Genomic DNA, 114,948 nt, shown 5'->3' with positions numbered 1-114,948 from the left:
TGCTACTTCCAAGTGAATTTAATAGAATTTATATGTATATTGCTGATTGGAACAGAGTTATTGGTTTATAGATATCCTCTTTCGCCGTCATAGAGGACTTACTGTTCCACCAAGACCTCTTCCCTGCTAAACCACGACTTCATTTAACACACAGGACAGCTCTGTTCGCTACGCTCCCTACGCTCCTTCGGGAACAGTTTCCTATGTCACTTCAGTTTAACTGATTATGAAAAGATTGGAACGGCAACTGCCGTGACAATCCGGCTTCGCCGGAGCGGAAGCCGCAACTGGTAAATTCACAGAAAGGGCATAAAAACCCTAACTATAATCTCTTTGCTACTTCGCGATATTTTTATTCTAACAGGAGCTATTGAAATGATAGGGAAAAAGCTGATAATATATCTAATTGATGGAAATGAATTCGGCCCGAGAACCATTGAAATTGGCAATTGGTCCGGTAAAGCTATATACTCTCCACTTTCGACTATCTCCAAGATAGTTCAGCGGGATGAGCTTGGAAAACCAGGTGTCTATTTTTTAAAATCCGCTCCAGACAATGATGTATTATCCGAGAAAATCTACATTGGCGAAGCTGAAAAAATTAGCGATAGATTGAGGCAGCATCTCAGAGAGGGGACTAAAGAATTCGCAGAATTTATTGCTTTTGTTAGCAAGGATGAGATGCTTACTAAATCCCATATTAGATTCTTGGAATCAAAGCTTATTACCTTAGCAAAAGATGAGAAAACGGCGGAAATTGAAAATAGTACTACGCCAACCTTGCCAGCTTTGCCTGAAGCTGATATATCAGATATGGAATATTTCCTTCAACAGATAAAACTCATACTACCGTTAATGGGGTTCAAGTGCTTGGTACCGATTGTTGTTAAGAAAGTCCACGAAGAAGAATTCCCTAAAGGTAAACCAGAATCTGAAGACCTCAATTTTACGCTGAAAAACAAGAATTTTGATGCAGAAATGTACGAATCTGAAAGAGGTTATATTGTAGTCGCTGGCTCTCAGTGCAACAAGCAACTTTCCAAATCCATCTCTGAAGGTTGGATCAAGTTACGGCAGAAGCTACTGGATTCAGGTGCATTAACTGAGAAGGACGACTATCTTGAATTTACCGAAAACACTATTTTCAATAGTGTAAGTGCGGCTTCGTCCGTAATACTTGGAAGACAGTCTGCTGGTCCACTTGAATGGGTTAATCAAGATGGAAGAACCTTTAAGGATGTTCAACAAACTGTTTTTGCAAATGGCGAATAAATGTGGCTAATCTATTTACTTTAGACATTGTCCAAGAATAAGTGGGGGATTTACAGAAGGTTCCCAAGGTATGAAGGTGAACTATTTTGGCCCACTCGAAAGAAGTGAACAGACAAAGGAAAAGTTTGGATATACATAGATCTGGTATGTATTACCATAACAGTTCGTTAATCCCGTAGTTAGCCGTCATGCCGCTTCAGAACACTGAAGCGGCATGTTTCCTATGAGTTCGACCCATGTCTAAAATTGTAATTCATGGATGCATAGAAGATCCGAATCCCATCCAGCTTGGGCTGATTAGAGAGATTCATGAGGTATTGACAGCTCGTTCTATTCCACATTGGTTGGGTGGTGGGTGAGCTTTGGATTTTCTGTTAGGCGAATGCTTGCGGGTTCACAGCGATATAGACTGGGCAATTTGGAAAACAGATGCCTCTAAGGTAAGCGCCTGCCTCGAGGCTCTGGGATATATTCGCAAGGTGCTACGACATCCCGAAGAACACATTGGCTTCTACAAACTTGATCAATTTGTCAGTTTTGGGCTTCTCGAAAAGACCCAATCGGGAGATATTGTTACCTCTGGCCGGTGGACCGATTGGCCGTATCCACAAGGAGCTTTCTCAGCACCTGAAGGCCGACTGGGTGACCTAACCTGTCCGATCCTCAGTGCTGAAGCCCAACTGGACGAAAAGGTAAATTTCCACAAACACCCGGCTGGTGCATCGCTCCGGGATGTGGATTCCCCCGCGATCGAGAAGCTACGTGAGTATATTGCTGATCAGCGGCGCAAATAGAAGAAGCGTCACGAACGGCTAACACGCAAGCTGTCTTTCCCACCTGAAGCGAGGTAAAGAGAGACATTCATGCTGAAAATTCGTCGCTATCAGGCTTCTGACCACAATGAAGTCTGGAATCTACACAACTTAGCACTGGATCAGGTTGGAGCGAATGCGGGCAGCGGCGCTCAGGACAATGACCTGCATACTATTGAAGAGACATATCTATCTGACAAAGGCGAGTTTTTGACGGGATTCTGCAAAGAGAAATTGGTTGCAATAGGTGCTTTGCAACGAATTTCAGATGATAAGGCAGAAATTAAAAGAATGCTCGTTCATCCCAATTTTCAAAGACGAGGATTTGGCCAGACGATTCTGAATAGACTTGAGATGAGAGCAATTGATTTGGGTTATAAAATACTCTGCCTGGATACAACAGTGCAGCAGATTGCGGCGCGCAAACTATATGAAAAGAACGGATATTGTGAAATAGAACGACAGCAGATATCCGGGTTTGATGTGATTTTTTTTGAAAAGAGACTGTGAGATCTGATAAACACGAGGTTATCTCTCATGATCGAATTACGTGGTAAAAAAGTGGTACTGCGGACAATGGAACGCGAGCATTGCCGCACCCTTTGGGAACATTATGAACTCGAAGAGCCAATACCGACAGAACCAGTCAGGCCCGGTCATTCACTCGAGGGTTCGGAAAAATGGTTCGAGGAGATCCAGGAGCAACAAGGAAAGAGTCAAGTTTACCTGGGCATTTTCAGTCCAGATGGAAATCTCCTTGGCGATATTCAGTTGTCGGGAATCGACTTGAGAAATCGTACCGCCAGCCTCGGTGCTGGCATTGCCCGCAGGAGGGATAGAGGTAAGGGGTACTGCACAGATGCCGCACTGGTAATCCTTCGATTTGGATTTGAACATTTGGACCTGTACAGAATTTCGGCTGTGACAGCCGCCAATAATACGGGTGCCATCCGAGTTCTCGAGAAGCTCGAATTTACTCAAGAGGGGTGCGAGCGTGAGGCTATATATTGGTCCAACCGACGTTGGGATAGGCTCTTATTCGGGATTTTGCGCACAGAATTTGAATCCAGGCATGATACGGACTACTGAACCGATTTGTTAAGGATACCCTAAACTTGAAGCAGTCCTTTTAAAGAGACTGAGGACAAGTCATTCTCAACCTGACCCAATATTAAGTGTATATGAATGGAGAGTTCACGACGAATGACAAAATCTTTGCTTATTATTATTAACGGTGCTCCGTGTACTGGCAAAACAACATTAGGGAGAAAATTGGCTAAGCAACTCCGCCTACCCTTTCTTAGCAAGGATGGCATTAAGGAAGTCCTCTTCGATACCCTTGGCTGGGAAGATAGAGAATTTCGTGTAGAGTTAATCCATGCCAGTTGGGCGCTTACGCATTGTTTCCTGAAAACTCAAGTTGAAGCGGGAAGATCGCTTATTGTTGACACAGCATTTATTCCCAAGTTTGATACGCCAAAACTCCTAAAATTAAAAGAGAGACATGACTTTGAGCCATTTCAGATCCTGTGCAAAACCGATGCTGATGTGCTCTTTAAAAGATTCAAAGCGCGGTCTGCATCTGGGGAGCGCCATCCCGGCCATACAGATCATTTGGTAACGTCCGACCAATTCGACGAATTTCTGATAAATGAAAAGTATAAGGCGTTGGACATAGGCGGCTCTATCTTTGAGATTGATACTACAGACTTCAAGTCGATTGACTATGAAGGTTTGCTGGCAGCAATAAACTTAAAAATTTCATTAAATGACTGAAAAATAAAGAGAAAACCCGACTATATAAAAACTGTATATAACGAAAAAACAAAACCTATCTTTGCATAGGGGTACTCATGCAAGAGACTGGAAGTAACTATGATACCCATTGGTGGGCGCTAATCTATGACCAATGGAACGAGACTGGTGGCCGCTCTGTACTAAATGAACGGGAGTTACATTTTTACCGAAATCAATTGCAGAACACGCGCGGTGCGATATTGGAGGCTGCCTGTGGAACGGGTTGTAAAATGCTGCCTCTGCTTCTGAATGGACTTGATATCTTTGGATTTGATATTTCGCTTCCCATGTTGGAAGTACTCAGACACAAAGCAATAAATTTGGGAATTTCAGATATAGATTCTCGAATCTCACAACAGGATCTTGCCGATTTTATCTATGACCGCCAATTTGCAGCGGTTCTCATACCTGCCAGTTCCTTCATGATGCTGCCGACTCAGCAAAGCCAAATAGACTGCCTTCGACGTGTCTATGAGCATCTGCAGCCAGGAGGACGCCTACTCCTGAACTTCTACATTCCCTCCTATACAGAAGACATACTCCTTCACCAAAACATCCCGCTAGCAGAGGAGGAGTTCGGTGAGTGCATGCACCCCGAGACAGGGAAACCGATTCAGGTTAATTATTCAAAAATATGTGATCTGACATCGCAGACGGAAACCTATACCTGGACATTTGAGTATGACGGGGAAACAGCCAAAGTGCCAATGCAGACTCGCTGGATTCACAAGGAGGAATTTCAGTTACTACTGAGATTGAGCGGATTTGACCAATGGAAATTATACGGGAGCCACGACGGCAAACCCTACGCGGGTTCACCACATATCACCAATACCTACTGGACCGTAACCAAGTAAAGACAGCAAAACAGGAAAAACAAAGAAACAGTATCTGGGAAACTCCAATATGAAAACACAAGAATCAATTGCAAAAGTTATCAACCGTGATATATGTGACAATGGGGAAACCTATAGTCGCTATAAACAAAGAGTGAAAGAAGGAAAACCAACGCGAGATGAAAATCCGGAGACCCATTTTTGTGTCTATTTTCTGCCCTATGATTCCCAGAGCAAAAAGGTGTTTATCATCCACCATAAAAAGTCTGGCCTCTGGCTTTCTCCTGGTGGTCATATAGATAAAGACGAGACGCTTTTGGTAGCTTTGAACCGTGAGATAGGTGAAGAATTGGGAATATGGAGTTTTTTTAAATCCGAGCCACAACCATTTCTGTTGACCATTACACCAATAGAAAATCCAGTACAACCCTGTCAGTCTCATTATGACATCTGGTATTTGCTTCTTACAGATGGCAGCAATTTCAACATTGATCTACAGGAATTCTATGCTGCCAAATGGTTGACTATTGAAGCCGCAAGGGAAATAGTCACTGATCCGTCAACTCTTAAGGCTTTTCAAAGGCTTCAAACGTAATTCAAAATGGTCTTTCTATATGGAAAAGCTGACTGAACGCCTGCTCCTGAGAGAGTTCACCAAACAAGACGTGGACGCCATCGCTGAGTTCAGGAGGGCCCCCAAGTATCTGGAATACTACTACCGGCCCGCCTACACCAGAGAGGAGTGCGTCCGCTTTGTAGATAAGTGCATCGCCTGGTCCAAAGAAAATCCAAGATGTAAGTTTCAGTTGGCCATCACGGATCGCTCAAGCAGGATCTTACTCGGTAACTGCGGAATACGCACAGAAAGCATTGAGAGCCGGCGGGGCGACATAGGCTACGAATTGTCGCCCATTTATTGGGGTCAGGGCTTTGCGTCAGAGGCTGTCCGGAGCATCCTGCAGGTAGGTTTTGAAGATTTGGACCTCGGCGAAATTGAAGCCAAATGCGTTGTTGCAAACAAACGGTCTGTCCGGCTTCTCCACCGGTTAGGTTTTGAGGAGGCGGAGCGTGTACCGCCCGGACCAGGTAGAGGCGAATTTAAGGACCGCATGTTGCCCGAGCGGTCTGTATTTCTCTTACATCGGGACAAATGGATCTACAGCTTATAATGATTCCAATAATGAACGAATACTTGCTGTAAATCGAAAAATGGGGTATAAACCGAAGCCAGGTATTTTTTTCTTAAGTCAAAGACGTTAGCCGTCATGCCGCTTCGGGATGTGGATTCTCCCGCGATCGAGAAGCTACGTGAGTATATTGCTGATCAGCGGCGAAATAGAAGACGCGTCACGAACGACTAACACGTCGATGCTATCACCCCGTGAGAGTCCATCATGATTCCATACGTAAAAGACACATCAAAGTGGGAAGATTGGCAACGCGACTACCGATTTGGCCTCATCCTTATCATGCCCCCTCCAGAGGTATCTCAGGAGATCGATCTCTTGCGAGCAAAGTATGACCCCCGCTCTGCTGACTCCTGTTCGACGCACATCTCTGTGTCAGATCCCTTGAGCCGGGAAATGACGCCTGATCTTATCGATGAAATCAACAACGTCCTTACGGATGTCCAGCTATTCACGCTTTATTACGACAAGCTGCATGCCTCAACCAGGCACCCTGGCGTCTCGTATCCGATAAGGCCACGAGAGCCTATCGATAATTTAAAGCAGATCCTCCACGGGACATCAGCATTTTCCAGCGAAGCGTATCACCGGCGCAACATAGCTCCACACATGACCATTGCTGAGTTCATATCCATAGACGAGAGCCTTGAGCTTTGTGCACGGCTTCAAAATTCAGCTCCGTCTGGCTCTTTTTTGTGTGATAAACTGGAATTTGTCGTACCCGATGAGAGTTTTCGGTTTAAAAAGAGGGAAACGTTCTTTCTCGCCGATTCAGATAAAAAGGAGAGATGATTGATTCATCTGAATAGAGACGGGGCATGGGCTGGCGGCTTCTTTACCATCTGGACTGGACAAACGCTATCGTCTCTTGGAACTCAAGTTGCACAGTTTGCCCTGGTGTGGTGGCTTACAGAAAAGACGGGATCTGCGACAATTCTCGCGACCTCAGTCCTTGTCGCCTACCTGCCAGAAGTCTTCCTGGCTCCTATCATTGGCACACTGAATGATAGATGGAACCGCCGAATTGTAATGATCGTCTCGGATACGCTTGTTGCAATAGCCATGGCAGGTCTTGCTGGTCTTTTCTGGATGGAAATTATCGAGATCTGGCATATCTACGCAGTAAACTTCCTGGCGAGTATTGGTCGTGCATTCCAGGGCCTGGCGATGATAACTTCCACGCCTCTGATGGTGCCCGAAAAACATCTGGCCAGAATCCAGGGAACGAATCAAACCCTGCATGGAGTACTCAGCATGGGAGGGCCTCCTCTTGGGGCGCTGGCACTGGCCTTATTCGAGATGCATATCATACTGGCCATTGATGTTTTGACGGCAATGCTGGCTATCGGTCCCCTCATCTTCATTATGATTCCACAGCCCAAAAGGATGGAGGAAAAGCAAAGCCAAGAGGACGGCATCTGGGTTGAGATGCTGGAAGGATTTCGTTATTTGTGGAGATGGATTGGTCTTCGGAACTTAATCTTAATTGCTGCCGTATTAAACATATTTGGGAACACGAAGATGACCATCTCGCCCCTCTTGATAACAGATCACTTCAATGGAGGGGCTACCGAACTTGGTTGGTTTAATTCTACTTGGGGAGTGGGCATTGTCCTGGGAGGTCTTCTGGTCGGGGCCTGGGGTGGATTCCGTCGCCGAATCATGACGACGATCTTAGGCTGGATCGTGTATGGCATTGGAACAATACTCGTAGGTATAGTCCCTCATACCCGCTTTGCTTTGGCCATCACGGGCATAGCTTTAAGCGGTGTCGGTAGCTCGCTAATTAACGCGCCTCTCCGCGCACTCCTTCAGGCCAATGTCGATCCCCATCTACAAGGCCGTGTATTTGGCGCTCTTCATAGTTCCGTGCAATTTACAACTATGCTTGGGCTCATCGTGATAGGTCCCGTAACCGATGTATTTGGCCCGCAGCCGTGGTTTTTAGCGGCGGGAGTACTGACCCTCATTCTCGGAACTTCTGCTCGGATGATTCCATCTATTGTTAGTATCGAAGACAAAAAACCATGATCTGGGTCTGCGAGGCGCCTAACATAGTATATACGATTCGGAACATTCACTCCTCCCTAAAGCGAGGGAGAGCTTTGACAAATCCAAACCACTACAGGGAGGCGTCCAACACTATGGCTCTTGATATTGGTCGTGGAACTCTACTATTTTGGTCAGCGAAGTCCGGGCTTTCCTCTGGGACCCTTGTGAAACCGGGAAACTTTCAAGACCGTCTGATGCGCCAAACCCTAATCAAAGTGCAAACCAGTCCTCTCACCGTGACGATTCCAGATGCGGCCTCAACGGGAAGGGTCCTGTTGGAAGTCGCCTGGGAGACGGTTCGCCTCAGAGAGTTTCCATATAGACCAAGTCGATTTGATTGCCTCTTCCTCTGGGCAGACGAGCGTGCTGCCAGACGGTTCAATTCGAAAAGAGCAGATACTGAACTCTATGAAGTTGAGATTGTTGATTGCTCGCGTGTGTTTGCTGCGAATATGGATCTCATAAGCTATTTTGAAGAGTCTGAAACTCTCGGATCAATGTTTGAGAGGGCACGAGAATACTGGAGGACCGAGAGAAAAGACGAACGCGGAGAGATTCTTTTGGAAGGCTCTATTCGCATTGCACAGACTATTTCATAGATAAACCAGGTTGAGGGATCCGCAATGGATGTCTATGGGTGATACCAGGCTCACACAAATGGGGACGACTTGATCATGTATTCTTGAGAGAAACGGAAACATTCTACGCAGGTCGGTTCGCGCAAGATGTGGATGATAAAAATCAGGTCCCCATCGAAATGCACGCAGGTGAAATCGCTATTTTTCATTCGCATGTTCTACATAGAAGCGGCTCCAATTCATCTGATAAATTACGTAGAAGCTATATCTGTGCGTATCATCATTGCAACCTTACATATTTGACAGACACCGGAATGAAAGGTGCCGAATTTCCGATTCTTAGAAAGAATAAGATAGTCGGTGATTGAGACAGTGCATAATACGGGCTACTGAACCGATTTGTTGAGGTTGAAGCAGTCCTTTTAAAGAGACTGAGGACAAGTCATTCTCAACCTAACCAAATATTAAGTGTATATGAATGGAATAAAACATGTTAAAAAAAATCAAGCTGCTCCGCACCGTTTCCATCGTGCTAACCTCGATTTCAGCAGCCGATACCGCCGAGTTCACCCTCGTGGACAAAAAAGCCGGGATCAAACCGGTGCCGCTGATCCTCTTTCCAGATGCACCACCATTCACGCGCAAAGCCGCGATTAATCTTGCCGATTACATCGAGAAAACCTGTGGCACTCGACCGGAATGGATCGACGGTCCACCCCGCCAATTCCCAGATCGGGCCATCTGGGTGGGTTACCAACCGGCGCTTGATTCGCTGTTTCCAAAGATCGACTTTGACTTCCAACACCCCGAGGAAATCGTCATCGCGGCGAGCGAAAAACACCTCGTAATCGCGGGGCGAGACCGTTGGGATCCCAACCACCTGATTGCACAGATCAACGGGAAACGGATCGAGGGAATCCAGCAAGAGTATGGGACTGTAAATGCGATCTATACGTTTCTGCACGATCGACTCGGCGTGCGTTGGCTCTGGCCTGGCGATCTCGGCGAGGATATCATCCCGCAGGAATCCATCCGCTTCGCGACCTTCACCTATCGCTACCATCCCCGTATTCGTTTCCGGGCCGGACTGTTCAGTTACTCCAGGCTGGCACCCAGGGGATCATACGGTCGATCCCAGAAGTGGACACGCCGTCAACGGCTGCAGTTGGGTTCCCTCGAAATGGAAGGGGGGCATGGATTCCGCGACTGGTGGGAGCGATTTCATGAAACACACCCCGAATACTTCGCACTTCAGCCTGACGGAACGCGGAGCGGATTTCCACAACCCAAATACGCCAAGCTCTGCCAATCGAATCCGGAGGTACCGCAGCAATGGCTCTCGGATGTAGAGAAAGCACTAAACCAAAACCCAAATCAACGCGTCTTCAATGCGTCGCCTAACGACGGCTGAGCTAGCGGGCATTGTGTTTGTGAGCCCTGTTGCGCCTGGGACCATCCGGATGGCGAACTCCGTTCGTTTCACTGGAAAGGGACCAGGCAGGAACGGCCCGCACTATCTGATCGGCACGTCCGGTTTGCTAACACATGTGCGCGGCTACTCAAGCAGCGCTATCCGGATCGAGACTACTATGTCATGATGCTGGCCTACGGGCATTCCCGGCCTGCTCCGATTCGCGAAGTTCCGGCAGAGAATGTCATTGTGGCAAGCGTGGCGAATTTCCTCAACCGAGACGGCCTGATCGACCGTGGTTCGACCAGGGGTTCCACACACAAAGAGCAATACATCGCGTGGTCGAAGGTCGCGAAGCACATGATGTGGCGACCCAATGTCGGTGACCCCGCAGGCTGGCCTCAGGGGCAGCCGGATGTGGCTCTCATACAAGCAATTGAGGACTTCAAACTGATCGGTGAAAAAGCGATGGGCATCTTTGTCGATATGGTATGGGAACACTGGGCAACGCACGGACCACAATACTATCTCATGGCGCATCTCTTGTGGGATCCGTCGCAGGATGGGCAGGCGATTCTACAGAATTACTATCAACGTGCATTCGGCCCAGCAGCCACGGAACTCGAGGCCTATTGGAATCTGATGGAGGAGACGCGCAGCATCTTTTGGGCAAGTGAACGAGCATACCCGGATGTCTATGACAAGGCGTTCTTCGACCGCGCTTACGCGCTACTCGACCAGGCGTCACGCAAGGTTACGGACGAACCGGAGCGATTCGGGGCGCGGATCGATTTCGTCCGCATAGGCCTGGATCACACCCGACACATGATCGACATTCGCGCTGGAATGACCCGGTATTGGAACGGAGACAAAAGAGAACAGGCGAACGTACTCGCCACCTGGGAAAAGATTGAGCAACTCTGTAAGGATCACCCCTATGCGATCAACTGGGGACCGATCCGTCCCCAGACGCCGCGAATGGCCGGGTTGCACCCAGATTATCCTCCAAGGAAGAGAGCTCCCGTCGTGAAGCGAATAAAGTCGTCGGAGCAACGTTAAAATCTGAGTGGACTTGACTCGTTTTGGTGGGGTAATTAGATTGGCTATCTTCGAATAAAGCGGTTTATTCCTTCGGACATACGGCCACTCCGATGTGGCGGTAAATACCCGCGCCGTCGGTCTTAATCGTCCCGTCCCCAGCCCGGTAGAGGTTTCCCCAGTCTCGGGCGGAATAGTACATCAGGTAGCGGTCACCGTCGTCCAGTACGCATGGCGTAGATGTGTATCGTCCGTCGAAATCGTTCGGATCGCGTGTTGCGGGAAACGAAGACTCCTTCAGGTGGTGCGTCCAATTCAGTCCGTCCTCCGACGTTGAACAGAAAATCTCAAAGATTCCTCCCTCCACATGGCATCCGTACCACATCGTATATCCCTGCTTATCCCGCAAAACGCTCGGATAGACCACGCTCCGGCGCGTTTCCGTAGCCCGGATCATCGGTTCGGGATCCCGCGTCCAGGCGATGCCGTCGGTCGATTCGAAGTGGTAGATATTCCCTACCAGATCTCCAAATTCTCCGTCCGGACTGGGGGATGAACACATCCACATGCGGTAGGTATTTGGTCCCTCCTTCAACACGCACGGTCCCCGCCCGCTCGGATAGACCGACTCGGAGTAGGTCTCCCATGCCAGACCGTCGGAACTGGTCGCATACCCCAGCTTCTGTCCCAGAACGATCGCCCTACCCCCCTCATCCGGACGGCTGTCAGCCATCACGAACCACATCTTGTAAAGATTCTCATCGCTGTCGAAAATCACATGCGGCGTTTGCCACGCACGGCCCCACGGCAACCCGCCGCTGAGGATCGGATTGTCCGGATGTGGCGTCCAGGTCAGCCCATCCGGGGACTCGGCATACCCCAGATCCATATCGCTCGTACGCGTGGCCGTTCGGTTGCCCAGGTACCACATCTTATACGTATCGTCCATACGGAGAACAGTCGGGCTGTACAACGTCACCCGGCACCAGTCCTGGTTTGTGGTCATCCCCGACAGAACCGGCTGCTCCCAACGCTGCCAGTCCAGTTGATAAAGCGGCTTGGACATCCGATAACCTCCTGTTTTAAAAAGATAATAACGGCTTGTTTATATGAACAAATCCGCGAGAGAAAGCAATGAAGAAATGGCAGCCCGATCGGTATGTATTCCTATTGTGTCGGGACAAATGGGTCTATAGCTTATTTCGACCTCAATAGTTTTAATCCGTCCATTCGTCTTCGGAGATTTGCAATGAACATCATTCTCTTAATCATCGACACCATGCGCTACGACTATATCGGTGCCAACGGCAATGACTGGATCGAAACCCCCAACCTCGACCGCTTAGCCTCACAATCCTGGTGTTTTGACCGTGCCTTCGCAGCGAGCTTCCCCACTATCCCCTATCGCACCGACGTCATGACCGGCAAATACGGTAGCCCCTTTCACGCCTGGAAACCACTGCCCTTCAACACCAACGCACTGCCGTATGTCCTCGGCCAAGCAGGCTACGCAACGCAACTCCTGCACGACACCCCCCACCTCGTCAACGGGGGCCACGCCTTCGACTATCCCTTTCACACCTGGACCTTCATTCGCGGTGCCGAAGTTGACCGCGCCTGGATAAATGACGAAGCCAAATGGCCCAGCAACTGGGCAAAAGACCCGCTCTTTGACATCCTTGAAGACGAACTCCCAACACCAACCATTCAATATGCCCGCACCAACAGAGGCCGCGACAACTTAGACGACTGGAACTGCGCCAGACTCTTCAACACCGCCGCAGAGTTTCTCCGCGACAATAAAAACCGGGAAAATTTCTTCCTCTGGACCGACTGCTTCGACCCTCACGAACCCTGGGATGTACCCCCCGAATTCATGTTCAAATACGATAAAACGCCCGGCTATGACGGTCGGCTCGATCCTCGCATATTTAAAGGAGGAACGCAAGCCCGCAGCAGTCCCAACTTACCCGATGAAGCCAAAGCCCGCATCAAAGCCAGTTATGCAGCCAAAGTCACCTGGATGGACCACTGCTTTGGCCGCTTCCTCGAAGCCTTTGAAGCCACAGGCCTGGATAAAAACACCGCCATCCTCGTCGCAGGCGATCACGGCACCAACGTCGGTGAACGCGGCAGATTCGGCAAAGGCGCACCTGTTCGCGAACAAGAAATCCACATCCCACTTTTCATCAAAACCCCCGAAGGCGACACAGGTCGCAGTTCTGCCATCTTTCAACCACAAGATTTCTTCGCCACCATCGCTAACCTATCAGGTGCACCTATCCCCGACAATATCGAAAGTTATGACATCCTCAAAACTGCGCGTGAAAACAGCCTGGGCAACCGCGAAATCGCCCTATCAGGCGTGGCGCGCGGCAAAGCGATGCGACATCTTCAACGCGGATACTTTACCGTCTTCGATCAAGAAGGCTATCTCGAGTGGCACCCCAACCCCGAAGACAGCATCCTCACCCCCTACGGCTCTCTGGACAATATCGCTCCTGAAAATCCCGACCGCGTTCAAGACCTTCACGCATCGGGCCTCGCCGAACTCGAACACCGCAATGCCGACCCCATCTTCATCGACTGGCTCAAAAATGGCGCACCCGGCAATGTACCCGAATGCAACCTCTTCGACGGCTACCCCGGCCCTGAAGGCTTTGAAATGTACTCCTCCAATATCTACAAAGGCACTTAAATTCATCCAGGAAGACACTTATGGACGCACATCCAAACAAAGCAGATTACGAAGTCACCCCCAAAAACCCACCGAACGATGGGATTCTCTTCGTCGATCACTCCCCGGCAAGAAGAGGTGGAAATCTTGGGCATGCACTGGTGGAGTATGAAGACGGGAAGATCCTCGCCTTCTATCCGAACTGCTCCGCCGAACGCCACAACCCGAAGAAGCTTGACAAGGGCCACTCGGCCAGGGGCTGGATGGAATACAAGCGCTCGGAAGACAGCGGCGAGACATGGAGCGACCGGAACGTGGTTGCCTATTCGAAAAACTTGTTCGACACCGGGCAGAGTGGGAAGACCAGCAAGAAACTATCCGCTTTCGCCGAGAAGGCAGTTCGGACGGACAAGGGTGAAATCGTCCTCTTTTTCCTTGTGTGTGATATCACGACCAATGTCATTTGGAGGCAATTTCAGGTGCCGACATACATCAGCAGTCCGGATGGAGGGCACACATGGCGTGAGCCGTCTGCACTGTGCGACAGTCGGGGCAGGCTCTACGATGCACGGTATTACAACGGAGAGATACTCGTGTTGCACTTCAAGAACGACAACGAGATCAATTTCCTGGGCAACAAGCCCGAGCATGTGTACGAGTTGCACGTGAGCCGAGACGGTGGCCGGACGTTCGTGAAGCGCAGCGAGCTTCCCTTCGACACCATCGGGAAATCGTACGGAACCATGGGGATACGCGATAACGGAAGCATCATTGTGTACATATACAACAGCAAGGCTGAGCACACGATGGACTATGTGGTTAGCGACGACTGCGGCCACACCTGGTCCGACCCGAAGATCGCGCACTTCCAGAAGAGAATCCGAAATCCTCAGATGGCCGTGCTAAACGGCAGTTATTTCATGCACGGACGCAGTGCATTCTTGCAGGGTAAGAAAGAGGAAAAAGGTCACTTTGTTCTGTATGCTTCACGAGATGGCCTTGCTTGGGATGACGGCATCTACTTGAGGATGCGCGAAGAGGGAATCGCAGCATATTCGAACAGCATCGTGGTCGGATCGCTAAATCCACACAAGCGGAATCGGCTGCTGCTACAGGCGTCGCATGCGTATGAACAGCACTTGACGAACGTGTATCACTGGTGGATCGACACGCCATAGAAATGATTGGGGAGATCAACTGGTGCCAGCGGCTAACAGCACGGTAAGGCATTGGCATATCCCTTGAACCCCATCCCAACAGCATATCGCGGACAACGCAATACGCATCTAACCGACAATATGATAGGAGCCAGACATGATCAAAGGAGGCTGTCTGTGTGGTAAGATCCAGTTCGTGGTGGATGGCCCGATCCTGGGCATGGTGAACTGCCACTGTTCGGATTGCAGAAAAGCTTATGGTTCCGCATTCGGGACAGAAGCCTTGTGCGAGAAGGATGACTTCAGGTATGTCGAAGGAGAGGCGTTGATTTCGTCATACAAACAATCGGAACGGATCACGCGCGAATTTTGTGGGGTGTGCGGATCGCCGCTGCCACTGAGGCAAGATTGGTACCCTCAGATCGGGATACCTGGCGGGCTTCTCGATGATGATCCCCAGGTTATACCTTCGCAGCACATATTCGTTGGGGACAAAGCACCCTGGTGGGAAATCACGGATGACAAACCTCAACACGAAGCGTATCCTCCAGGCGTTGATCCGACAATCATATAGGTATCTCTCGGGAGCACTACCATGTTGAGAAACTATGTACTGATTACCATTCGAACTCTCCTCATGGAAAAAGAGTACACTTGCATAAACCTCAGGCTCAGGCGAAATATGAAATAACAGCTTTGTTGAGGAGACCCAAACTTGAAGCAGTCCTTTTACGGAAGAATCTACTCTCAAAGCTACGACCTGGAAGGAAGACGCGGCGATATGCTTCCGTTCTACCTGAACAAGTGGAAGAAAGCTGGAAGACCAGGCCCGGTCCTTGAACCGATGTGTGGAACAGGATATTTTCTAATCCCCTTTCTGGAAGCAGGAGCGGATATTGATGGGGTAGATGCTTCACCATATATGCTGGCTGAATGTCGTAAGAAATGCGCAGAGAAGGGCTTAGATCCCTCGCTGCATCAACAGTTGATTGAAGAGATCAACCTGTCGCGACAATATGGATTCATTTTCATCCCGGACCGTTCATTTGGTCATCTCTATGAACGGGAAGCTGCTCAGAAATCGCTTCAGAAACTCTGGGACTATCTCTTGCCCGGTGGATGGTTTGTTCTGGACCTCAAGACGCCACCTGAAGAAGGTGAGTTTGGAAAATCAGGCGAAACGGAAATTGAAATCGAAGACCGGCTTGATGGTTCGACTGTTTGGATTACTTCATTATGGTCTGAAAGAGACGGTGGACTTGTCATTCGCAACCTGACCAAATATGAAGTGTATGTGAATGGAGAGCTCACTACGACGGAACTATTCGACTATAATGAACGGTTTTATGACATAGTTGAATTTGAAGAAATGCTGCGTAATACAGGATTTATGGATATACAGACGACGAAAGCTTACGGGGATACCGAACCATCGGAGCATGATATCGTCGTTTTTTCCTGTCGTAAGCCTGAATAAAAGCCCTGCCACATCAACCACCCCCATCGTTAGACGCAAGCGCTTCGAGACCAATAAGGTGTAGTCTCCCCTATCCCATCCGAAACATTCCATTTTATGACATCGTCGTATTATTGAGCAGGGGGTGAGAGCCAGTGGTGCTGGCCCCGAGGCTTCCAAACCGAGGGCTACGGGTATCCTGTGGGATATCCCGTATATGGGTTCGATCCCCACACCCTCTGCCATGATTGACATCAGTGGCGAATTCATTCTATTCACCGATATAGAAAGGCAATTCCATGACGACTGACGGACCACTGAACGAACAAGACCTTGAGCAACTCTCCACCCGAGGCTACGTCAAGGTGCGCGCCTTTACGGCCGAAGACGCCGCAGAGATGGAATCAACGATCTGGCGTCGGCTGGAGAGAGAGGGCGTATTGCGGGATGATCCTGCGACCTGGCGAAAATACCCGGGAGGAGTCAGCCGATCCGTGAGAAACTCTCGCATCTTTCGAGAAGCCATGACGGCAGAATTTGCAGCAGTGGTAGATCAGTTGCTCGGTCAGGGACGGTGGCGTCCCCCGAAAGATCGCGGCATTGTGCTGTACACCTTCCCCCAGCAGCGAGAAAGTTGGGACATCGCAACCGACTGGCACTGGCACGGAAACCCGCTTCGCAATGTTGACCAGCTCCGCGACATCTTCATTTTCTGCTTTCTGAGTAAGGTCGATCCAGAAGGAGGAGGCACGGTTCTGGTTGAGGGTTCACACCACGTTGTGTGCAAGTTCTACAACGAGCTCACCCCGCATCAGCTTGACCTGAAGGTCAAGCACATAAAGCAAAGGTTCTTTGCCTCTCACACCTGGTTGCGAAATCTAACTCATAAAAGGGACTCCGAGGATCGCAGGCAACGATTCATGGAGAAACCCACCGACGTTTGGGGTCATCCTCTGCGTGTGGTGGAACTGACAGGAGATCCGGGTGAGGCGTATGTCACGAACATGTCGGCTCTGCACTCGAGGAGCTTCAACGTCCTGGATCGACCGCGGTTCATGACGGCGAAGGGAATCAGCCAGAGCGATGCGTAACACCACATAACACGACCGTGCGCACACGGCGAGAACCTTATACGCAAGCCGTGACTTTCCCACCTCGAAGGAGGCGACGCGTCCTGCGCCGTCCAAAAGAATTTCACTGAGACTTCTGGAGGTTCATCATGCGGTTCACTGGCATTTGTATAATAACGCAGAATGTGGACAGATTATGCGCTTTCTACAGAGAAATACTAAAACTTGAACCAGAAGAAGGAAATATATTTGAGATCATTCCAACGGAGGGTGCAGATTTGTCAATCTTCTCCTCAGAACGCACGGAGAAGATGGCTCCTGGATGCCTGAAGGGAGTTGGATATGGTAGCTATACTATCGAGTTTGAGGTAGAAGACGTCGACCGGGAATTTGAGCGTTTGAAAGCCATGAATGTTGAGATTGTTAAATCGCCTACAACCCAATCGTGGGGGCGCCGATCTGTTTGGTTTCGTGACCCGGATGGGAACATCGTCAATTTCTATGCCAATGTGCAGGCTTAAGATTGCTCTGAAAGATGTCAAAGAAATAGTTCGTAACTACTTTCGCCGTCGCAGATGCCAAATGTTAGCCGAACGCGTTCCTATCGACAGCAGAGAGAACAGTGAATGTACAAGCACTCACCTGCGATTGAAGAGTGGCCCCTGTATCGTGCGGGTAGTCTCTCCAAGGTCTGGGCGGAATCAACGACAAAGGCCCCCTTCAGCTATTCGGTTGTTCCCGAAGACTTCGCAAGTGGCCTTGTACCAAATCTGGAAGACAGCGAGTCACTGGCAACAGATAGGGAGCAGAAGTTGCTTGTTGCGTCTGTCGATGCCGAGCTTGTTGGGTTCGCGCACATTTGTGCTGGCCCGGCCGAAGTACGTGGCGAAGACACCGAATGCGGAATCATCCGTTGCCTGGCGTTTGTGCCAGATTTCCCAGTGGTCGGGCAGTTGTTGCTGGAGAGCGCAGAAGGCTTGCTAACAGACTATGGGTACATTGATGCGTTTCCGCTCTATCACGGATACTCGTTTCACAACTATAAGGTTGGCGTCCTGTCTGATCGGCTCGCCCATGTCCGCCAACTTTTCAGTGAGAATGGATACACACCTCACGATGCCCATCTGACCTTGGAGCGACGAATAGGAGGAGTGATCCCAACTACAATTGCAGCGCGGGTGAATGTCGAGAAAGTCCCGACACATGCAGAACGGCCCGACATATTCGTGAGGGCGTTCTCTGGTGATTCCAGAATCGGAATATGCCGCATGTTCAGTTGTCAAGTTTACGCCAACCTTGACGAACTCGCCTCCTGCTGTTACTTGCGATGGCTTGGGGTAGATCAGGAGCACCGACGGCAAGGCATAGGGCACCATCTGCTCAATCTCGCACTGTCTGAGGCACAAGAGGAAGGATATAAGCGCGTGATTCTGAACTGCCGCGAAAACAACATAGCTGCGGTCTCGCTCTATACCAGAGTTGGATTCCGCATCGGTGATGTCTCTTCGGCATACGTGAAGAGGCTGTAGTTAAAGAGCACCCAACATTCGATTCTCTGAAAACAACCACGTCATAAGGACCAGACTGACCTCTTTCTCAAGGACAACGCAATGCAGCAGCGATACGACGAACGCGATCTGTACACCGGACTGGCGTCCGTCCATTGGGCCACAATATCGGTTACCGATCCCCGTAGAGACCAGGAATTCTATCGTTCCATAATCGTGAAGAATTCAGGCAAAGCGCTCGAATTAGGGTGTGGCGCGGGTCGCTTGTTGATCGCCTATCTACAGGATGGACTTGACGTTGAGGGAATAGACATATCAGCAGATCAACTGGCAGTGTGCCGCCGGGATGCAGAGCGTGTCGGAGTCAAACCGGTCCTTTATGAGCAATCTATGCAGACATTCGACGTTCCGCATAGCTACAGTACCATTTACATCCCCTGTGGGAGCTTCGAGTGTGTCATGGATCGCGCCGAGGCATTGGAGACATTGCGACGTTGTTTCACCCACCTGGAACCGAAAGGACAACTCGTATTCGCCTGTTCTCCGGGGAACCGGAACTACTACGGCAGTAAAGAAGAAGCGAAGACCTACCCAGGAGAATGGACATTGCGATCAAACAAGGCGCTTCCAGACGGCCGACGATTATTGGTATATCTACGAGACACGGGAGAGGACCCAGTTGAACAGATCCAGATGCAGGAACGTCGGTATGAGGTCCACGATGGTGACCAGGTTACCGAGGAAGAGGTGCATGTGGGCCAGACGCGTTGGTATCATCGCAATGAGGTGCTCTGGATGCTACAGTTGGCGGGATTCGCCGACGTGGAGGTGAAGGGTAACTTCTCGGAAGAGCCTCTGAACACTGAGCATACGGACATGGTTTTCGTGGCCACGAAACCGGCTGGTTAGAACCCGCATTCGATCAACGGCGGCGACAAATTTTCCGATGGTCAATGCCTTCGAGAGAGCGCACTACAAGCAGACAGAACATTGGTGGGGATTCGAAATCCATTTGAACAGCAAAACATAAAAAAACAAGTCTATGGAACACATGGATTCGTACTTGATCTGCACCACCCCACGCACAGGCAGTACCTTGTTGTGTGGATTGCTGACGTCCACGGAAGTCGCGGGTCGTCCTGAATCATACTTCCGCCAGCCCGACGAGCAAATGTGGGCCGCCCGATGGAACATTGTCCACTCGTCTGATGAGGTCTTTGAATATTCCGAATATGTGCGAGCAGCCCTTGCCGCAGGCAGGACCCAAAATGGCGTGTTTGCCGCAAGGATTATGTGGGGAACCTTGGACTATGTGGTCGACAGGTTGGGCGCGGTCTATCCAACTATCACTGGTGGCGATATCGACCTGTTGAACCGAGTGTTCGGCCATACGCGCTTTGTCTATCTCCAGCGCGATGATGTTCTGGCGCAGGCCGTGTCCTGGCACCGCGCCGAGCAAACCAACATCTGGTTCAAGACCGATCAGTCGGAATTGGAACAGCCAGAACAGGAACCCAGGTTCGACTTCGACCAGATCTGCAAGTTGGTTCAGATGATCAATGAGCACAATGCGGCATGGCGGGTGTGGTTTGCTTCGGTTGGTATTCAGCCTTACCTTGTGCAGTACGAAGACCTTGCCGCCGATCCCGTCGGTGAGACCTGTGGCATCCTTGACTTTCTCAAGCTAGAGCTACCATCCGGGCGTGAGATTCAGACACGCCACAGGCGTCTGGCTGATGACCTCAACGCCCAATGGATCAATCGCTACCGAGCCGAGCAAGCAAAACGCTTGAGTGTGTCCTCAGAGTCCGAAAAAGACAAACTCCTATAACACGACCGTGCCCTACGGGGATGTTATACGCTAACTAAACCGTTCTAAAAACAGGGCGATTGTGCAGATCGAATCAAAGGGGTGGGGCTTGGTACTTTTCTCTACCAATGATATCGCGAGGCTTTTGCAGGATCGGTGGGGAATCAGAGGGAAAGTCGATTCCGTCGTTCCCGGCACCTCGAAGGTCTTCCGTGTCGAGACAAGTAAGCAGCTATACTACGCTCGCTTGAGCTCCTCGCGCAGGGGTTTCTCTGCTGATCAAGTGGTTGAGTTTATCAACTTCCTTGGCAACTGGGGCGCGGCGGTCCCGGTCATCATCCCAACACAGGACGGTCAGCTTGCTGAGCCGATAGGGAATCGCTGTCTTTCGGTTGAGCGGGCTCTGCCGGGAACAATGTGTGATTCCACATGCCTTTCGATTCTCCCCGAGGCAGGTAAGCAGTTGGCCAGGCTCCATGATATCTCCGTTCACTTTCCCGGCCGCCTTCGGGAAAAAAGACCCGTTCGCGACTTCGTGGGTCCACGCCTGAGGTCGGTTTTGTGGAGCCGGATTCCAAATGAGGCAAAGGAAGCGATTACTTCTCTCACAGACAGTCTCCCTTCCGGGCTTCTCGATGTTCCTGTAGCCTGGGTATTGACGCACTACGATTTGCGTTCGGCGAATGCTATCCGCGATGGAGAGAATGTGGCGTACACAGATATTGGTGCTGTCTTTCAACCCCGGCTCTGTGATCTCGTAATGGTCCAAGATCGCTGGCTTCTTCATGATCCAGCTGGGGACGCTCGACTCCTCACAACTGAGGAAACAAGGCAGTTTTGGGAGGGATATGTTGCCTTGAGTCCACTTTCGGAAGAAGAAAAAATAGTGGTGGGCATCATCTGGGCATCTTACAGCGCAGATCGATTGTCTCACTGGCTATACACAGGACAGAAACTTAATGTGTGGGAGTTTCGCGAGCGGCTTGCTGTCACTCCTGAACTGCTGAGATTCCCCGAAGAGATCTTGAAGGACATCGGTTAGATTCCATTCCTATATAGAGCAATGATATCATGAACATACTCGTCATCGGTGGCACGCGCTTTATCGGTGCCCATGCTGTCGCCAGGCTGGCTGAAGCCGGTCATACCGTCACCGTCTTCCACCGGGGCAAGCACAACGCCGATCTCGTTCCGGACAGCGTCGAGCATATTCACGGCAATCGACTGGACCTGGGCGACTTCCGTGAACAGTTCCTATCGCTGAAGGTGGATGTCCTCCTTGACACGATTGCCATGAACGAGCAATTCGCGCAGACATTCACCGACACCATGCAGGATGTTGCGCCCAGAGTTGTCGTCCTCTCGAGCGGTGACGTCTATCACGCCTATGACATCATGAGAGGATACGGAACAGGTCCGCTTCAGGAAGTCCCCATCCGCGAAGACGGAGACCTCCGCACGCGACTGTATCCCTACCGCGGCGAATCGCTTCGGTCTGACAACGACCCGCACAAACACATGGATTTCTACGACAAGATCCCCGTGGAGCGAATACTTTCACAGGCGTTCGACACGACGATTCTCAGATTGCCTGCCGTTTATGGTCCCGGCGATCACCGTCCCTGGGGATACCTCAAGAAGATGCTCGACGGTCGGTCGGTGATTTTGCTGGGTGAAGAGAGCATGCACTGGCGCTTCATCCGCGGATATATCGACGATGTCGCCGAGGCCATTGTCGCCGCGACAGTAAACGCCTCAGCTACCGGACGCATCTACAACGTGGGAGACGGAAATTACTGCACGGAGCGAGAATGGGTTGAATCGATTGCAAAGGCTGCGGGCTGGAAGGGCGAAATCCGAACGCTCCCCGAGGACAAGCTACCCGACCATCTCGGACAACTGGCGAACCCCGCGCAAGATCTGATCTACGACGTCAGCAGGATCCGCGAAGAACTGGGCTGGGAACACAGGACGGATTTGAACGTGGGCATGAAGCGTACGGTTGACTGGGCACGCGAGAACCCTCCAGAGGCATACGATCAGTCCATCTTCGACTATGACGCAGAAGATCGTGCTCTGGCAAGTGCTGTAAAAAAGGACAATTAACGCAATGGGACGTGCTTTTGGAATTTCTCATGTGGTCATAAGTGCGCCAGTTTGAAAGCGTCGAATACTTCATCGGGCAATGGTTTTAATACAGCAGCCACGTTCATTTCCAACTGTTCAATATTCATCATGCCAATTGGATTGCCATGTATTCGAGCTTCTCGCAGGCAAAATTGTAGAGCGAGTTGGAGCATATCAACATTTTGCGATTTACACCAGAGCCGGATATTTTCAGCCTGGTGATGATCCTCCTTCCATTCCTGTCGGGGGACAAACGACGCAACGGGTAAACCCGTTAGCCAACCTCTAAAAATAGACCAGGCGTTGAGTACCCCGATGTCATGCGCTGCTGCCGCTGGCAGAATATCATCCGCTGCATTTTGGCGAAGCAGATTGTAATCAGAGTAGGTCAAAAGGACATCAACCCGCCCTGATTCAATGGCTTTCAAATGAAAGGGAGGGTGGTGCATGCCATAGCCGATAAAATCTACCAGACCGCGATCTCGGGCTTGTTCCAGACCTTCGAGAATACCGCCCGGTGCAAGGGATGGTTCAACAGGCCAGGGGCCGTGAACGAGCAGCGCATCGAAGCGGTCAATTTCTAAGCGTTTGAGTTGATCTTCAATATCTGGCAGCACGCGATCTGACGAATAATCAGCGATTTCTGATGCATATTCAGGATCTCCTTTTCCAAAGAGACCCCATTGACCACTACCGTGACAACATATTCGGCCAGTGATGATTAAATCCTCTCGTTTGATTGCGTTTTGCTTGATTGCCAACCCTATTTTGCGTAGCGAATCTCCATAGCATCGAGCGCAGTCAAAGTGATTGACACCCAGTTCTACAGCGCGTTGCATGAGCCTTATGGCAGTTTCATCACTTACGTGGCCGAACCGATTGCCAAATCCATCACTTCCAAAGGCAATTACTGGGATGGACAATTCCGTTTTTCCCCAACGTCGCCGTGGACAGCAGCCATCTTTCGGGATATCCATAGAGTACCTCCAAATAAAAAAGGCCACAGCATCCGTTTGTGCAGTGGCCGAAACAAAAAAAACGCCATTCAAAGCGAATAGCGCAACCTGTTGTTTCTGTTCGATTCTCGTTCGTGGCATACGCATGCCTCTCCCTCATAGAGGAACCGTCATCATTTTACACAAATGCCTCACCTCCTTTTCGGCTTAGACTCTTTCTCACTTTATACCCATGAGCGGATGCACTTTTGGATCAATCCAAAGAAAAGGAAACGCTATGCGCGCAATCTGCTCAGTGCTCTGTCAAAAAAATTCGCTGACATATTTTCTCATAGACTGGATTACTGGCGTTGTGCTTCGCGTGGCGGCTAAAACCATGCCGCAATGACAACCGCTTGGAGCCTGCCCCGTAATGCTCTTATACGGGGTCACGCCTGCATGTCTTAAGCAGGCGTCCAGTAAAGTAAAAAATAAACTTATTTGACAGACTACTCAATATAAGGGGCGTCTCATGGAATTGAGTAAACAGAAGCACCCTGTTATGCCTGTTGGTGTAAATTTTAGAACACCCGTTTCTGATGATCTCGAGGCGATTCAGGCTGGCTGGAAAAAGGCAGTTCCCTTTGCCCCACTCGAAAGCTGGTTGGAGTCATTCAGGGACTTTGTTCTGCCTTCAAAAGAAAAGGGATTTTCAAAAATCGCGGTACGCGCTGGAAAAATCATCGGTTTTGCCAGCGTATTGGGGGAAGCACTTCGCGCGATCTACGTGGAAGATAAATACCGACGACAGGGCATTGGGACTGCTCTGTTATCCGAGATGATTGAATCCGTCCAATCGAAGGGAGGCAGCCATCTCAATGTTGCAACATCGCACGCCTGGGTTGGGACGATAAAGGGAATCGACGTCCGCCATGCAGAGGCCATTCGCTTTCTTGGGCATCGCGGTTTCGAGAGGGGCAGGATCATAACCGATGTTGAGGCCGAATTTCAAGACATTGAGGCCGCACCCCAACCCCGGTCCTTGAAGCATGTGGTCTCAGAATATCGCACTGAAGAGCTGGAAGATATGATAGCGTTTGTCAAGCGACTTGGGAAGAAAGTGTGGGTCTGGCCCGACTGGATCGATCAATACCGTCACTATAATCAGAAGCGGGTTCGATTACTGGCGCGCGTAGATGGAGAGTTAATCGGTTGTGTTGATGCGTTGATTAGCCCAAGCGGAGTCGCAGGCATAAGCTACATCGCTTTGCTTCCCGACTATCGTCGCCGAGGGATTGGCTCCGGCCTTCTGAGGGAAGCCGCCAAAATTCTCAAGCAGAGAGGAGCGACATCAATGTTTGCTCCGATTGTTCCGCGTAAGTTCTATGAAGTCAACGGATGGCGTGTGAATCGCGAGTATGCCGTTATGACAAGGCAGCTATCTGGATAGAATTTGCTACCTCTCGAAAAAGATCAATGGTTCGGACACTTTTTGATAGATTCTCAATCAATTATGAGAGATTCGAAGCTGATCATTGTAGATGGTTTCAACGGTTCGGGTAAATCTACTACTGCTGAATTGATATCGCTACACCTTCAGGGAAGCGGTATAAGAGCCTGTGACATCCTTGAGGATCATCGCCCCAATCCTGTACGAATGGGCGATCCTTTCTATTTTGATTCTGTGGATGCCTGGATAAGCGAGAAGATCAAGAGGTGGGAGGTTTTTGCCGCGCAACTTAAATCAAGTTCCGAAATTGCTGTCTTGCACGGTCAAATATTCCATGAAACCGTCGATTCCCTGCTTTACTTTGGAACGCCAGAGCGTACCATTCGAGAAGTCATAGACCAGATATTGAGTATCATTCATAAGATTCACCCAATACTGATCTACCTTTATCAGACGAACTTACGAAAGTTCATAAGGAAGACGTTTGATGATCGGGGTCCTCAGTGGACCAATATGCAGATCAACTGGAAGGTTCATAACCGACCCTATGGCCAGCAAAATGGGCTTCAAGGGTTTGACGGTTTTGTCAAATTGTATTCGGAATGCAGAAATTTATCCACTCAAATCTTTGAGACTTTAGATATTGAAAAGCTAAAGATTGACGTCGGCAAGCGTGAATGGTCTGCCTACACCCATAGAGTACTCAAGTTTCTTTCTGAATGTTTACAACAGCAACTGGCCTCCGATCTGAATTGGAATTATTGCACTGATCATGATGGAGATGTTGGCATCCTTCGCAATTCTGATACAGAGAATCTGCACGAATTAAGCACCCTTGTTAACATAGGCCGAGATTTAAGAATTCGAGATAACATACGACTGAGTGATCTTCAAGGTCTATCTCTGCTGGAAAGTATTGGCGGCGACTTACAAATTGCACAGAATGACAGACTCAAAACCTTAGATGGCCTGAAAAACTTGCAGGTGATTAAAGGAGAGCTTCAAATTGTCAACAATAAAGATCTGAGGGATTTGCTCGGTCTGGAGGGATTCTCAAAAATTGACTTGCTTAGAATAATCGGAAATTTGGGGCTGAAAAATCTCCGCGGGTTGCATAATGTGGAGCGGATTTCCAGAAGTATCATAATCGACGGCAATGCCAATCTTTCAAGTTTAGAAGGTCTGGAGTCTTTGGAACAGGTAGGAGGAGATTTCTTTATAGGAGGACGAGCCGGAAACGCGTCATTGAAAACATTATTTGGGCTTCAGTCACTTTCCAGAATTGGCGGTAATTTTGACATCCAAAAGAATAGGGCACTTCGATCCCTAAACGGGCCAAACCGGATGTCAAGGATCACTGGACGCCTTTTTGTTGAAGAAAATGAGGAACTGATCGACCTGGGAAATCTCTCTACTATAGTATCGATTGGCAGAAGACTCAGGATCGCGAATAACCCCAAATTGAAAAGCATCGAAGGTCTATCAGGTCTTCAAAGTATAGGAGCGGCAATTGAGATTATCGGCAACCCTTCCTTAGTGAGTCTAAAAGGGTTAGACCAAATCCAAACTGTTGGTAGACATATTACGATATCAGAGTGTCCAGGACTACCAGAAACTGAAATCACGCTATTCTTTGATCGGATGGGGCGTAAGCGCCAGTAAGGACCAGGCTGACCATTTTCTCAGGGACAATGCAATGCAACAGCGATACGACGAACGCGATCTATACACCGGACTGGCGTCCGTCCATTGGGCCACAATATCGGTCACCGATCCCCTGAACGCTGAGCATACGGACATGGTTTTCATAGCCACGAAACCGGTTGGTTAGACCCCGCGTTCGGCTAACAAAAGCAGACAGAGTGAGACACCATGCACCGACTTCACAGTAAAAAGACCGCGTCAATTCGGCCTCATTTTGACACGCCTAACCTCCGCCTCGTTGTAGATAGCATTATCGATGGCAAAACCCCTGCCAGAGTCTGGGCAGACGATCCAGCTACCCCGAGGACCGTATTAGCCTGGGAAGGCCGGTGTATCTACCTCGTAGGAGACTTTGAAGGCGTTGAAGCCAACAATGGGCTGCGAGAGATCTTCTCGACTGAAATCCAGCCAGAGGGTCAGTCAAGAGAACTCGGGTTCTTCAAGCTCTACTATTCACCAGATGCATGGAGCCTCCGGCTGGAGAAGATTTTCGGCCCGCTCTCGCACACGAACGTGGAAAGAAGGATTTACTGCTCTGTTCGGGACAGCTCATCGAGAATTGACGTCCCATCGTTCCCGCTGGAGATCAGGCAGATCGACGCCCAATTGCTCCAAGGTGACTTTGCGCACATTGGCACGGTCAAAGATGAGATCCTGGGGGGCTGGCCATCCCTCGAAACATTTCTCGACCAGGGATTTGGCTTCGCGATGCTCGATGGAACTTCTGTTGTCTGTTGGTGTACAGCAGAATACGTGAGCGAAGGCAAGTGCGGCATAGGTATCGAGACGATTGAAGCATACGAGAGAAGAGGCATTGCTACTGCGGTGGCTAGAGAGTTTGTCAGGCATGCCCTTGCTTCAGAAATGAATCCCTACTGGGACTGTTGGGCAAGCAACATACCATCGGTCAGGGTGGCAGAAAAAGTGGGGTTCGCTGACAGTCACGAATACGAGATCGCAATTGGCACATTCGGCGACGGATAGAGGATCGCACGACACATAACACGACCGCGCGAAATGAGTAAGCCCATGATGAACGAAGTAATCACGGCATCTCTCAATAAGGATTCGGCTACCTCGGGGATTCAGGAGGCGATTGACGCCCTTGGCGAGCGAGGTGGGAGCGTTCGGATTCCGGCAGGCAAATGGCGGCTGCGTCAGTCGATTGTCCTCCGAAGTGGCATAAGCCTCATCGGCGATGGAACAGCTACTGAACTGACGATAGCTGCACCCAGAGCGCGATTCCTGATTCGGGATGCACGCAAAGGTTCCCGCAGCATCTACTTGCGTGGACGAGTGCCTTTTGTAGCAGACGATGGCGTCGGGCTGAACGACCGACCTCGCCAATGGTGGGATGGGACCCACGCGCTGGTGAAGTCGGTAAAGGGCAACCTCGTTCGCTTGAGCGAGCCACTGAACAGGGGCCTGAGGGTGAAAGAGGGAGCCCAGATCGTCAGCCTCTTCCCGGGTATTACCGCTGTCCGTAGAGACGAGGTGAGCTTGCGCGACTTGACGCTGCGCGGGTCGAGAGATCCCAAAGGGCGCTGGTGGCAAGACTTCACTTACAGCGCTGTACACACTGTCCACTGTAGAGGTGTACGCATCCAGAATGTAGCGGTCATCGACTGGCCGAGTGACGGCATCAGCGTGCAGGGCGGCTCGGATGTCCAGGTCACCCACTGTCAGGTTCGCTTTTGTCGCGGACACGGATATCACCCCGGCACTGGTATAGAACGCAGCATTTGGTCACACAACATCGCCATTGGAAACGGCAGAGACGGTCTGTACTTCTGCGGCCATGTGCGCGACTCTATATGTAGCGACAGCGTGTTCACAGGCAACGACTACAGTGGCATCGGCGGTGTAGGGCACGGGGAGGATCATCACAACATCATCAGCAACAATGTGTGCTCAGAGAATGGCAAGTGGGGCATTAACGCAAGCGATGGCGTGGAACATGTGATCGTCGGGAACATCCTCCGTAGCAATTCCTGGAAGAAGCCAGGAGCTTATCCCGCTCTGCGTCTGCACAATGCCAAAAGATTTCTTGTCCAGGGCAACCGTTGCGCCGATGATGTTGACAAATCTCCGACTGTTGGAGGCGACACACCGTGCCAGACGCGAGGCATCGTCGAGAGTGGCCACAGTGACTGGAACCTTGTGAGTGGCAATGTCTGTATAGGAATGGCCGAGCCGATCACGGTGATAGGCCACAACTCCCGCGCACAAGGGAATCTTTTGTGAAGCGGAAAACAAAACCCGGATACTGAATGTCTCCGCTTTATCTTAATGAAAGCATACCATTGATGCCTGACCTAACTGGAAATCGAATCTTTCTTAGAGAATATACTTCAAGTGATCTGGATATGGTTCACCAATGGATGAGCGATTCTGAAGTCATGAAGTTTCTGAGTTGGGGCCCGACAAAAACAAGAGATGAGACATTTATCCAATTGGCAGATTTTATGCGCCATCGGTTTGAAGAAGATCGACAAGGCTATTATTGGCCTATTGTGCTCAAATCATCCCATCAAGTGGTTGGTCACGTTGACCTTCGATGGATAAGCAAAAAGTATGGTGGTGGAGATGGAAATGTTGGGTATTTCATGAACAGATCCTATTGGGGCAAAGGATATATGACCGAAGCCGTGAAGTTGGTCATTGATTTTGGCTTTTCGAAACTTGGAATGCACAAAATTTCTGCCTCCTGTATCAAGGGAAATATCGCATCCGAAAAAATCATGATCAAATGTGGAATGACAAAAGAAGCGGAATATCGCGAGGGAGGTATTCGGTTTGACAAGTGGGTGAATCGATTGGTCTATGCGATTTTGGATTCAGAATGGAAGTTCGGCAAAAGCTGACACCTCTTTGCCTCCTCCAAAATGCATCCTTTAAAGTGTTTTTATAGGCTAAATCATTGGTAAACCTTTAAACATTTTGGAGGATATTTTCATGAAATTCGACGAACGAGATCTGTACACTGGACTCTCCGCACTTCATTGGGCTACGATATCGACGTCAGACCCCCGCATAGACAAGTCATTCTACAAAGGCATCCTTGAGAAAGCCGGAAGTAAGGCTCTGGAACTGGGATGCGGAGCGGGGCGGTTACTACTGACCTTTTTGCAAGAAGGATTTGATGTACAGGGGGTGGACATTTCGGGCGATATGCTATCTGTATGTCGCCAGCATGCGAACGCGATGGGGCTGGACCCCGTGCTCTATGAGCAGCAAATGCAGCAGTTGGATCTCCCCGATCGATTTAATGCCATCTATATCCCGTGCGGTGGTTTCCAGTGTGTAATGGGACGGCGAGCGGCATTGGAAACGCTCCGCCGATGCCACGCTCATTTGGAGCCTGGTGGAATTCTCGCCTTTAATGTTGCCCCAGCCCATAGTTTTTATTACTGGGGACCCAAAGAGATTCACGCGTGGCCTGGCGAGTGGAAACAGATCGCCAACAAGGAGCTTGAAGACGGAAAGCGCCTACTGGTTTACCACCACAAAATTTTTGAAGATACGGTAGAGCAATATGCTGTCCGAGAACGGCGATACGAACTATACGAAGGCGACCGTCTCATAAAAGAGGAGATTCACACCGGACAGACGCACTGGTACCATCGAAATGAACTGATGTGGATGCTGGAATTGGCAGGCTTTCAAGGTGCCGATGTCAAAGGCGATTGGACAGACGAGACCCTGAATTCTGAACACGAAAAAGAGATGGTCTTCGTTGCTACCAAGAATGAGGATAAGTGACAGCAAGCATAGTGTGTAAAAAAATAAAAAATTGAGGCTAATCGCTTTCGTTCACCTACACATTTTGATATAATGAAACCATCGCTTACTAAACCACCAAAGCTTCAAGAGGGAGATAAGGTAGCCACTGTATCTCTGTCATGGGGTGGACCGGGGCTAATTCCACATCGATATGAAGCTGGAAAAAAGCAACTGGAAGAAGCATTTGGCCTGGTCGTGATCGAGATGCCTCATACACTCAGAGAGCCAAAATGGCTCTCTGAGAATCCAAAAGCGCGTGCGGATGACTTGATGGAAGCCTTTTCAAACTCAGAAATCAAAGGAATTATATCGACTATTGGCGGCGATGACTCGATTAGAATTCTTCGTCACCTAGACCTTGATCTTATCAGGAAGAATCCAAAGCCCTTCGTGGGATATTCCGATACGACCGTTTCCCACTTTGCGTGCCTAAAGGCGGGCATTGTCTCCTTTTATGGTCCAGCAATTATGGCAGGATTTGCCGAGAACGGTGGGTTGTTTCCCTACATGGTGAACTCCGTTAGACGGACCTTATTTGATTCTGGAAATATTGGTGAAATACCGGAGAATCGAAATGGCTGGACCGTCGAACGTCTTGACTGGGCAAATCCTGCGAATCAAAAAAGAAAGAGGATCCTTCAAGGCTCTGCGGGTTGGCAGTATCTCCAGGGAGAAGGGCAAACGGAAGGACACCTCATAGGTGGTTGCCTCGAAGTTCTCGACTGGATAAGAAGTACAGACGTTTGGCCTAACAAGGAATTGTGGGAAGGCGCGATACTCTTTATCGAAACGTCTGAAGAAACACCGCCGCCAAGTACGGTAACCAGGTTTTTCCGGTCTCTTGCTGCGATGGACATTCTTCCATCTTTGAGTGGGATTCTCTTTGGAAGACCAGGTGGCCACGAGTTGTCGCCTGATTCGTTTCATGCTTATGACGACGCCATACTTCAGATAGTCGCTGACGAGGAAGGACTGACTTCGCTCCCCATAATTACGCAGATGGATTTCGGGCACACAGATCCGATGTTCGTTCTTCCGTATGGAATTCAAGCAGAAATCGACTCTGATTGGCGCAAGTTTACCATTTTGGAGAATGCGGTCGAATCTGATTGAGAAGACCACAACGCATAACAACAGTGTTTATTCAATTGATGCCCATAGAAATGCCGTACATCACTGCGAGATAAGAAACATAAATGACAAATGTAATTTTGACAGACCTTGATGGGGTAATTCGGATCTGGTCCCCTGAAATACATCGGGAGGCGGAACGCGCAACCGGACTTCCCGAAGGATCCATCCCCAGAGCAGCGTTCTCAGATGACTTGCTCCCTCTGGTGATCACAGGACAAATCTCTGACGATGAGTGGCGGCGGAGAATTGCGGATCTGCTCAGCAAGGACTTCCCGGAAGCCAACGCGGAGCGCGCGGTTGAACTCTGGTCCGCATCGCCAGGAGAAGTCAATTCGGAGGTCCTGGGGATCTTGCGGGCTTGTCGAAAGAAGGCTCAGTTAGTCCTCATCAGCAATGCGACATCGAGATTACCATCAGACCTTCAGCGACTGGGCATCGCCGGGGGTTTCGACTACATCATCAACTCCTCAGAGGTCGGGTTTACAAAACCCGATCCCAACATATACTTCGCAGCCCTGGCTACCGTGGGCGCAACTCCGAACCAGGCTCTGTTCATAGACGACAACGCCGGGCATGTGGCAGCAGCGACCAGATTGGGTATAGACGGACACACCTATGCTGGAGCCGACGATCTTCGGCAGAAGCTGAATCATCTGAGGTTTCTTCCGTAACCAAACTGGTATAGAACAGATCATGGCGACTTTGTTGAGGAGATCCAAAAAACTTGAAGCAGTCCTTTTATGGAAGAATCTACTCTCAAGGCTACGACCTGAAAGGAAGACGCGGCGATATGCTCCCGTTCTATAATGCTGCGTACCGCAGGATTTATGGATATACAGACGACGAAAGCTTACGGGGATACCGAACCATCGGAACATGCGTCGTTTTTTCCTGTCGTAAGTCTAAATAAAAGCTCTGCTACATCGACCACACCCATCGTTAGACGCAAGCGCTTCGAGACGAATAATGTGTAGTCTCTCCTATCCCAGCCGAAACATTCCATTTTATGATATTGTCGAATTATTGAGGAGGGGGTGAGAACCGGTGGTGCCGGCCCCGAGGCGTCCAAACCGAGGGCTACGGGTATCCTGCAGGATATCTCGTATATGGGTTCGATGAACTTCTGTCAAAGTTGTACACCATCCCCACACCCTCTGCCAAGTATGGGAAGCCTCACGAACACTGGAAGTTGGCTGAAGAGGCAGTGTACGGCATCCCTACTAAACCGATGGGCACGGTGATTTCGCCCTTATTTGAGTTTCTTCACAAACCTGATATAGTTGTATGCTAACCGAAATCCAAGTCTCTGCAAATTCATTGAACTTTGGTCATTGAAATTAGTGACGGAAAATGATAGAGAACATCCTCGTAACGCAGAGTCATTTACTCTTTCATTAATAAGATATCCGTGAAGCCCCTGATTACGAGCCTGTCGTCGTGTATATCCCCAGGCAAGATAACCGACATCTTCAGTTATAAAGAGAGTGGCCGTGGCACTGGCAATCTCGTCTACATAAGCGATGTAGTGAATCCAATGGTTGCTCCCTTCATCCCTCCTTATTTCATCGTCTCTGACCTTTGCCTGTTCTTCATCTTCTATTTTATCGACAACATTCAAGTCTTCTATAAATGCGTCCATTTCGTCTGATTCAAATCGCCTAATTGTGATGTCGTTGGAAAATTCTATTTTTGACACTTCTGGTAAGCAAACCCATACGGTCCTAAAAGAACTGACGAAAAAACCTCTTTGGATGAGCAAATCAATCAACTTCGGAGGATATTCTCGTTGAGTACTTGTATAAAGATTCGAAGGGTTGATCTCTATATTGCAAGCTTCTGCATCATATTTGTCATACCATTTAATCAATTCGTCGATTAGCTCAGGGGTTTCATCTCCTATCAAGATGATCCTGTTTTTCATACTGAGATCGTTGACAAAAAAAGTGCGATTGTTACCTTTTTTATAGTAAGCTCTTCCAGTAATTTCTGTATCATATTTACAGTATTCCTGCAAATAATCAGCGTGTGCCAGGTGGAGTTTCTGCACCAGTGCATGATTATGGATTGGGTAGTCTAAACTGGGCATTTTATCCCCTTCTTTGAAGATGGTTTAAAGTAGGTTTTGTCATCGTAACGCAACAGTGGATGCACTGAGGGCAAAGTCAACGCCTATTCGATTAGAAGAATATCGACAGCGTGTAACATAGACGAAAGTTCATATTGGGTATAGCCGGACACACCTATGCTGGAGCCGACGGTCTTCGACATAAGCTGAATCATCTGGGACTTCTTCAATAACCCGGGATGTCATGAAACAAGAAATTCTATAGAATGATCAAATATATAGCTCATTGAACGATTTCTAAGATTATTGGAGATAGACTTATGTTTAAGAGTTATTTGACGATTGCTATTCGCAGTTCGTTGCGTCAGCGATTTCATGCGGCGATTAATGTTTTGGGGCTTGCAATTGGTATGACGTGTGTCATTCTCATTGCAATGTACATTCGTTGGGAACTCGGTTTTAATACACAATTTCCAAATACGGAAAATTTATATCGGGTAATTCGCTCAACGATGGGCAACGAAAATCAACTGCTTTACACAACCCGTACTTCTGGTGCATTAGCTGGCGTTTTGCGGAATGAATACCCGGAGGTATTGGATGTCACCCGATTGTTGCGTCGAGAGGTTTTCGTGAGTTCGGGAGACAAAGTACTTTCTCAGATTTTTTGTCTGGCTGATGACAACGTATTGGATACATTTCCACATGTTTTTGCGAGGAGTGATGCAGCAACCCTGGTGCGTTCGCCAGGTTCTTTAGTGATTTCTCAAACATTGGCGGAGAAACTCTTTGAAGATCGTAATCCGATTGGTCAAACCCTAAGAATTGAAGAAACAGGCTTGAGTGCTGATTATCGTATTTGCGGTGTATTTTTTAAACCCAAAAACAGCACAATTCAATTTGATCTCCTGGCTACGCAGTCATCTGCTGCTCGGATTCATCATCATTGGGCAAATTGGCGTGCCAGAGGGTACTGTTTTATAGAAACATTTGTGCGCGCGCGTGAAGGTGTGGCTATTGCAGCTTTTGAAAAAAACATTCAGCGTATTTTCACGCAGTATATGGATAAAGAGGTTGCTGCGAGAAACGCATATCATCTTCAGCCTTTTAATAAAATCTATCTCTATTCGTCTCAAATGTACAATATTCGTCGCCCCGGCGGTGGATTGACTTTTGATTATGGAGACATCAACCGTTTGTATTTTGCGGGGTTGATCAGCAGCTTTTTATTGGTCATTGCCTGTTTTAATTTTGTCAATCTCTCGACGGGACGGGCAACACTTCGGGCAAAAGAAATAGGGGTTCGAAAGGTTGTTGGTGCACACCCAAACAATCTTGTTGCTCAGTTTCTTACTGAGTCGATTCTGATCTCTATAATTGCTTTGCTCCTGGCATTTTGTTTTTCTCGTTTTTTGTTTGGCACTTTCAGTAATTTGCTTCAGGTACAAATGGAAATTCTTTTTGATACAGCATTTTTGGCCATATCCTTTTCTGCTGCTATCTTCATCGGGTTGCTTTCAGGGTTGTATCCTGCTTTTGTACTATCAACATTTAAGCCCATTTCTGTACTGAAAAGTGAAACGACATCTGCGAGTAGTGGTTTCTTTCGTCAGACATTGGTTGTTTTTCAATTTACGGTATCTATCGTCTTCATTTCTTTGACCCTTGTCATTGCTGATCAAATGAAATTAATAGCAGAAAAAGACCTGGGGTATCGTCGTGAAGGGATCATCAGTTTGCCGATTTTTAATATGGCAAATAAATCAAGCCAATGGGGAAATTTTGGTGGCGAGCTTAAACTTCAAAACGACCGGGTGAAGACACGGTTTCTCGAACACCCCAATGTGTTGGATGCAAGTGTGTCCCGGTTTACTGTTGTTGCCCGCACCCGACAGGCTTTTCGTTTTCCTGAAACCACGCTACCTGATCAGCAACTTCGGTTTATGGGCATCGACGATCGGTTTTTGAGGTTATTTGATATTCCGATACTTGAAGGTCGAACGTTCCCGCCTACGTTTATTGACCAGTGGGACGAAAATAAGGAAATGGAGTTTATTGTTTCCAAATCTCTTGTAAAAAAAATGAACTGGAAAGAACCCATTGGAAAAATAGTGGAATGGCCTTTTTACAATAAAAGAGGACCTATTGTGGGTGTTGTTGATGACATCCACTTTGGTTCGTTACACGATCAAACTGAGCCTATTATATTTGTACCTGGACTGTGGAATCCCAAGCATCTTTATGTGCGTGTTAATCTGGAAAACTTGCCTGAGACCATTGCCTTTCTCGAAGAGGCGTGGGCAACATTTTTGCCTGATCACCCGTTTCAATATACCTTTGTAGATGAGGAAATAGCCCTCTGGTATCAAGGCGAAGTGAGGCAGCAGAAATTGGTGGTTGTTTTTTCTGCGCTTGCGGTAATCATCGCCTCATTTGGTTTGCTGGGGTTGGTATCTTTTTCGGTTGCGCGTCGCACGAAAGAAATTGGCATTCGGAAGGTATTGGGGGCAAGTTCATACCACCTTTTGACGCTTTTGACCAAAGAGTATATTGTTCTAATTTTGATTGCAAATTTTGTGGCCTGGCCTATTGGGTTTTATATGGCGCAAACGTGGCTTGCTTCATTTGCGTATCGGGTTGATTTGGGTGTGGGCACATTTGCTTTGGCGGGTTTTGTGGCGTTGGTGATTGCGTTGATTACTGTTTTTTTACATACACTTAAAGCGGTACAGGCCGATCCTGTAGAGACGTTAAGGACGGAGTGAGATCACGAAAGAACGCAGAAAAAATTGGAGAGGATACTTTGCCGGAACCCATTTTTACACTCCTGCGCCGAACCTACGCCTTCAAGAAGACGACAGACTGCGATATTCATCTCGACGTATATTCGTCAGAAGCGATGGCCGAAATATCCCCCACCGTAGTGTGGATTCATGGTGGTGCACTCATAATGGGCAGTCGAGAAAACGGTCAAGGCCATGCGGCTCGCTACGTGGATGCGGGATACAAAGTCATCTCGATCGACTACCGGCTCGCCCCTGAGACCAAACTACCGGAGATCATAGCAGACGTCCGCGATGCGTTTGGGTGGATTCGGTTGAACGCAGATGAACTCGGTGTCGATCCTGCGCGAATTGGCGCGGTCGGACATTCGGCAGGCGGTTACCTGACGTTGATGTCCGGCACGTTCGATTCAAAGCCCAAGGCTCTGGTGTCCTTCTATGGATATGGAGACCTGATCGGTTCGTGGTATTCAAAACCGTCCCCGTTCTACCTGAAGCAGCGACATATCGGGCGCGAAGAGGCGATGGAGCAGATCGAGCCGAGAGCGATTTCGGAAGGCAGACGTCCAGGCACGTTCTATCTGTACACGCGGCAGCAGGGCATCTGGCCGATCGAAGTCAGCGGCGTCGATCCTGCGAAGGATCCCGCGTTTTTCACCCCCTACTGTCCAGATCAAAACATCGACGCGAACTATCCGCCAACGCTGCTGCTACACGGGACAGACGATACCGACGTTCCATACGAACTGTCTGTGCGTATGCAGAACCGCCTGAAGGAGGCCGGTGTGGACCACGAGATGGTCACGATCGAGAGCGGCGGCCACGGATTCGACGGACGCTGGTGGGACCCTCAAGTGAAAGCCGCCTTTGCGAGAGTATTGGAATTCCTGGACAACCACTTGAATTGATAGAGTCATTCCGTTCAATGTTTGACTGCTGGCGTGTAGGCGAGAAAAGCAACATGACGGCGAAAGGAGTACGGTATTCATATGAAGCGTCGAGCACTTGGAAATACGGGAGTGAATGTCAGCGAACTTGGCCTGGGCACAGCTTTTATGTCTGGCCAGGGCCAACAGGGCGTAAACGAATGTATTGCCCTGGCAGTTGACCGGGAGATCAATTACTTCGATACGGCTGCCGCCTATGGCAAAGGCAAAGATGAGCGTATGTTAGGTGAGGCATTGCGTGGTCGCCGGGAAAAGGTATTCTTGGCGACCAAGGTAGGTGGTGTAGAAGATCCGGGAGGACACCGCAAAGTCAATGCTCTCATGCGACAATTTGAAGAGAGTCTGGGCAGACTTCAGACCGACTATGTGGATCTGATCCAGCTACATGAGGCAGATCAGCGGAAGTGGTGGTCAGATGATCCTGTGCCTAAAGAGATTGCCATATCCCACGGAGGACCGCTGATCATAGACGAGGAAGAGTATGACTTTCCGGCGGCACCTTGTTTGGAGTTTCTTCGCATTGCAAAGAAACAAGGCAAGGCACGCTTCATCGGCATCACTGGTAAAGATGCACGACGCCTTGCTCGGCTGGTCAGCGCCACTGAACTGGACTCAATGATGGTCGCACACCAATACAATCCGATTTATCGCAACGCTGCTCGCTTTCTGCTTCCCCTTACCGAAGAAGAGGGCGTAGGAGTGGTTGGTGGTGCGATGTTTATGAAGGGCTGGCTTGCCGTTGCCAAGTCAGACTGGCGTGACCATCTTCCCGAATGGATGGATGAAAGTTTCCACCGCGCGTATTGCAAATACCTGGACATCCAGGCATCATCGGGCCTGGAGTTGCCGGAACTCACCCTGCGCTGGCTACTGCCTGAGCAGCGTCTCAAATGTATCGTAACTGGCTTCAAAAATCCGCATGAAATCGAATCGAATATCGACGCCATTGAGCGTGGTCCCCTCCCCGCCAATCTCCAGTCTAAGATTGACGCGATAGGGATCATACATCCATTACTGTATCAGGGAAGAACGACAATCTGAACCCCTATCCAATGATGTTACATCTCTAAATCAATCTCACCATCTATCTCGATCTTAAATGTATATGCCTGATCGTTTGGTCTCTCGTTGGGCAAATCGATGAGCAACCCATCGTTATTCTGATTCCAGGTCAAGGGCTGATCGCATCCAAGCAATCGAACAGATCGAATATCGCCATCGCCAATGCGAGTGATAGGGCGGAGTGTTTCAATGTGATATGTGTTGTCCTTTGGGCACCCCATTACAATAGCATAGAGCGCATCTTTTGTACAGGTAAAGCGAATATCTGTTTCATCGCACAAATGATACCGCCATCTCTTGCCCTGCTCCCATATTCGCTCGACATTGCCCTCCGTTTGTATGCGCCATGGACGCGTGCCGTGAATCGCCTCGCTATTTACACTTAGCCATTCGCCGATCTCACCCAACACTTTCACCTGCTCGTCGGGAATCGTGCCATCTGCCATAGGTGCAAGAGATAGAAAAATACCGCCACCCCGGCTTACGGCATCAATCAGGCTCTTTAAAATGTATGCCGCAGAGCGATACTTTTGTCCCTCAATATACCCCCACGAACGTTCTGCGATATTGATGTCATCAATCCAGGGTCGCTCTATTCCCGGCAAACGATCACGGCCCTGCTCAAATGTCAACATACCCAATTCTCGTGGAAAATTAAACTTCCCATTCGTAGGTAGCTTATTCAGCACAGTAACGCCTTTGCCCCACTCCAGGCTCCTGTTAAAATAATGTGCCAGCACAGTACAAACTGCATCTTGTGCTGGCCCCTCACGGAAACGTCCGCCATCAAACCAGGTGAGATCTGGTTGATAGCTGTCAAACACTTCTATGATTTTCTTTTTCCACTCTTCCAGAAAATCCTCGTATTTACCCGTCACAGAATTCCAGTACAAGTCTGCATACTCAGGATCAAAGAGATCCCATCCCTTACTTTTTGCCTGCTCAATCTCCGATGCAGAAGGCGCTTCGCCCAACGTGCTGCTGCCCGGCAAATACCAGTTAAACGTGCGCATATGGTGAAACGTGGCTGAAATGCGTAAGCCCTTTTTTCTGAGTTCTGCAACCAGATCACCATATAAATCGCGTTTGGGCCCCATGTTCGCAGCATTCCATCGATTCACTTTGCAATCCCACAGCAAAAACCCATCGTGATGAACCAGTGAAATACCTGCATACTGCGCACCTGAGCCAGCAATAATTTCAGCCCACTGTTCTGGATCGAAATTTTCTGCTGTAAACCGCGGAATCCATTCTTTGTATCCCACCTTTGAAAGATCTCCAAATCGCGACACAAAATGCGCGTGCTCAGGTGAACCTTCGATATACATATTGCGTGCATACCACTCGTTGCCAAATGCCGCTGCCGAGTATGGTCCCCAGTGAGCATAAATGCCAAACTTAGAATCATTTACCCAATCGGGTATTTCATAACTGGTGAGTGATTCCCAATTGGGTTCATATTGATCTGCCATCTCTCTACTCCTTTTGGGCGTTTGGTCCGACATATTCAATAGTTTATCTCGGCTATATAGTTTGAATCAACTGAGCATTTTGTCAATATCTATTTCGATCCAGTGAAGCGCAAGGCGAAGACACCAATCGTTGGCTTGACAAAAGATTTTATTACCTGCTATATTAGAACAGATTTTGGCATAGAGACCCTAACTTAATATAGAAGGGGATAAGGCATGAACGTCATTTCTGAACTTTTACAAGCAAGAGTTAATCGCCGACACTTCTTACAGGGTGCAGGCGTGGCACTATCTTTGCCCTTCTTAGAAAGCAGCATGGTGTACGGTGCGGCAAATCCGAGACGTCTGGTCTGCGTGGGCAATCATCTGGGATTTTGGCCGGGCGGATTTTTCCCCGAGCAGTCCGGCAAGGACTATGAGACGAGCCTGACGCTGAAGTATATCGATTCACACCGAAATGATTTTACTATCTTTTCAAATCTCGATCACGGTACGGGCGGTGGACACTCCGGCGTACATGTATTTCTGAGCAGCATACGCAAGGAAGAAGCCGCAGGTTTTCCCGAAAAGAATATGACTCTGGACCAGGTAGCGGCTGAGCATGTAGGCAGTACAACGCGCTTTCCCTCAATTACTGCAGGACTGGGCGGGGGGACAGACATGGTATGGACGCGATCTGGCGTAAATGTGGCACCGATTAACAATCCCGCCCGCATTTTTCAGGCTTTGTTTGTACAGAATGATGAGGCTATGCGAAACGCAGAGCATCGTACGCTATCAAATCGGGGCAGTGTGCTCGACGCCTTACTCGCGTCGGCAAAAACACTCGATGGACAGTTGAATGCGGCGGACCGCGGTAAGCTCGATCAATACCTGACTTCGGTGCGCGATGTCGAGCGTCGTTTGCAAATGTCGCGCGAATGGCTCGACAAACCCAAGCCAGAATCTCCAATCGAACCCGTGGAAGACCTCGAACGGATGCAAATTGAGGAAATGCCGCTTTTTTATGATCTGCTAACACTGGCATTACAGACAGACTCGACACGGGTCATAACCTTTGAAATCCCCATGGGCTTTAAGACATCCGAACTCAACCTTGGCGGATATCACGGCCTTTCGCATCACGGCAAGGACGAGGGGCGATTGAAAGACCTGCAGATTGTGGAAAAATATTTGTTGACTCAGTTTGGTCGGTTTCTGGATCGCCTCAAAGAAGCAAAGGTGTTTGACGACACGCTGGTCGTCCTGGGAAGTGGCATGGGCGATGGCTCCAGGCATTCCAACAGGAATTTGCCGGTGATTCTCGCTGGAGGCGGTTTGAAACATCAGGGGCATCTCGTGTGTCCTGCTGAAGCACACAAGCGGATCCCACTGTCAAATCTCTGGCTCTCCGCCTTGCAGTGGTTTGGTGTAGAACGAGATAGCTTTGGCAAAAGCACAGGGACCTTTTCTGCGATGGAGATTTCATGAAACGGATTTTGATGGTCATTGTCTCCACCCTATTCGCCCATTCTGTCTGGGCAGAACTGCCCAGGGCATTTCTCACACAATATTGTGTCAAATGTCACGGTTCAAGCGTGCAAAAAGCCGATCGACGCTTTGATCAGTTTTCCGAGACAATTGCCGATTTCAAAGAATTAGAACTCTGGCAGGATATTGTCGATCAGCTCAACCTGCAGTTGATGCCACCAAAGCGCCAGATGCAGCCGGGTAAAGATGAGGTACTCGCCACTGTTCAGGTGATTACAGCATCAATTGCTGAAGCGCGTATGCGATTGTCGGGCAAAGGACAGCACACACCTTTGAGGCGGCTCAACGCCTGGGAATATCGCCAGACACTCGGCGATTTACTCGGTCTGAATATGGAGGCCTGGGATCCAACGGAAGATTTTCCGCCCGAAGTGAAGGTCAAGGGCTTTGATAACAATGCTGCCGGGCTTGTCACGTCGGGCATGTTGCTCGATCACTATTTGCGTGTTGCTGAAGAAGCCGTCACACGTGCCACGCATTTTGAAGCCAAACCCGAAGCCCAAAATTACGTGCAAGAATCACCCTTCTATTTTACAAACAAACAGGCCAATTCCTTGTCCTTGCCCAAGGTTTTTAGAGAGGATCGCTTTCGGTTTGTATCCGATACGGGATACGATGATCTCACTGGACGTCACTACCGCGGTGGTCATATTGGCTTTTACCCGCTGGCGAATGGTGGCGCCCCTGTCAGTGGTACCTACACCATAAGGGTACAGGCGGCAGCAATTGATCGCAATCACCATTATGACAGAGAACTCAACGATTTTCCCACAGGCGACCCGCTTGTGCTGGAGTTAGCGGCTGTAGATCGCAAAGGCAGTGTAGTGAGCACGGGCAACATTTCTCGCGAATACACGCTTGCAACTGTTGAACTGACCCGTGAAGAGCCTCAGTGGTTTGAATGGGATGTCTATCTGGAAAAAGGATTTGAGCCTGAGGTTCGTTTCCGCAATGGAACGCTGGCAACCAAAGCCCTGGTTCGCAAACTTACTAAGGCAAAAAATCCAAAACCGGAAATCCTGCCCTTCGTGGATCAGAAAGCGGGAAATAAAAGAAATCACGCGCTGCTCAAGGTTTACCGCGGGCCTAAGCTAAGGATTTGGGAAATTCAGGTTAGTGGTCCTCAAGAGAAAGACTGGCCTCCACGCGGACATCAGTTGATGTATGGCGATCTAAAACCCGAGGATTTGGATCAGAAGCGTATTTCGGAGCGTTTGCGCGCATTTGCCACAACCGCTTTTCGCAGGCCCTTGCGGCCCGGAGAACTGGCACCATTTGAATCGCTTGCGCATGAAAAACTCCGCAATGGCATGGAGCCGTTGACCGCATTACAACTGGGTTTTCAGACCATTCTCAGTTCGCCAGCTTTTCTGTTTTTGCATGAAGGCGAGGGCGCTCTGGACGATTATTCTCTGGCTGCCCGGTTATCCTATTTTTTATGGTCTTCTGTGCCAGATGATGAACTGATAGCACTTGCTCAAAAGAAAAAACTAAGCGACCCGGCCACGCTCAGTAAGCAGATCCATCGCATGCTCAAAGACACAAAATCGCACCGCTTTGTTAAAAATTTCATTCGCGTATGGCTCCACTATGACAACATTGGTGAGATGCCACCGTCCCCGGATTTTAGAGTCTATTTTCGCGACAATCTCGGCCCTGCTATGGTGACTGAAACAGAGACGTTTTTTCGGCACGTACTCGACAACAATCTCTCGCCCCGCGAATTTCTTTCTGCTGATTATTCCTTTCTCAATCGGGAACTCGCCCGGCATTATGGGATAGAAGGTATTGAAGGCGATCATTTCCGCCAGATTTCGCTCACCGGGACACCACGCGGTGGTTTGATGGGCCAGGGCAGTTTCCTCATGGCTTCAGCCAATGGCGTAGATACTTCGCCCGTGGTGCGCGGGATTTATGTGCTGGAAAATGTGCTGGGATACACACCGCCGCCACCGCCAGACGATGTGCCCGAAATTGAGCCAGACACGCGCGGCGCAACGACTATCAGAGATCAACTGGTCAAGCACCGCGAGATGCCTACCTGCGCCCAATGCCATAACAAAATCGATCCCCCTGGTTTTGCGCTGGAAAACTTTGATGCGATCGGCGGTTGGCGAACCCACTATACCAGAAGCGCAGCGATTGACCCTTCGGGACAATTGCCGAATGGCGAGACCTTTCAATCCTTCGTCGAATTTCGCAAGTTAATGGCAAAGCGTCACGCAGAATTCACGCGTTGTCTGACAGAAAAATTGCTGACCTATGCGATTGGTCGCGAGTTGGGAATTACTGATCGACCGGGGATTGATGCAATCGTTCGAGATGTACAGGAAAAAAATAAGGGCCTGCGCGATCTTATCACCCTCGTTGTTTTGAGCGACCCTTTCAAAAGCAACTGATAAGTTGAAGGTGCGCGATAAAGGAGTGCAACATGGGCCGCATTAGACATGTTTGCTATGTGCTGGCAATACTTGTAAATTGCTTTGGCTGTCAAGAAGTCCCTTTATCAAGCGATCTTGTCAGCAGCCCACCAGAATCCATTATTGGATATACGTTAATACTTCGGGTCACGCACAATGACGGCAACCCTTCGAACCTTAGCGTGGGCCGGGCGTACGCTTTTTCCTTTGCAGGTCAGAGAGAAGTTATTATTCATGGACAATATGGACAAGAAACACTTCATCAATCTGTACGTTGGTCATACACAACAGAAAGTTACAGGGCAACAGTTACTATTGATGATGTTCCTTTTTCCCACACCTATGTCTTAACATTTACTTCCAGCGACGCAGGACATTTTAACTATAATGGACAATTTCCCGGCCTTGCTGTATGGGCTACTGGAACATTTACAATAACGCCTAATTAAGTTGCACTATTAATATAATATGGATCAATCGACCTCTCCCCCACCCCGAATACATGATACACAGACCAAACATCCTGTTCATTTTTCCCGACCAGCTTAGCGCCAGATGGTTGTCGTGCTATGGGAACCATCTAATTCATTCCCCCAACCTATCACAATTCGCCGCACAAAACGCGCAATTCAATCGCGCCTATACGAATGTACCGCTATGCACCCCATACAGGGCTTGTCTATTAACCGGTCAATACCCGAGCCAGACCGGCGTCACAGGGAATGGTATGCGCCTCCCCGTGAATCAGCCGACCATTGCTCATCATCTGAACCGGGCGGGTTATGACACGCACTATATCGGGAAATGGCATTTGAGTGGTGAAAAACAGAATGGATGGGTCCCGCCAGAACTGCGGGGAGGCTTTCAGCACTTCATTGGGTGGGAAAGCCACCATGTAGATCACAACGCCGGACTGATCTGGTACGATGATCCCGACACCCCCGTAAAGCTTCGTGGGCACGAAACCGATGGCTTGACAGATATTGTCTGCGAGGAACTGGAATCGCTATCATCCCAGAAATCCCCATTCTTCCTGGCCGTATCGTATCAAGCGCCCCACCCTCCCTGTTCGCCTCCGATGGCCGACATGCATCGATATGACAAATCCGTACTGGATGGTCCGCCTAATACAGACCGCGACGCCTGGTTCAAGAACAGGGGTTGGAATGCGGACTACGGTGTTGAAGAATTCAGGAAGCGGTACTTTGGGGAAATCTCTCAGTTGGACACCGCGTTGGGCCGCGTATTAAAAACACTGGAAAAGACTGGACTGGCAAATGATACTGTCGTCATCTTCACATCTGACCATGGCGATATGGCCGGTTGTCATGGCCTGTTCGGAAAAGGCGTTATGTTCGATGAGTCTGTTCGCGTGCCCCTGCTCATCCGCGTACCCAGAACAGCACAATGTGTTGTTGAGAAACCAGTATCTACCGTAGATCTATTCGCCACAATTCTCCATCTGGCCGATGCTGAAAATCCAGGAGAAACTGAAGGACGCTCTCTACTGCCCTGCATGACAGGAGAGCCAGATATCGCAACAGATGTCTTCATCGAACACAAAGCTGATTGTGTTATCAGGGGCGACGTAAAGCTAATTACGAAGCGGAACGAGAATGACATTACGCATTGCTTTAATCTGGCGGACGACCCGTATGAACGCAACAACCTGGCTCAGAGTCTGAACTCCGAAACCAGAGACAGCATGCTCCTCGCGCTTAACCAATGGAGAAATCGAACGAGGAGTTGATTGAAAGGAGATTTATCGATGAATGTGCTTGTTTTGATGAGCGATCATCACAGATTTGACGCATTGGGGTGCCTGGGGAATCCACTGGCTCATACGCCCAATCTGGATCGTCTGGCCGAAAAGAGTGTGCGATTTGACCAGTGTTATACACAGTCGCCTGTGTGTTCGCCAGCGCGGCACAGTTTGGCAACCGGCAAATATGTCCATACACATGGCGTCTTTACCAATAATTCAATGCCTTATCCGGGGATGTACACGATCGCACACGCCGTGCAACCCCTGAATTATCGCCGTTTTCATCTGGGCCATATGCACTGGAAAGATCCCGATATGGACAATGGCTATGAGCCAGAAATTACACAACAGATGTGGCGCGAGACAATGCCTGAGAATATGCTGGCCCGATACGATTGGGAAAATGAGGGTGTATTGCGGAGGTCATCTGGCGGGCCAAGTCCGCGAAGTCGAGAACAGCATTGGGGATATCATGTGGCGACAGAGTCGATTCGGCAGATTGAAGAAGCCGTCAGTAAAGGAGAGAAGTTTTTGTCCTGGACGAGTTTTACCGAGCCTCATCCCCCGTTTTATCCGCCCAAAGAAATTTATGAAAAGATCGATCAGTCAAAGATCGAATTACCAGAACAAGCACCTGCTGATGCGCCCTTGCCTCACAGTGATATTTTGAAAAAACGGAAAGAATGGGCGCATCTGACACCCGTGGAACTGCGGCAGGTTATTGCGGGATATTATGGGATGATTGAACTTGTGGATGGGTATTGTGGGATGGTTTTAGATGCGCTGGATCGGTTGGGGATCAGGGACGAGACGATTGTGATCTGGACGGCAGATCACGGCGACCAGATGTGGGAGCATGAGATGTTTTTGAAGTTTAATATGCGAGAGGCTTCGGTGCATGTGCCGTTGTTGATTTCTGATCCCAGAATTCGATCGGGCGTGCGGGATGAACTGGTAGAACACATTGATTTATTTCCGACGATTTGTGATTTGATTGGAGCTGAGGTTCCCGACTCTGTACACGGACAGTCGTTGAAACCATTGCTGGATGGAGAGCCGCCCCCTGATGATTGGCGGGATGCGGTATTCAGTCAGATTGGTGATACCCAGATGATTCGGACGGAGACGGAAAAGTTGAATGTATATCAGAGTGAAGCAGGAGAGTATTTTGATCTATCGAAGGATCCGAAGGAGTTTTATAATCGGATTGAGGATGCAAGATGTCAAGAGCGCGTGGGCGTATTGTTTGAACGGGTGAAGGCGTGGGAGCGTGCGCATGGCCGCGATGACGGTCAGGGATGATCACACATCGCAAAGACCCTTCACCTCCTGCAGCATCGGATCTTCTGTCTTCTCGGCCATCTGTACGAGTAGCCCTGCTAACCGCTTCTTCTCTTCTGAAATCTGTGGCGCGTCAATGAGATTTTCCATCTCCAACGGATCGGATTCGTGGTCATACAGGACATTGTGAATTCCTGGTGAAAACACGTAACGGCCATCCCATACGGCACGCCATCCATCGGGCTGGGTCGCGCCGCGGAGTCCCATATATACACAGTCGTTCTTCACGCCTTTCCCCTCCAGACACCAGTTCGCCATACTGTCGCCCTGCATCACATCGGGAATCCCCAATCCCGCCAGGTCCAAAATCGTGGGCGTGAGATCCACGCTACTCACCAGCGCGTCACACACCTGATTTGGTTTGATGCGATCGGGCCAACGCACGATGAACGGGATGCGAAACGCGGTCGCAAAGGGACTTCCCTTACCTCGAAAGTTGCGGTCATCGGGTTCGCAGTGACTGCCCAGCTTGTCGCCGTGATCGCTTACATAGACCACAATCGTATTATCTCCGATTCCCAATTCCTCCAGGCCAACCATCACACGTCCAATCTCCACATCCACTGCTGTTACCTGAGCGTAATACATCCGATAAAGCCGCCGAATCTCGCGTTCCCGATCTCCGAACCGTCCCTTCACGTCGTCTGGCAGTTCAAAGGTATCTGGATCGTACATATCCAGGTACTTCTGCGGGCACTGTTCGGGCTGGTGCGGCGGGCCATATCCCAAATAGTAGAGCCAGGGACGACCCGCGTCGCGATTTCGTTTTGCAAAGTCCAGAGCCATATCCGTATGCCACGCTGGCTCCCAGTCGTAGCCTTTGATCCGCACCCTCTCGCGATTCTCGTTGTAGTCCCAGACTTCAAAAAACTCGTGCCCCTTCTGGTACCCGTGCCATTCCCGCCATCCCGCTCGCCTGGGACCAGGCTCAATAAATCCACCCCATCCCCTGGGTTTGCCCCCATCCAGATGCCACTTCCCGATATAGCCTGTGGCGTATCCAGCGTCCGCAAACAGATCGGCAAACGTAATCAGTTCGGGATTCAACAGAATATTGTTCACATCTACGCCGTGGGTATGGCAATACAATCCAGTCTGCATCGTCCCCCGAAATGGGGAACACACAGGGCTGGACGAGGCGCAGCGCGAGAACCGGATCCCCTCCGACGCAAGACGGTCCAGATTCGGCGTTTTCACCTGCGAGTCACCAGCACAACCCATCACCGTTCCGCGGTGCTGGTCGGGCTGAATCACCAGCACATTCGGCTTTTCATTCGACATCATCGGCCCTCCATCAGTTGCTCCTACAGCACTATTCGTGACCCAATACAATAGCGACTTCGCCTTTGCAGGTCAAGCCCAGCCAAAATGGGTCATAGAGCATTTTCCAACCCTCTTTCGAAATCCATACCAGATGATACTTGCACTTCCCCTCAGTATGTCGTAGAATCTGCATGTCGTCCATTGAGAGCCTGCCTCAGAAAGGAGCGTGAAAATGGCTGAGCCATGGGAGTATATCCACACAAAGAGGGTATTGAACAAATACGGTTTACCTGTCGGAGCCTTTGATCCAGAGGCACCGGGAGAGCAGACATACGATATCTACTGGATGAACATCCGGACGAAGCGAGGGACTCCCAGCAGGTCTCACGAACCTGAGGCTACGCTCAGGATTTCCGCCAGGAATGAAGGTGAAGACCGTCATTTGGGGATCACCTGCTCGGACCTGAAGTTCGATAACACGACAGAGATCGATGCACAATGCGAGAATAACGCACTCACATCTCCAAAGACCTGGACGCTAAAGTATTCCAACGGAAGCCCGGCGGGAAAAGGACTGGTTGAATACACCCAGAAAGGAGAAATCCGAAATAGCCGGCTTTTTATGGATGATAAAGAGCCTGCGCATTCAAAGACGCTTGGGCCCTATACCGCCGACTGGTGTCTTTTTGACGCAGTCCAGCGTCTGGCCGTGAGAAAGGACACTACAAAGCACGCATTTGACCTGATAGAAGAATTCTCAATGATCCGGGAAAATCAGTTTCTAATTTATCGCGGGACATCGAAGATCACAACAGATCAAAGTGCTGTGACTGCAGATGTGTATTGCCACTACGGAGAATCCGTTATTCCCACCTGTTATTATGTAGATGCGAATGGAAGATTATTTCTCGTGGTGAGTACGCGTCGGACAGTGATCCTCAAGAAAGAGGGGTCATAAGCGATGGAACAGAGACCAAATATCCTTCTGATTACAACCGACCAGCACAGCGCGGAAGCCCTTGGACATCTGGGGTGCAATGACGTGAAGACACCCTGTATGGACCGGCTTGCAGCAAGAGGTATCAGCTTTGCAAAATCCTATAGTGCCAATCCAGTCTGCTGTCCAGCGCGTGCGAGTTGGTTTACCGGGCGCCACACACCCGAAAACGGAGTAGTAACTAACGGTGCCAACATGGTTCCATCCATGCCGGACCTGGGACAATGGCTGAACAAAAATGGTTACAACGCCTACTACAGCGGAAAATGGCATATTCCCGGCAGAGATGTCGCACAGAGTTTCCACCATATCTGCCCCGATCCGCGGAATACGGCTGAGACCGGAGACATTGCTTCGACCCGCAGTGCGATCGGATTTCTCCAGAACTACCAGAAGAAAGAACCCTTCTTCCTGTCAGTCGGACTCTTGAATCCGCACGATATCTGCTCCTTTGTACTGACGCATACGATGCACGACGGGAAGATGCCGTTCCTCGAGATTGACGACCTTCCTCCACTACCTCCCAATTTCGAGACAGACATGGCGGAACCGAAAAAAATCATAAGCTCCCGGAATCAGAAACTGGCAGATCAGGGCGAAGAATCCGGTATGGAAAAGTGGGAAGAGAAACTCTACCGTTACTATATTTGGACCTACTACCGCTACATTGAAAAGGTGGATGGACAGATCGGTTTGATCCTGGACGCACTCGAGAACTCAGCATTTAAGGACAATACGGTCGTGATCCTTACATCCGACCATGGGGACGGGCATATTCGGCACAAGATGGTCTTTAAGAGCTTTCTATACGATGAAGCTGCGCGGGTACCCTTTATCATGAGCTGGCCCGGTCACATCGAAGAACAGGTGATCGACCACGAGCATCTCGTATCGGGCGTGGATGTGTTTCCGACAGTTTGTGATTATGCCGGGATTTCGCCACCTCCCATGATGCGGGGATACAGCCTGCGTGCGATTGCTGAGGGTAAAAATCCAGATTGGCGGGATTTTGTAGTTGCACACGCCACCGGAGGCGGTAAAATGCTCCGCACCAACACACATAAGCTCATTACCTATGAGGACGATCCAGTAATCCAGCTCTTCGACATGGAAGCGGATCCCTGGGAAACCAGGAACCTAACAGAAGCGTCCGACTCAAGGGCATTGGCAAGTGAAATGCAAGAATCCCTGACTGCGTTTGAGAGTAAATTCGAGTTGGCGGAGGCTTGAATACCCCTTTACTACCTTTGGTTGTTCTGCTCTCTGAACACATTCTCCTTGACATTTTCCATATTCCATTGAAAATTATTCTTTGATTTCATTTCATTGTAAAACAATGATATACGTACATGCCAACTTTTTTTTCAAACGGTCCCTACCGATTTTTCTTTTATGCAGGTGACCGGGATGAACCGATTCATGTTCATGTGGAAAGAGATGATTCTATCGCAAAGTTTTGGATAGAACCTATCCGATTACAGAGAAGTAGAGGTTTTCGCAGTGTGGATCTGAGACGTATCAGAAGAATTATTGAGGACAAACAAGACGATATCGTGGAGTTCTGGAATGAGTATTTCAATGATTGAAATTCAGCCTACGCTTGCGGAGCGTATCTCTATCGACGATGAATCACTAATGATAGACTTAGTTGATGGACGAAGCATAAGCGTCCCTTTAGAATGGTATCCTCGTCTATTGCATGGCACTCTTCAGGAGCGCAATAATTGGCGCCTCATCGGTCGGGGTGAAGGCATCCATTGGCCTGATTTAGATGAGGATATTAGTGTCGAAAATGTATGGGCTGGCCGACCTTCGAGAGAGAGCCAACGTTCGCTAAAGCGATGGTTAGAAGCGCGAAATAAAGTGTAGTACTCGACTTGCCCGTTTTTTACGATAAGATACCCTCCTGATTCCATAATTCGAAAAATGTCGCCTTGACCCTCACCGCCATCATCCTCATCCTCATCTCCGCCTTCACTCACGTAGGCTGGAACCTGTTGTGTAAGCGGGAACACCCGTCCTCTGCCTTCTTCCTCCTGGTCAACACATTCGGGACTCTGTGCCTGATTCCCGCACTCATCCTATTCGGATCGGCAATTCCCACATTCCCTACCTCCGTATGGCTCTTGCTTATCGCAACAGGTATTTTCCAGACCATCTACATCCTCGGGTTGGCCAACGCCTACCAGAGAGGCGACCTGTCCATCCTCTACCCCATCGCCCGGTCCTCTCCGGTCATCGTGGTCATTATCGTGACGCTTTTTTTTGACCGTGCCGATCAGGTCAGTGCACAGTGCATTTGGGGCATTGCTCTGGTTGTCATTGGGATGTTTATCCTGCCCATGAAGCATTTGAGTGATTTCCATATTGACAACTACCTGACTTCATCGGTATTGTTTGCATTGATGGCCGCCTTCGCCTCAGCCGGTTATTCGATCATCGACGACGAGGCTTTGCGCTTCCTCAGAGATACTCCCGCCCTTCCCATTGCAGGCTGGCAGGCTACGATCCTCTATGCCTTTTTTGAAGGCCTCATTACCTCCCTCTGGCTGGGCATTTGGGTTCTATTTCAAAAACGCGGTCACATCCTGATGTGGGAAATCCTGAAAACGCGGGCATCTCGTGCCCTGCTGGCAGGTGCTGGCATGGCCGTCGCATATACTCTGGTCCTGATCAGTCTGGCTTTTGTCTCAAACATCAGCTATGCCGTTACTTTTTGCCAGATCAGCATTCCCCTGGGCACTATTTTCGGTATTCTCTGTCTCAAAGAACCCGGCTACACCCCCAAATATCTCGGAACCGCCATCATCTTCACAGGGCTTGTTCTCGTCGGAACCGGATAGAGGAACGCATAACTTATATCAGAAAGGAAACCTATGCCATTCAAGATCGCTGACGATCCGGAGACCGATTATCGGGACCTGGTAAGGACCGCTTATAACCGGTGTGCGAGAGATTACGCTGGGCAAAGGCTTATCACACCTGAAGCGGAACTCAACTTGATAACTGAGCATCTGCTGCCTGGTGCAAAGATCCTTGATGTTGGATGTGGTGCTGGTATCCCGGTTGCACAACATCTTGCCGGGACATTCAGCCTCACTGGGATCGACATCTCCTCAAACATGATCGCTTTAGCTAAGAAAAACGTCCCCACAGCCGAATTCATCATCGCCGACGTAATGAAGACCGAATTCCCCTCAGGTAGCTTCGATGCAATTGTCAGCTTTTACGCCATCTTCCATATCCCGAGACAGGAGCATCAGTACCTCTTTCGTAAATTTGCACAATGGCTTCGGCCCGGTGGCCTCCTTCTGTTTACGGTTGCAAGGTACGACGATGGGCCGGGATATACTGAAGATGATTTCTTCGGCGAGACCATGTACTGGAGCAACTTTGGCCCCTCTACCTACAAGAAATTTCTTATTGAGAATGGGTTTCAGATTGAACAGGAAGGCACCGTAGGAAGTGGATCCAAAAGTGCTAATGCGCCGGAGGAGGTTCACCCATTTTTCTTCGCCGTCAAAAGAGATAGCTCGTAGATGGACCTTAGTGTCTTTGAGCCGGTGTATGGGAAGCCTCTTGACCAGCCGGGCAAAGAGTTCTACGAACACCTCGGACTCAACGGAGATCCTTGTAAGAGTATGTAAAGATTGATGATGGAGTTATTTTATGAATGATGATATCAAGATTATGTTCATGCGCCACGGACGCTCTCGAGCAGATGACGAGAATGTCATTGAGGGCCGATATGATGCACCTCTTACAGACGTGGGTCGTGAACAAGCTGAAGTCCGAGCAAAGGAACTGAAGGCGAGAAAGATCAAATTTGACAGGATTATTGCGAGTCCATTAAAGCGTGCCTGCGAGACAGCCCAAATAGTAGATAACATCCTGGGGGTAGGTGTCGAATTTGATGAAGACTGGATGGAAAAGGATAATGGCCCAATTGCAGGTTTGCCACATCAGGTCGCCAGAGCCAGATATCCATTACCTGATTTTCACAATCCCTTTCAACCCCATGTTGTAAGTGCAGATGCGGGAGAGAGTGCCTGGGCATTTCACTGTCGAGCCGCACGGGCGCTGGAGAAAGTGATCCGACGAGGAAAAGGGCGCTACCTGGTGGTCGCACACGGAGGTATTTTAAATGCCGCGTTGCGTTGTATAGTTGGTGCACAGCCATCGGTCAGTGGTCAGGGGATTGAATTTTCCTTTGGGGATACAGGATACATTCAAACGCTTTATAAACCAGATCAACATCTTTGGGTGATTCGTGAATTCGTTAGTGGTTTTCGAGTTGAGGAGCGGTAAAGACTGGCCGCTACTGATTGGGTTGAAGGAGACAATAGATGAAGACCTATAGAAAACACCTGAATGGAACACTCAAGAATGATCGATTTAGAAGACTTTATGAAGAAGAGAAACAACTTGTAGAATTTTCTTTGAAGATTCTTGAGACTCGGAAAAACAAGGGCCTATCCCAGAAGGACGTTTCCCAAAAGTGAAGAAGGAATGACTACAGATAGCCACGGACAGCGAAAACCGCGCCGGTTATCCAAGGAGGTCATCTATGAGGAAAATGACCCAGGCAGAGCAGGATAAGATTTGGAAGGACGTTCAGAAGGAATTTCCGAATGATGAAATGATGCAGGAAATACACTTCATTCGGCAAGTGCATTATTTGCAGACCAAAGATTTATCTATGGAAGAACGCCTTCGCTTTTTAGAAAGTTCAAAAAATCAGGAGACTCTATGTTAGGGTCAATCATGAAGTCAACATCACTTGAGGACTTGTTTTCAGCGAATGAAAACAATCTGTACGATATCTACAAATTTCTTGCACAGAAAGGTGGCCGTACTCTTGTGGAAGAGGATGATGTCAGTTGGGTTATAGCTAAACCTTCGTGGCCAAATTTTATTTTTTCTCCCTGCTTTGCCCCACAACAGGTAGATGAAAGACTTGACGCGATCATGGACGCAATAAGGGATTTTGTCGCCCCACCTGTCATAAAACTCAGTGTGAGTAGTAAACCCGATAATCTGGAGGAAAGGCTGATAGAAAAAGACTTTGAACCGTTTCTCTCGCGCCCTGCAATGGCTGCCGATCTGAGCGAATGCAAATTCGATTCTCATAAATCTGAAGACGTAGCTATCGAGGTTGTCGATGCTATCGAAAAACTCACTCAATGGTGTCAAGTGGGAAGTGGTTTTGAGTTCAGCCTCTATGAGAGGCTATTATCAGAACCAAATTTGCGACTCTATTCAGGATCATTGGGTGGAAAAGTCGTTGGCAGGTCTATGATGTTTTATTCTTCCGGTGTAGCTGGACTCTACAATGTTATGGTTTTGCCAGAATTCAGGAATCAAGGAATTGGAACTGCTTTAACGATCGCACCATTGCTGGATGCATTAGAGAGGGGTTTTCAAATTTCAACTCTTCAAGCGTCATCAATAGGCGAGCCAATTTACCGAAAAATCGGGTTTGAACGACTTTTTGATTTCACCTATTGCAGACCCAAGCAGATCAATTTCAGCGATTTTATGAAGGTCTAAATATTGATGATCTAAGACCGCTGAGAAAAATACGGCACGGCTTATACCAACGGCTTCACGCGTCCTTCCGAACCCACTATCTGAAAAAATATCGTTGAACATATATGGTGAATTTATGCCAGACGTGACCATTCAAGATCAAATTGATACAATTATAGAAAATGCGATAAATGAGCCCCAATTGGTAGGGGCATCAGTGGGTGTTATGGGTGACAATGAGGTTATTCATGCGCGGGGATATGGCTATGCAGATTTAAATAAGAAAATAAAAGCTACTGAACATACTGTTTATCGAATTGGCTCAATAACGAAACAGTTTACAGCCCTCGCCGTTATGATTCTTGTTGAACAGGGCAAGGTGGATTTGAATGATATTATGCTGGACTATCTGCCCAATTATCCCCAAAGAGATCATAAAGTCACAATTGATCAGCTTCTCAACCATACATCGGGCATCAAAAGCTATACAGATATCGAGAAATTTTGGGAAATATCTGAACGCGATCTTTCCCGGCAGGAGACCGTTGATCTATTCTCGTCAGAACCCGTTGAATTCTCCCCAGGTGAAAATTTCCAGTACAATAACTCAGGGTATTACCTCCTGGGCTTGATAATCGAAAATGTATCTGGTATGAGCTATGCTGACTTTCTCAAAGCGAACGTATGGCAACCTTTGGAAATGTTTGACACCTACTATTTGGGGAAAATCAAAAACGTCAAGAATATTGCAACAGGTTATGACCATAAGGATAATGAATTTGTTTTGGCGCGCCCCATCGGCATGGATAACCCATTCTCTGGAGGCTCATTGGGTTCCAGTGTATTAGACCTGCTGAAATGGCAGACGACACTAAACGAAAATAAACTCATATCACGACAAAGCTATAATAAGATGATTGAGCCAGGTCTTTTGACAGGGGGAAAACATACTACATACGGATATGGTTTTTTCATCAGCAATCTCAATGGACATCGCAAAATTGAGCATGGCGGAACCATAAACGGATTTCGTGCCCAATTATCTGCTTACCCCGATGATGGTCTTACAGTCACTGTATTGTGCAATCTCAACTCTGCTCCACAGACACAACTTGAAAGTCAAATTTCACGCCTGATTTTGGGGATTCCTGAAATCGTAATTAATGAAATCCATGTGTCAGAAGCTGAACTCCAACTCTACACAGGAAACTATAAGTGGTGTTCGACTATGGCACCCGTGCCATTCCCAGTATCAGTTGCAGAAGGTACACTCAGAGTAGGTGGTCGGCCACTCAGTGCAATAGGAAATCACACCTTTGTTTTTTCTACCGATCCGTATTACACGGTGACTTTCACCATTAAAGATGGCAAATCTATAAGCTTTCGAGCTGAGAGGGAAGGGCAAGTAACAGATGCTCTTCGAGACGAATGAAGTTTCTGAATCCAACATTTGAGGAAAACAGGTTAAACCTCATTGAATATTTGTCTATTGCAGTTGGCAAAGAAATCAACGGCCTTAGAAAACAGCCCCAACCTACTGTAGGAGGCATAGAGAATCGCAATTACTATATCTATGCAAAAACGGATGGTGGAAATATTGATTTCGTCCTAAGATGCGAACCCGAACATATCCCCCAATGGCGAAAAAGCTATGATCTGTATAATCTTCACCGCGAATACTTGATTTTGCAGGAACTTCATGAATTGAATCTAAGACTTCGCACCCCCCAAGTTTGGGGATTTGATCATGGAGAAACTTTTGGTGTCCCCAGTTTTCTGATGGAATGTCTGCCCGGCAAGCATCTAAGGTGGACATTCGATCCTTCCTATAGCGATCAATTGGTTTCGCAACTGGCAGAGTTGATTGCATATATTTCTACTATCGATTACAGGGAAGCCGATAGTCTCGAAGCTATTCTCCCTGTCCGCACAATGTGTAGCAACCTTGTCTGGTTAGATGAGAACTCTCGCACATTTAGAAATGATCCATTGGTGAAATATTTGCTCTCCTGGCTGAGTGAACGGCTACCAAATGCTCGTCCTCTAACCTTTTGTCACGGGGATCCTAACCCACAGAATTTTCTTCATAAAAATGGTGTTATATATGCTGCCATAGATTGGGAATTTGCTTGTTTAAAAAATGATCCACTCGGTGAAATTCTATGCGTGGGATGGTTACACCAAAAACCTGAACTTAAGACCATTTTTTGCCAGGCGTTTGGAAGGGATGTTGAGGAGCTACTATGGTTTGAAGTGTGTGGATTATTTGGTGCAACATACGTGAATCATAATAAAAAGAATTTCGAAGCAAACAGAAATAAACTGACTCAACTTGTGGGCTATAGGAAACACTGACTTATTATCTCCAATTAAAAAAGCAGCAGTTTTCGTGGTGCAGACCTGAGACGTATCAGAAGAATTATTGAGGAAAAACAAGATGATATCGTGGAATTCTGGATGAATATTTCAACGATTGAAATTCAGCTTACGCTTGCGGAGCGTATATCTATGCGTACTATCGCCAGAAAACCATTGAATTCGAAAATGGAATTGGGTATTTTTGCAGTTGGAACTTCACACATCTGGTAAAAGTGAACACGCGACGCGAGATTAATTTGATCAATGCGTTGAAAGGCTATGGACAGATAGAAATTATTGCTCCGCCGGAGTTATAAGAGGATCTATGAGGAAAGTGACGCAGGCAGAGCAGGAAAAGATTTGGGAAGATGTTCGGAAGGAATTTCCGAATGATGAAATGATGCAGGAAATACACTTCATTCGGCAAGTGCATTATTTGCAGACCAAAGATTTATCAATAGAAGAACGCCTTTGCTTTTTTGAACGTTCGATTCAGAAGACATCGGTATAACGTCATTACCCCAAACTATTCTTGGAAAATATCGCCCACTGCCCCAAAATGGTAGTGGGCTTTACAATTTGATGAGAACAATTAAAAGATGTGCAGGTTTTCACCGCACGATAGTAAACTGAAAGTCAAAAAAAACTACTGAGGAGGATTCAAAATGGAGCTGATTCGCTCGTCGGACATTCAGGTATTCTGTAATTCTGGAATAGAATCTCGACAACTGCTATTTCCCGAGAACTCCTCTTCGAAAAGGGTCACGATTACACACGTCACCGTCCCACCTGGAGGTAAAAACCCTGCACATCGACATAAAACATCAGAACAGATTTGGATAGCTTTACAAGGTTCCGGAAATTTGATTCTGGAAAACAAGGTGGCAGAAAAATTCGCCGCTGGTGACGTCGTTCGATTCGAGGACGGTGACCTTCATGGGTTCATCAACTCGGGTACCCAGCCCTTTATCTATATATCAGTCACATCACCGCCTATGAATTTTCGTGCGGCCTATGACAGTGGTTGGTCAAGTACGATAGGCAACAAACAATGATTGATGATTCCTACAGTTTGGGGGGAGCAAAGCATTACGACGCGGCATACAGCGTCAAAGACGATCTGGTGGACAGGGATTTCTACTTCGATCTAGCCGATGAGTACGGTGGCCCGATCCTCGAATTCGGCTGCGGCACCGGGAGAATTACTCTGCCGCTGGCGCGACAAGGCGTTGATGTCACGAGGATGGATGCTTCTCATCCCATGCTGGAGGTCTTGCGCGCCAAACTCGCTAAAGAACGGGAAAGCGTACAACTCGCCTTTTGGAGGACGACTCTGGCAGCAGTCGTCCTGCTGGCCATTGCGAGGAGGCTCAAGAGCCACACTCTCGTCAAGAACTGGTCCACCAGATCCTTGATGTTCCCGAAAATTTGAAAGGAGAACTTTTTGCATGAAGGTGACTGCTGTGATCGCATTCGGGATATTAGACAGGTTCTGGAGCTGTTCTTGTTTGCTGATTGCTCTGCCTTTCGCTGCCTCTCGGCAGGATTCCACATGTTGAAGCCAGCTTTAGCCCTATTACTATGGTTCGTTTGCCTTCCCAGCATCGCAATAGCACAAGAAACTGGAGAATCTACCCTACCCGATGACTGGCCCTTATCAACACTTGAATCAGAGGGGATCAAGCCAGAACCGATTGTTCAGGTTGCGCATCAAATACGCAGCCAGGTGTACGAGAACATCCACAGCTTTCTGATCGTCAGAAATGGCAAGCTGGTATTCGAAGCGTATTACACTGGCACAGACGGTGCGAGGGGCGAGGTCGAGTTCGGCGAGCAAACCCTGCATGATACACGGTCCGTTTCCAAAAGCATCACATCTACGCTAATCGGCATCGCCATCGATCGTGGATATATCGACTCAGTAGATGTACCAATGGCTCGTTTTTTTCCGGAGTATGCCCGCTATCTAACGATGGAAAAAGGGCGAATTACCCTGAAGCATCTACTGACGATGACCGCCGGATTCAACTGGGATCAATCTAGCGCACATAACTCTGAGCCGGGTTCCCTCAATTCCGAAGCGCAGATGGAAAACGCCAGCGACTTTATAGAGTATGTGCTTTCCAGAGAGATGTCGGACGAACCAGGTTCACGATTCAACTACAACAGCGGTTGTTTCATCTTGCTCGCTGGCGTAATTAAGCGGGCATCGGGTATGCAAGTGGAGAAATTCGCAGATAAATATCTCTTTGCTCCGCTCGGAATAGATCACTCAGAATGGTGGTACACCAAAAGCGGCTTGCCCCAAACGCATGCTGGCTTGCGACTCAGGCCGCGCGACATGGCCAAGATCGGCCAACTCTATGTGGATGACGGACGTTTTCAGGACAAACAGATTGTATCGGCAACCTGGATCAGCGAGTCGGCGAAGGGGCATTACGGCAACGACCGATACGGGTTTGGCTGGTGGCTCGATCATTTTCCATACCGCGGGCGATCAGTTGACGTTCTTGCGGCCGAAGGAAACGGCGGTCAGTTCATCTTCGCCATCCCAGAGTTGTCTCTGGTCATCGTCTTCACAGGTGGCAACTACGGTTCGTCTGTGGCCAATCAGGCGTTCCGGATCGCGATTGGTCATGTGTTGCCTGCGGTCAACGAGACAGATAATGGGAAATAGAATGATAGCTAAAAGGATAAACTATGAATACTTCAGATAGCCATGGACCGCGGAAGCCACGCCGGTTATCCCGGGAGGTCATCTACGAGAGCTCGTGGATGAACCTTTATGCCGACAAGGTGGAGTTTCCCCAAGGCAGGATAATTGATCGCCATTATTTCTTAGATTTTAAGAAGGAGGCAGTCGCTGTACTCGTTGAAAATGATAATGGACAAATCCTGATGATCGAATCTTACCGATACACGACCGGCACTATCGAGTGGGAGATTCCAGCAGGAGGAATTGAAAAAGGAGAATCTGTACTGGAAGCTGCCAGGCGCGAAGTCATTGAAGAGACAGGATATGATACGAGTAATATGGAAGTGATCTACACTTTTCATCCCTCCAATGGTATTTCAAACCAGGTGTTCCACATTGCGAAATGTTTGGCTACAGGGTCCCAAGGGGAGTTTGATAGGAATGAAGTGAGGAGTGTGAGATGGTGTACTCGTGCTGAAGTCAGTCAACTGATCCGGGAAAGAAAACTCAGGGACGGGCTCTCACTAACCGCCCTTTTGCTCGAACTGTTCAAGTAGGGAGCCAACAATGAAATATCCAGGTGTAAAAGCGCTTACATTTGATGTTGGAGGTACTGTTTTTGATTGGAGAGGGACGATTGAGGCTGAACTCCGCGCATTGTCAGCAGAAAAAGGTGTAAGGCTTGACGCACGTCAGTTCGCCACGGACTGGCGCAGTGGTATGTTTGAGATGCTGGCGCGAGTAAAAACAGGTGAGTTGCCAAGGATGAACGCCGATGCGATTCATCGGCTCGTACTTGACAATATTCTCGAGAATCACAACACCATTCATCTTTCCGCGAAGGAGAGAGACGACCTGAATCTGGTGTGGCACAGGATGAAGACCTGGCCAGATGCCGTTGGCGCAATACACAAATTGCGGGGTCATTATTCAGTCATCATATTGACCGTATTGAGTTTCGCAATTGCCGTAGATTGCTCTAAATACAATAGCCTCAATTGGGACGGTATATTATCGTGCGAATTTCTTGAGCGATATAAAACAGACACGCGAGCGTATCAACAGGCCGCTGAACTCCTCGGTTGCGCACCAGATGAGGTAATGATGGTGGCGGCGCATGCGAACGATCTCAAAGGCGCCAAAGACGCAGGTCTGAAAACCGCATACGTACATCGGGAAGACGACTGGTGGAGGGGATGTCCGACTGATGAGCCTACTCTGCCCCTTGAGACCTTTGATGTAAGCGCATCTGACTTCGATGATCTGGTCAAAAAACTAACCTGAGTAATATCAATGGCATACGACATCGCACAGTTGGATTCAGCAGATTTCATCGAACTCGCGAATACTCTGGGTGATACCCCCGAGACTGTAGTGGCAGTACACCTGCTGAAAAAAAAACTGTGCAAGGCCTTTGTAGCAGGAAGTCCCACCTCCTTCAGCGCAGCTATCGTCCAGGGCCACTTCGATCCAGAAGAACCCAGGGGATTTGGGACCGAGGCGCGAGCACTGTGGGAATTGCTTCAGTTAGTGGAGGGGTGGGACTGTATAGGTGTGAATCGACAATGCGCCAAACCGCTTGGTGATCTGATAGAGAATTCCAACGGAGTAAAAGTACGCTACTACGATGACGTTTATCATTCGTTGACGAGACCGGTCCAACTGTTCATCCATGACCATGTCCGCGAATTGACCATTCACGACCGAAACTTAATTGCCTCCGCACCCATCGAAATACAGGGTAGTGGTTACGAGGATATGGAGACAATGCTCTCAGAGGGAATTGTGGCGGGAGCTATTGATGCGGGTCAATTGGTGTCCATAGCTCACACAAGCGGCGTCACCGATCTTCACGGCGAGATTGGCGTTGGTACTCTTGAACCCTGGCGCAAAAGAGGTCTGTGTAGTGCCGCCGCCTCGATAGTATCGAATAGGCTTCAAGAACAAGGACGCGTTCCCATCTGGAGCACGGGAGAGGACAACTTTGCCTCATTGCGAGTTGCAGCGAAACTTGGCTTTCGGGAGACCTCCCGCAGGACCTACGTGATTCTGATCAAAAGTTGAACAATCTTTAATAATCACAAGACGCGCGATAAAATTTCTGCAAAATTTAGTTCTGCCGTAACACACAAGGAGAAAGCCTCTTGGAAGAAACCGCTCATGTTTGGGATCCGCTCTCCCCCACGGAAGCACAGGAGCTATTCTCTGGGCTATCCGCACCGTGGTGGATTTCCGGCGGGTGGGCCATTGATCTTTTTATCGGTCATCAGACACGTCCTCATGGGGACCTGGACGTTCTGATCCTTAGAGACGATCAACTCATATTCCAGGAACACCTTTCTAATTGGGACCTAAGCGACAGGAGTTCGCCAGAGTTTACGACATGGTCCAAAGGCGAATTCCTGAATCCACCCATTAACGACATTTGGGGGCGCCGTACGCCGGAATCCCCCTGGGCAATCCAGCTAATGCTTATGGAAACAGACGGAGATTCGTGGGTTTTCCGTCGTGAACCGAAGATCACCGGACCAATTTCCTCCCTGGGACGGATAACCAGATCCGGAATACCTTACCTCACTCCGCAGATTCAGCTTCTCTACAAGGCGAATAATCTACAGATCGATCGGAATAAAGCCGACTTTAAGAATACTCTGCCGCACCTCAACTACGAGGAAGCTGCGTGGCTAAGACGATGTTTGGAGCTATGCCATCCCGGACACGAGTGGATACCAAAGCTGAGCCAGATAATGAAAGACCTGAAGCAAATCTGAGCTATGAGAAAGCGGAGGCAGGACACCACAATCAAGACCAAACAATGAATAGTTCTACGCCAATCCAATTGTCTCAATATCAGCCAACCTGGAAGCGGAAATTTAACGTCGAAAAACGTAAGCTCTGGGATATATTCAGCACGGCAGCTATAGAGATTGAACATATCGGTAGTACAGCCATTGAGAATCTGCCATCGAAACCGATAATTGATATTGCCGTTAAGATTAAAAATCACAAAGATGCCGATGGATTCATAAAAGCCCTTGCTCAAATAGGATACGATTTCTACCCTACTCGGTCCAGTACCGAACGGCACTTCTTTGCCAAGGGCACCCCTGTCAAGTTCCATCTGTCTATTGCCTATACTGACCGTGGAGGATTTTGGGATCGTCAGATCCTTTTCCGCGACTTTTTGCGATCTAATCAAGAAGCAAGAGATGAGTATGCAAAACTCAAAGAAGAGTTATTACAGAAAGACCCATCTGGCAAGGGTTATACAGAAGGCAAAACCGATTTTGTCCATCGAATACTATATTTAGCAGAAAAGAAAGGTTAAAAATATAGAGGATAGTAGGCACTGGCTACTTCCATTGAGGAAGCTTCAGACTCTATCCACAATAATATGGATGCAAGATACGATGCACGTAACTGATCTCACTCACTCCCAACTTCAGAGCTACCGATCTATCTGGGGAAGTTTCACAGACTTCGGTTGGACTTTTGCTGGCCCAGAAAGAACATTTGGTTTCTACGGGAGACTAAGAGTAGATGAAACTGGCTCGATTGATCTCCTCGATCTATGTGTCGCCTGCTCTGGAAAGCATTCAGAAAACGGACCGTCCTCTAAGGTTTTGGCACTCAAAGAGGCACTTCGTCGGTCTCAATCCAAACCCGAAGAACGGGATCAATTCCGGATCAATTTCACATCCGAGACGCCCTATCGTAGGATCCCAGATAGCCATCTTGTACTAACCTACGGAAACGCGGATGACCTCTGGGATCATCACCTTGAACAAATTCGACCAAAACCCAAAGCTTCTGGTAATCCCCTTTTAGAACAGAACATTTACTATCCTGTAAGTCAAAAGGCAAATCCTGCTGACGCGAGGAAAGTTTCACTGGCTGAATTATCCAACCTCCTCTCTCAAAATCCTGCAATAGCGATCACTGGTGCAGGCATCTCAACGGGAAGTGGTATTCCGAGCTTTCGGGGAGAGAAAGGATTGGAACGGCACTTCCCCCTGCATGAACCATTCCCAGGTACAGTTGCGAATCTGATGATTGAGGAACCACACAGACTGGCTCAGATACTCGCACAGTTCCAGGCTGCATTCATTCAGGCAGAGCCGAATGCCGCCCACAAGGTACTGGCACATCTCGAAGAGATCGGCATAATCCGCCACATCATCACTGGAAATGATGACAAACTCCATGAACGGGCGGGATCCAGGCGGGTACACCTGAAAAGCCATACATATTTCGAACCTGACGGAAAGGGGTGGAATTGGTTAACGGAAGGAAAAATCCTCCTCGCCATAGGCCTGGGCAGAGATGAGCATGGTTTGATCAGTTATTGCCGTGGCCAGGGGACTCTAATTACAGCAATCTCGCCGAATAGGCCCGAATTTCTGCATCAAGAGGATCTATACCTGAAAGGCAAAGCAGAAGACATACTTCTCCACCTCAAAGAGAGATGTCTCAATTATACGACTGGAGAGTCTAAATGAGTACGTGGCGCGAATTGACATTCCCGATCAACGCCTTAAAGAAGACAGTAATCGTTATTGAAGATGACCGTGCGAACATACTTGCCGATCCACTTCGTTGGCACATCCTCGAAACCCTTGGCGACGGAAAGTCGGTTGCAGAAATTTCGCAGACATTGGAAATTACTGATGTCCGGGTGCTATACCACTTGAAAAAGCTGGCAGAAACAGGTGTCGTACAATTGGAGAAAGATGAAACTGGTCCCCATGAATGGCGTTGTTCGCCAGCAGCGGGTAAGATTCGCGTTCGAGAGGACCTCCTGGCAAACAACCAGATTACAGAGGCCATGCCAATTGAGGTTGTCAGCCAGTTCAATCAAGCATTTCGCGAAGTTGCCGAGGGCCTGTACGGTTCGACATTCCAGACATCCGTCAATCACAACCGCGCGCGGCTATCTGAAGAACAGGCATCAGAATTTGGTCGTCGATTATTGGCACTTATAGAAGAATACTTTCCGCCCGGAAAAGGAGACCGCTCAGGTATCAAATACGGATTTTACGGAATTCTCACACCGATTGATCTTCATCCTCTTGGCGACACTGAAACCGGGGAATAACTTGATATGAATGAATATCTCCGTTCCACAGACATAATAAATTATGACCACCCTGAGGTGCAACGTCTCGCGAGTACTTTAGCAGAAGGAATCTCAGATCAAACGATAATCGCAAAGCGCTGCTTTGAGTGGGTGCGTGACAAAATTAAGCACAGCGGCGACTTCAAAATGAATCCGACGACCTGTGCTGCATCCGAGGTATTGCATCACAAGACAGGCTGGTGTTTTGCCAAAAGCCATCTGCTTGCTGCGCTCTTAAGAGCAAACCACATACCCACAGGTCTTTGTTACCAACGGCTCACGCGAAATGGCAAGACGCCTCCCTTTACACTACACGGTTTGAATGCCGTTCTACTACCCCAATTTGGGTGGTATAGAATCGATCCAAGGGGCAACAGAAGTGGCGTAGATGCTCAATTCGATCCGCCTCATGAGAAATTGGCGTGGCCTATAGCCATTGAGGGAGAAGGAAATTTCCAGGAGATATGGGTTGATCCCCTACCAGAGGTAGTTGCTGTCTTGCGGGGCTATGACACCTGGGAAGATGTCCGCGCTCATCTTCCAGATCGACCCTTCAAATAAAGAGCAAGACTCAACCCTGACTCTCAAAGACAAAGGAGTAAATCATTATGGCGAAAACAGATTTGCCAGTAATTACGCGAAGCAGGTTGGTATCTGACTTATCAAAACTGGGGCTTGTCCCGGGCGATACCCTGATGCTGCACGCGTCTGTCAAGGCAGTCGGCTGGATCGTTGGCGGACCTGATATGGTGATCCAGGCAATTTTGGATGTGATTGGACCTGCGGGCACCTTGATGATGTACATAAAATGCGAGGAGCCTCTAAACGAAATTGAATATTGGCCAGAGGACTGGCAAAAAGCGTACCTGGCAGAATGCCCACCGTTTGATCCCAAACGGACACGCGCCTTCCGCAAGTGGAGCATCCTCACCGAGCACCTCCGAACATGGCCCGGCGCGTATTGCAGCAACCATCCCGAAGCAAGAATGGCGGCTATTGGCGCAAAAGCGGAGTGGATCACATCGGATCATCCCCTCCAATTTGGTTATGGTGCAGGCTCCCCTCTCGCAAAATTGTGCAAAGTCAGGGGGCGAATACTACTGCTTGGACCACTCTTTGATAGCCTGACGATTCTACATTACGCAGAGCATATTGCTGACGTGCCCAACAAGAAAACTGAGCGCTATCGGTGGCCCATCTTGCGTGATGGCAAGTGCGAATGGATAGAATTTGAGCAATTTGACACTTCTGGTGGCATCGTCGATTGGGGGCCCCCCAATGGCGACTATTTTCTTTCCATTGTAGAGGAATATATGACCCAGGCAAGCTATGCAACGAGACGGGTTGGAGCCGCAGACTCTTATTTGTTCGACGCTAAGGATCTGACCGATTTTGCCGTTACATGGTTAGAGGAGCGGTTCGGTTAGAATACAAAATGACTATTACAATCCGTGAGGCAAAAAAGGCGGATATAGCCGCCGTCCTTTCGATGCAGGAAGACCTGACATCCGAAGGCGCAATATGGGGCTATGGACCCGATTCGGCAGAAGTGTGGAATGACCGCAATCTGGATTGGCTCTTTTTGGCGATAGATGGCTGTGAGCCTGTTGGGTTCATCTACAGTGAGGAACGGCCATATCGAGGCGAATGTGTATTCCCCGAAGGTAGCCGTATTCTCGAAATCATTGAACTATATGTGCGTCCCGAATCCCGCCACAGTGGAACAGGCTGGCAGTTGGTCAAAACTGTCCAATCAAAAGCAAAAGCCGCTGGATTCAGTCATATGCGGCTCTACTCGGCAGCAAAGCGTTTCGATGATATCCTTGCATTTTATCGAGACTGTGGGTTTACACCTTGGTACCTCGAAATGGTGAAACCAATCGAGACTGAATAAGGTGATGTGCCGTTTGCTATAAAATCCCTTGCAAGTTGACTGCAATTTGGATATACTTCGGATATACATCTGGAACTGCTGATTTCAAGGAGATAAACGATGGTGACTAAAGTTCAAAAATGGGGCAATAGTCAGGGACTCCGATTTTCTAAAGCTATTCTGGAGGAAGCCCATATCAATGTTGGAGATCAAGTCAATATTTCTGTTAAAAAGGGACAAATCATTGTTGAACCTGTGACAAAAGTGCGGGGAAAATACGATTTGCGTGAACTGGTTTCCAAAATGCCCCAAAATTATCAAGTCGAAGAGTTGGACTGGGGAAAGCCTATAGGGAAAGAAGTGTGGTAAATGCCAGAATATATTCCCCAAAAAGGTGACTTCGTCATTTTGACTTTTGATCCACAGGCCGGACATGAGCAAAGAGGCCGTCGTCCCGCTTTGGTAATCAGTAATACACTGTTTAACAGGCATACAGGACTTGCTATGGTGTGCCCAATCACCAACACCTTTAGAGATATTCCCCTTCATGTTGCGATCCCCAAAGGACAGGCCATTAGTGGGTATATCATGGTAGAGCAGATTAAATCAATTGATTACAACAGCCGGAAGGTAAAGCGTGTATCTAAAGCACCTCAGGCTGTGCTTAATGAAGTGTTGAGTATTCTGGATGCCTGTATATATCCCCCTACTTGAAGATGCTTGAACAAATAGGGCAACAAAGGGTCTCTCCGTGAAAGAGTTGAGAATTCGGAAGGCGGATGCAGTTGACAGCGACTTTGTCTTTGCCGTAAAAAAGGCCGCATTCCGAGAATATATGGAGCAGGTCTGGGGCTGGGACGATACACATCAGAGGGAATTACACAATAAGCGGTTTGATTCGCAGGATGTTCGCATTATCCAATTTCAAGAAAACGATGTTGGATTCTTCTCCACATCTTGTACCTCCGATTCTCTCAAGATCCATCAGCTCTTTATCCATCCTGAGTATCAGGGTAGAGGAATCGGATCATCGTGCATGACACGCATTCTCGCCGATACCAACGCTGCGGGAAAAACTGTGAACCTGCAAGTATTAAAGATCAACACCCGTGGCATCGCCTTCTACCAGAGACTGGGATTTTCAATCGTCGATGAGGATTCTACACATGTTCAGATGAAAAAACTGCCAGCACTTACAGATCCGGCACTTCAATAAAACGCGTCAGCTCACAGATTTTACCGTTTGATCATTAGGGAGACAAAACAGTGAGCATACATCGCATCACCGCAATGGTTCCAATAACCGATTTGGATCAAGCCATAACCTTCTACTCACAAGGCCTGGGTCTTCAGATCATCCAGCGTAAAGACGAGTGGGGCCACGCCCTGCTGGAAGGTGAACACGGATACCAGGTGATGATAGATCGTTCGATTCGCACGGAATCGAACGCCTCAACCGTCGTTTACTACTACACCTCTGATATTGAAACATTGAGAGACCGTGTGATCGCCGCTGGTTTCGAACCTGATCCTATCCGTGTAACTTTTTACGGCATGACAGAATTTCGAGTTCGTGATCCCGATGGCAATCAAATCTGGATCGGCGTGCGTGAGGCTTCCACCACTTGACATATTGACATAGCATGGGTCCCGTGTTATGATGCGATAAGGTATCGACCATGGTACGTATTCCAACAAATCGTGTTCCAACTCATCCGGGTGAGATGCTACTGGAGGAATTTCTAAATCCTTTGGGTTTAACGCAACGCGAATTGGCCGACGCCATTCATGTTCCTTATCAGCGGATCAACGAATTGGTGAATGGTCACCGCGGTATGACGCCGAGCACAGCCCTGCGTCTGGCAAAATATTTCGATGTGTCACCCGCGTTTTGGATGAATTTCCAACTTCGCTGGGATCTGTATCAAACGATCCAATCTGAAGCTCAAGAATTAGAGACGATTGAACCACATGGCATAGAACTTAAGGTATAAAGGACAAGGGGCCTTCAACCTCCCACCTCAAAAATACTCAGGAGGTCATATATGGGAAACCCAGCAACACCATTAAAAACAAATGCCAATCGCATGACACCCGACGAAATTCAGCACTGGGAGCGCAATGGATATTTTGTGCGGGAAAACGTCTTTTCACATAAAGAAAACGACGACCTGCGGCAGGTCGCCGAAGACATTGTCTCGGGAAAACGAAAAATGCCAATGGCTCACATCGACCGCAATGCCCTCGTCCGGGACGGCAAACACAAGCAATCGGGCATCTACGCCATGCACAAAATCCACCATCCCAGTTGCTACATTCCGGAATTCCTCGCCCGCGTGCGCGACCCACGCCTGACAGACCCGGTTGCCGATATTCTCGGCCCAGATATTCTGGGCATCAACAACCTCTTCATCTGGAAAGCCCCAAAAATCGGATTGGGATTCCCCTGGCATCAGGACAAATTTTACTTTGGCAGGCGGTTCAAAACAGCGACCACTATCGGCACATGGACGGCAATAGACCCCGCCGATCGCGAAAACGGCTGCCTCTACGTAATCCCCGGCAGTCACAAACAGGCAATCTCTGAACACGACGATATCGAAGGATCTCAGCAAAATGAATTCAAACTCGCGCGCAATGCCCGCGATGAGGACGGCATTCCCGTGGAAGCGCCCCCCGGAGCGGTCATCTGGTTTCACTCCCATCTGCTGCACAAAAGTACAAATAACCACAGCCAGCGATTTAGACGCAGCTATGTATCACATTACTTAAGTGCGCAAGCAGAATGGATGAATCCGGAAAACGCCGGCAAAGGCCAGCCCATCATGTGGGTAAGAGGACAAACCCACCCCGGTAAAGTTCAGGAAGTCACGCGAGACGTTATACCCGCCGAGTAAAATACTCTGATAACTATTCAAAGGTCCAAATGCAAAAACATAAATCGCACCGGGACACCGCCGAACGCGATCAATACGGCGGCTGGACGGGCAAGAAATTTGCAGCAACTGGCTTTTTTCGCGTAGAAAAAGACGAAAGGTGGTGGCTCGTAACACCCGAGGGGAATGCGTTTCTGAGCTTCGGAATAAACCACCTGCATCCCCATCTGTGGAAACAGGACTACAATCGCGAAGCCTGGAAAAAGCGATTGGGTATAGACAATCTGGACAGCCGCGAATTCACACCTGCCCTCAAAACCTGGTTCCTGCAAACCTGTCGTCAATACGGCTTCAATACAGTAGGCGTACACACAGAGTTGTCAGCCGTCAATCGCCCGCAGCCATCTATCCCCTATATGCAGTCGATTCACTTTGTCGATATCCCACATTGGCAGGCAGAAATACCCGACAGCAATTTTTTGGATGTCTTTTCAGAAACATTTGCCTCACACTGCGATCAGATGGCAAAGGAGTTTGCTGCGCCTGCAAAAGATGATCCCTTCCTGCTCGGTTATGCCATGACCGACTGCCCGTTATTTACAGAAGAAGATTGCAGGGAACGCCCCGACGTAATTGGCGGCGCACGCCGGGAAGCTCGAATAGGCTGGCCGAGACGATTGCGCAATTTTGGTGCCAATGCACCAGGCAAAAAGGCTTATGTTCAGACTATGCGCGATATCTATCGCGGGCAAATCAGCGATTTCAACACAACTTATAGCACGCAATTTGATTCATTTGACGCGCTCCAAACAGCCGAGAACTGGCGGCCACACACCGATCTTTCCAATGGCAACGAAACCCGCGACAATATTGAATTCCTCCAAAAAGTCGTCGCAAAATACTACCAGACAACGCGAGATGCGATCCGCCGATACGATCCAAATCACCTGTTCGTCGGCGACAAAATCAATGCCAACACAGACGCGCTGGATACCCTATTGCCCATTACAAGCCAATTTACCGACATTGTATTCTATCAGATGTATGCCCGATACGAGGTGCAAAAACCCGGATTAGATCGCTGGTACAGGACTGCCGACAAACCGCTGATCAATGGCGATTCTGCATTCACGATGATCACAGATACCATGCCGCGCCCCTACGGTCCCGTGGCAGACAACATCGAACAGCGAGCCGAATGGACCGATGAGTTCTTTCGGAACGCCTTTGCGCGCCCGGAATTTATTGGCTGGCACTATTGCGGCCTGATCGACGCCTCCAACCTCGTCGCCCAAAAACAGGACCGCCAGCATTCTGGATTGCTCACCGGCTACGGCGAACCATATCCCGAACTCCTGAAAGTCCTCAAGACCTGCACAGCCGAAATGTACGAGATTGCTACACACAAACTCTGAGTTATTATTTGAGGAACTCCAGATAAGGAGAAATCTCAATGCGTCCATATTCAGTCCTATACGTATTCTTAATTGCATTCGCTACTGTCCAGGTTCAAGGAAGAACGATAACCGCGGAGCTTGCTTTTGCCAGGATGGACACCTGTAGTGCTTTATTATCGTCAACTTATTCATATAGCGGCATAGGTGTAAGGGAGCTTGCAAAAAAGATACCTTACATACCTGAGCTTACCGATCCTATGAAAGCTAATATTGAACTTAGCGAGACCGATTCATTAATACTGGTTTGGGGCAAAGCAAATGCAGAAAGATTATCGTTCTATATGGTCGATAATCAGGCTAAGACAGCATCCGAGATTTCATTTGAACGGCATCAATCCAGAGGACATAAGTATTATACGGGAACACTCAAAATTCCCAGAGATGAAGGGTTGGTGCCGAGGATGCTGCTCGCCTTCCGGTACTATCCGATCCAAAAAATGTTGATGTATCGACGGCTGGATTTTCGGCTTGGTGCTATCACTGTTGGCGGAAAAAAATTTAAAATCGCGCTTACACCTGAGAACAAGTTTTCCTTCCAGAGAACGAGCAGAGGCCTAATATTGATTGACCAGGATGGAGATGGACAGTTCCAAATGGAAGGCTTAGTAGATTCGCTTGGCATATTTCGGGGAGCTGAATCCTACGCCATCAGTCAGCCTTTTCGATTGGGCTCAACAGCATATGAGATCGCCAAAATATCTTCAGATGGACACAAATTGGAACTGACTCAAACAAAGTCAATTGTGAATATCAATACGGGTCTCCCCGTGCCAGATTTAAGTATCGAAACTCTTGATGGAAATATCCTCAATCTCGGCAATCTCCGAGGAAATATTGTAGTACTCAATTGGTGGCATATTCGGTGTTCGCCTTGCATTGAGGAGATGCCAGGCCTCAATGAGTTGGTTGAGAAATATGCTTCTGATAGGGTAATCTTTCTGGCAGTTGCGGACAATACGCCTGCTGAATTAAAAGAGTTTTTTAAGAATCATAAATTCGACTATCAAATCACGCTTTGTTCTGATAGATTGAGAGAAATTCTTGGGAGAGTATATCCTCGTCACATCATTATCGATGCGACTGGCGTTGTGGTCTATAACCAAACAGGGGGCAGTCCCCGCGTTGGACAAAAGTTGGATACTGTGATTGCCGCCCTTAAGGTAGAACCTTGACTTGCAGTATTTGGTGGTGATATATAGGTCTGATCATTTAGTCGGACACAGCGAACAAGATGCAATAAGAGCCCGGATATGAACGGTAGTGGCGTGTGCAAAACGTGCGAATTAACAGCGCAAAGAAGACTGGGTAAGGCACCACTTTGGGACTGCATTTACCAGACCGAATACTGGGACGTGGCGCATGCATATAACACTGCCTTGCCTGGATGGTTGGTGTTGGTTCTGAAACGGCACATCGAATCTCTTGATGAGCTTACTGAGCAAGAAGCCGCTGAATTAGGCCCACTGATTCGCCGTGTTTCCTCGTCCCTTAAGAGTGTAATCGGATGCGTGAAAACATACGTGATTCAATTTGCCGAACACGAGGATCACCCGCATGTTCATTTCCATATTGTGCCACGAATGGCTAACCTACCAGCCAGCCGGCTCAGCGTTCAAGTATTTGGCTATTTGGGAGTCCCTCCAGAAGAAAGAGTAAGTGAAGATCAAATGAATGAGATTTGCGCAAACATTAGGGATGATCTACTATCTACTGAACGTTGATAAATAAAAACAAAATTATACCATTCTACGGAAGGGACTATTTGGTAGAAGGGACTTAAATTGATTATAGGTTTCATAGGTGATATACATGGCCGCGCATGCCATGCCCTTGCCATTCTTCTGATCTGGCAATCAATGCGAAAAAAGAGGTTTGACCTTGTCGTTCAGGTTGGCGATCTGGGGGTTATGCCACTACCGCAGAGTGGTGAGATTCCCTACGACAGGTTTTCACAGTGGGATCCGGCTGTGTACGATTTGTGCAGCCTCATCCTGGCAGAAGGGACAGATGCTCAATTAGCACGTGATACACGGGCGCAATTGACATCTTCGATCCTTGTTGTAGCAGGCAATCACGACGAATTTTCTGCTATTCGAAATTCTGTAGAGACAAAATCTTCTGTACCTATTCCACTTGACCCGCATGGTCTCTTCAAGTGCGTACCGGACGGCTTCACACTTGAGGTTGGAAAAGAAGTAATTGGCTTTTGTGAAGGAGGAGACCCGGAGGCTCTTAGACGCAGCCACACAAGGAGTATAGATATTCTCGTTTCACACGAAGGAGGACTTGGAGTTGGTGCCGATGCTGATAACATCGCCGAAGGGCCTCAGGATTTGCTCGAATATCTGAGAATATCGAAACCTCGCTACCATGTATTTGGACACTTTCACCATCCAGTCGCCCCGAGAAAAGTGTATGAAACGGAGTGCATTCAGGTCGCCAGCGTGGTGAGCAATCCCAGAGATCCAAAATTACAGGTTATTAACGAAGGTTGTATTGGTGCGCTCGATACAGAGACCGGCGATTTTGAATTTGTAAGCGGGAATTGGCTAAGCACCTATAAACGTGATGGGGGATTTCAATTGCTGGCTGACGCTATCAATAGACCCTCTCGGCGTAGAATCAATTAGAAGGAATTACAAAAATACTGTGAAAAAGTTGACAGTGTATTCGCATACCGAGCACCCCGATCTGCGAGAGCAGACATGGGATTCCCGTACGAACTGGCCCGAGTTCATCTTTCATGCCGAGGGGCCCAAGGAGATAACAGCTCAGTTGCTCACAAAGTTTCCCCAGTTTCAACTATATTATTGCGAACCTGAGGATCGACTGGCTGCCTATAGTATCGCAATCCCCATCCCGTGGACCGGCCATGATGAAGATTTACCTGAAGGCTGGACATCAGCACTGGAATTGGGCTTGAGAGAAGGAACACAGAATCCTACAACCCTCTGCGCGTTGGGAGTCGATATCAGACCGGATTGCCAGGGACAAGGGTACAGCCGAGAAATTTTGCTGGCCCTGAAGCACATTGCCGACTGCCATGGATTCTCATTCCTTATCGCGCCGGTGAGACCAACGTTTAAGGATAGATATCCGCTCACGGCAATTGAGGACTATATAGCGTGGCAACGAGAGGATGGGCAGCCCTTTGATCCATGGATCCGAGTACATTGGAAAATTGGAGGTCGGATTGCACGGGCGGCACCGAAATCAATGTCTGTCCGAGGTACAGTCAATGATTGGGAGAAATGGGCGGACATGTCCTTCCCAACATCGGGAGAATACGTCGTTCCAGGGGCATTGGCACTCGTCTCAATTGACCGAGAAAACAACTTTGGCTATCACGAAGAACCCAATGTGTGGATCATCCATGACGTGTGAGCATGTCAATTGAAACTTTAAATGAATAAAAGCAAAATTATACCATTCTATGGATCGGAAAATCGCCATCTATTTGAGATTGAACGGCGATGTATGGATAAAGATGGCGTCGTCATTGATTACCTCGATAAAATCTTGCCTTCTGGCCTGGCGATTGACATTGGAGCGGGAAATGGATATACGGCAGCTTCGCTAACCAGAAATAATAGAAGGGTTATACCCTATGAGCCGTCCAATAATATGATTGATCGAAATCAATCCCTTCCCTGGGTCAGAGGTATTGCACAGGAGCTTCCTTTCCGATCGAACTCTTTTGAGGGAGCCTATGCTACATGGGCGTATTTTTTCCCTGCTATAGGATATGGAAAAGAGGGATTAGAGGAATTGATCAGAGTAATCAAGCCTCAAGGTCCGATCTGCATTGTAGATAATGCAGGAGATGACGAATTCTGCGGTCTTTTTGAGCGCGATATTTCCAGTGATTCATCCTGGTGGCATAAAAGAGGTTTTGAGAGTCATATTTTGGAGACCAATTTTAAGTTTGACTCCATAGAGGAAGCCCAGGAGCTTCTGTCATTTTATTGGACGCTCAACGGGCGCAAACCAGGTAGCGAAGTAGATATCGAGATTGAATATAAAGTGGTAGTTTTCATAGGAAGGAAAAAAACAAATGACCCCACTTCTTCAAAAGGCTTTTGAGAGAACCATCAAACTCCCACAAGAGAAACAGGATCAATTTGCGCGTTTTCTGCTGGCCGAACTTGAGTCGGATCAGCGATGGGCTGAGTTATTTAGTCGCCCTGAGTCCGAGGATTTACTGGAGCGGTTGGCCGATGAGGCCATTGTAGCACACAGGGCAGGACGGACACTACCTCTCAATGTTAAGCCTTGGAGGAACTGAGTGGTCGTTTCATTTCCCGAAGCGGGAACTATCACAGATCGCGATCTTACATACGTAGTTATTGTTGCTGAGACCAAAGGCAAATGGATCTTCTGCAAACACAAAGACAGAGATACATGGGAAATTCCCGGCGGACACATAGAGTCTGGGGAGAAGCCGATGGAGGCTGCGGCAAGAGAACTACAGGAGGAGACTGGCGCAGAAGTTTTTGAACTGAAGAGACTCTGTGCATATTCGGTAGAACACGAGGAACGGACCTCTTATGGCCTCCTATTTCACGCTCACGTAGAAAAACTGAAGAAAATGCCCAATTCTGAAATATCGGAAATCTCTCTCGATGATAATCTTCCGGGAAAACTGACCTACCCAGAGATTCAGCCCGATCTTTTCCACAAGGTCAAAACCGAGTTAGCCGAATACCGTCGCTAAAAGGAGACATAAGCGAAATGGCAACGTACTACACTTCTATAACGGCTGAGCAGGCCGCGCTTATCAGGAACGCTTCCCTATTCTTTGTGGCGACAGCCGATCCAAATTTGGAAAATGGACCCGATGGGACAGGTGCTGTAAATTTGTCCCCAAAGGGAGGAACGCCCTTGCATATTCTCACGCCAAATCGCGTTGCTTACCTCGACTATCCCGGTAGTGGGAACGAGACAGCGCGTCATGCGATCTCTGGAGGACCCATCACGATCATGGTGTGTTCCTTCGAGGATGGTGACGCGGGCATTGTCCGACTCTATGGACATGCGCGGATCGTCGAACTTGACGATTCACCTCTCGTACGCCAGGTGCTCGAAACGCCCGCTCAAGAATTGAACAAGCCTCGGCAAGTGATCGAAGTGAATATCGAAAAAACGCAAACGAGTTGTGGTTATGGTGTCCCAATCATGGCTCTGGTCAGAGAACGCCGTGTAGCCGATCGCGGTCGCAAATACAAAGGCCCAAGATAGCATTCAAAAAAGGGAAAGAACAATATGAAAGGATTTGAACTATCAGAGCAGTTCTTTCTGAAAATTGGGCTACCAGCTATTGAGCAACAATTGCCTGAATGTGTCCCGGGACTGGCAGTAGGTGTTGGTTTAGGCTCTCAAGCGCACAAAAACGACGATGATGTGTCTCGTGATCATGGCTGGGGACCGGAATTCATGGTGTGGCTTGCCAAAGACGATTTCGATGATTACGGTGAGCGTCTCCAAAAAATACTGGATACCCTTCCCCATGAGTATGACGGATTTCACTGGCAAAAGCCGAGGGCCAGGACCTGTATTGTAATGGAAATCAGTAGCTATATAAAATCTATGGTCGGATTCTCAGAGCCGCCTCAGTCACCCGTGGACTGGTTGCGAATACCAGAGCCGTATCTGTTTGAATTGACCCCGAATAGACTTTATCACGATGGGCCGGGCATTGTCAGTGCTCGCTTTCGAGCATTCTCCAAATACCCGGATGATGTATGGAAGCAACGACTGGGAGCTTGCCTTTCCTGGTGCTATGAGTGGGGACGAAAGCAACTCTTTAGGGCGGAGGCCCGAGGAGATCATGTGAGTGCAGGGTGCTATTGGACCAGATTCGCCGAGTACGCAATGAAAGTTGGTTTTCTGATGAGTCAGTGCTATGCGCCCTACCACAAATGGTTGTGGACAGAATTCAGGAAGTTGGGCACTATTGCCGACAAAGTTTCTCCCCTACTTGAGGAGGGATTCGAGAAGGTGAATGGCAAACGAGACCTGGTTGACCGCATAGAGATGATTTATATGGAGCAGTTACAGCAGCTTGGCTTTTCTCCAACGGGCCGAGCGGGCACGGCCTATCCGGACAATGAACTGTCTCGATATGCCCGGAGTGTTCGTCGCACGATTGAAGATCCAGAAGTGAAAAAAGTGAGTTGGGGAGAAGAGATAGTCTATCCAGCAACTCGAGCCGCGTGGACCTGGCTACGATAAGGAGCATTAGAGTATGCCATCAAACTACACGATCGCAAAAATCCTCAAGCAGGTTGCTTACTACCGCGAAATCTGTGAACGAGACCCGGGGCAATATCTGGGCACTGCCATGGAGGTCCAGTCACTGCGCGGCCAACGAATTGACGCGCTTCCCAAGCTGGATTATTCAAGCATTAAGGCATTGCTCGGTGAGCCTGATACCGAGGTGGTTCAGACAATCCGGGAGATCGTAGAAGGTCGTCCAGTCACTGCGCTACAGCCAGATCACGTTCCCATAACTATTCTCGAACTTACGGAAATTCGCGGGTTGGGCACGAAATTGGCGAGACGCGTATTCGACGAACTTGGCGTCGTTGATTTGGCGGAATTGAAGTCGGCTGCAGAAAACGGTAAGCTATCTATTGTGAAAGGCTTTGGCCCCAAAATGATTGAGCAGATCGCGTCACATAAATAAAAGGAGACATCCATGGATTTTAAAGAAGGCCTGATAGACTACGAGGCTTTCGGTGCAAAGGGCGACGGCGTCACGGATGACATGCCGGCGATCTGCGAGGCACACGCCTACGCCAACGCGCACGGCCTGAGTGTCAGGACAAAGCCTGGCGCGACGTACCATCTCGGCGGCCAGGCGCTGACCGCCGAGATCGCGACCGATACCGACTGGAACACCTCCCGTTTCACGATCGACGACACACAGGTTGAAGACCACAAAGCGCATCTCTTTGAAGTACGCTCGCTGTTGGAACCAGAGGAACTGCAGATTGATCGGCTCACGAGAGACCAGAAACAGGTGGATGCGCGGCCGAAGCGCGACTGTCACGTTCTCGTGGAAAACGCGCACAAGAGGCTGTATATCCGGCGGGGGCTCAACCAGAACGACGGCGCACCCCAGCACGACTGCTTCATCCTGCGTCGAGACGGCTCGGTGGAAGCGGACATCGATTGGGAATACGATCTGATCACCCGGGTGGATGCGCGGCCAATTGACGAGCAGACGCTATACCTGCGCGGCGGCGTCTTTACCACATTTGCCAACCGCGAGCACCACCCGAACGGTTACAACTACTGGAATCGGAATATTGTGATCTCCCGCTCGAATACAGAAGTCGCGGATCTGACCCACTATGTCGTCGGCGAGACAGCCGTGGGCTGTCCCTATTCCGGATTCATCAGCGTGCAACAGTGTGCCCACATCACGCTGCGCAACTGCTTCGCCACCGGGCACAAAATCTACTCAACCATCGGCGCGGCGGGTAAGCCGGTCAGCATGGGCACCTACGACTACAATGCGAACAACGTCGTGGGATTCACAATGATTGGATGTCGGATGAACCACATCACCGACCGCACGCGCTGGGGTGTGATCGGATCCAACTTCTGCAAGGACATCCTGCTCGAGGATTGCCATCTCTCCAGGATGGACACGCACATGGGCGTTTCCGGCACCTACGTTATCCGTCGCTGCGCTCTGGGCCATATGGGGCTGAACGCGATCGGCCGAGGCCAGCTAACACTTGAGGATTCTACGTTGTACGGCAGCAGCCTGGTCTCCTTTCGGCGCGACTATGGCAGCACCTGGGAGGGAGCGCTCAAGATCCGCAACTGCCGATGGATTCCGGCCTGTGGAGACATCTGTCAGCCTCACATGATCAATGTATCCAACGACGGCACGCACGATTTCGGATATCCCTGCTCTATGCCCGAAGAAGTCGTTATCGACGGACTATTCGTAGATGATTCCAATACGCCCGAGAATTACCAGGGCATGTACTTCTTCACCGACCCGGACAACTTCCACGATGGCGTCAAACAGACCTCCGCGTCTGAGGAACGACCTTTTCCATACACCCCTTGCCAGCAAGTAAGGCTCCGGGGGCTGACGACTGCCAGCGGCCTGAGGCCACGACTCTCGCCCAGTGCGACGATGACTACCCATACGGCCGTCATTGAAGAGGAATGAGGGAAGGGGAACTTAAATTGATTATAGGCTTTATAATGCTGACCGACACTATCAATAAAACCTCATAGAATATGGATAAGCCAATGCGAAGACTATTTTTTATTGTTATTTGCGCGACCTATTTAGGTCTGACATCCACGGCCTTTGCCGGCGCGTGGACCCAGAATAAGGGTGGCTATTATTTTAAGGTCGGGGCCAGCTATTTGAACTCGACCATAGATATTGATGCCAACGGCAAGCAGATTCAGAAGGCAAATATGGGGGAACTGAGAGATCTCAATTATTCGACCTACCTGGAATACGGCTTGCTGGATCGGCTCACACTTGTGTCGTCCGTCCCCTACAAACAGCTAAAGGATACCCGCACATGGAGGGATCTCAATGAAGTTATTACGGGAACAACACTGGAGCGCCGATGGGGTTTTGGCGACATGGAAATGCGTTTGCGGTGGCTTTTGGTCAACAAGCCCGTGGTCGCATCAATTGCTGTGGGAGGCAAAATTCCGCTGTGGTACGAAGAAGACCCCAGCACGCTGGTTCCCCTGAGTTCCAAAAAGGTAGATGCAGATGTTCGGATACTACTGGGTCAGTCTCTGTACCCCGCTCCGATTTATGTGACTGGAGAGGCGGGTTACCGGATCCGTGGAGGAGATTTTAGTAATGAAGGGTTTTATGCTCTGGAGGTTGGGATTACAGTGGACCGATTCCTGTTCAAAGGGTATCTTTCGGGTATCCGTACCTTCGGAACGTGCAACCCGGTTGAAGAGGTTGAATTGATCGGTGATCAGAGTGTCTTAAAACTCTCCCCTGGAGTGATTTACCGTTTAACAAACTGGATGGAACTGAGTGTGGAAATGATTCGCATCGCAGCGGGATGCAACACCTCTGCGGGAAATACATTTTTGTTTGGAATAGCATTTAAAAGATAAGCCGGGACCTGATCAAGGAGGTTGATATGCCAAAACGAGGTTGGGAAATACCTGAAAGAGAAGCAACGCCAGAAGATGTTTATATGAACCGGCGAAAGTTTATGGTAGCCGCAGGAGGTGCCCTGGGGGCGTTAGCGGGCTGCGGACATGAGAAGATTTTTACCCCTGCAGAAAGAGCACCTACTACGCCGACTGAGGAGCCACAACAACCACAGCAACCGCAGCAACCGCCACAACCTCAGCAACCTCAGGATCCACAACAACCGCCACAACCACCGCAGCAACCGCCAGATCCACCTCAACCACCACAGCCACCGCAGCCGCTTTACCCCGCCAGACTCAATGATGAATTCAAGGAACTGGACCGGCCTTTAACCGAGGAGTCAATTGCCGGATCGTACAATAATTTTTATGAATTCAGCACCGGCAAGACTCAGGTAAAGCCGCTATCAGAAAACTTCATGACAGATCCCTGGAAAGTGGAAATCAAGGGAGAGGTCCCTCAGGCAAAGACATATGACTTTGGCGATCTGGTCCGCGCTATTCCGCTGGAAGAACGGCTTTACCGCTTGCGGTGTGTAGAGGCGTGGTCTATGGCGATACCGTGGACCGGTTTTCCGATGAAAGCCCTCATAGACCTGGTACAACCGCTTTCTACGGCAAAATTCGTCAAGATGACAACCTTTCTGGATCCGAATCAGGCTCCTGGCCAGCTCAACGCCCCCCACTATCCCTGGCCCTATGTCGAAGGGCTGACAATGGAAGAAGCGACAAACGAACTCGCTTTTATAGCCACGGGGATTTACGGTCACGAAATGCCCAACCAGCACGGGGCACCCATCCGTCTGGTCGTGCCCTGGAAATACGGCTTTAAGAGCATCAAATCGCTCGTGAGCATTGAGTTTGTCCGCGAGCAACCGAGAACCTTCTGGAATACGCTCGTTCCAAGAGAATACGGTTTCTTTGCCAATGTCAATCCCAAGGTCGCCCATCCCCGGTGGTCTCAAGCCCAGGAACGATTTATCACCACCAATGCTTCGAACCCCGAAATACGCCCGACCCTGCTATTCAATGGGTATGACCAATATGTAATGAATTTATATCCCAACGAACCAAGGTAAGGGAAAGTGCCACAGGTAGATAGAGCAATCCTCTGACATGATGGACGATCTGACCGACATACGCGAGTTTTACAACGCAGCCTGGGATGCAGAGGCAAACAGATTGGAACGCCACCAACTCGAAGCAGATATCACCTGGCGCTATCTAAACCTATATCTCCCACCTCGCGGCAGGCTCCTCGAAATTGGTTTCGGCACGGGATATTACACTTTTCCTCTGGCAAAACGAGGCTATCAGATCACGGCTATTGACCTCGCCGACGAGTACGTCACCCGATGCAAAGCGAAAGCGGAAGAGCTTGGTCTCTCTGATCAAATTGATTTCCGCACTGGCGATGCGCGCCAACTGGATGGGATTCCGCGCGGCGAGTTTGAAGCTGTTCTCCTCATGAGGCCTCTGTATCACCTATTACTTGAAATCGACCGAACAGCAGCTCTGCGGTCCGCTTACGCTTGCCTGAAACCAGGGGGTGTGATCTTTTCTGCAATGATTTCCAGATTCGGTATTCTTGGGGACCTCATCAAGGACAACCCCTCGTGGATTGAGAACCAGGAAGCGGTTTGGTCACACATAGAACAAGGCCACCACCCCGCCAATGCTCCAAAAGGAGGCTTTCGGGGCTATTTTGTTAGGCTGGAAGAAATCGCACCCCTGCATGAGCGCGTGGGATTTCGCACCCTCAAAACTGTAGGTGTCGAGCCAGCTATCTCCGCAAACGACGAAAGCTATAACACGCTTACAGGAAAACAAAGAGACCTCTGGTTGGATCTCCTATTCGAAATCAGTGCAGAACAAAGCACGGTGGCCTCATCCAGGCACATACTCTACATCGGACAAAGACCTGACGATTAAACAAGAGGTATTGATCAGATACAATGGCGACTGTTCACCTACTCTGTGGCCGACCGGGTTCGGGTAAGACCACTTTTGCTCGGGAGCTTGAAGAGACTCATAGGGCTGTGCGATACACTTATGACGAGTGGATGGTTCAACTCTACGGCAGATCGCCCGAGCAATTTGAAGCACTTTTCAACCGCGTTTCCAACCTGATCTGGCGCATTGCCACGCGCAATCTCGCCCTCGGCACAGATGTCATACTCGATAAGGGATTCTGGTACAAAAGGGATCGCGAAAATACCAGGCAAGCGGTGGCGGCCATAGACGCAGAATCAAAACTCTATTTCCTCGACGCTCCCATTGACGTGCTGCGAAACCGGACCCTCACTCGTTCAAAAAGCGATCAGGATTCACTTTGGATTAATAACCAGGCATTTGCAGAATTCATCAATCGCTTTGAGCCACCGGGCGATGATGAAGATTTTGTGTTTATCCAGACCGGATAGATTTTCTATATTTAGAGAAAACCAGACTCACCTACAGACCAAGGCAATATCGAACAACCGCCTCTACCTTTTTTAAAGTTGCTCCTGAAACTCGGCCTGTTGCACGGTCTGGAAAGCGTTTTGAATCCAATGATCGAATCTGAAACCCGAGAAAAACTGTTTCCGAATCTAAACCTGTTTCTGCAGACTGCAGTCGAATATTTGTAGGATAATCCCGTGTGATATTAGCACCACTGGTACCTACAACAACAGTTACGACGAGAGGCAAGCGATTAATTGCATCTATGGACAGAACCAATACTGGACGTTGACCTGCTTGCTCGCGCCCTTTTACCGGGTTGAGGTTCACGAAGTATATTTCGCCACGCTCAATAGCCATTAATCATCCAGCCCGTCTTGCTCTGTGGCAGAGAACTCCTGCTCAATCTCCTGAAGTTCTTTTTGGATTTCAGGATCAGCGGCCATTTTACTCAATTGAGCGTCTATATCCATTTTAACAGAAATATCATTTCGTATCCGATGGCTTACTCGCTCAATAAGCAACAATTGATCATCTAAAGGCAAACGACGGATGTTTTCTTCTAATTCATTAAGAAGAGATGGCGCAGACATCTCGTTCCTCCTTGATAGAGTACTCTATTTAGGATAATCGAAAGTACAACAAAGACCTCTTGAAAGTCAAGGGATTCCCCACTATTGCTATCCCAGACAACCCTACTCTGCTTGTACCAACGTGCAATAGACTTATTTACGCTAACGCTCCTTTACCCTGATTGGAGTCAGCCATGAAACTCAACCGCGACGAATTTCTGGAAACAGGCTACCTCATCGTCAAGGAAGCCGTACCACGTGACAAACTCGAACGCGTACGACAGGCGTACGAAACGCTCGTTGACCACCAGCGCGAAAACTGGAAAGCCGAGCGTGCGGAAAACGATCCACCTGGAGGCGTATGGGAAACAGCACCGCAGCCTCGCCTGCAACTCTCAAGGCAGCCGCTCGTCAATCAGATCGACCAGGAGACCGCACCAGCGGTCGAAGTATGGCTCGAAGAGAACATCCACGGGGTTAGCACAGAGCTTCTCGATGTAGCGGACGGAGCCGGCACAGAAATGATGATGATGTGCAACCCCGTCAGGGATCACGGACCGGCAAAGTGGCACCGCGATCACCATCCGATCGACACAGCACCGCTCCAGGGCTATATCGACGACATCCTCGAAGGAGGCCCGCGTTACGTCCAGTGGAACATCCCGCTCTACGACGATAGCGTCCTCTGGGTGATACCGGGCAGCCATCTGCGGCTGAACACCCCAGAAGAGAACGAGCTATTGTTGGCAGACCCCTGTCGTCCGCTACCCAATAGCGTACAGACCCATCTCAAAGCCGGTGACGGCGTCGTCTATATCCTCCCTATCCTCCACTGGGGCAGCAACTACAGCCCAAAAATGCGACGAACCATCCACGGTGGCTTCTCGACCCACACTTCAATTGACGACCTCTCGTTTACCAACTACATTTCTCCGCAGGCACAGGAGGCATTCGCGCGCTGGAACAACCGCAGCGAACAAATGAAGCAGCATACGGAAGACGCACTGAGAGCCGTTCTCTCTGGCGATGGCACCGCGTATCTCAGTGCCCTGGACAACCTCCATCCGTGGCGAGCTGAAAAAGGCAGAATTCTGTCAACCGTATTCCTCTGCAAAGCGGCACTTGCGATTCGACTGCGAAAAGATCCCCCGCTTCAGGACATCGCCGAAGACCTCCAGCGTCGCCTGCTGGGAAAACATCCCATCACGCTCAACTGGGGATCGAAATTCGCCGAACGATTCACTCCAGAAGAAGCCCACTTACTCTGGGATCGCTTCAGCCCACTCGAAGCACGACTCCAATCGGACGAAGAACACTTTGTGCCGGGCTTTCAGTCCATTCCTATGAAGCACTATTTCAACGAAATGCCCTCGGACTATAGCACGGCGGACTTCATCGCCAGTTGGACGGAACAGTAATTCCACCTCGCAGGAGACTTCATGCCCGTTTATATCCCCGAAGACGCCAGGCGCATCATGCCCGATCTGTTGCGCGACTTTGCTACCGCAGCATTGCACAAAGTCGGTTTGCCAGATGGCGATGCCGCGTTGATCGCGCGCTATCTTGTAGATGTGGATTTGCGCGGGGTGGCCTCACACGGCACGCGACAGTTGCGGCGGTATGTGGCTGAGTTTCGAGAAGGGCGCATTAACCCACAGCCCGAAATTGCCCAGATCATGGATGCCCCTTCAATGGCGATTTTTGATGGCGATGGCGGTGCGGGTTACCTCGTAGCAACGCGGGCAACAGAGGCCGTCATTGAAAAGGCGAAAACAAACGGCATTGCCGTTGCGAGCACGCGCAATCACGGCCATGTGGGCAGCGCGGGGATCTACGCGCGGCTGGCACTAACACGCGACCTGGCGACCTTTTGCGTGGCAGGGGGAATCGCCTGGGAAAAACCGACACGCCCCGATGCAACGGTATGGGATGCGATGTCTGCCCCCCCGATGTGTTTTGGCATACCAACTGCAGAAGGTCCGTCTTTTGTACTGGACATGAACGCAAACATGTTGAAAGACCGCAGCAAACTCGCCGAGGCATTGCAGACATTCCCGGATTTTATTTTTAAAAGTTTGGGCATGCGATTTACATCGTGGTTCCTGGCGGGTATTTTAGCAGGCACAGCAACACCTGAATCGCACAGACCAAAATTTTCAAGCGCTACGCGGGGATTTATGATTGTGGCAATTGATGTGGCTCAGCTGGGAGACCTGGAGGCTTATAAGGCAGAAATCTCTCGCATCTTGCGCGAAAGCCGGTCGCTGAACCCCATGCCGGGCTTGTCGAGCGCCGAAGTCCCCGGCAGCTTGGAATGGCAACGCGAACAAGAACGCGAGCAAAGCGGCATCCCGCTGACCGAAGAGCATCTCGACATGTTGCAACATATTGCCACAGAGATCAATGTACCCATTCCCTGGGAGTCATAAATGGACAACTCAAATTTCATCGAAATTCAGCAATTTAGACAGGGCTGGCTATTGGCTATGGTACTTGTACCTTGCATCTCAGCTTTGATCTATATAGGATTCAAGGGATTTCGGAACTGGCCAATGTCTGGCACCAATATGCTCATTTTTGGTGCCATTGCTCTGGCTCTGGTATTAGTACCGGTGTTTATGCTTTCGATAAAGATGGTAACTGAAGTCAAAAATGACGCCATTCACATCCGATTCTTTCCGCTAAAGAGAGAGGTAATCTCATTCTCAGAAATTGCAAAATGTGATGCCAGACAGTACAGCCCAATCAAAGAATATGGCGGATGGGGGATTCGATATGGAACTAAAGGAATGGCTTATAATGTGAGTGGAGATCGAGGCGTACAATTGGAGCTAACCAATGGAAAGCGATTATTGATTGGTTCTCAGCGATCTGAAGAACTGGCAAAGACAATCAAAACCTTTACAACAGAGGAGGAAGGATGAAAATTTTGATCCTGACAGTACTGATGCTTATTCCAACGCGGATGATGGCCGCAGAGCTACTTGCAGGTCCAATGATAAGCCACACGACGACATCATCGGCGATAATCTGGGTTGAGACAGACGCGCCAGCGAAGGTCACAGTAGATTACTGGACACAAACGGGCAGAGCAATGACGATCACCCGTGCAGCAAAAGAAACGATGACCTCAGAAAGCTATCCCCACACTGGCACGGTGACACTGAGTGGACTTGTGCAGAACGCGAGGGTTCACTACGCGATTTCGGTAAATGGGAAACAGATAAGAGCACTTGTCCCCCAGGTATTCCGCACAATGCCCGCGATGCAATCGCGACAGAATGATTCAACCTACGTCGCTGATTTCTCCGTGGGATTCGGATCCTGCTTGAACCCGGGAACACAGCCCATGCAACCTGCATTTGCAGAAGTCTTGCAGCACCGCCCAAACGCATTTCTCTTTATTGGCGACATCAACTACATGCCGGGACGATCCAGCCACTATGGGGAGGAACCGGACCCAGTCCGCTATGCAATGGCGGGATATCATCGCGAAGTACGACATGTACCGGAGATCAGAGCACTCATGGCAACGACGCCCAGCTATGGGATCTGGGACGACCACGACTATGGCCCCAACAACTCCGATCGTACATTCTCCTACCGGGAAGAGACCCTGGAACTGTATCGACGATATTGGCCGAACTCGGGCGGGGGCACTTCCCAGACAAAGGGGATCTTTCACAAGTTTCGAATTTCCGATGTCGAGTTCTTCATGCTCGACGACCGCTATCATAGGGACCCGAACGAAGCAGAAGACCGCAAGACAATGTTCGGCCGGGGCCAGATCGACTGGCTGAAAGCATCCCTGAAGGCGAGCACGGCGACATTCAAAGTAATCGCCAATGGAAATAGCATGGTCGTTGACTTCACGGGACGCGGCGAACGCTGGGACAATTTCGGCACAGAGCGGGACGACTTCCTGAAATGGATGTTCGCCGAAAACATCACCGGTGTCGTCTTCATCGCAGGCGATTGGCACGTTGGGACGCTCAACCGCCTCTATCGCGAGGGACAGGACACCTATCCCCTCTTTGAATTGCTCAGTTCCAACGCCGCCGTCAGAACAGACCCAATCGTCCAGAGATCCCGCTCGGGCTGGCGCGGAAACCCACAGAGTATCGCAACAGTCTATCCCGGTTTCAACTTCGGGCTACTCCGTTTCTCAGGCCCTAAAGGCAACCGCGAGCTAAACATGAAAATCGTCGATAAAGATGGGAACGTACAGATCAAATACGTGTTGGGGGAAAATGATCTGAGATGAGTAGCGTGAGATTCGCTTGAGGTATCTATTATGAACTTGCGAAATGCAGCCAAGGCTCTGATTCAGAGAGGCGACCAAATTCTCGTTACCGAGAATATCGATGACAAAGGTCTTTGGTACATTCTGCCAGGGGGAGGCATGGAACCTGGAAAAGAGACACTTATAGATGCTCTCAAGCGGGAGTGCCAGGAAGAAATAGGTGCAGATGTCGCAGTTGAAGATTTAAACTTTGTTCGAGAATATATCACAGACAATCATGAGGGTTCCCGGACTAAGGGTGTCCATCTAATTGACTTCATCTTCCGATGTTCCGTTGATGAAAGATATAATGCCTCCGAAGCCCCAGAGGGAGATTCGATCCAGGTTGGGGTGAAATGGATGAGCATTAGTGAACTCAAGAACCTGAGATTCTATCCTAAGCCTTTACTCGATTATCTTGACTCTGAATCCGGGGCACCTCCTATATACCTGGGAGATATTACCTGACAGAACCAGATGATGACCTTTGCCCAACTTCAGAAAGGACATCTCCCTATGAAAGCTGTCTGGGCTATCGGCCGCCTCAGAACCGACGCCGAACGCGAGCAAGCCGTCGATTTTGTGGCTGACCTCGGCTGCAACATGCTTATTACCAATAGCGCCACTCCTGAAATGGTCGCGCGAGCCCATAAACGAGACATCCAGATCATCGCTACCGTCTTCCCCTATTCCGACGACGACTTTGAAAATACCTATCCGCATTGCCTTCAAAAAATGCGCGAATTCGAACACAAAGTCTCGGACATCATCGCCGGACAATCCTGGCTCCGGTTGCACGGAGAGAGCTACCGCTGGCAATCGTTCGTCTTACCGAGAACAGTCCTCTGTTTCGAGCATCCCGAATCGCGGGCCGAACTCAAGAAGCGGGTTGAGCACGCCCTCGACATCGCCGACGGGATCGCCCTCGACGGCTTTGGCTTTGCCAACTACTACGCCTGTTTCTGTGACCACTGTGAAACCCTTCGTAAAGAAGCGCGCGCGCAAAACCCCGATCTGTCCAACATCGAAATCATGGAAAAAATATCCACGCAAACACTCATTGACGTTCACCGTCTCCTCTACGATCACGCCAAATCCATAGATCCCAATGCCATCGTCACCAACCACGTCTGGCCGCACTTCCTTCCCGATGAGTATATTGGCGCCAAATACAAACTCGACTATTGCACACAGACGATCTCTTGGTTCTATCCCCCCGAATGGCGACTTGAACGCGTTGAAATGGAAGCCGCCCAAATGAAGCGCCTGGAAAATCCTGAGATCAACCGCTTTGTTCCTTTCATCGGCATCCACGACCTGCCCGGCTTCGTGCGCACGCCCGAACGCCTTGTCAAGGAGATAGAAATCGCCCTGAAATACGGCAGCGGCAATCTCGTCATCTCTCGCTTGAGCACCCTGCAGAAGCACCCGGAACTCGCCAGGGTCGTGAGAGACGCGCTCAAGAAATGAGGAAAGGCGCCATCACTATGAAAGGTCGCCTACCATGACAATAATAATCCGAGAACCTTCCAAAAACGACGCCAGAAGCCTGGCCGAAGTCCACGTTCGGTCATGGCAGGCTGCGTACAAGGGGCAATTGCCCGATGACATCCTCGATAATTTATCTGTTGACCAGAGGGAGAAACAATGGCACCTGACCCTCAATAGTCCCTCCAACAAAGTACTTGTAGCCGAAGTAGATCAAAGGATCATTGCTTTCATCAGCTTTGGCCCCGTACGAGATGAAGGACTGGATAAAAACTCCATTGGCGAAGTCTATGCAATCTATGCCCTTGAAGAATTCTGGGACCGTGGCATTGGTCGAAAACTGATGGAAGCATCTCTTACGGCCCTTCGCGATATGAATTGCTCGATCGTAAAAATTTGGCTTCTCGATACCAACCAGAGGGCGATTTCCTTTTATCGAAAATTCGGATTCAGCGCGGATGGTGCACAAAAAGTAGAACCCCTTGCAGGGGTTGAACGGAAAGAAATCCGATACAGTCTGAGTATGGTCTGAAATCGAAAGGAGGCTTCGTGCCACAGAAACACAGCACAATACGCGATGGCAAACGGCTTGTGTGGTACACCGAAAAACTCTGGAAACAGTCCAACGGTCTTTCTACATTTGAAATCGATATATCATCAATCAAAGAGTTAGACGAAGACTGCTGGTTTGGAGAAAAGAAGCCTACCCTCAGAGAGATCGCGCGACATTGTAAAAAAATTAACACTGCATCTCTGAAATATCCTATCATTCTAAATGCAGATGGTTCACTCATGGATGGTGGTCACCGCCTGTGTAAAGCAATACTTGAAGGTCACAAGACCATAATAGCTGTCCAATTCACATCCATGCCCGAGCCAGATGAAATACATGAGTTGGTCCCCTGACGCGGGTCCTGACTCGTTCTAAAAAAGGAGACCATCATAATGGCAATGATTGACATGAAACAAATCGAGGCACTGGAGGATGCGACGGATTTGTTACAGAATCCGGAGACGCTTCGGCGACAGGCAAAAGAGAATGGGTATCTGTTCTTTCGCAACCTGCTCGATCCGGAACGTGTAATCGAGGTTCGACATCAGATCCTCAGTATCTGTCGGGATCATGGGTGGCTGATGGATGGCTCTGAAGTGACAGAGGGCATCGCAAATCCCGACATTCAGGTCGTCGAGAGCAGAGACTCGCGCTGGCAGGCGTTTTATGGTGATGTTCTGAAAATTCGAGACTTTCACGCACTGGCACTCGAACCTCCTCTGATTCGGGCATTTGAAGTTCTATTCGGCGAACATGTGCTCCCGCACAGCCGAAACATCTGCCGCCTTGTCTTCCCTGATACAGATACCCATTCGACCCCACCGCACCAGGACAATTACTTTATCGGAGGATCGGACGAGACCTGGACAGCATGGATCCCCTATGGTGACTGTCCCGAGGAACTCGGTGGACTTGCCGTCGCCCGAGGCTCGCACCGACGCGGGAAACTGGAAACATTCGAAGGTGTGGGACCGGGTGGCCGTCAAGTTCCCGTCGAAGAGGATTCCGTCTGGATCGGCGGCGACTATATGTGCGGCGACGTGATTATTCTACACAGTCTGACCATTCATCAGGGACGAGATAACGAGTCGGCAGACCGTCTGCGGATTTCGGCTGATTACCGATATCAACCGCGAAGCCATCCAGTTCGAGATGATTCACTACAGCCGCACATGAATTGGCTGACCTGGGAAGATGTGTACGGAAAATGGGACGAGAGCGATCCGGTCAAATATTACTGGCAGAAATGGGATCTGGATATTGTTGCGAGAGAGGTCTAATGAGGGGGATGAACTCCAATGAATAAGGAGTGGGTATCAGCCCTGGATACAGCCCGTGTGCTGCAATCAGGTACGTGGTGGGAGAGCCTGTTTCGGTATGCCGAGACAGCCTGTCTGGAGACGGAGGATAATGGCGCTGCCTTGACGTTTGAATTTACCGGTACAGGAGTGGCACTTGGTCTGGGACAGCACGCCGTGTCGGCCTACGGAACACCTTCTCTGGGAAAACTAATTGTGACAGTAGATGATGGGAGTCCGCGTGTCTTGTATCCGGGTAACGAAGCACGAGAGGTGGTACTGGCGAGGGGACTGACACAAGGGAACCACCGGGTACGCGCTGAGCATCTTCAGAACAGGGGTGAGATGGGCTGCCGTATATCTGGATTTCGAGTCCTGGCGGAGCATTCTGGAGAGCTGTCATTTGTACTCAACGGTGAGGAAAATGGCTTCCTCGTAGATGCACGAGCGGTGGTACGCCAGGGTAATCAAATAGTGCGGAACACGCTGGTGCGGAATTGGTTATCGGGGTCGTGCCGTCTGACTGGCCTACCCGCAGGAAAGGGATATTCATTGGAATTGATTGCGTACGGATGGGAGTCTCAAAAAATTGAAGAAATCGCGATTCAAAAAGGAAAAGAAACGCGCCTGCCACCACTGTATCTGCATAGACATCCAGAGACCATGCCACAAGGCGTCCGATTCCCGGTTCTGGGACATCCGACCATCCGGCAGCCCGGAGAATCCTTTCGGGTGCGGTTGGAAGCCTACGATCACACGATAGGGCAAGTGAAGTTGTCGCGTCGGGTTGGGCCAGCTACGATCTCACGCACAGTGGCGTTTGAGGAAGATCCGAGTGCGAAGTTTTATTATGATCGGGAAGGCACAGTAAGTCTGCCCCAAGACATACCACCGGGGTTATACGATCTATCGATCAGGGTGTCCGGCTCGCGGGGAGATTTCACACGACAGTCTCCCAGAAGCGTGTACGTCGTTCGAGACTATCCGAAAGATCCGGTTTTTATGACGTTTGGACACCTGGACACGCAGGGACAATATCAGGCGGAGTACGAGAGACGGCTGGCGGAGATCGCCAACCTGATCGCACCCGATATGGTCCTGATTAGCAATGCGGTGAACCCGGCGTATATCTCAGGATCACATCTGGTACTGGAGATGCCCTATGCGATTACATTCGGCAATCACCAATTTTACGGACACGAGAAGTGGTATGGAGATCAGGTGGGAATCATCGATTATGGCTCAGACCTATGCATCCTGAATTTCCGGCATCCCTGGCATGTGGATCTATCGCAAGCCAACGCGCTTCTATCCTCGCGGGCGAAGGCTAAGATCAAGATAATCAACGCATTCGAGCACAATGCCCCGGTAGAGACATTTCTGGATAAGCATAAGGTAAAGCTGATCCACGACGCGCATGGCCCAGGGGAAAAGGTGATGACCATTGGAGCCACACCCACGACGCGGGTGGGCAAAAGCAATAGCAGCAGTTTTCGGGTGGTGCGTTTTAAAGATGGTCATGTAACATCGGCGACCTATCGAGGAGATGCTGTTGCTCCCGTTCCTTTCAATCGAGAGGGACCACCGCCGCTTGAGGTGGCATACGATCCGGGTAACAACGGGATACACGACAGAGTGACAGCGACAGTGACCAATATTCTGGAAGACGCGTTTCCCGATTGCCGGGTGACATTCGTGCTCCCAGCAGGAGCTTACGCAGTGGATGGCGGACATCTGGAAACGATGGTCACCAGCGACGATGAGAGATATACCGTGCTGACCGTGCGGGTGGATGTACCTGCGGAAGGGACAATCCATGCCACAGCTCAGAAGGTGGATGGATGACATGAGTGTTATTACCCCACAGCTTCAGCAATCCTGGACGCAAGTGAGTCCTTTGTGTCTAAATACTGTGTTCCGGCCGCTTCGAGGTTAGGAACATAAAAAATTAGGCGAAACAAAAAACACCTGTGATTTTTTTTATAGATTCAGAGAGAAGGAGATAAGCGTGAAAACTAAATCTATATTTAAAACAGCCTCGCCCTACATGCAAGACGCTATGAACCTTCCGGTTGAGAACCTGGAAGAAGCCATCCCTTTTTACGAAATAGTCATGGGATTTCGGGTCGTATCTCGGAAGGACGCGCCCTGTAAGTCCGCTATACTCGCAAGAGACGATATCCAGATCGGCCTGGCAGAAAATGGTGGCGACCCGACTCAAGAGGGGTGTTTTTTTGAAGTGGATGATGTCGAAACCGCCTTCAACGAATTGAAGAATAATGGATTGCAAAATGACGACCCCGATTATCGGATTGACCAACACGGCGATAAATCCTTCCGCATATTCTTTGTCATCGCACCAGACGGGTTGTGCTATTGTCTTGGTCAACAGGTATAAACGTTAGTATAAACCCTCTGGAAATATAAAGTGGCTATCATAGATGTCATTCGAGGCAAGGTGGTAGAGCAAGAATACGAATTTGCCATACCACATTTTTTTGAAGAAATGGCTGATGATAATCTAATCTTTCTAGATATTGAAGAAGCAATAGCAAGGGGAAAAATCAGACGAAGATTTACACGTGACCCGCGAGGTACACGGTACGAAATTGTAGGTTCCGCAACAGACGGAAGACAAATCGCTATAATATGTCGTATTAAGAGCACCGGGAAATTACTGTTTATCACAACTTACGCTCTGGAGTAGCCATGCCCAAAGACAACATGAATGCTTACGATTATGGAGAATGTGAAAACTGTGACACACCCCTGCAAGAACAGCGTATTAAACAGGACTTTTGGATACGCGATGAACTCATCGTTTTAGAGAATGTTCTGGCAGGCGTTTGTCCCCAATGTGGGGCCAAAGTCGTGCGAGCCGATGTGGGATCTCGCATCGCAGATTTACTGAACAATCCCGAGCGGATAGCAACCGCTCCCCATATTTCTGTTCCTGTCCTCAGCTTTGATGAATGAAAAAAATGATATGATTCTCTATTATAGGGGCAGAATAATCAAAAATGGATCATCTGACGTATAAAAAGCCTCGTATCTGCATCCTGGGGTGTGGAAATATCGGCGCGCTTCATGCGAAAAATTTGCAATGGCGAGCGACGTTGTATTTTTGCAGTCGGTCGCGGGTAAGCGCGTACAAGTTCAATCTCAAGTTTAAGGGCGAGGGCATCTTTGACGACCTGAACGCCGTTTTGGAAAGTGATGTGGACGCCGTGGTGATCGCTTCCCCACCAGAGCATCACAAAGACCAGATAATCGCACTATTAGAAGTTGGCAAAGCCGTACTCGTCGAAAAACCGATGTGCATCTCGCCAGAGGAAATTGTCGAGATCGAGACCGCGCTGGAACGGGTCGAGACCCCCCTATTGATGATCGCCGAGAATTATTATTACAAACCCTCGCTATCGTACATCAAGCACATGGTCACCCAGGGCGATATTGGCGAAATGCGTTCGGTTTCAGTAAAAAAGCTCACAACGCAGCAGGCGCAGGGTTGGAAAAGTGTTCATGGTGCTTTGCTGGAAGGCGGTATTCATTTTATCGCCCTGATTTCAGATCTATTCGATGCGGTACCCGAACAGATCGAAGCGATATTCCCGGGCTATTCTGGCAGTACGCCAGAGCGCGAATCTGTCGTGAGAATGGTCTATCCTACTGGCGCAATTGGCGAATTGCATTACTCGTGGCAAACACCCAGTTTGACAAAAGGCGTTTTTCAGCATTCTTATATCGAAGGGACGCGTGGACGCATTGTTTTTGAAAGCAACGGCATTTATATTCGCAAACCTCAGAAAGGCTTTCGGATTCTCTGGCCGGGCCTGAAAGATTTGATGGGCTATCGCGCGATGATAGCTGATTTTTTATCCTGTCTTCAAAACCGTTCGCGTCAGCCATATTCGAATTTTGCACGCGCAAAACGCGATTTAAAAATTGTATTTGATGCGTATGCGTGCGATGGTTAAAAAATTGTCATCCTCCAATCGCGAGGTATAGATGAGTGTGAAGCACATATTCTGCCAGATAGTCGCCATCGTATTTATTACATCAGCATTCGCAGAGGATGTTAAAGAATCGCCCGACGAGCCGAAAATCTACGAATTTGAAGAGATTGTCGTAACCGGTTCCCGCATCAAAAGTGCGGAAAGCCTTTCGCCTGCGCCAGTCGTCGTCCTATCCGGTGACGAAATCAAAGCGCGGGGATTGACTTCCATTGGAGATGTGCTACAAACACTCACAGTACAGTCCAATGCAACCAATACCCAGTCCAACAACGGCGGCGATGGCTCTACCAGAATTAGTCTGCGCGGACTCGGCTCTAATCGCACCCTGGTATTGGTCAACGGGCGTCGCTTCGTCCCGGGCGGAACAGGCGCAAATTCATCTGTTGATCTCAACTCTATTCCCGCTTCAGTTATCGAACGCGTCGAAATTCTCAAGGATGGAGCCTCAGCCATATATGGTTCAGACGCCATTGGAGGGGTGATCAATATCATCACCCGGTCAGATATGGAAGGGGTAGAGATAGATTATTATGAAGGGATTTCAGGCGCAGGTGATGGCGAAGTCCGCGACCTCAGCATAACCGCCGGTTTGCAAAGCGAAAAAGGCCACATATTGTTTTCGGCAGGTTACCACAACCGAAAGCCCGTCTGGACCGGCGACCGCAGTTTCAGCGTATCGGACAAAAACTACGACTGGGGAAAAAACGACGGCACCTATAACAAAAACGGCAGTTCGGCCACCCCGGAAGGCCACATCATCGACCGCCTGGGCACCGAGGGCAACGAAGCCTGGCAGGCGGTCGTTGCAGCGGCTGGCGAGGACGCAGGTGATTACCACCGCGATCCAAATGCCGGCTGGCGTCCCTTCAACTGGGCTGGAATCTCCTCGGATGGAAGCGGTGACACGTACAATTATCAGCCAGAGAATTACCTCTACACCCCACAGACGCGCTACAGTTCCTTTTTTAGTGGTGCTTACAAATTTACAGAAGGTGCGAAAACTTTCTTCGAGGTATCGTACACCAATCGCCAATCCGACCAGAAGCTGGCCCCAACGCCCTTGTTCACCATCAGCGACGGCATCGTAGTATCTGCCACCAACCGTTACAACGAATTTGGCCGCGATTTTATCGATGTCCGGCGGCGTTTTCTCGAAGCAGGCAATCGCAACTATCTCCAGGATATCGACACCTATCGCATCGTTTTGGGTTTGGACCATCAGTTTATGGGCTTTGACGCTGACCTGTCCTTTTCCTACGGGCGTAGCGAGGGCACCAGCATCAACGAGGGCCGATTTATAATCAGTAATCTCGTGCGGGCACTGGGACCAGACGAGGATTGCACCGGCGACTGTGTGCAACTGGATATACTCCACGGTGCTGGCACAATCACCCAGGAGATGTTAGACTACATCCAATATGCCGGTATCGCCAGGGGCTACTCTCAACAGCAAATCCTGCAGTGGAATCTGACCGGTGAGATCGCACAACTCCCGGCTGGTCCACTGGTCATGGCAGCAGGTCTTTCATCGCGCTGGGAAGCGGGAGCCTATCTTCCCGATCCCATAACTGCATCGGGAAATACCACTGGCAGTGACGAAGCACCCACCGATGGTGCGTACTCGGTCAAGGCTTTGTATGCAGAAGCCCATTTCCCGCTCTACAAAGCGGGAGAAGTTGGTCTCGATTTAATAGCCGCCGGACGCACTTTCCACTACGATTCGTTCGGCTTTGGCTCTACTTATAAAGCGGGGACTCGCCTCGAATTGCCTCAAGGACTGGCATTTCGCGCCACATACTCCAATGCTTTTCGCGCCCCCAGCATCGCCGAAATGTTCCTCGGCAACAGCGATGGTTTTCCGCTGGTCAGCGATCCCTGTAGTACAGTCGATGAAGCGGGCAATGCCCGGACGTTGACGGCTCAGCAAATGCGAAATTGTGCAGATCAGGGCATCCCATCCGACTTTGAGGATTCACGGGCACAACTGCGAGCCCAGTTCAGTGGCAGCACGGATCTCGATCCGGAAAAGGCCACAATGCTCACAGCAGGCCTGGTTTATCAACCGAGTTTTCTGGATGGATTCGATATAACCGTGGATTACTATACCACCGCGATCACGAGTGAGATCGGCGCGTTACCTGCCAGCCTCATCTTGAGTAACTGCTACTCGCAGGACACGCCATCCAACTGCGATCAAGTCGTGCGCGACCCAAACACCATGCTGATTAACCATATCCTGTCACCCAACGCCAATGTTGGCGAAACCGAAACCAGCGGCATGGATATCGGACTCCATTACGCTACTGACTCACCTCTGGGTATTGTCTCGGCGCAAATAGAGAGCAATCTGCTCGTAAATTATGATCAAATCCTGCCTTCCGCCAACGGTCCTGAATTAGTTAAAGGCAAGGGCTACTACGACCTGGGCGCGTTCCCAGGCTGGCGTCACGCCGCTTCAGTTGGCGTAGAGAAACACCGTTCTTCCATTGGGCTAACCTGGCGATACATCGGCGGATTCGAGGAATGCGAAGATGACGACTGCAAGGGCAAGTACCGCCCGGATGTGACAGAAATACCACCAAGTCGCAAAATCAGCTCCAACAGCATCTTTAGTATGCATGGATCATATCAACTGGAGACCGCCTTTGGTCACTCCGTACTCACAATCGGAATAAACAACATCCTCAATCAGGCACCAGCAGTGATATTCAATGGTTTCCTGGGCACATCCGATGCCAATACCTACGATTTCCTGGGCAGGTATTTATACCTCCGCCTCTCCCATGCACTGTAGTTGTTGGCACTCACCCTCGCACACTGTCAGGCACACCTTCTAAAAATCCCTACTCTAATACGTAAATCCCGCCTCCTGTTCGCCTCTTTTAAGTTGACCCATTTTCACCTTCCAACTATATTTCTATAGTTGTCGTACCTCCCTCTTTATTTTTCACTTCCTTTCTCTCTCCCTTTGGAATTCAAAAGCCCTTCCCGCATGATGAATTTTAATCAATTTATCGCGCATGTTCGCCGCGACTATGGGTATGCCGGTCAGGTAGCCCATATAGAAACCATACCCGCGCAAGAAGCTACATTCGTCGCTGATGACTGCGCGCTGCATCCCGCAATCTCCGACGCCTTGAAACAGCAAGACATTGATCGGCTCTATACGCATCAGGCCGATGCGCTGGCCGCACTAAGGCGTCAGGAAGACGTAGTAGTCGTAACGGCAACGGCGAGTGGAAAAACCCTGTGTTATCAAATACCCACACTGGAAGCACTGTTATCCGACCCACAGGCAACCGCGCTCTATCTCTTCCCGACCAAAGCCCTGGCACAGGATCAGGCGCGAGGACTGGCGCGGTTTGGCGAATTAAACGAGCAATTGAAATTTTCTCTGGGTACTTACGATGGGGATACACCGTCCAACCAGCGCAAAACACTGCGCGAAGAGGGGCGGGTGATTTTGAGCAATCCCGATATGTTGCATCAGGGCGTATTGCCCAACCACCCGCGCTGGGCGCGTTTTTTTCAGAATTTGCGCTATGTGGTGCTCGACGAAATACACACTTACCGGGGGGTCTTTGGCTCGCATGTAGCCAATGTATTGCGCCGCCTGATGCGAATTTGCGCGCACTATGGCACGCCCCCGCAATTCGTGTGCTGCTCGGCGACCATAGCAAATCCCAAAGAACACGCCGAAGCATTGACCGGACAGCCGATGTGCCTGATTGATCGGGATGGCTCCCCGAGAGGCAAACGCCATTTTGCGTTCTGGAATCCGCCTTTTCTGGAAGGCACCACGAGTGATCGACGCAGTTCAAATACCGAGGCGCGCTGGTTGCTCGGCAAACTCATCCACAACAGAGTGCAAACCATCGCGTTTGTGAGAGCACGCACATCCGCAGAAGTGATCTATCGCTATGTGCAAGAAGATCTATCACTGGTAAGCCAGCGGTTGGCAGGCGCAGTTCGGGCTTATCGCGGCGGATATTTGCCCGCAGAACGGAGAGAAATTGAGCGACAATTATTTGAAGGTGAATTGCTCGGCGTGGTGAGTACCAATGCCCTGGAATTGGGCATTGATATTGGAGCCCTGGATGCCGCGTTAATTGTGGGATATCCGGGCAGTATTTCCAGCATGTGGCAGCAAGCTGGGCGGGCTGGACGGCAGTCCGAAGAGTCGCTGGTGGTCTTTGTGGCACACAACGCGCCCATCGATCAATTTTTGATGCGCGACCCGGCTTACTTTTTCGGACAATCGCCCGAACACGCAACTATTGACCCCAACAATCCGCATCTCGTCGTGGGACATCTGCGGTGTGCTTTGCGCGAATTGCCCGTGCGGGGCGAAGAAGGCGAAGTAATGGGAGAATTTACCGGTGCGCTGCTCGAGATCCTGTCAGATGAAGGCATGGCGCGCCAGCTCAACGGGCAGTGGTTTTACAGCCAATCGGGATATCCCGCAGCAGAGGTTGGGCTACGCAATATCAGCGATCTGACTTATACTATTATCGACGAGACAGAAAGTGACCCGCAGGTAATCGGTTCCTTGGATGAAATCAGCGCGTTTTTTCAGATACATACACACGCTGTATATTTGCACAATGGGCAGACGTACTTTGTCGATCAACTCGACACAGAGCGCAAAATTGCACGGGTAAGTCAAAAAGCACTGGATTATTATACCCAGGCGGTTGACGAGACGAGTATTGTCGTAAATGATACCGAAATATCGGGCACATGGCGCGTCAGTGACGTATATTTTGGCGACGTCTCAGTCTCGTCACTGGTAACGATGTTTAAAAAAGTAAAATTCGAAGACCGCGACAGCATTGGTTGGGAAAATCTCGATTTGCCCGAGCGCAAACTCGATACAGCCGCCTGCTGGATCGTACCGCCCCAGGAAGGGCTAAACCAGTGCCGGCGACATGGGCGCGTGCCATCTGAAGGACTCAAAGGCATTGCCAATGTAATGGGAGAAGTGCTACCCCTATTTGCGATGTGCGATGTCATGGATATTGGCACCACAGTAGATAGCTCCAATACGGGGCGTCCGACCGCATTTGTATATGACCGGCATCCGGGAGGCATTGGTTTTTCGGAAAAAGCTTATGAGATGATCGAAGATGTCATAACAGCCTGTTGGATGGTCGTATCGGAATGTGAATGCGAAGCGGGGTGTCCGTCGTGCGTAGGCGCGCCATTGCCCCCCGGCGACGATGGCAATACGAGAGGAACGATTCCCGACAAAGAAGCCGCCCTCGTCTTGTTACATGCCATGTTGGAAAAAGAACCTTATGTACCCAAACATCCGCGTCTTGAAATACCCATCGCAGGTGGTGTTGCTACTCACAGCGATGAAAAAATTCCCGTTCGGCCTCTATCGGCAAATGTCGAGGCAAAAATTCGCAAAAAAGTAAAGGAGTTTAAGCGATAAATGGAAACGCGATTAAAAAATTATTTGGAAACCTGGGTGCCCCGTATTGACGAGGAAATGTACCAGTTCTTGCCCAACGATAAAGATCCAATTGATTTTTTGTACGCGCCTATGCGCGATTACCCTCAGCGCGGTGGCAAGCGGTTCAGATCGGCCCTGGTGCTATTGGGCATTGAAGCATTTGGGGGCGATCCCAACGTAGGGTTGCGAACGGCTGCTGCTTTTGAGTTATTTCAGTCCTTTGCCCTGGTACACGACGATATAGAGGATGCCTCTTTAATGCGGCGCGGAAAACCGTGTTTGCATCTGATACACGGGATTCCACTGAGCATTAACGTGGGCGACGCGCTTTATTCAAAAGTATTTGAAATATTGCAGGCAAATCGCGAAATTTTAGGAGAAACAACAACGCTCGATTTGCTTTGTGAAATGATCCAGGGCGCACAAACAACATTTGAGGGGCAGGCATTGGATATCGGCTGGATTGATGCCGAAGTCATTCCCGATGTACGCGATTTTGTTGACATGCTGCGGCGCAAAACGGGATGGTATAGCGGCCGCGGTCCCTGTACCATGGGCGCGATTATTGCAGGTGCTGGCGATGATATGAAACGGGCGATTGGCGATTTTGGCGAAGCCATAGCTGTTGCATTTCAAATTCGCGATGATTTGCTCAATATCGTCGTTGAAGATACCGATGCAACATTAGCTCCCACAACCACATCCGGGGGTTATGGCAAAGAGCGCGGCGGGGACATTGCCGAGGGCAAGCGCACCTTGATGGTCATCGATTTGCTCAACCACTGTACGCCAGAGGAAAATCAAAAAGTGCGAGAAATTCTGGATCGAGATCGAGATGCAACATCGCAAGAAGACATCGAGTGGGTGATTGACTTGATGGGAAGATATGGCGCAATCGAAAAAGCGCAACGGGCTTGCCAAACGCGCGCCGAATCTGCCGAAGCGCGTCTCGCCCAGTTGCCCCCGTCGGAATCGAGAGAAGTACTCAGAGAAATGTGTTCATTTTTGGTCGAGCGCGTATTTTAAAAAGGAGGCACACATGAAGTTCTTTATCGACACAGCCAATTTAGACGAAATCCGCGAAGCCCAGGCCATGGGTGTGCTGGATGGCGTGACGACAAATCCTTCTCTTATGTCGCAGGAAGAAGGTGAATTTGAAGATATCATTCGCGCAATCTGCGGAATTGTAGATGGACCAGTAAGCGCAGAAGTGGTCAGCACCGACACCGAAGGCATGATCGCCGAAGCGCGTCGAAATGCCGCGATTCACGAACAGGTAGTGGTGAAAATTCCGATTACGCCAGATGGTCTAAAAGCGATCAAAACGTGTTCGGATGAAGGGATTCGCGTGAATGTAACCCTTTGCTTCTCTGCAAATCAGGCACTGATGGCCGCCAAAGCAGGCGCGACTTATATCAGCCCATTTATTGGCCGCCTGGATGATTTGGGACAAGATGGCATGGAATTGATCAGCACGGTCCGCCAGATTTACGACAATTATGGATTTGACACCCAGGTGTTGGCCGCGAGTTTGCGCTCGCCCAAACACGTCGTCGAATGCGCCCTCGCTGGCGCAGATGTTGCGACCCTCCCCCCCGATGTATTGAGCAAGTTACTCGCACACCCCTTAACCGACATCGGTCTGGAACGCTTCCTCAGCGACTGGCGCGCCTGGCAAGCCGCAAAAAATAGCGATCCAGTAGTGGTTTAGGGTTAGGATTGAGGAACTAATGACTCGTACAAACATTCCAAAGACCGATTCTATTCAAGAACTCACTCATTTCTGGGATATGCATAACTTAACCGATTTTGAGGGAGAACTCGAAGAAGTGAGTGAACCTGTTTTTAAGCGTCAAACTTCTGTCACTGTTCGCTTGGCGCCTGATGAATTTAAGGTTGTAGAGGCACTTGCTATGTCGCGAGGTATCTCTCGGGTAAATCTGATTCAGGAATGGGTTAGTGAACGTATTCGGGCTTCATCTGGATAATCAAGCCGTGTAACCCCTTTAAACCATCGTATTTATACAAGGCAGAGCCATGAGCGATAGACTCATCCGCAGATTGAAGATTGCCAACTTCAAGAGCATTGACTCTTTGGAGATAACGGACCTTTCCTCCTTCTCGGTATTCGCGGGAGCGAATGGCTCGGGCAAAAGTAATTTTTTTGATGCACTGGACTTTGTCCGTCTCTTTGTGCTCGGCGGGATAGGAATCGCGCTACGCACGCATGGGGGATTTGCAAATATCCATTCGGCGAAGCGTCGCGGGCCAGATTCCAAAAAATTCTGTTTTGAAATCGAATGCGACCTATGCGAAGATAAGTCAGAAACGTCGTCGGCATTTCACTACTCATTGTGCATTCACGACCTCGATAGCGAAACCAATATCGAAGAATACTTATACGCCAATGGGAAAAAACTTGTTGAGCGGAACAGGGCCGAGGTGGAGATCTACGAAAAAGGAGAACGGACTAGTGCAAGTGTATTCCCAGGTAGCTATTCGGTTTTAGGGATATCCACAAGACGACAGTTTACCGAATTCCTGATTAATTTGAATGTGTATCGAATTGAACCTAAGGATGCAAAAGAGCCGGATATATCTGACTTTGATCCAACGCGATTAGATCGCAATGGGCAAAATCTGGCAAGTGTTTTGCAGCGTTTAGAGGCCGATCCAGAAGTGTGCGAAAATATTTTAGAGTGGATGGAGATGATTGTTCCAGGGATCGAGAATATCCAGATTGAAAAGCAGAGACTGGATGGTAGCACCGCCTTACTATTTCAAGAAAAAGGGACTAAAAGGCGATTCCCAGCTCATCTCATTTCAGACGGTACAATTTACGCTCTCTCTTTACTGGTAGCTGTGTTGGACGCACCTTCAGATGGCGGAATGACGTTGATTGAGGAGCCAGAGAGAGGGCTGCACGCTAAGGCCATCCGCGAACTCGTAGATATGATGCGGCAACAGGCTTCGCCTGAAAATCCGATATGGTTGACTACTCATAGCGAGTCCGTTGTGCGCGCACTTAAACTGCGTGAACTCATTCTCGTGGATAAGGTTGATGGCCGTACGACCATGAAGCGCGCTGATGCTGTAAATCTCTCTGAGAAGGACATGGCCCCGTTAGGCCTTGATGAAGTATGGCTCTCGAATCTCCTGGGTGGAGGGCTGCCATGGTGACTGTGGGGTTCGTGGTGGAGGGTGCTTCAGAAAAGCGGCTGGTTGAAAGCGAATTGTTTCGGAAATGGCTACGTGAGGACTGCAATCTGGAAGTGGTTGATCCGGTAGTTGATGCTGCTGGTAACGGCAACATGTGTAGTCATAACATCGAAACCTTTGTCAGAAATCTCAGGACGATTGCAAATCCGGATAAGGTAGTTGTACTCGCTGACCTTGATCCCGATACTTGTGCGCCGTGTGTGCAAAAACGCAAGGAAATTATCGGCTTTCAGGGAATTGATCTCGTCACGATTGCGAAGAAGGCTATGGAGTCCTGGTTTCTCGCCGATACAAAGGCGATGCGCCAGTGGTTGGGGGATGACACCTTTTACGAAACTCATCCAGAAACATTAGATGAAATGCCCTGGGATCGACTGAAGGAACTCCGCACCCAAAAGGGCAGAGGGCCAGGGGCAACAAAACTCTCTTTTGCCAGAAAATTCATTCACGTCCACGGATTTGATGTTAGACGGGCCGCTCGGCATTCTCAATGCCCCAGTGCTCGTTATTTTGTCGAACATCTGTGTGCATTGGGTAGCCCGCAGGGACCTGAACCCGAAAGACCTTAATAGCTCAGCGACTTACCTTTTTAAGGTCGCCACGACCTCTCAATCAGCACCCGTAAGTCGCAGCCATTTACCGTTGTGATAATAGTGAACACTTGACCCCTTGCCTGCTTGCCCGTCAGCTATGCCATCATGATGAATTGCTGGGGGTTGAGGGCCACCATACGCTCTATAGTGATCTTCAATAAACGCTTTTCCCACTGTAGCGATATATCTGCTATAACCAATTCGGTCATCGCCAATGCCTTGCAAAGCTCCTTTGTCTGGCAGTGGAGACAGAATTGTGGGGTTTTCCACTGAGCCGTTCCAAAATATCAGGATAGAGGAAGTCAGATCTTTTGAGCATAAGACAGCCCAATCTGTTTGGTCCTGCTTTTCAAATTCTCCACTGATGACGTTATGTGGTTTAGGATCATCGTATATCTGTGGAATCGTGCATTGTCTGGATTGAAGTTCCAGGACAATATTCTCAGGCAGTTGGGAAAACACAGATGGTTGAAGTCTGATTGTTTCTCTATCAGCAATATCCCACCTATCCAACACCGGTTCAGGTGGGTTTTTGTGAACCTGAGTTTTTGTAGGTCCGGGTTGCGCATCTGATGAATTCTCGATTGGCTCGTCATTGTTACACGCACTCTGACCTAAAATTACCACATAAAAAAATATTCCAAGAGATTTCTTTAGCATTTTGCAATTCTCCCATTCACCCCATTCTTTTTCTGCCCTGCACAAACAGGGCACTCGGTGCTGGCGCGTTGTCGCACACTTCGTTAAATGTGGCGGGCAGGGGTTGGTGAATCACCGCCTGGATGCGCGATCTTTGCAAAGCCACCACATCGGGATGATCTGCAGCGACATTGGTATGCTCATCGGGATCGGCAACAAGGTCAAAGAGTTGTTCATTGTTCACATCATTCAAACTCACCGTATAATTCCACTGATCATCGCGCACTGATGCCCTGCCCGTGGCTGGCCCGGTTGAAAAACTGGCCCAGCCAATCACAACGTGATCCCGCACAGCATCCACCTCTCCCGTCACCAGCGGCCAGACATCTGCCCCCTCCACGGCCTGGCAGGGAATATCCAGCAAGCCCAACACAGTAGGCAACAAATCGTGCGCCTGAACAAAACCCGAAACGCGCTTGCACACATCGGGATGTCGCACCATCCAGTTCAACCGCGTGTTGTACGGATGCAGGCGATCTGGTCCTTTGCCAAATTGTCCGTGATCCAGCACCTGCGTGCCGTGATCTGACATCAACATCACAATCGTATCGCTTTTCAGACCCAGATCATCGACCCGCTCCAGCAAGTGCCCCACCCAGCGATCCACCAAGGTGACCTCGCCAAAATAAAGCGCCTTGATCCGTTCTCTCTCCGCATCGCTCACCCCATCGCCATCATTTCCAGCTCCAGGTGTAATAAAATCTTTCCCATCCCAATCGGGCATATACCGATCTGCATATTCCCGCGGCGGATCCCATGGCTCGTGCGGATCAAAAGAATCGATCCACAGGAAAAACGGCGCATTGTTTGCATTCTCGCTCAGCCAATCCGCCGCGCGCCGAAACACACGCGCACAACTGTAATCCTCTTCGCATTGCCGAAACTTCTGATTGAACATGTATTGCATTAGCCCGACATGCCGATCCCAGTTGATCGGTTCACGCACATGCGGCCGCAACAAATCTTCAATCGATTCCCGCGTGCCAAACCGCCAGTTGTCGCTCTCCTGTCCGCGAATAAAATCATACGTCACAAATCCGCGCGTATAATTCATCGTCGGCTTAAACATGTGATACGTATCGGCGACCAACCCGGTCATATACCCATTCGCAACCAGAATTTCAGCGAGCGTATCTTGTTCCGGCGGAATTTTGTGCCAACCTGGCGCGTGATGCCAGTGCCCGCGCCGGTCAAAATTGTATCGCCATGGAAAGGTGCGCCGCCCAGTAAACAAACCCCGCCGCGTCTGCAGCGTCGGCTGGCATTCCCCGAAAGCCCGTTCAAACACCACGGACTCTGCGGCAAACGCATCCATATTCGGCGTCTCGACAAAACTCAGCTTCTGATTTGGCCCGACAATATCGGCGCGAAACGTATCCAGACAAATACAAATCACATTCATCATAAACCTCCTTCTTAAAAATATAAACTGTGCCCATGTCCGCGAAACCACAGTGCATCGATAATAAACGACACGCCAGCGCCTGAAAAGTGCCCCACGACCAGACCCACAAAAAAGGGCTTTGCGCCATTGTAAAGCATCAAACCGCCAAAGCGGATCAAAAGTGTTTTAATCGCCCAGGCGGCAAATAGCGACAACAGGGTCCATCGTACTTGTCCCACAGAAGCAATTGAAAACCCGATAGGATGCAAGCGCCACCATGCGAAGCGATGACGTAAGTACGTCAACAAAACCGTCACAAGCGCACCAATGCCCAAAAACGCAAAATGACCAAATTTGAGCGTCTCTGCCGCCTTAATTTTAGCTACAACCGTATCATAAGGGACCTGTCCCCCACGGCGAAAGACCCACTCGCCAAAATTGTATGCACCCGAAGCATACGCCAGCTTGAGCGAAAAATAAAAAGATACAATCAGACTAATACCCAGTGCCAATCCAACCGCAGTGAGATAAACGCCTTGAGGAAATCGGCGCTCGCTGTGTACGCGTGCAGCATTTGCGCCAAAAGGCATAAATGTGGCGATGGGATCGCATGCCCATCCATACGACAGTCCCAGCCCTGTCATCGTTGAACCCGTCAAATCCGCCGGACCAATGAGATGCATCGCATAAGCCTGCGGCACGAGAGGTCCCCGCACAAAAACCAGTCCGCCTTCAATGACAATGCGCGTCAGACCCAGATAAAGCGTAATAACCGCAAAGAGAAGCAACAAAGCCACGCCGGGGTGGATGCCAATGCGCGTCAACCAAAAAAGAATGTACACGACCCCAAGCGCAATCCCTATCAGCGCTGTGCGATAGCCCATGATCTCATCGCGGTCTGAAACGCCATTGTCTTGTCCCAACGCGGTTCGCCACACCCCGCGCAAATGTTCGCGCGCAACCCAAATACTGCCCAGCACGATCGCCACAAACGCCCCAAACCCCTGCCATCCCAACGCTGCCGGACTCACCGAATAAACCTCTGATGTGCCAATGGTAAATCCCGTGCGATTAAACAGCGCGATCTCAGCCATATTAAACAAGTTGAAAAACCACACACTAAAAATCACATCCACATTGACAAAATACGTAATCCCCACCAGAGGCAGCGAAAAATTTGACGAAATACCCGGCCAAACCTGCCCACCCGGAATGCTCAATCGAATAGCGGGAATACTCGGCCAGGCCTCAAAAAAATAACCCGGCACATTCCAAGCAATTTTGCCTGCGGCAAGGGCAAAGCCGACCCAGAACAATCGGCTACGCATAAATTTTGGCAAAATCCGACCATCTTCGGCGCCATCCATCATCGCCAGCGGCACATCAACCAGAGGAAAATTCAGCCGCTCTTTATCTACCCACTGCTTGCGAAACACCGCAATAAGACAAGTGCAAAGCGTCAGTGTTGCGACAATCACCGATCCCCACCAGAACAACGGCATGATCCACACTTCCCACGGAATTTTCGCGCCCGGCGGCAAACCCTCAAAAAACCACGCCACTGCGCGTCCCCCTCCGGGCACAGCCCACAGGGGCACATGGTCGTGTATAAATTCGCCCCAACCATTTTCAGTTGTCGCAAAATAAAAGGGCGAAGCCGACACGGAAATCACATAACCAGTCACCCCATAAGTCGGCACCGATACCGCCGCCAAAAGCATCGTATAGACCACGCCCAATTCATCACCCGTCAATCCTCCCTCGCGCTTCACTGCCTTCAAAACCGGGTTTAAAACCACAACCACAAAAATGAACAACGCCGCCAACCCCAGCGGAAAATAATTGGTCGTCAACAGCGTGGATCGCACAATCCACTCGGAAAACGGCGCCAACAGATTCACCGCGACAACGATCAGAACCCCAACCGTCAATGCCTTTGGCGTCATGATACGCCGCTGATGGCCAACCTCTATTTCTCGGGAAAAGTCTCTCGTAGCCACTGGCGCATTTCTCTGGGCGAATTCAATACCACAACCTTCAAATGATCGTACTCTTCGAATAATAACGGATAACGGCGACGGTGTTTGCGATTGGAAGTTATTGCCCACAAAAACAGGGAATCTCGTGCAAACACATTGTGCCATTCCTCCCTGTTACCACTCCACAACACCTCTTTACACCACACCCGTCTCAAGGTACGCCGCATAAGCTGCCAGTAAATGACAAAGAGCGAATACCGCAGCCACACCACCGTATCGGCTCGCGGCCACACAATATCGCGCACCTTGCTATAATTTCCATCCACTGCCCAACTGTCACTCTTCAGCGCTTCTTCTGTATTTGCCCTGAAAACTTTGAGATCGACCGGTGTCCAGTTTGGACCCCAATGCAGAGCATCCAATTCAATGTGGGGGGCCTGCAGTCGCCGGGCGACCTCAGCCGCTAAAGTTGTCTTGCCCGACCCGCAGGTGCCCACTACGATAATTCGCCGCATCTTGCTTGAAGCCATATCCCCTCGAAAGACTCGATGTAATCCTTTTTATAAAAAATAGTGGGGTCTGTCCCAAAATTGTTTCACTTCAATCCCAAAAATCCGAAACCCTTAATATAAGAACGAGTCTAATTCTTTACCTCACTGTTGCGTTTCACAACCCACAGTTATGAAGGAGACTTGCCATGACCTCGCGCCTGATTTTCGTTCTTGCCGCATTATTCACACTCCCGGCCAGTGCCGCGGAAAAACGCGAAGAAATCGTCGAATACACCCTTGATTTTGCCCCTGGCAAAATGCTCTCTATACATGCCCGCAATGGTGGAATCACGCTTAAAACCTGGACCAGCGATCAGGTCTTTGTCCGCGCCGTAAAAAAAGCAAAAGCGAGCGATGAAGAAGGCGCCGAAGAACTACTCGAAACCACCACCATCGAAATTGAAGAAACAGACAGCGGTATCGAGATTCGCACCCAACGCCCCGACAACAAGTGGAACCTATTTAAGGACTGGAATATAAGCGTAAACTATACAATCACAGTCCCCAAAAACGTGCGCCTGGACCTCGATACAGTCAACGGAAGTATTTCTATCCCCTCGACTACGGGCAATGTGAAAAGCGAAACCGTGAATGGCAGTATCAAAATCAATGGCACGCGCGGCGCAATCGATGTTGAAACCGTGAACGGCAAAATCAATCTCACTGAGATTATCGGTGGTATAAAAGCCGAAACCGTGAACGGCAGCATTGAAATCGCAATTGCCGAGCAAATACAGGACGACATTCGTGCAGAAACTGTAAACGGCGGGTTGAAACTGTCCCTTCCCTCAGACTTTCAAGGTCACATTCAAGCCAAAAGTACGATAGGCCATATTGATACAGAATTTCCAATTGAAGTCAAAGGGCGCGTTGGCGGGCGCATTAGCAAGTCCCTCCGTGGCAACCTCAATGGCGGAAATGGCCCGAATATCAAACTCCAAACCCTCAACGGCGGCATCGACATCAAACAGCTATAAACTTACACCATCTGCCCTTCCCGAATCTCCTGCCCATATACCCGCACTGTTTGTCCATTTGCGAGAGCTATTTTATTCACAAATCCATCAACCAACTCCATCGCGCCCGCTTCGGCATCGGTTTCCCCATCAGAAACGCGTACCCAACCTTCGCCAGCTTCTGATTGCACAAAATAAATCTCCCTGCCATCGCGCAACGCAATCCGCCCTGCCATCGCAACCCGCCCATTGTCGGCCACTGCGGGAATATATTCCACCTGTGCTACAGGAGATCCTTCACCCGCTTTCACTGGATATAAAACGTATGACATCAGCGCGGGACCATCGCCCTCTGCTTTGAAAATTGCCGTTGGAATGGGTTCGCACTGATAGGGTCCTCCCCGGGGAATCCAACCCTGCACGGTCGGCTCTTCCTGTCCGCTTACAATCCGCACATCTATCGGCTTTGTCGAAATGGCATAAATGCCCAGATTGCTCTCTCCCCCACTGTTTCTCGTCATAACACCGCGCCCATTCGCCAGCACCTCGGCATCATCCGCATCCAGATGAAACATCGCTTCATACGTGTGAGACGCCTCATCCGAGGGCATGAGAACATCCGTCACAATCCAGAACTCGGGTTTCACAAACAAAATCGACCGCGTATGTGTAACCGTCTGATCCCTCTCAGACCCATATCCCAAATCGTAACTCGCCGACGCATAATCGCATTTCTCATTTGAAATCCACGTATGCGGAAGCGGCTCGGACACCACGTAATCCTCTCTTGACTTCCCGCGCTGATTCTGCTCCATCCCATCCACCATCACCGTATTGTGCGCGCGGGTTGACAGCACATAAGTGCGCCACTGCGACGAATCATAAGGATAATTTCCCGGATCCACTACATGCACGCGACCGTGTGCGTACAGCATAATATTCAGCTTATCTTCGTGCTGATGTCCATAGCCAAACGGGCCACCGTCGAAAAAGAGATAGAGATCATCCGGTTCCCATCCCGAACGCATAACAAAATGCCCCGCATAGGGAAAAGCACAAGACAGGGTTTGCGGCTTTGTCCCTTCCACACGTCCGGAACCCGCCCATTGAAAATCCGTCCGTTCTGGAAAAAACCTGAACCCACCCTGCATGTAGGGCGCGATATCCGTCTGACCCCCGTCATTGAGCGCGGGCAAACGCAAATTGGGCATAGATAGATACAAATCGTAGTGATACATCCGCTCCAATTTTGCGACATAATCCGCCGGCAAGGGCAAATCATTCAACCGCGCAATCGCGAGCGCCATCACAAAATTTCGCAAACTCACCTGATGATACCCACTCGACAACTCAATCTGTGCGCCATCGGGATAAACCTGCTCATCCAATTCTTCATACAGCGACTGCATTGCAATCTCGCGCCAGCTTGCGGCTTCTTTGAACTCGGGAAACAATGCCCCAACGTGATATTGCCCATTGGCCTGCATCGTCTGCCAGTTGCCACCGCGCGGCCATAGCGTGAGATGTCGCGCGTGTTCGACCATACTCTTCACCATCAAACACACATCGTCATCTGCAAATGTTTCAGACGAGAGAAAATAGTAAAACGCCGCGGGCCACGTCTGTCCCATCCGAATCCCACATTCAATCGTGCGCCAGCAATTCGTGCGATCCGTACCCATCTCTGCATCGTCTTTCCAGGTATTGCCATCCTCCCCCACCGGCATCAGCACATGTTCAATCCAGTGCCGCATCTGCCGCCTGAATGCCCTGGCATATTTTTCATCGCCTGTTTTCCAATACGCCTGCCCCAGCGTGACCCAAAACGGATGGCGCGACAACTGCCACGTCCATTCCCTGTAATTGATCGGATCCAATTCCCAATTGATCACATCCCCAAACGCCTCTTCCACATCACAACTCACCAGCGTATTTGCCACAATGCGGTCGGCCTTTTCCAGATCGATATCTCTGATCGCGCGATCTCCCACGCGCACCAGTTCGACCTCTGCATCCCGGTCCTGCGGCTCTGACTGATTTCGCCAATCCGAAAACCATCGCGGATATTCTCGCGTGCGAATGTGTTCTGCAAACGCACGCCGCGCACCCGTCCAATCTCGCGCCTCTACCGCCCTTTTTACAGCCCTCATATCCTCACGCGACAAATCGAGCGCCTCAAAAAACGCTTCATCACTCAACCGCGGTCCAATCATGTCTCCCTCCATTTCAATCGCTTGTTCTCACAATACTTTGTATCCTCTCTTAAAATATCACAATGACACTGACCTGCCACTGTTTTCTGTTTCGTCTCGCGCAATACCCCCGCGCTTTTTTTTTGTATTTGCTGCGCAACACACCTATATTGCGCCGCACATGAAAGGAGGCGGTCATGTTTTGCGACACCGAGAAACGGCAGTACCGGAAGCAGGGGTTTTTTATTGTAGATGACGCAGTCGATCCCGATATGCTAAAACCTCTGTTGGAAGCTGCGATTCGCACTAAGCAAAAGGTGCGTTCAGATGACGTGGATTTGTACACCCACCGCTCGGAAGATGGAGAACCCTGGGCGATTCGCGGGCTGTTTGCCCCCGAAATGAACGAGCCGCTTTTTGCCGAATATCTGATGTCAGAACCCATAATGAAATACACGCGCGCTTTTTTGGGCACGCAGTTGCAATTGGGAGGCGCACTCATCTTCACAAATCCATATCAGGCGGATTACGGTTTTGGCTGGCACCGAGATTTTGGCGGCAAGGAACGCGACGGATCGTATCAGGTAGAAATGGAAATCTTGAATCGTCCCCAAAGGGGTTTGAGGTGGCATCTCGCCCTGGTGGATGATTATTGTCTGCAAATTGTACCCGGCAGTCACAAAAGGTACCGCACCGCTCACGAGCGCAGGTGCTTGTTAGAAGAACGCCACGACGATATTCCGGGACAATATGCCGTACCCCTCAAAGCCGGGCAAACCGTGTTTTGGACTGGCAATTTGATTCACCGCGGAGTAATGAAAAAGGATGTGGAGCGATTGACCCTGTCCGGAAGCTGGAGTATGTACTCAAAGGACGGCAAACCCTCCGAAGTAGACCCGCGTCTGGCGTGGATGCTCGCGGACAATGTGCGCGAATTTTTGCCAAAAGAGATGCGCCCATTGTACGACCGATGGCGGGTATTGCAAAAAAGCTAACAAATGAAAATTACCCATATTGAAGCCATTCACCTGCGGTTGCCAGAAGTTGTAGAGGCAGCCGATGGCACTCAGGACTGCCTGATCGTGCGGGTGCATACCGATGAGAACATAACGGGATTGGGTGAAGTCGTATCGTGTTCCTATGTAGCCAAAGCCGTAATTGAAGCACCGCGTTCTGCACCATTTCGCCATGGCCTATCAGCGATTATAACCGGCATGGACGCGCTGGATTTTGACGCAATTCACAACGCCATGATCGAAGGCGTATCCTGGTATGGTCCAGGCGGCGTGGCGCGACAGGCCATGAGTGGCATTGACATGGCACTGTGGGATATTTGGGGCAAAGCCGCAGGCAAACCCGTGCGCAAGCTATTGCGAGAAGATGCGGCAGATGTAGTGCCCGCCTATGCGAGCGTCCTGTGGCCCGAGCGTCCTGGATTAGTAAAAGAATCCGCGAGCGCATTTTTGGCGCAGGATTATCAGTCTGTAAAATACGGCTGGGCGCCAATGGGACCGGATGCAGACTTAGACGAGGCACTGGTCGCAGCAGCGCGAGAGGCTTTGGGACCAGATGTAAATTTGATGGTAGATGCCGGCCGCGCGTGGGATGCGGAAACCGCGTTGGAACGCGTGGCGCGATTTGAAAAATACAATGTATTCTGGCTCGAAGAGCCGTTGCATCCGTTTGATGTGCAGGGATACGGCGAACTCTCAACACAGTCATCCATCCCAATTGCAGGAGGCGAAGCGATGACTCTGATGAGTGAATACGCCGACTTGTTGCACAATGGCAAACTCCACTTTGTACAACCCGATCTGGGGCGCGTAGGCGGAATTACCGGCGGCCTGGCGATTGAAAAATTGGCGAATGAGACGGGAGCGCGCGCCGTGCCCCACGCATTTGGCACTGGTGTCTTATTGGCAGCATCTGCCCAATGGGCCGCAGCGAGCGAACAACCGCTGACAGAATACACGCGAGCGCCATCTCCCCTGGCACAAAAGCTGGCCCAACACGATATGACATTTCGAAATGGTGCCTTATATCTGACAGATCAACCCGGCCTGGGCGTGGACCTGGATGAAGATGTGGTGGCGAAGTTCAGGGTGAAAAAGTAAGGAGAGGTTGCAATGCAATTTCATCGATATCTTACTATTTTTCTGGTCATGGTCGCGCTTGTGAGTTGGCTCACAAGTCACGCTGAGGAGTCAACAAGGAGAGACGAAATGAGCGAACAGAGTAAGACGTACAATCTCAGCGGATTTACCGGTGTATATGCCAGTGCTGCCATTGATGTCGAACTCACACAGGGCGATGCCTTCAGTGTAGTGGCTTATACCGAGAGTGGCGATTTCAGCGGTCTGGAGCTGCGGGTAGAGGATGGCGTACTTATTGCCACACGCCCTGAAGAGATATGGAAGGATAAGAACACATCGAGTTGGCAGCGGTTCTTCGGTATAGTGTCAGGCAACAGGAACATATCAATCAAGCGCGTTGATGGGCAGCGCGTAATAAAAATAAATGGCGAGCGCGTACCCACCTACACAGTGCGCGTTACCGCCCTCGGCATTGACCGTCTTGATGCGTCTTCCAGCAGCAGCGTAACGGCAAAGAAAATTAAAACCCGTGATTTTGCCATCAAAGCTTCCTCTTCTGGAGACATCAATGCGGAAGTCATGGGTGGCGATGTATCCGTAGATGCGACCAGTAGTGGAGATGTCGTACTGTCTGGCACTTGTGAGAAATTAGACATCAAAGCGACCAG

The 114,948-nt window shown here is 49.6% G+C and carries 124 protein-coding genes; 112 read left to right on the top strand and 12 right to left on the bottom strand.

The features are described 5' to 3' along the window. The first annotated feature begins 378 nt into the window (after positions 1-378). The 14 genes from F4Y39_06840 to F4Y39_06775 all read left to right on the top strand — a co-directional run bounded on the left by F4Y39_06840 (position 379) and on the right by F4Y39_06775 (position 11,004). Positions 379-1,272 carry a GIY-YIG nuclease family protein gene (locus F4Y39_06840; protein ID MYC13430.1) on the top strand — a complete coding sequence of 298 codons (894 nt, stop codon included), beginning with the start codon at positions 379-381 and terminating at the stop codon, positions 1,270-1,272. Between the two features lie 362 nt (positions 1,273-1,634). Beyond that, entirely contained in the window at positions 1,635-2,066 is a 432-nt protein-coding gene (locus F4Y39_06835; GenBank protein MYC13429.1) for a hypothetical protein, read from the top strand. Between the two features lie 69 nt (positions 2,067-2,135). Further along, positions 2,136-2,594, top strand: coding sequence for a GNAT family N-acetyltransferase (locus F4Y39_06830; GenBank protein MYC13428.1), 459 nt, complete (start codon positions 2,136-2,138; stop codon positions 2,592-2,594). A 27-nt stretch (positions 2,595-2,621) separates the two neighbouring features. Beyond that, positions 2,622-3,173, top strand: coding sequence for a GNAT family N-acetyltransferase (locus F4Y39_06825; GenBank protein MYC13427.1), 552 nt, complete (start codon positions 2,622-2,624; stop codon positions 3,171-3,173). A gap of 96 nt (positions 3,174-3,269) precedes the next feature. After that, on the top strand, positions 3,270-3,860 hold the full coding sequence (locus F4Y39_06820; GenBank protein MYC13426.1) for an ATP-binding protein: 591 nt from the start codon (positions 3,270-3,272) through the stop codon (positions 3,858-3,860). 77 nt (positions 3,861-3,937) lie between these two features. After that, positions 3,938-4,738 carry a class I SAM-dependent methyltransferase gene (locus F4Y39_06815; protein ID MYC13425.1) on the top strand — a complete coding sequence of 267 codons (801 nt, stop codon included), beginning with the start codon at positions 3,938-3,940 and terminating at the stop codon, positions 4,736-4,738. A 49-nt stretch (positions 4,739-4,787) separates the two neighbouring features. Further along, positions 4,788-5,312 carry an NUDIX domain-containing protein gene (locus tag F4Y39_06810; protein MYC13424.1) on the top strand — a complete coding sequence of 175 codons (525 nt, stop codon included), beginning with the start codon at positions 4,788-4,790 and terminating at the stop codon, positions 5,310-5,312. Positions 5,313-5,331: 19 nt separating this feature from the next. Then, the gene (locus F4Y39_06805) at positions 5,332-5,886 is read left to right on the top strand and encodes a GNAT family N-acetyltransferase (GenBank protein ID MYC13423.1); all 555 of its coding nucleotides are present in this window, start codon (positions 5,332-5,334) and stop codon (positions 5,884-5,886) included. A 225-nt stretch (positions 5,887-6,111) separates the two neighbouring features. Then, on the top strand, positions 6,112-6,696 hold the full coding sequence (locus tag F4Y39_06800) for a 2'-5' RNA ligase family protein (GenBank protein MYC13422.1): 585 nt from the start codon (positions 6,112-6,114) through the stop codon (positions 6,694-6,696). Then, complete coding sequence (locus F4Y39_06795) at positions 6,697-7,935, top strand: MFS transporter (GenBank protein ID MYC13421.1); 1,239 nt, start codon at positions 6,697-6,699, stop codon at positions 7,933-7,935. It begins immediately after the preceding gene. Further along, on the top strand, positions 7,932-8,555 hold the full coding sequence (locus F4Y39_06790; protein ID MYC13420.1) for a DUF2441 domain-containing protein: 624 nt from the start codon (positions 7,932-7,934) through the stop codon (positions 8,553-8,555). Before F4Y39_06795 ends, F4Y39_06790 begins: the two co-directional genes overlap by 4 nt. A 17-nt stretch (positions 8,556-8,572) precedes the next feature. Beyond that, positions 8,573-8,902 carry a phytanoyl-CoA dioxygenase family protein gene (locus tag F4Y39_06785; protein ID MYC13419.1) on the top strand — a complete coding sequence of 110 codons (330 nt, stop codon included), beginning with the start codon at positions 8,573-8,575 and terminating at the stop codon, positions 8,900-8,902. A 122-nt stretch (positions 8,903-9,024) separates the two neighbouring features. Beyond that, positions 9,025-9,945 carry a DUF4838 domain-containing protein gene (locus F4Y39_06780; protein MYC13418.1) on the top strand — a complete coding sequence of 307 codons (921 nt, stop codon included), beginning with the start codon at positions 9,025-9,027 and terminating at the stop codon, positions 9,943-9,945. A gap of 183 nt (positions 9,946-10,128) precedes the next feature. Then, positions 10,129-11,004 carry a DUF4838 domain-containing protein gene (locus F4Y39_06775; protein ID MYC13417.1) on the top strand — a complete coding sequence of 292 codons (876 nt, stop codon included), beginning with the start codon at positions 10,129-10,131 and terminating at the stop codon, positions 11,002-11,004. Between the two features lie 64 nt (positions 11,005-11,068). Here the strand turns inward: F4Y39_06775 and F4Y39_06770 are convergent, their stop codons facing one another. Then, positions 11,069-12,049 carry a hypothetical protein gene (locus F4Y39_06770; GenBank protein ID MYC13416.1) on the bottom strand — a complete coding sequence of 327 codons (981 nt, stop codon included), beginning with the start codon at positions 12,047-12,049 and terminating at the stop codon, positions 11,069-11,071. 93 nt (positions 12,050-12,142) lie between these two features. On the opposite strand from F4Y39_06770, the gene F4Y39_06765 reads away from it, so the two are divergent. The 11 genes from F4Y39_06765 (at position 12,143) to F4Y39_06715 (ending at position 22,767) form a co-directional block, all read left to right on the top strand. Next, entirely contained in the window at positions 12,143-13,681 is a 1,539-nt protein-coding gene (locus F4Y39_06765) for a sulfatase (protein MYC13415.1), read from the top strand. Between the two features lie 20 nt (positions 13,682-13,701). After that, a complete protein-coding gene (locus F4Y39_06760) occupies positions 13,702-14,838 on the top strand; it encodes an exo-alpha-sialidase (protein MYC13414.1) in 1,137 nt (378 codons plus the stop codon). A gap of 136 nt (positions 14,839-14,974) precedes the next feature. After that, positions 14,975-15,391: a GFA family protein gene (locus F4Y39_06755; protein ID MYC13413.1), complete on the top strand. Its 417-nt coding sequence runs from the start codon at positions 14,975-14,977 to the stop codon at positions 15,389-15,391. A 141-nt stretch (positions 15,392-15,532) separates the two neighbouring features. Next, positions 15,533-16,294, top strand: coding sequence for a class I SAM-dependent methyltransferase (locus F4Y39_06750; GenBank protein MYC13412.1), 762 nt, complete (start codon positions 15,533-15,535; stop codon positions 16,292-16,294). 278 nt (positions 16,295-16,572) lie between these two features. Beyond that, positions 16,573-17,364: a hypothetical protein gene (locus F4Y39_06745; protein ID MYC13411.1), complete on the top strand. Its 792-nt coding sequence runs from the start codon at positions 16,573-16,575 to the stop codon at positions 17,362-17,364. A 128-nt stretch (positions 17,365-17,492) separates the two neighbouring features. Then, entirely contained in the window at positions 17,493-17,864 is a 372-nt protein-coding gene (locus F4Y39_06740) for a VOC family protein (GenBank protein ID MYC13410.1), read from the top strand. A 105-nt stretch (positions 17,865-17,969) separates the two neighbouring features. Next, on the top strand, positions 17,970-18,872 hold the full coding sequence (locus F4Y39_06735) for a GNAT family N-acetyltransferase (protein MYC13409.1): 903 nt from the start codon (positions 17,970-17,972) through the stop codon (positions 18,870-18,872). Positions 18,873-18,953: 81 nt separating this feature from the next. Further along, positions 18,954-19,760, top strand: a complete 807-nt coding sequence (locus F4Y39_06730; protein MYC13408.1) for a class I SAM-dependent methyltransferase — start codon at positions 18,954-18,956, stop codon at positions 19,758-19,760. Between the two features lie 133 nt (positions 19,761-19,893). Then, entirely contained in the window at positions 19,894-20,682 is a 789-nt protein-coding gene (locus F4Y39_06725; GenBank protein MYC13407.1) for a hypothetical protein, read from the top strand. Between the two features lie 58 nt (positions 20,683-20,740). Beyond that, the gene (locus tag F4Y39_06720) at positions 20,741-21,703 is read left to right on the top strand and encodes a phosphotransferase (protein MYC13406.1); all 963 of its coding nucleotides are present in this window, start codon (positions 20,741-20,743) and stop codon (positions 21,701-21,703) included. 29 nt (positions 21,704-21,732) lie between these two features. Further along, complete coding sequence (locus F4Y39_06715; GenBank protein ID MYC13405.1) at positions 21,733-22,767, top strand: NAD-dependent epimerase/dehydratase family protein; 1,035 nt, start codon at positions 21,733-21,735, stop codon at positions 22,765-22,767. A gap of 35 nt (positions 22,768-22,802) precedes the next feature. Here the strand turns inward: F4Y39_06715 and F4Y39_06710 are convergent, their stop codons facing one another. Next, complete coding sequence (locus F4Y39_06710) at positions 22,803-23,891, bottom strand: aldo/keto reductase (GenBank protein ID MYC13404.1); 1,089 nt, start codon at positions 23,889-23,891, stop codon at positions 22,803-22,805. 364 nt (positions 23,892-24,255) lie between these two features. Here F4Y39_06710 and F4Y39_06705 point away from each other — a divergent pair, with 364 nt between their 5' ends. The 8 genes from F4Y39_06705 (at position 24,256) to F4Y39_06670 (ending at position 32,465) form a co-directional block, all read left to right on the top strand. Next, complete coding sequence (locus F4Y39_06705; GenBank protein ID MYC13403.1) at positions 24,256-25,173, top strand: GNAT family N-acetyltransferase; 918 nt, start codon at positions 24,256-24,258, stop codon at positions 25,171-25,173. 3 nt (positions 25,174-25,176) lie between these two features. Further along, entirely contained in the window at positions 25,177-26,835 is a 1,659-nt protein-coding gene (locus tag F4Y39_06700; GenBank protein MYC13402.1) for a hypothetical protein, read from the top strand. Between the two features lie 210 nt (positions 26,836-27,045). Continuing rightward, positions 27,046-27,861, top strand: a complete 816-nt coding sequence (locus F4Y39_06695; protein MYC13401.1) for a GNAT family N-acetyltransferase — start codon at positions 27,046-27,048, stop codon at positions 27,859-27,861. 33 nt (positions 27,862-27,894) lie between these two features. Continuing rightward, entirely contained in the window at positions 27,895-29,121 is a 1,227-nt protein-coding gene (locus tag F4Y39_06690; GenBank protein ID MYC13400.1) for a hypothetical protein, read from the top strand. Positions 29,122-29,147: 26 nt separating this feature from the next. Beyond that, positions 29,148-29,741, top strand: coding sequence for a GNAT family N-acetyltransferase (locus F4Y39_06685; GenBank protein ID MYC13399.1), 594 nt, complete (start codon positions 29,148-29,150; stop codon positions 29,739-29,741). 91 nt (positions 29,742-29,832) lie between these two features. Beyond that, a complete protein-coding gene (locus F4Y39_06680) occupies positions 29,833-30,639 on the top strand; it encodes a class I SAM-dependent methyltransferase (protein ID MYC13398.1) in 807 nt (268 codons plus the stop codon). Between the two features lie 72 nt (positions 30,640-30,711). After that, entirely contained in the window at positions 30,712-31,773 is a 1,062-nt protein-coding gene (locus tag F4Y39_06675; GenBank protein MYC13397.1) for an LD-carboxypeptidase, read from the top strand. Between the two features lie 83 nt (positions 31,774-31,856). Further along, positions 31,857-32,465, top strand: coding sequence for an HAD-IA family hydrolase (locus F4Y39_06670; GenBank protein ID MYC13396.1), 609 nt, complete (start codon positions 31,857-31,859; stop codon positions 32,463-32,465). A gap of 578 nt (positions 32,466-33,043) precedes the next feature. On the opposite strand, the gene F4Y39_06665 is transcribed toward F4Y39_06670, so the two are convergent. Beyond that, on the bottom strand, positions 33,044-33,880 hold the full coding sequence (locus F4Y39_06665) for a hypothetical protein (protein ID MYC13395.1): 837 nt from the start codon (positions 33,878-33,880) through the stop codon (positions 33,044-33,046). A gap of 299 nt (positions 33,881-34,179) precedes the next feature. Between F4Y39_06665 and F4Y39_06660 the strand changes: the two genes are divergently transcribed. From F4Y39_06660 to F4Y39_06650, 3 genes are all read left to right on the top strand, one after another. Beyond that, complete coding sequence (locus tag F4Y39_06660; protein MYC13394.1) at positions 34,180-36,624, top strand: FtsX-like permease family protein; 2,445 nt, start codon at positions 34,180-34,182, stop codon at positions 36,622-36,624. After that, a complete protein-coding gene (locus F4Y39_06655; GenBank protein ID MYC13393.1) occupies positions 36,621-37,550 on the top strand; it encodes an alpha/beta hydrolase in 930 nt (309 codons plus the stop codon). The genes F4Y39_06660 and F4Y39_06655 overlap by 4 nt, the downstream gene beginning before the upstream one ends. Before the next feature lie 81 nt (positions 37,551-37,631). After that, a complete protein-coding gene (locus tag F4Y39_06650; protein MYC13392.1) occupies positions 37,632-38,630 on the top strand; it encodes an aldo/keto reductase in 999 nt (332 codons plus the stop codon). 17 nt (positions 38,631-38,647) lie between these two features. On the opposite strand, the gene F4Y39_06645 is transcribed toward F4Y39_06650, so the two are convergent. Then, complete coding sequence (locus F4Y39_06645) at positions 38,648-40,156, bottom strand: hypothetical protein (protein MYC13391.1); 1,509 nt, start codon at positions 40,154-40,156, stop codon at positions 38,648-38,650. Positions 40,157-40,339: 183 nt separating this feature from the next. Between F4Y39_06645 and F4Y39_06640 the strand changes: the two genes are divergently transcribed. Genes F4Y39_06640 through F4Y39_06620 form a run of 5 tightly spaced genes read left to right on the top strand, consistent with a single transcriptional unit; the run spans position 40,340 to position 47,140 of the window. Further along, a complete protein-coding gene (locus tag F4Y39_06640; protein MYC13390.1) occupies positions 40,340-41,593 on the top strand; it encodes a DUF1552 domain-containing protein in 1,254 nt (417 codons plus the stop codon). Then, positions 41,590-44,052: a DUF1592 domain-containing protein gene (locus F4Y39_06635; GenBank protein MYC13389.1), complete on the top strand. Its 2,463-nt coding sequence runs from the start codon at positions 41,590-41,592 to the stop codon at positions 44,050-44,052. The genes F4Y39_06640 and F4Y39_06635 overlap by 4 nt, the downstream gene beginning before the upstream one ends. Positions 44,053-44,084: 32 nt before the next feature. Further along, a complete protein-coding gene (locus tag F4Y39_06630; protein ID MYC13388.1) occupies positions 44,085-44,522 on the top strand; it encodes a hypothetical protein in 438 nt (145 codons plus the stop codon). A gap of 53 nt (positions 44,523-44,575) precedes the next feature. After that, entirely contained in the window at positions 44,576-45,823 is a 1,248-nt protein-coding gene (locus F4Y39_06625; GenBank protein ID MYC13387.1) for a sulfatase-like hydrolase/transferase, read from the top strand. An 18-nt stretch (positions 45,824-45,841) separates the two neighbouring features. Then, on the top strand, positions 45,842-47,140 hold the full coding sequence (locus F4Y39_06620; GenBank protein MYC13386.1) for a sulfatase-like hydrolase/transferase: 1,299 nt from the start codon (positions 45,842-45,844) through the stop codon (positions 47,138-47,140). Here the strand turns inward: F4Y39_06620 and F4Y39_06615 are convergent, their stop codons facing one another. Continuing rightward, a complete protein-coding gene (locus tag F4Y39_06615) occupies positions 47,141-48,463 on the bottom strand; it encodes a sulfatase (protein ID MYC13385.1) in 1,323 nt (440 codons plus the stop codon). It abuts the gene before it with no gap. A gap of 211 nt (positions 48,464-48,674) precedes the next feature. On the opposite strand from F4Y39_06615, the gene F4Y39_06610 reads away from it, so the two are divergent. From F4Y39_06610 to F4Y39_06385, 46 genes are all read left to right on the top strand, one after another. Continuing rightward, positions 48,675-49,400, top strand: coding sequence for a hypothetical protein (locus F4Y39_06610; GenBank protein MYC13384.1), 726 nt, complete (start codon positions 48,675-48,677; stop codon positions 49,398-49,400). Positions 49,401-49,403: 3 nt separating this feature from the next. Further along, the gene (locus F4Y39_06605; protein MYC13383.1) at positions 49,404-50,669 is read left to right on the top strand and encodes a sulfatase-like hydrolase/transferase; all 1,266 of its coding nucleotides are present in this window, start codon (positions 49,404-49,406) and stop codon (positions 50,667-50,669) included. A 119-nt stretch (positions 50,670-50,788) separates the two neighbouring features. Beyond that, positions 50,789-51,025 carry a DUF4160 domain-containing protein gene (locus tag F4Y39_06600; protein MYC13382.1) on the top strand — a complete coding sequence of 79 codons (237 nt, stop codon included), beginning with the start codon at positions 50,789-50,791 and terminating at the stop codon, positions 51,023-51,025. After that, complete coding sequence (locus F4Y39_06595; protein ID MYC13381.1) at positions 51,006-51,308, top strand: DUF2442 domain-containing protein; 303 nt, start codon at positions 51,006-51,008, stop codon at positions 51,306-51,308. Before F4Y39_06600 ends, F4Y39_06595 begins: the two co-directional genes overlap by 20 nt. A gap of 65 nt (positions 51,309-51,373) precedes the next feature. After that, positions 51,374-52,282, top strand: a complete 909-nt coding sequence (locus F4Y39_06590; GenBank protein MYC13380.1) for an EamA family transporter — start codon at positions 51,374-51,376, stop codon at positions 52,280-52,282. Positions 52,283-52,315: 33 nt separating this feature from the next. Beyond that, positions 52,316-52,978 (top strand): class I SAM-dependent methyltransferase, encoded by a 663-nt coding sequence (locus F4Y39_06585; protein MYC13379.1) that lies wholly within the window; start codon positions 52,316-52,318, stop codon positions 52,976-52,978. A 130-nt stretch (positions 52,979-53,108) separates the two neighbouring features. Then, entirely contained in the window at positions 53,109-53,747 is a 639-nt protein-coding gene (locus F4Y39_06580) for a histidine phosphatase family protein (protein ID MYC13378.1), read from the top strand. A 259-nt stretch (positions 53,748-54,006) separates the two neighbouring features. Continuing rightward, complete coding sequence (locus F4Y39_06575; GenBank protein ID MYC13377.1) at positions 54,007-54,195, top strand: hypothetical protein; 189 nt, start codon at positions 54,007-54,009, stop codon at positions 54,193-54,195. Next, entirely contained in the window at positions 54,189-54,989 is an 801-nt protein-coding gene (locus F4Y39_06570; protein ID MYC13376.1) for a GNAT family N-acetyltransferase, read from the top strand. Before F4Y39_06575 ends, F4Y39_06570 begins: the two co-directional genes overlap by 7 nt. Positions 54,990-55,104: 115 nt before the next feature. Then, entirely contained in the window at positions 55,105-56,400 is a 1,296-nt protein-coding gene (locus tag F4Y39_06565; protein MYC13375.1) for a beta-lactamase family protein, read from the top strand. After that, on the top strand, positions 56,397-57,323 hold the full coding sequence (locus F4Y39_06560) for a phosphotransferase (protein ID MYC13374.1): 927 nt from the start codon (positions 56,397-56,399) through the stop codon (positions 57,321-57,323). The genes F4Y39_06565 and F4Y39_06560 overlap by 4 nt, the downstream gene beginning before the upstream one ends. 328 nt (positions 57,324-57,651) lie before the next feature. After that, the gene (locus F4Y39_06555) at positions 57,652-57,837 is read left to right on the top strand and encodes a hypothetical protein (protein MYC13373.1); all 186 of its coding nucleotides are present in this window, start codon (positions 57,652-57,654) and stop codon (positions 57,835-57,837) included. 154 nt (positions 57,838-57,991) lie between these two features. Then, positions 57,992-58,381: a cupin domain-containing protein gene (locus F4Y39_06550; protein ID MYC13372.1), complete on the top strand. Its 390-nt coding sequence runs from the start codon at positions 57,992-57,994 to the stop codon at positions 58,379-58,381. Then, a complete protein-coding gene (locus tag F4Y39_06545) occupies positions 58,378-58,758 on the top strand; it encodes a class I SAM-dependent methyltransferase (GenBank protein ID MYC13371.1) in 381 nt (126 codons plus the stop codon). Before F4Y39_06550 ends, F4Y39_06545 begins: the two co-directional genes overlap by 4 nt. A gap of 120 nt (positions 58,759-58,878) precedes the next feature. Beyond that, the gene (locus F4Y39_06540) at positions 58,879-60,003 is read left to right on the top strand and encodes a serine hydrolase (GenBank protein ID MYC13370.1); all 1,125 of its coding nucleotides are present in this window, start codon (positions 58,879-58,881) and stop codon (positions 60,001-60,003) included. A 23-nt stretch (positions 60,004-60,026) separates the two neighbouring features. After that, entirely contained in the window at positions 60,027-60,578 is a 552-nt protein-coding gene (locus F4Y39_06535) for an NUDIX hydrolase (protein MYC13369.1), read from the top strand. A 10-nt stretch (positions 60,579-60,588) separates the two neighbouring features. Next, positions 60,589-61,305 (top strand): haloacid dehalogenase type II, encoded by a 717-nt coding sequence (locus F4Y39_06530; GenBank protein MYC13368.1) that lies wholly within the window; start codon positions 60,589-60,591, stop codon positions 61,303-61,305. A 9-nt stretch (positions 61,306-61,314) separates the two neighbouring features. Then, complete coding sequence (locus tag F4Y39_06525) at positions 61,315-62,085, top strand: GNAT family N-acetyltransferase (protein MYC13367.1); 771 nt, start codon at positions 61,315-61,317, stop codon at positions 62,083-62,085. A gap of 616 nt (positions 62,086-62,701) precedes the next feature. Next, the gene (locus F4Y39_06520) at positions 62,702-63,349 is read left to right on the top strand and encodes a GrpB family protein (GenBank protein ID MYC13366.1); all 648 of its coding nucleotides are present in this window, start codon (positions 62,702-62,704) and stop codon (positions 63,347-63,349) included. A 70-nt stretch (positions 63,350-63,419) separates the two neighbouring features. Next, entirely contained in the window at positions 63,420-64,520 is a 1,101-nt protein-coding gene (locus F4Y39_06515; GenBank protein ID MYC13365.1) for a hypothetical protein, read from the top strand. Beyond that, positions 64,517-65,116 (top strand): helix-turn-helix transcriptional regulator, encoded by a 600-nt coding sequence (locus F4Y39_06510; protein ID MYC13364.1) that lies wholly within the window; start codon positions 64,517-64,519, stop codon positions 65,114-65,116. Before F4Y39_06515 ends, F4Y39_06510 begins: the two co-directional genes overlap by 4 nt. A gap of 6 nt (positions 65,117-65,122) precedes the next feature. Then, the gene (locus F4Y39_06505; GenBank protein MYC13363.1) at positions 65,123-65,698 is read left to right on the top strand and encodes a transglutaminase family protein; all 576 of its coding nucleotides are present in this window, start codon (positions 65,123-65,125) and stop codon (positions 65,696-65,698) included. Between the two features lie 47 nt (positions 65,699-65,745). Then, positions 65,746-66,564 (top strand): aminoglycoside 3-N-acetyltransferase, encoded by an 819-nt coding sequence (gene aac(3), locus F4Y39_06500; protein MYC13362.1) that lies wholly within the window; start codon positions 65,746-65,748, stop codon positions 66,562-66,564. Next, positions 66,540-67,031 carry a GNAT family N-acetyltransferase gene (locus F4Y39_06495; protein ID MYC13361.1) on the top strand — a complete coding sequence of 164 codons (492 nt, stop codon included), beginning with the start codon at positions 66,540-66,542 and terminating at the stop codon, positions 67,029-67,031. The genes aac(3) and F4Y39_06495 overlap by 25 nt, the downstream gene beginning before the upstream one ends. A 99-nt stretch (positions 67,032-67,130) precedes the next feature. After that, positions 67,131-67,379: a transcriptional regulator/antitoxin, MazE gene (locus F4Y39_06490; protein ID MYC13360.1), complete on the top strand. Its 249-nt coding sequence runs from the start codon at positions 67,131-67,133 to the stop codon at positions 67,377-67,379. Then, positions 67,380-67,724: an mRNA-degrading endonuclease gene (locus F4Y39_06485; protein ID MYC13359.1), complete on the top strand. Its 345-nt coding sequence runs from the start codon at positions 67,380-67,382 to the stop codon at positions 67,722-67,724. It abuts the gene before it with no gap. A gap of 37 nt (positions 67,725-67,761) precedes the next feature. Then, positions 67,762-68,226 (top strand): GNAT family N-acetyltransferase, encoded by a 465-nt coding sequence (locus tag F4Y39_06480; GenBank protein MYC13358.1) that lies wholly within the window; start codon positions 67,762-67,764, stop codon positions 68,224-68,226. Positions 68,227-68,276: 50 nt separating this feature from the next. Continuing rightward, positions 68,277-68,639 carry a hypothetical protein gene (locus tag F4Y39_06475; GenBank protein ID MYC13357.1) on the top strand — a complete coding sequence of 121 codons (363 nt, stop codon included), beginning with the start codon at positions 68,277-68,279 and terminating at the stop codon, positions 68,637-68,639. Between the two features lie 50 nt (positions 68,640-68,689). Further along, positions 68,690-69,004, top strand: a complete 315-nt coding sequence (locus F4Y39_06470; protein ID MYC13356.1) for a HigA family addiction module antidote protein — start codon at positions 68,690-68,692, stop codon at positions 69,002-69,004. A 51-nt stretch (positions 69,005-69,055) separates the two neighbouring features. Next, positions 69,056-69,907 carry a phytanoyl-CoA dioxygenase family protein gene (locus tag F4Y39_06465; GenBank protein MYC13355.1) on the top strand — a complete coding sequence of 284 codons (852 nt, stop codon included), beginning with the start codon at positions 69,056-69,058 and terminating at the stop codon, positions 69,905-69,907. 29 nt (positions 69,908-69,936) lie between these two features. After that, positions 69,937-71,301 carry a hypothetical protein gene (locus F4Y39_06460; protein MYC13354.1) on the top strand — a complete coding sequence of 455 codons (1,365 nt, stop codon included), beginning with the start codon at positions 69,937-69,939 and terminating at the stop codon, positions 71,299-71,301. Between the two features lie 38 nt (positions 71,302-71,339). Continuing rightward, on the top strand, positions 71,340-72,515 hold the full coding sequence (locus F4Y39_06455; GenBank protein MYC13353.1) for a TlpA family protein disulfide reductase: 1,176 nt from the start codon (positions 71,340-71,342) through the stop codon (positions 72,513-72,515). Positions 72,516-72,593: 78 nt separating this feature from the next. Further along, complete coding sequence (locus F4Y39_06450; GenBank protein MYC13352.1) at positions 72,594-73,064, top strand: HIT family protein; 471 nt, start codon at positions 72,594-72,596, stop codon at positions 73,062-73,064. Positions 73,065-73,124: 60 nt separating this feature from the next. Beyond that, a complete protein-coding gene (locus F4Y39_06445) occupies positions 73,125-73,973 on the top strand; it encodes a metallophosphoesterase (GenBank protein MYC13351.1) in 849 nt (282 codons plus the stop codon). Positions 73,974-73,992: 19 nt separating this feature from the next. Beyond that, positions 73,993-74,727, top strand: coding sequence for a GNAT family N-acetyltransferase (locus tag F4Y39_06440; GenBank protein ID MYC13350.1), 735 nt, complete (start codon positions 73,993-73,995; stop codon positions 74,725-74,727). A 21-nt stretch (positions 74,728-74,748) separates the two neighbouring features. Then, the gene (locus F4Y39_06435) at positions 74,749-75,426 is read left to right on the top strand and encodes a class I SAM-dependent methyltransferase (protein ID MYC13349.1); all 678 of its coding nucleotides are present in this window, start codon (positions 74,749-74,751) and stop codon (positions 75,424-75,426) included. After that, complete coding sequence (locus F4Y39_06430; protein MYC13348.1) at positions 75,398-75,628, top strand: hypothetical protein; 231 nt, start codon at positions 75,398-75,400, stop codon at positions 75,626-75,628. The genes F4Y39_06435 and F4Y39_06430 overlap by 29 nt, the downstream gene beginning before the upstream one ends. Then, on the top strand, positions 75,629-76,057 hold the full coding sequence (locus F4Y39_06425; protein MYC13347.1) for an NUDIX domain-containing protein: 429 nt from the start codon (positions 75,629-75,631) through the stop codon (positions 76,055-76,057). Positions 76,058-76,074: 17 nt separating this feature from the next. After that, a complete protein-coding gene (locus tag F4Y39_06420; protein ID MYC13346.1) occupies positions 76,075-76,581 on the top strand; it encodes a pyridoxamine 5'-phosphate oxidase family protein in 507 nt (168 codons plus the stop codon). Positions 76,582-76,605: 24 nt separating this feature from the next. Further along, positions 76,606-77,574, top strand: coding sequence for a DUF4037 domain-containing protein (locus tag F4Y39_06415; protein MYC13345.1), 969 nt, complete (start codon positions 76,606-76,608; stop codon positions 77,572-77,574). Between the two features lie 13 nt (positions 77,575-77,587). Beyond that, a complete protein-coding gene (locus tag F4Y39_06410; protein MYC13344.1) occupies positions 77,588-78,028 on the top strand; it encodes a hypothetical protein in 441 nt (146 codons plus the stop codon). Between the two features lie 12 nt (positions 78,029-78,040). After that, the gene (locus F4Y39_06405) at positions 78,041-79,534 is read left to right on the top strand and encodes a hypothetical protein (GenBank protein MYC13343.1); all 1,494 of its coding nucleotides are present in this window, start codon (positions 78,041-78,043) and stop codon (positions 79,532-79,534) included. Between the two features lie 83 nt (positions 79,535-79,617). Beyond that, positions 79,618-80,463 (top strand): hypothetical protein, encoded by an 846-nt coding sequence (locus F4Y39_06400; protein ID MYC13342.1) that lies wholly within the window; start codon positions 79,618-79,620, stop codon positions 80,461-80,463. A 26-nt stretch (positions 80,464-80,489) separates the two neighbouring features. Beyond that, positions 80,490-81,584 carry a protein-methionine-sulfoxide reductase catalytic subunit MsrP gene (msrP, locus tag F4Y39_06395; protein ID MYC13341.1) on the top strand — a complete coding sequence of 365 codons (1,095 nt, stop codon included), beginning with the start codon at positions 80,490-80,492 and terminating at the stop codon, positions 81,582-81,584. Between the two features lie 37 nt (positions 81,585-81,621). Next, the gene (locus F4Y39_06390) at positions 81,622-82,437 is read left to right on the top strand and encodes a class I SAM-dependent methyltransferase (GenBank protein MYC13340.1); all 816 of its coding nucleotides are present in this window, start codon (positions 81,622-81,624) and stop codon (positions 82,435-82,437) included. A gap of 23 nt (positions 82,438-82,460) precedes the next feature. Next, on the top strand, positions 82,461-82,928 hold the full coding sequence (locus F4Y39_06385; GenBank protein MYC13339.1) for an ATP-binding protein: 468 nt from the start codon (positions 82,461-82,463) through the stop codon (positions 82,926-82,928). Between the two features lie 31 nt (positions 82,929-82,959). Here the strand turns inward: F4Y39_06385 and F4Y39_06380 are convergent, their stop codons facing one another. Next, a complete protein-coding gene (locus F4Y39_06380) occupies positions 82,960-83,307 on the bottom strand; it encodes a type II toxin-antitoxin system PemK/MazF family toxin (GenBank protein MYC13338.1) in 348 nt (115 codons plus the stop codon). After that, positions 83,307-83,540 (bottom strand): hypothetical protein, encoded by a 234-nt coding sequence (locus F4Y39_06375; GenBank protein MYC13337.1) that lies wholly within the window; start codon positions 83,538-83,540, stop codon positions 83,307-83,309. Before F4Y39_06375 ends, F4Y39_06380 begins: the two co-directional genes overlap by 1 nt. A gap of 173 nt (positions 83,541-83,713) precedes the next feature. Between F4Y39_06375 and F4Y39_06370 the strand changes: the two genes are divergently transcribed. The 21 genes from F4Y39_06370 to F4Y39_06270 all read left to right on the top strand — a co-directional run bounded on the left by F4Y39_06370 (position 83,714) and on the right by F4Y39_06270 (position 104,402). Beyond that, positions 83,714-84,937, top strand: a complete 1,224-nt coding sequence (locus F4Y39_06370) for a phytanoyl-CoA dioxygenase family protein (GenBank protein ID MYC13336.1) — start codon at positions 83,714-83,716, stop codon at positions 84,935-84,937. A 21-nt stretch (positions 84,938-84,958) separates the two neighbouring features. Next, positions 84,959-85,948, top strand: coding sequence for an Ldh family oxidoreductase (locus tag F4Y39_06365; GenBank protein ID MYC13335.1), 990 nt, complete (start codon positions 84,959-84,961; stop codon positions 85,946-85,948). Continuing rightward, positions 85,949-86,443 (top strand): hypothetical protein, encoded by a 495-nt coding sequence (locus F4Y39_06360; protein ID MYC13334.1) that lies wholly within the window; start codon positions 85,949-85,951, stop codon positions 86,441-86,443. Continuing rightward, the gene (locus F4Y39_06355) at positions 86,440-87,783 is read left to right on the top strand and encodes an alkaline phosphatase family protein (GenBank protein ID MYC13333.1); all 1,344 of its coding nucleotides are present in this window, start codon (positions 86,440-86,442) and stop codon (positions 87,781-87,783) included. Before F4Y39_06360 ends, F4Y39_06355 begins: the two co-directional genes overlap by 4 nt. 30 nt (positions 87,784-87,813) lie before the next feature. Then, positions 87,814-88,269, top strand: coding sequence for an NUDIX domain-containing protein (locus tag F4Y39_06350; GenBank protein MYC13332.1), 456 nt, complete (start codon positions 87,814-87,816; stop codon positions 88,267-88,269). A gap of 48 nt (positions 88,270-88,317) precedes the next feature. Next, entirely contained in the window at positions 88,318-89,271 is a 954-nt protein-coding gene (locus F4Y39_06345) for a hypothetical protein (protein MYC13331.1), read from the top strand. Between the two features lie 34 nt (positions 89,272-89,305). Then, positions 89,306-89,821, top strand: a complete 516-nt coding sequence (locus F4Y39_06340; GenBank protein MYC13330.1) for a GNAT family N-acetyltransferase — start codon at positions 89,306-89,308, stop codon at positions 89,819-89,821. Between the two features lie 17 nt (positions 89,822-89,838). Beyond that, positions 89,839-90,195, top strand: coding sequence for a chromosome partitioning protein ParB (locus tag F4Y39_06335; GenBank protein ID MYC13329.1), 357 nt, complete (start codon positions 89,839-89,841; stop codon positions 90,193-90,195). A gap of 39 nt (positions 90,196-90,234) precedes the next feature. Next, a complete protein-coding gene (locus F4Y39_06330; GenBank protein ID MYC13328.1) occupies positions 90,235-91,122 on the top strand; it encodes a phytanoyl-CoA dioxygenase family protein in 888 nt (295 codons plus the stop codon). A gap of 18 nt (positions 91,123-91,140) precedes the next feature. Then, complete coding sequence (locus F4Y39_06325; protein MYC13327.1) at positions 91,141-92,985, top strand: hypothetical protein; 1,845 nt, start codon at positions 91,141-91,143, stop codon at positions 92,983-92,985. Between the two features lie 202 nt (positions 92,986-93,187). Further along, a complete protein-coding gene (locus F4Y39_06320; GenBank protein ID MYC13326.1) occupies positions 93,188-93,538 on the top strand; it encodes a VOC family protein in 351 nt (116 codons plus the stop codon). A gap of 30 nt (positions 93,539-93,568) precedes the next feature. Beyond that, complete coding sequence (locus F4Y39_06315; protein MYC13325.1) at positions 93,569-93,847, top strand: DUF4258 domain-containing protein; 279 nt, start codon at positions 93,569-93,571, stop codon at positions 93,845-93,847. 2 nt (positions 93,848-93,849) lie between these two features. After that, entirely contained in the window at positions 93,850-94,116 is a 267-nt protein-coding gene (locus tag F4Y39_06310; protein ID MYC13324.1) for a YgiT-type zinc finger protein, read from the top strand. Between the two features lie 44 nt (positions 94,117-94,160). After that, positions 94,161-95,117: a Gfo/Idh/MocA family oxidoreductase gene (locus F4Y39_06305; protein MYC13323.1), complete on the top strand. Its 957-nt coding sequence runs from the start codon at positions 94,161-94,163 to the stop codon at positions 95,115-95,117. A gap of 31 nt (positions 95,118-95,148) precedes the next feature. Further along, entirely contained in the window at positions 95,149-97,950 is a 2,802-nt protein-coding gene (locus tag F4Y39_06300) for a TonB-dependent receptor (GenBank protein ID MYC13322.1), read from the top strand. Positions 97,951-98,148: 198 nt separating this feature from the next. Continuing rightward, on the top strand, positions 98,149-100,593 hold the full coding sequence (locus tag F4Y39_06295; GenBank protein ID MYC13321.1) for a DEAD/DEAH box helicase: 2,445 nt from the start codon (positions 98,149-98,151) through the stop codon (positions 100,591-100,593). Next, positions 100,594-101,640, top strand: coding sequence for a polyprenyl synthetase family protein (locus F4Y39_06290; GenBank protein MYC13320.1), 1,047 nt, complete (start codon positions 100,594-100,596; stop codon positions 101,638-101,640). 13 nt (positions 101,641-101,653) lie between these two features. Continuing rightward, a complete protein-coding gene (gene fsa, locus F4Y39_06285; protein ID MYC13319.1) occupies positions 101,654-102,325 on the top strand; it encodes a fructose-6-phosphate aldolase in 672 nt (223 codons plus the stop codon). 19 nt (positions 102,326-102,344) lie between these two features. After that, positions 102,345-102,602 carry a hypothetical protein gene (locus F4Y39_06280; protein MYC13318.1) on the top strand — a complete coding sequence of 86 codons (258 nt, stop codon included), beginning with the start codon at positions 102,345-102,347 and terminating at the stop codon, positions 102,600-102,602. A 49-nt stretch (positions 102,603-102,651) separates the two neighbouring features. Next, complete coding sequence (locus F4Y39_06275) at positions 102,652-103,794, top strand: AAA family ATPase (protein ID MYC13317.1); 1,143 nt, start codon at positions 102,652-102,654, stop codon at positions 103,792-103,794. Next, positions 103,788-104,402 carry a hypothetical protein gene (locus tag F4Y39_06270; GenBank protein ID MYC13316.1) on the top strand — a complete coding sequence of 205 codons (615 nt, stop codon included), beginning with the start codon at positions 103,788-103,790 and terminating at the stop codon, positions 104,400-104,402. The genes F4Y39_06275 and F4Y39_06270 overlap by 7 nt, the downstream gene beginning before the upstream one ends. Before the next feature lie 39 nt (positions 104,403-104,441). Here the strand turns inward: F4Y39_06270 and F4Y39_06265 are convergent, their stop codons facing one another. From F4Y39_06265 to F4Y39_06250, 4 genes are read right to left on the bottom strand one after another with little or no spacing between them, the layout of a single operon-like run. After that, positions 104,442-105,086: a hypothetical protein gene (locus F4Y39_06265; GenBank protein MYC13315.1), complete on the bottom strand. Its 645-nt coding sequence runs from the start codon at positions 105,084-105,086 to the stop codon at positions 104,442-104,444. A 16-nt stretch (positions 105,087-105,102) separates the two neighbouring features. Next, positions 105,103-106,530, bottom strand: coding sequence for a sulfatase-like hydrolase/transferase (locus F4Y39_06260; GenBank protein MYC13314.1), 1,428 nt, complete (start codon positions 106,528-106,530; stop codon positions 105,103-105,105). Positions 106,531-106,541: 11 nt separating this feature from the next. After that, a complete protein-coding gene (locus F4Y39_06255) occupies positions 106,542-108,509 on the bottom strand; it encodes a hypothetical protein (GenBank protein MYC13313.1) in 1,968 nt (655 codons plus the stop codon). Next, on the bottom strand, positions 108,479-109,003 hold the full coding sequence (locus F4Y39_06250; protein MYC13312.1) for an adenylate kinase: 525 nt from the start codon (positions 109,001-109,003) through the stop codon (positions 108,479-108,481). The genes F4Y39_06255 and F4Y39_06250 overlap by 31 nt, the downstream gene beginning before the upstream one ends. 182 nt (positions 109,004-109,185) lie before the next feature. On the opposite strand from F4Y39_06250, the gene F4Y39_06245 reads away from it, so the two are divergent. Continuing rightward, on the top strand, positions 109,186-110,016 hold the full coding sequence (locus tag F4Y39_06245; GenBank protein MYC13311.1) for a hypothetical protein: 831 nt from the start codon (positions 109,186-109,188) through the stop codon (positions 110,014-110,016). A gap of 2 nt (positions 110,017-110,018) precedes the next feature. Here the strand turns inward: F4Y39_06245 and F4Y39_06240 are convergent, their stop codons facing one another. After that, positions 110,019-112,220, bottom strand: coding sequence for a hypothetical protein (locus tag F4Y39_06240; protein ID MYC13310.1), 2,202 nt, complete (start codon positions 112,218-112,220; stop codon positions 110,019-110,021). Between the two features lie 164 nt (positions 112,221-112,384). Between F4Y39_06240 and F4Y39_06235 the strand changes: the two genes are divergently transcribed. From F4Y39_06235 to F4Y39_06225, 3 genes are all read left to right on the top strand, one after another. Beyond that, entirely contained in the window at positions 112,385-113,182 is a 798-nt protein-coding gene (locus F4Y39_06235; protein ID MYC13309.1) for a phytanoyl-CoA dioxygenase family protein, read from the top strand. 3 nt (positions 113,183-113,185) lie between these two features. Beyond that, positions 113,186-114,301, top strand: a complete 1,116-nt coding sequence (locus tag F4Y39_06230; protein MYC13308.1) for a mandelate racemase/muconate lactonizing enzyme family protein — start codon at positions 113,186-113,188, stop codon at positions 114,299-114,301. A gap of 12 nt (positions 114,302-114,313) precedes the next feature. Beyond that, on the top strand, positions 114,314-114,948 hold a 635-nt coding region (locus tag F4Y39_06225), incomplete at its 3' end, for a hypothetical protein (protein MYC13307.1).

This window comes from Gemmatimonadota bacterium (genome assembly GCA_009838845.1).
Taxonomy (GTDB): Bacteria; Latescibacterota; UBA2968; order UBA2968; family UBA2968; genus VXRD01.
Note: the sequence above shows the minus strand (reverse complement) of the source record. Positions and strands in the feature narration are given on the sequence as shown.

Excerpts from the sequence above, each read along its gene's own strand:
- F4Y39_06830 (MYC13428.1), top strand. The coding sequence starts at position 2,136 with ATGCTGAAAATTCGTCGCTATCAGGCTTCTGACCACAATGAAGTCTGG.
- F4Y39_06825 (MYC13427.1), top strand. The coding sequence starts at position 2,622 with ATGATCGAATTACGTGGTAAAAAAGTGGTACTGCGGACAATGGAACGC.
- F4Y39_06820 (MYC13426.1), top strand. The coding sequence starts at position 3,270 with ATGGAGAGTTCACGACGAATGACAAAATCTTTGCTTATTATTATTAAC.
- F4Y39_06815 (MYC13425.1), top strand. The coding sequence starts at position 3,938 with ATGCAAGAGACTGGAAGTAACTATGATACCCATTGGTGGGCGCTAATC.
- F4Y39_06810 (MYC13424.1), top strand. The coding sequence starts at position 4,788 with ATGAAAACACAAGAATCAATTGCAAAAGTTATCAACCGTGATATATGT.
- F4Y39_06805 (MYC13423.1), top strand. The coding sequence starts at position 5,332 with ATGGAAAAGCTGACTGAACGCCTGCTCCTGAGAGAGTTCACCAAACAA.
- F4Y39_06800 (MYC13422.1), top strand. The coding sequence starts at position 6,112 with ATGATTCCATACGTAAAAGACACATCAAAGTGGGAAGATTGGCAACGC.
- F4Y39_06790 (MYC13420.1), top strand. The coding sequence starts at position 7,932 with ATGATCTGGGTCTGCGAGGCGCCTAACATAGTATATACGATTCGGAAC.
- F4Y39_06780 (MYC13418.1), top strand. The coding sequence starts at position 9,025 with ATGTTAAAAAAAATCAAGCTGCTCCGCACCGTTTCCATCGTGCTAACC.
- F4Y39_06775 (MYC13417.1), top strand. The coding sequence starts at position 10,129 with ATGATGCTGGCCTACGGGCATTCCCGGCCTGCTCCGATTCGCGAAGTT.
- F4Y39_06770 (MYC13416.1), bottom strand. The coding sequence starts at position 12,049 with ATGTCCAAGCCGCTTTATCAACTGGACTGGCAGCGTTGGGAGCAGCCG.
- F4Y39_06765 (MYC13415.1), top strand. The coding sequence starts at position 12,143 with ATGTATTCCTATTGTGTCGGGACAAATGGGTCTATAGCTTATTTCGAC.
- F4Y39_06760 (MYC13414.1), top strand. The coding sequence starts at position 13,702 with ATGGACGCACATCCAAACAAAGCAGATTACGAAGTCACCCCCAAAAAC.
- F4Y39_06755 (MYC13413.1), top strand. The coding sequence starts at position 14,975 with ATGATCAAAGGAGGCTGTCTGTGTGGTAAGATCCAGTTCGTGGTGGAT.
- F4Y39_06745 (MYC13411.1), top strand. The coding sequence starts at position 16,573 with ATGACGACTGACGGACCACTGAACGAACAAGACCTTGAGCAACTCTCC.
- F4Y39_06740 (MYC13410.1), top strand. The coding sequence starts at position 17,493 with ATGCGGTTCACTGGCATTTGTATAATAACGCAGAATGTGGACAGATTA.
- F4Y39_06735 (MYC13409.1), top strand. The coding sequence starts at position 17,970 with ATGTACAAGCACTCACCTGCGATTGAAGAGTGGCCCCTGTATCGTGCG.
- F4Y39_06730 (MYC13408.1), top strand. The coding sequence starts at position 18,954 with ATGCAGCAGCGATACGACGAACGCGATCTGTACACCGGACTGGCGTCC.
- F4Y39_06725 (MYC13407.1), top strand. The coding sequence starts at position 19,894 with ATGGAACACATGGATTCGTACTTGATCTGCACCACCCCACGCACAGGC.
- F4Y39_06715 (MYC13405.1), top strand. The coding sequence starts at position 21,733 with ATGAACATACTCGTCATCGGTGGCACGCGCTTTATCGGTGCCCATGCT.
- F4Y39_06710 (MYC13404.1), bottom strand. The coding sequence starts at position 23,891 with ATGCGTATGCCACGAACGAGAATCGAACAGAAACAACAGGTTGCGCTA.
- F4Y39_06705 (MYC13403.1), top strand. The coding sequence starts at position 24,256 with ATGGAATTGAGTAAACAGAAGCACCCTGTTATGCCTGTTGGTGTAAAT.
- F4Y39_06695 (MYC13401.1), top strand. The coding sequence starts at position 27,046 with ATGCACCGACTTCACAGTAAAAAGACCGCGTCAATTCGGCCTCATTTT.
- F4Y39_06690 (MYC13400.1), top strand. The coding sequence starts at position 27,895 with ATGAGTAAGCCCATGATGAACGAAGTAATCACGGCATCTCTCAATAAG.
- F4Y39_06685 (MYC13399.1), top strand. The coding sequence starts at position 29,148 with ATGTCTCCGCTTTATCTTAATGAAAGCATACCATTGATGCCTGACCTA.
- F4Y39_06680 (MYC13398.1), top strand. The coding sequence starts at position 29,833 with ATGAAATTCGACGAACGAGATCTGTACACTGGACTCTCCGCACTTCAT.
- F4Y39_06675 (MYC13397.1), top strand. The coding sequence starts at position 30,712 with ATGAAACCATCGCTTACTAAACCACCAAAGCTTCAAGAGGGAGATAAG.
- F4Y39_06670 (MYC13396.1), top strand. The coding sequence starts at position 31,857 with ATGACAAATGTAATTTTGACAGACCTTGATGGGGTAATTCGGATCTGG.
- F4Y39_06665 (MYC13395.1), bottom strand. The coding sequence starts at position 33,880 with ATGCCCAGTTTAGACTACCCAATCCATAATCATGCACTGGTGCAGAAA.
- F4Y39_06660 (MYC13394.1), top strand. The coding sequence starts at position 34,180 with ATGTTTAAGAGTTATTTGACGATTGCTATTCGCAGTTCGTTGCGTCAG.
- F4Y39_06650 (MYC13392.1), top strand. The coding sequence starts at position 37,632 with ATGAAGCGTCGAGCACTTGGAAATACGGGAGTGAATGTCAGCGAACTT.
- F4Y39_06645 (MYC13391.1), bottom strand. The coding sequence starts at position 40,156 with ATGTCGGACCAAACGCCCAAAAGGAGTAGAGAGATGGCAGATCAATAT.
- F4Y39_06640 (MYC13390.1), top strand. The coding sequence starts at position 40,340 with ATGAACGTCATTTCTGAACTTTTACAAGCAAGAGTTAATCGCCGACAC.
- F4Y39_06635 (MYC13389.1), top strand. The coding sequence starts at position 41,590 with ATGAAACGGATTTTGATGGTCATTGTCTCCACCCTATTCGCCCATTCT.
- F4Y39_06630 (MYC13388.1), top strand. The coding sequence starts at position 44,085 with ATGGGCCGCATTAGACATGTTTGCTATGTGCTGGCAATACTTGTAAAT.
- F4Y39_06625 (MYC13387.1), top strand. The coding sequence starts at position 44,576 with ATGATACACAGACCAAACATCCTGTTCATTTTTCCCGACCAGCTTAGC.
- F4Y39_06620 (MYC13386.1), top strand. The coding sequence starts at position 45,842 with ATGAATGTGCTTGTTTTGATGAGCGATCATCACAGATTTGACGCATTG.
- F4Y39_06615 (MYC13385.1), bottom strand. The coding sequence starts at position 48,463 with ATGATGTCGAATGAAAAGCCGAATGTGCTGGTGATTCAGCCCGACCAG.
- F4Y39_06610 (MYC13384.1), top strand. The coding sequence starts at position 48,675 with ATGGCTGAGCCATGGGAGTATATCCACACAAAGAGGGTATTGAACAAA.
- F4Y39_06605 (MYC13383.1), top strand. The coding sequence starts at position 49,404 with ATGGAACAGAGACCAAATATCCTTCTGATTACAACCGACCAGCACAGC.
- F4Y39_06600 (MYC13382.1), top strand. The coding sequence starts at position 50,789 with ATGCCAACTTTTTTTTCAAACGGTCCCTACCGATTTTTCTTTTATGCA.
- F4Y39_06595 (MYC13381.1), top strand. The coding sequence starts at position 51,006 with ATGAGTATTTCAATGATTGAAATTCAGCCTACGCTTGCGGAGCGTATC.
- F4Y39_06585 (MYC13379.1), top strand. The coding sequence starts at position 52,316 with ATGCCATTCAAGATCGCTGACGATCCGGAGACCGATTATCGGGACCTG.
- F4Y39_06580 (MYC13378.1), top strand. The coding sequence starts at position 53,109 with ATGAATGATGATATCAAGATTATGTTCATGCGCCACGGACGCTCTCGA.
- F4Y39_06575 (MYC13377.1), top strand. The coding sequence starts at position 54,007 with ATGAGGAAAATGACCCAGGCAGAGCAGGATAAGATTTGGAAGGACGTT.
- F4Y39_06570 (MYC13376.1), top strand. The coding sequence starts at position 54,189 with ATGTTAGGGTCAATCATGAAGTCAACATCACTTGAGGACTTGTTTTCA.
- F4Y39_06565 (MYC13375.1), top strand. The coding sequence starts at position 55,105 with ATGCCAGACGTGACCATTCAAGATCAAATTGATACAATTATAGAAAAT.
- F4Y39_06560 (MYC13374.1), top strand. The coding sequence starts at position 56,397 with ATGAAGTTTCTGAATCCAACATTTGAGGAAAACAGGTTAAACCTCATT.
- F4Y39_06555 (MYC13373.1), top strand. The coding sequence starts at position 57,652 with ATGAGGAAAGTGACGCAGGCAGAGCAGGAAAAGATTTGGGAAGATGTT.
- F4Y39_06550 (MYC13372.1), top strand. The coding sequence starts at position 57,992 with ATGGAGCTGATTCGCTCGTCGGACATTCAGGTATTCTGTAATTCTGGA.
- F4Y39_06545 (MYC13371.1), top strand. The coding sequence starts at position 58,378 with ATGATTGATGATTCCTACAGTTTGGGGGGAGCAAAGCATTACGACGCG.
- F4Y39_06540 (MYC13370.1), top strand. The coding sequence starts at position 58,879 with ATGTTGAAGCCAGCTTTAGCCCTATTACTATGGTTCGTTTGCCTTCCC.
- F4Y39_06535 (MYC13369.1), top strand. The coding sequence starts at position 60,027 with ATGAATACTTCAGATAGCCATGGACCGCGGAAGCCACGCCGGTTATCC.
- F4Y39_06530 (MYC13368.1), top strand. The coding sequence starts at position 60,589 with ATGAAATATCCAGGTGTAAAAGCGCTTACATTTGATGTTGGAGGTACT.
- F4Y39_06525 (MYC13367.1), top strand. The coding sequence starts at position 61,315 with ATGGCATACGACATCGCACAGTTGGATTCAGCAGATTTCATCGAACTC.
- F4Y39_06515 (MYC13365.1), top strand. The coding sequence starts at position 63,420 with ATGCAAGATACGATGCACGTAACTGATCTCACTCACTCCCAACTTCAG.
- F4Y39_06510 (MYC13364.1), top strand. The coding sequence starts at position 64,517 with ATGAGTACGTGGCGCGAATTGACATTCCCGATCAACGCCTTAAAGAAG.
- F4Y39_06505 (MYC13363.1), top strand. The coding sequence starts at position 65,123 with ATGAATGAATATCTCCGTTCCACAGACATAATAAATTATGACCACCCT.
- F4Y39_06495 (MYC13361.1), top strand. The coding sequence starts at position 66,540 with ATGGTTAGAGGAGCGGTTCGGTTAGAATACAAAATGACTATTACAATC.
- F4Y39_06490 (MYC13360.1), top strand. The coding sequence starts at position 67,131 with ATGGTGACTAAAGTTCAAAAATGGGGCAATAGTCAGGGACTCCGATTT.
- F4Y39_06485 (MYC13359.1), top strand. The coding sequence starts at position 67,380 with ATGCCAGAATATATTCCCCAAAAAGGTGACTTCGTCATTTTGACTTTT.
- F4Y39_06470 (MYC13356.1), top strand. The coding sequence starts at position 68,690 with ATGGTACGTATTCCAACAAATCGTGTTCCAACTCATCCGGGTGAGATG.
- F4Y39_06465 (MYC13355.1), top strand. The coding sequence starts at position 69,056 with ATGGGAAACCCAGCAACACCATTAAAAACAAATGCCAATCGCATGACA.
- F4Y39_06460 (MYC13354.1), top strand. The coding sequence starts at position 69,937 with ATGCAAAAACATAAATCGCACCGGGACACCGCCGAACGCGATCAATAC.
- F4Y39_06455 (MYC13353.1), top strand. The coding sequence starts at position 71,340 with ATGCGTCCATATTCAGTCCTATACGTATTCTTAATTGCATTCGCTACT.
- F4Y39_06450 (MYC13352.1), top strand. The coding sequence starts at position 72,594 with ATGAACGGTAGTGGCGTGTGCAAAACGTGCGAATTAACAGCGCAAAGA.
- F4Y39_06435 (MYC13349.1), top strand. The coding sequence starts at position 74,749 with ATGAATAAAAGCAAAATTATACCATTCTATGGATCGGAAAATCGCCAT.
- F4Y39_06430 (MYC13348.1), top strand. The coding sequence starts at position 75,398 with ATGACCCCACTTCTTCAAAAGGCTTTTGAGAGAACCATCAAACTCCCA.
- F4Y39_06420 (MYC13346.1), top strand. The coding sequence starts at position 76,075 with ATGGCAACGTACTACACTTCTATAACGGCTGAGCAGGCCGCGCTTATC.
- F4Y39_06415 (MYC13345.1), top strand. The coding sequence starts at position 76,606 with ATGAAAGGATTTGAACTATCAGAGCAGTTCTTTCTGAAAATTGGGCTA.
- F4Y39_06410 (MYC13344.1), top strand. The coding sequence starts at position 77,588 with ATGCCATCAAACTACACGATCGCAAAAATCCTCAAGCAGGTTGCTTAC.
- F4Y39_06405 (MYC13343.1), top strand. The coding sequence starts at position 78,041 with ATGGATTTTAAAGAAGGCCTGATAGACTACGAGGCTTTCGGTGCAAAG.
- F4Y39_06400 (MYC13342.1), top strand. The coding sequence starts at position 79,618 with ATGCGAAGACTATTTTTTATTGTTATTTGCGCGACCTATTTAGGTCTG.
- msrP (MYC13341.1), top strand. The coding sequence starts at position 80,490 with ATGCCAAAACGAGGTTGGGAAATACCTGAAAGAGAAGCAACGCCAGAA.
- F4Y39_06390 (MYC13340.1), top strand. The coding sequence starts at position 81,622 with ATGATGGACGATCTGACCGACATACGCGAGTTTTACAACGCAGCCTGG.
- F4Y39_06385 (MYC13339.1), top strand. The coding sequence starts at position 82,461 with ATGGCGACTGTTCACCTACTCTGTGGCCGACCGGGTTCGGGTAAGACC.
- F4Y39_06380 (MYC13338.1), bottom strand. The coding sequence starts at position 83,307 with ATGGCTATTGAGCGTGGCGAAATATACTTCGTGAACCTCAACCCGGTA.
- F4Y39_06375 (MYC13337.1), bottom strand. The coding sequence starts at position 83,540 with ATGTCTGCGCCATCTCTTCTTAATGAATTAGAAGAAAACATCCGTCGT.
- F4Y39_06370 (MYC13336.1), top strand. The coding sequence starts at position 83,714 with ATGAAACTCAACCGCGACGAATTTCTGGAAACAGGCTACCTCATCGTC.
- F4Y39_06365 (MYC13335.1), top strand. The coding sequence starts at position 84,959 with ATGCCCGTTTATATCCCCGAAGACGCCAGGCGCATCATGCCCGATCTG.
- F4Y39_06360 (MYC13334.1), top strand. The coding sequence starts at position 85,949 with ATGGACAACTCAAATTTCATCGAAATTCAGCAATTTAGACAGGGCTGG.
- F4Y39_06355 (MYC13333.1), top strand. The coding sequence starts at position 86,440 with ATGAAAATTTTGATCCTGACAGTACTGATGCTTATTCCAACGCGGATG.
- F4Y39_06350 (MYC13332.1), top strand. The coding sequence starts at position 87,814 with ATGAACTTGCGAAATGCAGCCAAGGCTCTGATTCAGAGAGGCGACCAA.
- F4Y39_06345 (MYC13331.1), top strand. The coding sequence starts at position 88,318 with ATGAAAGCTGTCTGGGCTATCGGCCGCCTCAGAACCGACGCCGAACGC.
- F4Y39_06340 (MYC13330.1), top strand. The coding sequence starts at position 89,306 with ATGACAATAATAATCCGAGAACCTTCCAAAAACGACGCCAGAAGCCTG.
- F4Y39_06330 (MYC13328.1), top strand. The coding sequence starts at position 90,235 with ATGGCAATGATTGACATGAAACAAATCGAGGCACTGGAGGATGCGACG.
- F4Y39_06325 (MYC13327.1), top strand. The coding sequence starts at position 91,141 with ATGAATAAGGAGTGGGTATCAGCCCTGGATACAGCCCGTGTGCTGCAA.
- F4Y39_06320 (MYC13326.1), top strand. The coding sequence starts at position 93,188 with ATGCAAGACGCTATGAACCTTCCGGTTGAGAACCTGGAAGAAGCCATC.
- F4Y39_06310 (MYC13324.1), top strand. The coding sequence starts at position 93,850 with ATGCCCAAAGACAACATGAATGCTTACGATTATGGAGAATGTGAAAAC.
- F4Y39_06305 (MYC13323.1), top strand. The coding sequence starts at position 94,161 with ATGGATCATCTGACGTATAAAAAGCCTCGTATCTGCATCCTGGGGTGT.
- F4Y39_06300 (MYC13322.1), top strand. The coding sequence starts at position 95,149 with ATGAGTGTGAAGCACATATTCTGCCAGATAGTCGCCATCGTATTTATT.
- F4Y39_06295 (MYC13321.1), top strand. The coding sequence starts at position 98,149 with ATGATGAATTTTAATCAATTTATCGCGCATGTTCGCCGCGACTATGGG.
- F4Y39_06290 (MYC13320.1), top strand. The coding sequence starts at position 100,594 with ATGGAAACGCGATTAAAAAATTATTTGGAAACCTGGGTGCCCCGTATT.
- fsa (MYC13319.1), top strand. The coding sequence starts at position 101,654 with ATGAAGTTCTTTATCGACACAGCCAATTTAGACGAAATCCGCGAAGCC.
- F4Y39_06280 (MYC13318.1), top strand. The coding sequence starts at position 102,345 with ATGACTCGTACAAACATTCCAAAGACCGATTCTATTCAAGAACTCACT.
- F4Y39_06275 (MYC13317.1), top strand. The coding sequence starts at position 102,652 with ATGAGCGATAGACTCATCCGCAGATTGAAGATTGCCAACTTCAAGAGC.
- F4Y39_06270 (MYC13316.1), top strand. The coding sequence starts at position 103,788 with ATGGTGACTGTGGGGTTCGTGGTGGAGGGTGCTTCAGAAAAGCGGCTG.
- F4Y39_06265 (MYC13315.1), bottom strand. The coding sequence starts at position 105,086 with ATGCTAAAGAAATCTCTTGGAATATTTTTTTATGTGGTAATTTTAGGT.
- F4Y39_06260 (MYC13314.1), bottom strand. The coding sequence starts at position 106,530 with ATGATGAATGTGATTTGTATTTGTCTGGATACGTTTCGCGCCGATATT.
- F4Y39_06250 (MYC13312.1), bottom strand. The coding sequence starts at position 109,003 with ATGCGGCGAATTATCGTAGTGGGCACCTGCGGGTCGGGCAAGACAACT.
- F4Y39_06245 (MYC13311.1), top strand. The coding sequence starts at position 109,186 with ATGACCTCGCGCCTGATTTTCGTTCTTGCCGCATTATTCACACTCCCG.
- F4Y39_06240 (MYC13310.1), bottom strand. The coding sequence starts at position 112,220 with ATGGAGGGAGACATGATTGGACCGCGGTTGAGTGATGAAGCGTTTTTT.
- F4Y39_06235 (MYC13309.1), top strand. The coding sequence starts at position 112,385 with ATGTTTTGCGACACCGAGAAACGGCAGTACCGGAAGCAGGGGTTTTTT.
- F4Y39_06230 (MYC13308.1), top strand. The coding sequence starts at position 113,186 with ATGAAAATTACCCATATTGAAGCCATTCACCTGCGGTTGCCAGAAGTT.